This window comes from Bradyrhizobium sp. USDA 4472, from assembly GCF_054058595.1.
In genome coordinates, this window is record NZ_JBSSAM010000001.1 from 1,363,842 (window position 1) to 1,479,184 (window position 115,343).

General features: G+C 57.2%; 93 protein-coding genes and 8 pseudogenes (1 of these 101 only partly in view). 38 read left to right on the forward strand and 63 right to left on the reverse strand.

The window, feature by feature from the left end:
• Window positions 1–580: 580 nt before the first annotated feature.
• Both ACVWZ4_RS06075 and ACVWZ4_RS06080 read left to right on the forward strand, forming a co-directional pair.
• Window positions 581–952: an avidin/streptavidin family protein gene (locus ACVWZ4_RS06075; RefSeq protein WP_456790500.1), complete on the forward strand. Its 372-nt coding sequence runs from the start codon at window positions 581–583 to the stop codon at window positions 950–952.
• Window positions 953–1,747: 795 nt separating this feature from the next.
• Window positions 1,748–2,188, forward strand: a complete 441-nt coding sequence (locus tag ACVWZ4_RS06080; protein ID WP_456701502.1) for a hypothetical protein — start codon at window positions 1,748–1,750, stop codon at window positions 2,186–2,188.
• A 616-nt stretch (window positions 2,189–2,804) separates the two neighbouring features.
• Here ACVWZ4_RS06080 and ACVWZ4_RS06085 read toward each other — a convergent pair.
• Window positions 2,805–3,071, reverse strand: coding sequence for a DUF3551 domain-containing protein (locus tag ACVWZ4_RS06085; RefSeq protein ID WP_456701501.1), 267 nt, complete (start codon window positions 3,069–3,071; stop codon window positions 2,805–2,807).
• Window positions 3,072–3,392: 321 nt separating this feature from the next.
• Here ACVWZ4_RS06085 and ACVWZ4_RS06090 point away from each other — a divergent pair.
• Window positions 3,393–4,027 (forward strand): annotated as a pseudogene (locus ACVWZ4_RS06090) (helix-turn-helix domain-containing protein).
• Between the two features lie 778 nt (window positions 4,028–4,805).
• Here ACVWZ4_RS06090 and ACVWZ4_RS06095 read toward each other — a convergent pair.
• The 4 genes from ACVWZ4_RS06095 to ACVWZ4_RS06110 form a co-directional block, all read right to left on the reverse strand.
• Window positions 4,806–6,929 (reverse strand): prolyl oligopeptidase family serine peptidase, encoded by a 2,124-nt coding sequence (locus tag ACVWZ4_RS06095; RefSeq protein ID WP_456701500.1) that lies wholly within the window; start codon window positions 6,927–6,929, stop codon window positions 4,806–4,808.
• 729 nt (window positions 6,930–7,658) lie between these two features.
• On the reverse strand, window positions 7,659–8,216 hold the full coding sequence (locus tag ACVWZ4_RS06100; protein WP_456701499.1) for a hypothetical protein: 558 nt from the start codon (window positions 8,214–8,216) through the stop codon (window positions 7,659–7,661).
• 103 nt (window positions 8,217–8,319) lie between these two features.
• Entirely contained in the window at window positions 8,320–9,192 is an 873-nt protein-coding gene (locus tag ACVWZ4_RS06105) for an integrase catalytic domain-containing protein (protein ID WP_456701498.1), read from the reverse strand.
• Between the two features lie 140 nt (window positions 9,193–9,332).
• Window positions 9,333–9,632, reverse strand: coding sequence for a hypothetical protein (locus tag ACVWZ4_RS06110; RefSeq protein WP_456701497.1), 300 nt, complete (start codon window positions 9,630–9,632; stop codon window positions 9,333–9,335).
• Between the two features lie 1,229 nt (window positions 9,633–10,861).
• Here ACVWZ4_RS06110 and ACVWZ4_RS06115 point away from each other — a divergent pair.
• Entirely contained in the window at window positions 10,862–12,172 is a 1,311-nt protein-coding gene (locus ACVWZ4_RS06115; protein WP_456701496.1) for an MFS transporter, read from the forward strand.
• Window positions 12,173–13,024: 852 nt separating this feature from the next.
• On the opposite strand, the gene ACVWZ4_RS06120 is transcribed toward ACVWZ4_RS06115, so the two are convergent.
• From ACVWZ4_RS06120 to ACVWZ4_RS06155, 8 genes and pseudogenes are all read right to left on the reverse strand, one after another.
• A complete protein-coding gene (locus ACVWZ4_RS06120) occupies window positions 13,025–15,247 on the reverse strand; it encodes a hypothetical protein (RefSeq protein ID WP_456701495.1) in 2,223 nt (740 codons plus the stop codon).
• A gap of 572 nt (window positions 15,248–15,819) precedes the next feature.
• A complete protein-coding gene (locus ACVWZ4_RS06125) occupies window positions 15,820–16,164 on the reverse strand; it encodes a hypothetical protein (protein WP_456701494.1) in 345 nt (114 codons plus the stop codon).
• 290 nt (window positions 16,165–16,454) lie between these two features.
• Window positions 16,455–17,696: a cytochrome P450 gene (locus ACVWZ4_RS06130; RefSeq protein ID WP_456701493.1), complete on the reverse strand. Its 1,242-nt coding sequence runs from the start codon at window positions 17,694–17,696 to the stop codon at window positions 16,455–16,457.
• 363 nt (window positions 17,697–18,059) lie between these two features.
• Window positions 18,060–18,895: pseudogene (locus tag ACVWZ4_RS06135) on the reverse strand (pantoate--beta-alanine ligase).
• 158 nt (window positions 18,896–19,053) lie between these two features.
• The gene (locus ACVWZ4_RS06140) at window positions 19,054–19,422 is read right to left on the reverse strand and encodes a pentapeptide repeat-containing protein (RefSeq protein WP_456701492.1); all 369 of its coding nucleotides are present in this window, start codon (window positions 19,420–19,422) and stop codon (window positions 19,054–19,056) included.
• Window positions 19,419–20,222, reverse strand: coding sequence for an ABC transporter substrate-binding protein (locus ACVWZ4_RS06145; protein WP_456701491.1), 804 nt, complete (start codon window positions 20,220–20,222; stop codon window positions 19,419–19,421). The genes ACVWZ4_RS06140 and ACVWZ4_RS06145 overlap by 4 nt, the downstream gene beginning before the upstream one ends.
• A gap of 44 nt (window positions 20,223–20,266) precedes the next feature.
• Window positions 20,267–21,112: pseudogene (locus tag ACVWZ4_RS06150) on the reverse strand (LLM class flavin-dependent oxidoreductase); the annotation flags it as partial.
• A complete protein-coding gene (locus tag ACVWZ4_RS06155; RefSeq protein ID WP_456705160.1) occupies window positions 21,094–21,615 on the reverse strand; it encodes an LLM class flavin-dependent oxidoreductase in 522 nt (173 codons plus the stop codon). The pseudogene ACVWZ4_RS06150 and the gene ACVWZ4_RS06155, both read right to left, overlap by 19 nt.
• Before the next feature lie 1,735 nt (window positions 21,616–23,350).
• Between ACVWZ4_RS06155 and ACVWZ4_RS06160 the strand changes: the two genes are divergently transcribed.
• A complete protein-coding gene (locus ACVWZ4_RS06160) occupies window positions 23,351–24,253 on the forward strand; it encodes a hypothetical protein (RefSeq protein ID WP_456701490.1) in 903 nt (300 codons plus the stop codon).
• Window positions 24,254–24,562: 309 nt separating this feature from the next.
• Window positions 24,563–26,995 (forward strand): hypothetical protein, encoded by a 2,433-nt coding sequence (locus ACVWZ4_RS06165; protein ID WP_456701489.1) that lies wholly within the window; start codon window positions 24,563–24,565, stop codon window positions 26,993–26,995.
• Window positions 26,996–27,534: 539 nt separating this feature from the next.
• Here the strand turns inward: ACVWZ4_RS06165 and ACVWZ4_RS06170 are convergent.
• Window positions 27,535–27,975, reverse strand: coding sequence for a VirK family protein (locus ACVWZ4_RS06170; RefSeq protein WP_456701488.1), 441 nt, complete (start codon window positions 27,973–27,975; stop codon window positions 27,535–27,537).
• A gap of 587 nt (window positions 27,976–28,562) precedes the next feature.
• Here ACVWZ4_RS06170 and ACVWZ4_RS06175 point away from each other — a divergent pair.
• From ACVWZ4_RS06175 to ACVWZ4_RS06190, 4 genes are all read left to right on the forward strand, one after another.
• Entirely contained in the window at window positions 28,563–29,531 is a 969-nt protein-coding gene (locus ACVWZ4_RS06175; protein WP_456790064.1) for a hypothetical protein, read from the forward strand.
• A 1,580-nt stretch (window positions 29,532–31,111) separates the two neighbouring features.
• Window positions 31,112–31,801: a response regulator gene (locus ACVWZ4_RS06180; protein WP_092235790.1), complete on the forward strand. Its 690-nt coding sequence runs from the start codon at window positions 31,112–31,114 to the stop codon at window positions 31,799–31,801.
• A 42-nt stretch (window positions 31,802–31,843) separates the two neighbouring features.
• Entirely contained in the window at window positions 31,844–33,289 is a 1,446-nt protein-coding gene (locus ACVWZ4_RS06185; protein WP_456701486.1) for a type II and III secretion system protein family protein, read from the forward strand.
• 13 nt (window positions 33,290–33,302) lie between these two features.
• Entirely contained in the window at window positions 33,303–33,935 is a 633-nt protein-coding gene (locus ACVWZ4_RS06190; RefSeq protein ID WP_456701485.1) for a CpaD family pilus assembly lipoprotein, read from the forward strand.
• Between the two features lie 187 nt (window positions 33,936–34,122).
• On the opposite strand, the gene ACVWZ4_RS06195 is transcribed toward ACVWZ4_RS06190, so the two are convergent.
• The 11 genes from ACVWZ4_RS06195 to ACVWZ4_RS06245 form a co-directional block, all read right to left on the reverse strand.
• A complete protein-coding gene (locus ACVWZ4_RS06195; protein WP_456701484.1) occupies window positions 34,123–35,160 on the reverse strand; it encodes an EscU/YscU/HrcU family type III secretion system export apparatus switch protein in 1,038 nt (345 codons plus the stop codon).
• Complete coding sequence (gene sctT, locus ACVWZ4_RS06200) at window positions 35,157–35,972, reverse strand: type III secretion system export apparatus subunit SctT (protein ID WP_456701483.1); 816 nt, start codon at window positions 35,970–35,972, stop codon at window positions 35,157–35,159. Before sctT ends, ACVWZ4_RS06195 begins: the two co-directional genes overlap by 4 nt.
• Before the next feature lie 636 nt (window positions 35,973–36,608).
• The gene (locus tag ACVWZ4_RS06205; protein WP_456701482.1) at window positions 36,609–36,884 is read right to left on the reverse strand and encodes an EscS/YscS/HrcS family type III secretion system export apparatus protein; all 276 of its coding nucleotides are present in this window, start codon (window positions 36,882–36,884) and stop codon (window positions 36,609–36,611) included.
• Window position 36,885: 1 nt separating this feature from the next.
• Window positions 36,886–37,551, reverse strand: a complete 666-nt coding sequence (gene sctR / locus ACVWZ4_RS06210; RefSeq protein WP_456701481.1) for a type III secretion system export apparatus subunit SctR — start codon at window positions 37,549–37,551, stop codon at window positions 36,886–36,888.
• Window positions 37,544–38,599: a type III secretion system cytoplasmic ring protein SctQ gene (gene sctQ, locus ACVWZ4_RS06215; protein ID WP_456701480.1), complete on the reverse strand. Its 1,056-nt coding sequence runs from the start codon at window positions 38,597–38,599 to the stop codon at window positions 37,544–37,546. The genes sctR and sctQ overlap by 8 nt, the downstream gene beginning before the upstream one ends.
• A 57-nt stretch (window positions 38,600–38,656) precedes the next feature.
• Window positions 38,657–39,193: a hypothetical protein gene (locus ACVWZ4_RS06220; protein ID WP_456701479.1), complete on the reverse strand. Its 537-nt coding sequence runs from the start codon at window positions 39,191–39,193 to the stop codon at window positions 38,657–38,659.
• A complete protein-coding gene (gene sctN, locus ACVWZ4_RS06225) occupies window positions 39,169–40,521 on the reverse strand; it encodes a type III secretion system ATPase SctN (RefSeq protein WP_456701478.1) in 1,353 nt (450 codons plus the stop codon). Before sctN ends, ACVWZ4_RS06220 begins: the two co-directional genes overlap by 25 nt.
• Complete coding sequence (sctL, locus tag ACVWZ4_RS06230) at window positions 40,521–41,144, reverse strand: type III secretion system stator protein SctL (protein ID WP_456701477.1); 624 nt, start codon at window positions 41,142–41,144, stop codon at window positions 40,521–40,523. Before sctL ends, sctN begins: the two co-directional genes overlap by 1 nt.
• Window positions 41,141–41,761, reverse strand: a complete 621-nt coding sequence (locus tag ACVWZ4_RS06235) for a nodulation protein NolU (protein WP_456701476.1) — start codon at window positions 41,759–41,761, stop codon at window positions 41,141–41,143. The genes sctL and ACVWZ4_RS06235 overlap by 4 nt, the downstream gene beginning before the upstream one ends.
• A 19-nt stretch (window positions 41,762–41,780) precedes the next feature.
• On the reverse strand, window positions 41,781–42,587 hold the full coding sequence (sctJ, locus tag ACVWZ4_RS06240) for a type III secretion system inner membrane ring lipoprotein SctJ (protein ID WP_456705159.1): 807 nt from the start codon (window positions 42,585–42,587) through the stop codon (window positions 41,781–41,783).
• A gap of 62 nt (window positions 42,588–42,649) precedes the next feature.
• Complete coding sequence (locus ACVWZ4_RS06245; protein WP_456701475.1) at window positions 42,650–43,159, reverse strand: nodulation protein NolB; 510 nt, start codon at window positions 43,157–43,159, stop codon at window positions 42,650–42,652.
• A 187-nt stretch (window positions 43,160–43,346) separates the two neighbouring features.
• Between ACVWZ4_RS06245 and ACVWZ4_RS06250 the strand changes: the two genes are divergently transcribed.
• From ACVWZ4_RS06250 to ACVWZ4_RS06290, 9 genes are all read left to right on the forward strand, one after another.
• On the forward strand, window positions 43,347–44,048 hold the full coding sequence (locus ACVWZ4_RS06250; RefSeq protein WP_456701474.1) for a secretin N-terminal domain-containing protein: 702 nt from the start codon (window positions 43,347–43,349) through the stop codon (window positions 44,046–44,048).
• Window positions 44,049–45,218: 1,170 nt separating this feature from the next.
• Window positions 45,219–47,018, forward strand: a complete 1,800-nt coding sequence (locus ACVWZ4_RS06255) for an HrpF/NolX family T3SS translocon protein (RefSeq protein ID WP_456701473.1) — start codon at window positions 45,219–45,221, stop codon at window positions 47,016–47,018.
• An 864-nt stretch (window positions 47,019–47,882) separates the two neighbouring features.
• Window positions 47,883–48,179 (forward strand): hypothetical protein, encoded by a 297-nt coding sequence (locus tag ACVWZ4_RS06260; RefSeq protein ID WP_456701472.1) that lies wholly within the window; start codon window positions 47,883–47,885, stop codon window positions 48,177–48,179.
• 71 nt (window positions 48,180–48,250) lie between these two features.
• The gene (locus ACVWZ4_RS06265; protein WP_456701471.1) at window positions 48,251–48,484 is read left to right on the forward strand and encodes a nodulation protein NopA; all 234 of its coding nucleotides are present in this window, start codon (window positions 48,251–48,253) and stop codon (window positions 48,482–48,484) included.
• A gap of 115 nt (window positions 48,485–48,599) precedes the next feature.
• Entirely contained in the window at window positions 48,600–49,490 is an 891-nt protein-coding gene (locus ACVWZ4_RS06270; protein WP_456701470.1) for a SctD/MshK family protein, read from the forward strand.
• A gap of 221 nt (window positions 49,491–49,711) precedes the next feature.
• Complete coding sequence (locus ACVWZ4_RS06275; protein ID WP_456701469.1) at window positions 49,712–50,065, forward strand: hypothetical protein; 354 nt, start codon at window positions 49,712–49,714, stop codon at window positions 50,063–50,065.
• Window positions 50,066–50,085: 20 nt separating this feature from the next.
• The gene (gene sctY / locus ACVWZ4_RS06280) at window positions 50,086–50,496 is read left to right on the forward strand and encodes a type III secretion apparatus assembly chaperone SctY (RefSeq protein WP_456701468.1); all 411 of its coding nucleotides are present in this window, start codon (window positions 50,086–50,088) and stop codon (window positions 50,494–50,496) included.
• 8 nt (window positions 50,497–50,504) lie between these two features.
• Window positions 50,505–52,622, forward strand: a complete 2,118-nt coding sequence (sctV, locus tag ACVWZ4_RS06285) for a type III secretion system export apparatus subunit SctV (RefSeq protein WP_456701467.1) — start codon at window positions 50,505–50,507, stop codon at window positions 52,620–52,622.
• A 102-nt stretch (window positions 52,623–52,724) separates the two neighbouring features.
• Window positions 52,725–53,270 carry a tetratricopeptide repeat protein gene (locus ACVWZ4_RS06290; protein WP_456701466.1) on the forward strand — a complete coding sequence of 182 codons (546 nt, stop codon included), beginning with the start codon at window positions 52,725–52,727 and terminating at the stop codon, window positions 53,268–53,270.
• A 279-nt stretch (window positions 53,271–53,549) separates the two neighbouring features.
• Here the strand turns inward: ACVWZ4_RS06290 and ACVWZ4_RS06295 are convergent, their stop codons facing one another.
• Window positions 53,550–53,735 carry a hypothetical protein gene (locus tag ACVWZ4_RS06295; protein WP_456701465.1) on the reverse strand — a complete coding sequence of 62 codons (186 nt, stop codon included), beginning with the start codon at window positions 53,733–53,735 and terminating at the stop codon, window positions 53,550–53,552.
• Window positions 53,736–55,254: 1,519 nt separating this feature from the next.
• On the opposite strand from ACVWZ4_RS06295, the gene ACVWZ4_RS06300 reads away from it, so the two are divergent.
• The 3 genes from ACVWZ4_RS06300 (at window position 55,255) to ACVWZ4_RS06310 (ending at window position 60,170) form a co-directional block, all read left to right on the forward strand.
• Window positions 55,255–56,004, forward strand: coding sequence for a hypothetical protein (locus ACVWZ4_RS06300; RefSeq protein ID WP_456701464.1), 750 nt, complete (start codon window positions 55,255–55,257; stop codon window positions 56,002–56,004).
• Window positions 56,005–56,061: 57 nt separating this feature from the next.
• Complete coding sequence (locus tag ACVWZ4_RS06305) at window positions 56,062–56,781, forward strand: hypothetical protein (protein WP_456701463.1); 720 nt, start codon at window positions 56,062–56,064, stop codon at window positions 56,779–56,781.
• A 2,834-nt stretch (window positions 56,782–59,615) separates the two neighbouring features.
• On the forward strand, window positions 59,616–60,170 hold the full coding sequence (locus tag ACVWZ4_RS06310) for a peroxiredoxin (RefSeq protein ID WP_456705158.1): 555 nt from the start codon (window positions 59,616–59,618) through the stop codon (window positions 60,168–60,170).
• Window positions 60,171–60,183: 13 nt separating this feature from the next.
• On the opposite strand, the pseudogene ACVWZ4_RS06315 reads toward ACVWZ4_RS06310, so the two are convergent.
• The 3 genes and pseudogenes from ACVWZ4_RS06315 to tnpA form a co-directional block, all read right to left on the reverse strand.
• Window positions 60,184–60,783, reverse strand: a pseudogene (locus tag ACVWZ4_RS06315) (IS66 family transposase zinc-finger binding domain-containing protein); the annotation flags it as partial.
• 69 nt (window positions 60,784–60,852) lie between these two features.
• Window positions 60,853–61,206, reverse strand: a complete 354-nt coding sequence (gene tnpB / locus ACVWZ4_RS06320; RefSeq protein WP_456701461.1) for an IS66 family insertion sequence element accessory protein TnpB — start codon at window positions 61,204–61,206, stop codon at window positions 60,853–60,855.
• Complete coding sequence (tnpA, locus tag ACVWZ4_RS06325; RefSeq protein WP_456701460.1) at window positions 61,203–61,625, reverse strand: IS66-like element accessory protein TnpA; 423 nt, start codon at window positions 61,623–61,625, stop codon at window positions 61,203–61,205. The genes tnpB and tnpA overlap by 4 nt, the downstream gene beginning before the upstream one ends.
• Before the next feature lie 90 nt (window positions 61,626–61,715).
• Between tnpA and ACVWZ4_RS06330 the strand changes: the two are divergent.
• Window positions 61,716–62,022 (forward strand): annotated as a pseudogene (locus tag ACVWZ4_RS06330) (carboxymuconolactone decarboxylase family protein); the annotation flags it as partial.
• Window positions 62,023–62,234: 212 nt separating this feature from the next.
• On the opposite strand, the gene ACVWZ4_RS06335 reads toward ACVWZ4_RS06330, so the two are convergent.
• The 6 genes from ACVWZ4_RS06335 to nifH form a co-directional block, all read right to left on the reverse strand.
• Complete coding sequence (locus tag ACVWZ4_RS06335) at window positions 62,235–62,531, reverse strand: ferredoxin family protein (protein ID WP_456701459.1); 297 nt, start codon at window positions 62,529–62,531, stop codon at window positions 62,235–62,237.
• 36 nt (window positions 62,532–62,567) lie between these two features.
• Window positions 62,568–63,875, reverse strand: coding sequence for an FAD-dependent oxidoreductase (locus ACVWZ4_RS06340; protein WP_456701458.1), 1,308 nt, complete (start codon window positions 63,873–63,875; stop codon window positions 62,568–62,570).
• A gap of 11 nt (window positions 63,876–63,886) precedes the next feature.
• Window positions 63,887–64,996: an electron transfer flavoprotein subunit alpha/FixB family protein gene (locus ACVWZ4_RS06345; protein ID WP_456701457.1), complete on the reverse strand. Its 1,110-nt coding sequence runs from the start codon at window positions 64,994–64,996 to the stop codon at window positions 63,887–63,889.
• Between the two features lie 933 nt (window positions 64,997–65,929).
• On the reverse strand, window positions 65,930–66,271 hold the full coding sequence (gene nifW / locus ACVWZ4_RS06350; RefSeq protein WP_456701456.1) for a nitrogenase stabilizing/protective protein NifW: 342 nt from the start codon (window positions 66,269–66,271) through the stop codon (window positions 65,930–65,932).
• Between the two features lie 486 nt (window positions 66,272–66,757).
• On the reverse strand, window positions 66,758–67,489 hold the full coding sequence (locus ACVWZ4_RS06355) for a nitrogen fixation protein NifQ (RefSeq protein ID WP_456701455.1): 732 nt from the start codon (window positions 67,487–67,489) through the stop codon (window positions 66,758–66,760).
• Window positions 67,490–67,593: 104 nt separating this feature from the next.
• On the reverse strand, window positions 67,594–68,478 hold the full coding sequence (gene nifH, locus ACVWZ4_RS06360; RefSeq protein WP_092235830.1) for a nitrogenase iron protein: 885 nt from the start codon (window positions 68,476–68,478) through the stop codon (window positions 67,594–67,596).
• Window positions 68,479–69,976: 1,498 nt separating this feature from the next.
• On the opposite strand from nifH, the pseudogene ACVWZ4_RS06365 reads away from it, so the two are divergent.
• The 6 genes and pseudogenes from ACVWZ4_RS06365 to ACVWZ4_RS06390 form a co-directional block, all read left to right on the forward strand.
• Window positions 69,977–70,072, forward strand: a pseudogene (locus ACVWZ4_RS06365) (hypothetical protein); the annotation flags it as partial.
• Between the two features lie 16 nt (window positions 70,073–70,088).
• Complete coding sequence (locus ACVWZ4_RS06370; protein WP_456705362.1) at window positions 70,089–70,391, forward strand: hypothetical protein; 303 nt, start codon at window positions 70,089–70,091, stop codon at window positions 70,389–70,391.
• A gap of 119 nt (window positions 70,392–70,510) precedes the next feature.
• The gene (locus ACVWZ4_RS06375; RefSeq protein ID WP_456701454.1) at window positions 70,511–71,854 is read left to right on the forward strand and encodes a CaiB/BaiF CoA transferase family protein; all 1,344 of its coding nucleotides are present in this window, start codon (window positions 70,511–70,513) and stop codon (window positions 71,852–71,854) included.
• A 15-nt stretch (window positions 71,855–71,869) separates the two neighbouring features.
• Window positions 71,870–72,706, forward strand: coding sequence for a citryl-CoA lyase (locus tag ACVWZ4_RS06380; RefSeq protein WP_456701453.1), 837 nt, complete (start codon window positions 71,870–71,872; stop codon window positions 72,704–72,706).
• A 58-nt stretch (window positions 72,707–72,764) separates the two neighbouring features.
• Window positions 72,765–73,010, forward strand: coding sequence for an anion permease (locus tag ACVWZ4_RS06385; RefSeq protein ID WP_456701452.1), 246 nt, complete (start codon window positions 72,765–72,767; stop codon window positions 73,008–73,010).
• 1 nt (window position 73,011) lies between these two features.
• Window positions 73,012–74,436 (forward strand): SLC13 family permease, encoded by a 1,425-nt coding sequence (locus ACVWZ4_RS06390; RefSeq protein ID WP_456701451.1) that lies wholly within the window; start codon window positions 73,012–73,014, stop codon window positions 74,434–74,436.
• A 261-nt stretch (window positions 74,437–74,697) separates the two neighbouring features.
• Here ACVWZ4_RS06390 and ACVWZ4_RS06395 read toward each other — a convergent pair whose 3' ends face one another.
• The 9 genes from ACVWZ4_RS06395 to ACVWZ4_RS06435 all read right to left on the reverse strand — a co-directional run bounded on the left by ACVWZ4_RS06395 (window position 74,698) and on the right by ACVWZ4_RS06435 (window position 81,851).
• The gene (locus ACVWZ4_RS06395) at window positions 74,698–75,045 is read right to left on the reverse strand and encodes a (2Fe-2S) ferredoxin domain-containing protein (protein ID WP_456701450.1); all 348 of its coding nucleotides are present in this window, start codon (window positions 75,043–75,045) and stop codon (window positions 74,698–74,700) included.
• A gap of 1,111 nt (window positions 75,046–76,156) precedes the next feature.
• Window positions 76,157–76,426, reverse strand: coding sequence for a hypothetical protein (locus tag ACVWZ4_RS06400; protein WP_456701449.1), 270 nt, complete (start codon window positions 76,424–76,426; stop codon window positions 76,157–76,159).
• Window positions 76,427–76,459: 33 nt separating this feature from the next.
• The gene (locus tag ACVWZ4_RS06405; RefSeq protein WP_456701448.1) at window positions 76,460–76,819 is read right to left on the reverse strand and encodes a DUF3024 domain-containing protein; all 360 of its coding nucleotides are present in this window, start codon (window positions 76,817–76,819) and stop codon (window positions 76,460–76,462) included.
• A gap of 247 nt (window positions 76,820–77,066) precedes the next feature.
• Window positions 77,067–77,381 (reverse strand): nitrogen fixation protein NifZ, encoded by a 315-nt coding sequence (locus tag ACVWZ4_RS06410; RefSeq protein ID WP_456701447.1) that lies wholly within the window; start codon window positions 77,379–77,381, stop codon window positions 77,067–77,069.
• 48 nt (window positions 77,382–77,429) lie between these two features.
• On the reverse strand, window positions 77,430–77,654 hold the full coding sequence (locus ACVWZ4_RS06415) for a 4Fe-4S dicluster domain-containing protein (protein ID WP_456701446.1): 225 nt from the start codon (window positions 77,652–77,654) through the stop codon (window positions 77,430–77,432).
• 10 nt (window positions 77,655–77,664) lie between these two features.
• Window positions 77,665–79,182: a nitrogenase cofactor biosynthesis protein NifB gene (gene nifB / locus ACVWZ4_RS06420; protein WP_456705157.1), complete on the reverse strand. Its 1,518-nt coding sequence runs from the start codon at window positions 79,180–79,182 to the stop codon at window positions 77,665–77,667.
• Window positions 79,183–79,910: 728 nt separating this feature from the next.
• Window positions 79,911–80,135 carry a putative nitrogen fixation protein NifT gene (gene nifT, locus ACVWZ4_RS06425; RefSeq protein WP_456701445.1) on the reverse strand — a complete coding sequence of 75 codons (225 nt, stop codon included), beginning with the start codon at window positions 80,133–80,135 and terminating at the stop codon, window positions 79,911–79,913.
• Window positions 80,136–80,140: 5 nt separating this feature from the next.
• Complete coding sequence (nifS, locus tag ACVWZ4_RS06430) at window positions 80,141–81,313, reverse strand: cysteine desulfurase NifS (protein WP_456701444.1); 1,173 nt, start codon at window positions 81,311–81,313, stop codon at window positions 80,141–80,143.
• A gap of 217 nt (window positions 81,314–81,530) precedes the next feature.
• A complete protein-coding gene (locus ACVWZ4_RS06435; protein WP_456701443.1) occupies window positions 81,531–81,851 on the reverse strand; it encodes a HesB/IscA family protein in 321 nt (106 codons plus the stop codon).
• Between the two features lie 254 nt (window positions 81,852–82,105).
• On the opposite strand from ACVWZ4_RS06435, the gene ACVWZ4_RS06440 reads away from it, so the two are divergent.
• Window positions 82,106–82,696 (forward strand): hypothetical protein, encoded by a 591-nt coding sequence (locus ACVWZ4_RS06440; protein ID WP_456701442.1) that lies wholly within the window; start codon window positions 82,106–82,108, stop codon window positions 82,694–82,696.
• A gap of 9 nt (window positions 82,697–82,705) precedes the next feature.
• On the opposite strand, the gene ACVWZ4_RS06445 is transcribed toward ACVWZ4_RS06440, so the two are convergent.
• From ACVWZ4_RS06445 to ACVWZ4_RS06510, 14 genes and pseudogenes are all read right to left on the reverse strand, one after another.
• Window positions 82,706–83,104, reverse strand: a complete 399-nt coding sequence (locus tag ACVWZ4_RS06445) for a Rieske (2Fe-2S) protein (RefSeq protein ID WP_456701441.1) — start codon at window positions 83,102–83,104, stop codon at window positions 82,706–82,708.
• Between the two features lie 460 nt (window positions 83,105–83,564).
• Window positions 83,565–84,407, reverse strand: coding sequence for a host specificity protein (locus ACVWZ4_RS06450; protein ID WP_456701440.1), 843 nt, complete (start codon window positions 84,405–84,407; stop codon window positions 83,565–83,567).
• 847 nt (window positions 84,408–85,254) lie between these two features.
• Entirely contained in the window at window positions 85,255–85,551 is a 297-nt protein-coding gene (gene fdxB, locus ACVWZ4_RS06455; protein WP_456701439.1) for a ferredoxin III, nif-specific, read from the reverse strand.
• Window positions 85,552–85,562: 11 nt separating this feature from the next.
• Window positions 85,563–85,763: a CCE_0567 family metalloprotein gene (locus ACVWZ4_RS06460; RefSeq protein WP_456701438.1), complete on the reverse strand. Its 201-nt coding sequence runs from the start codon at window positions 85,761–85,763 to the stop codon at window positions 85,563–85,565.
• Between the two features lie 12 nt (window positions 85,764–85,775).
• Window positions 85,776–86,234 (reverse strand): NifX-associated nitrogen fixation protein, encoded by a 459-nt coding sequence (locus ACVWZ4_RS06465; RefSeq protein WP_456701437.1) that lies wholly within the window; start codon window positions 86,232–86,234, stop codon window positions 85,776–85,778.
• A gap of 6 nt (window positions 86,235–86,240) precedes the next feature.
• Window positions 86,241–86,636 carry a nitrogen fixation protein NifX gene (gene nifX, locus ACVWZ4_RS06470; protein ID WP_456701436.1) on the reverse strand — a complete coding sequence of 132 codons (396 nt, stop codon included), beginning with the start codon at window positions 86,634–86,636 and terminating at the stop codon, window positions 86,241–86,243.
• Window positions 86,633–88,042, reverse strand: a complete 1,410-nt coding sequence (gene nifN, locus ACVWZ4_RS06475) for a nitrogenase iron-molybdenum cofactor biosynthesis protein NifN (protein WP_456701435.1) — start codon at window positions 88,040–88,042, stop codon at window positions 86,633–86,635. The genes nifX and nifN overlap by 4 nt, the downstream gene beginning before the upstream one ends.
• Before the next feature lie 9 nt (window positions 88,043–88,051).
• On the reverse strand, window positions 88,052–89,698 hold the full coding sequence (nifE, locus tag ACVWZ4_RS06480) for a nitrogenase iron-molybdenum cofactor biosynthesis protein NifE (protein WP_456701434.1): 1,647 nt from the start codon (window positions 89,696–89,698) through the stop codon (window positions 88,052–88,054).
• 86 nt (window positions 89,699–89,784) lie between these two features.
• Window positions 89,785–91,341 (reverse strand): nitrogenase molybdenum-iron protein subunit beta, encoded by a 1,557-nt coding sequence (gene nifK, locus ACVWZ4_RS06485; protein ID WP_456701433.1) that lies wholly within the window; start codon window positions 91,339–91,341, stop codon window positions 89,785–89,787.
• A 66-nt stretch (window positions 91,342–91,407) separates the two neighbouring features.
• Window positions 91,408–92,910 (reverse strand): nitrogenase molybdenum-iron protein alpha chain, encoded by a 1,503-nt coding sequence (nifD, locus tag ACVWZ4_RS06490; protein WP_456701432.1) that lies wholly within the window; start codon window positions 92,908–92,910, stop codon window positions 91,408–91,410.
• A 423-nt stretch (window positions 92,911–93,333) separates the two neighbouring features.
• Window positions 93,334–93,574, reverse strand: a pseudogene (locus ACVWZ4_RS06495) (SufD family Fe-S cluster assembly protein); the annotation flags it as partial.
• Between the two features lie 443 nt (window positions 93,575–94,017).
• Window positions 94,018–94,221: a 4Fe-4S binding protein gene (locus tag ACVWZ4_RS06500; protein WP_456701431.1), complete on the reverse strand. Its 204-nt coding sequence runs from the start codon at window positions 94,219–94,221 to the stop codon at window positions 94,018–94,020.
• Between the two features lie 700 nt (window positions 94,222–94,921).
• The gene (gene ald, locus ACVWZ4_RS06505; protein WP_456701430.1) at window positions 94,922–96,034 is read right to left on the reverse strand and encodes an alanine dehydrogenase; all 1,113 of its coding nucleotides are present in this window, start codon (window positions 96,032–96,034) and stop codon (window positions 94,922–94,924) included.
• A gap of 582 nt (window positions 96,035–96,616) precedes the next feature.
• A pseudogene (locus tag ACVWZ4_RS06510) lies at window positions 96,617–97,296 on the reverse strand (molybdate ABC transporter permease subunit).
• 550 nt (window positions 97,297–97,846) lie between these two features.
• Between ACVWZ4_RS06510 and ACVWZ4_RS06515 the strand changes: the two are divergent.
• From ACVWZ4_RS06515 to ACVWZ4_RS06535, 5 genes are all read left to right on the forward strand, one after another.
• Window positions 97,847–98,041, forward strand: a complete 195-nt coding sequence (locus ACVWZ4_RS06515) for a hypothetical protein (RefSeq protein ID WP_456701429.1) — start codon at window positions 97,847–97,849, stop codon at window positions 98,039–98,041.
• Window positions 98,042–98,385: 344 nt separating this feature from the next.
• Entirely contained in the window at window positions 98,386–99,708 is a 1,323-nt protein-coding gene (gene dctA, locus ACVWZ4_RS06520) for a C4-dicarboxylate transporter DctA (RefSeq protein WP_456701428.1), read from the forward strand.
• Between the two features lie 832 nt (window positions 99,709–100,540).
• Window positions 100,541–103,216, forward strand: a complete 2,676-nt coding sequence (locus tag ACVWZ4_RS06525; RefSeq protein ID WP_456701427.1) for a PAS domain S-box protein — start codon at window positions 100,541–100,543, stop codon at window positions 103,214–103,216.
• Window positions 103,213–103,896, forward strand: coding sequence for a response regulator transcription factor (locus ACVWZ4_RS06530; protein ID WP_456701426.1), 684 nt, complete (start codon window positions 103,213–103,215; stop codon window positions 103,894–103,896). Before ACVWZ4_RS06525 ends, ACVWZ4_RS06530 begins: the two co-directional genes overlap by 4 nt.
• An 86-nt stretch (window positions 103,897–103,982) precedes the next feature.
• Entirely contained in the window at window positions 103,983–104,369 is a 387-nt protein-coding gene (locus ACVWZ4_RS06535) for a response regulator transcription factor (RefSeq protein WP_456701425.1), read from the forward strand.
• A 436-nt stretch (window positions 104,370–104,805) separates the two neighbouring features.
• Here the strand turns inward: ACVWZ4_RS06535 and glmS are convergent, their stop codons facing one another.
• The gene (gene glmS / locus ACVWZ4_RS06540; protein WP_456701424.1) at window positions 104,806–106,632 is read right to left on the reverse strand and encodes a glutamine--fructose-6-phosphate transaminase (isomerizing); all 1,827 of its coding nucleotides are present in this window, start codon (window positions 106,630–106,632) and stop codon (window positions 104,806–104,808) included.
• A 147-nt stretch (window positions 106,633–106,779) separates the two neighbouring features.
• A complete protein-coding gene (locus ACVWZ4_RS06545) occupies window positions 106,780–107,028 on the reverse strand; it encodes a hypothetical protein (RefSeq protein ID WP_456701423.1) in 249 nt (82 codons plus the stop codon).
• A gap of 466 nt (window positions 107,029–107,494) precedes the next feature.
• Here ACVWZ4_RS06545 and ACVWZ4_RS06550 point away from each other — a divergent pair, with 466 nt between their 5' ends.
• The 3 genes from ACVWZ4_RS06550 (at window position 107,495) to ACVWZ4_RS06560 (ending at window position 109,998) form a co-directional block, all read left to right on the forward strand.
• On the forward strand, window positions 107,495–107,803 hold the full coding sequence (locus ACVWZ4_RS06550; protein ID WP_456701422.1) for a hypothetical protein: 309 nt from the start codon (window positions 107,495–107,497) through the stop codon (window positions 107,801–107,803).
• A gap of 124 nt (window positions 107,804–107,927) precedes the next feature.
• Window positions 107,928–109,013: a GDP-mannose 4,6-dehydratase gene (gene gmd, locus ACVWZ4_RS06555; protein WP_456701421.1), complete on the forward strand. Its 1,086-nt coding sequence runs from the start codon at window positions 107,928–107,930 to the stop codon at window positions 109,011–109,013.
• Entirely contained in the window at window positions 108,994–109,998 is a 1,005-nt protein-coding gene (locus ACVWZ4_RS06560) for a GDP-L-fucose synthase family protein (RefSeq protein WP_456701420.1), read from the forward strand. The genes gmd and ACVWZ4_RS06560 overlap by 20 nt, the downstream gene beginning before the upstream one ends.
• A gap of 269 nt (window positions 109,999–110,267) precedes the next feature.
• Here the strand turns inward: ACVWZ4_RS06560 and ACVWZ4_RS06565 are convergent, their stop codons facing one another.
• The 3 genes from ACVWZ4_RS06565 to panB form a co-directional block, all read right to left on the reverse strand.
• Window positions 110,268–113,369, reverse strand: coding sequence for an efflux RND transporter permease subunit (locus tag ACVWZ4_RS06565; protein WP_456701419.1), 3,102 nt, complete (start codon window positions 113,367–113,369; stop codon window positions 110,268–110,270).
• Between the two features lie 676 nt (window positions 113,370–114,045).
• A complete protein-coding gene (gene panC, locus ACVWZ4_RS06570) occupies window positions 114,046–114,897 on the reverse strand; it encodes a pantoate--beta-alanine ligase (protein ID WP_456701418.1) in 852 nt (283 codons plus the stop codon).
• A 13-nt stretch (window positions 114,898–114,910) separates the two neighbouring features.
• Window positions 114,911–115,343, reverse strand: the final stretch of a protein-coding gene (gene panB, locus ACVWZ4_RS06575; protein WP_456701417.1) for a 3-methyl-2-oxobutanoate hydroxymethyltransferase. Its footprint extends 440 nt past the window's final position; only the last 433 of its 873 coding nucleotides appear in the window; the start codon falls outside the window, past its right edge — the gene reads right to left on this strand; its stop codon occupies window positions 114,911–114,913.

Genomic DNA, 115,343 nt, shown 5'->3' on the forward strand with positions numbered 1-115,343 from the left:
CGGGTTACGGATTTCGGATGCGGAGCCAACTTGCGGTCTCCTTCTGAGAGCGCCAGGAAGCGGGAAGTCCAGATCACAAGTCTCATCGGGCGGCGCGAAACGTGAGCAGGATGCGCTGCCGGCAGGTGCGAACGGCATATCGTCGCGCGTCATGGAAACACGGCCCTTAGCCTCACGACAATCGCGCTCTCCGCAAATAATTGAGGAGAGAGGGCGCCCGGAGCGGAAGGACCCATCATTTGACGGTCCAGATGTCCTCACCCGCATGCGTCGTGTCGTAGATGCTCATCTGAAGCATGTTTTGCGGATTAGAGTACGGAAAAAAGAAGGATCGGGACTTTGCCCCGGTGGACCACTGTAACGCCTCAGCTGGCCCGGAGCCACCGTGAGAAGCCCTGCGTGGTTGATGAATCCACCTAAGCCGAGATTCAGCGCAAAGTTGCTATATGAGCCGTATTCCACTGTCGAACCTCAGATAAAAGCAGTGAACGTGAACTCAACCTGCACCAAACTCCTGATCTAAGTTGCTGCTTTGATCGATTTCTAGTGGAGCTTCGATATGGCGAGATTTCTGGGATTCATGCTTTTCGCCCATTTGTTGTTTGTGTCCGCTCAGGCCACGGCGCAGGGACTTCCTGCGCCCTCGTATTGGAAGAATGAACGGGGGTCAGAACTGTTTGTTTGGTCGGTCAACAGCGGGGCAATACAAGCCACTTTTACGAACCGCGCCCAAGGATTTTCGTGTCAAGGGATTCCGTATCCGGCATCCGGAGCCGTCAATTCAACCGGGCTGTATTTTGTGGTTACCTTTGCCCAGTGCAATTCGTTTACCAGGTGGATTGGCGCGGTTAACGGGTCGACCATTCCTACGTCCTGGACGCTGTTCTACGTTGACAAATACGGCAAGCCGAGCAAGACGAAGGGGACTGATACATTCATACGCGTCTGGTAACTGTGCCGATCAATGGGCACCGACGGTTTCGCAGAAGGCTGCCGAGCAGCGTGCCTGGCAGCAGATACTCTACGATTTGTTTCTGGTTATCTGCAGACCTTGCAAAGCTGGCTAGTTGTCCTAGCGGAAAGGCAATGGTTCGCAAAGCCGCTCTGCACGCCGTTGAAGGTGCAAGAACTATCAAGAGAGAAGCAGTGGCCGCCCCGAGCCGGTCAACAGCTTGAGAGACGAACCTCCTCGTCGCTGCGAAACAGCGAGCACGACCGAAATCTAAGGACCGCAGCCTGAAATTTGCTCTGCCGCCCTGCAACAGCTCGGGCCGGAGCCTCTCGATGAAATCCGGTGCTGCGAACTCATCTTCTTCAGTGCGATCGGTGATAACCGAGAACTCTTCGGTATCTTGCCGGTGCTTTGCTTGGAGCGCGGTATCCTGCGCTGCGCCAGCGGGTCTTGGCAATCCTTGCCAGCTCGTCGCATCGTCGGTTGCGCGGTTCGGACGAAGCGCAAGAATGATTCACCGTCCAATCGAATTACGTCTGACCGAGATGCCTTGTGGGAGGCGGCACGTATTATGTGACTCAGCAGCAGTTCCAACGTCGATGCTTTGCAGCAGGAAAGCAGATTTCTAGGCAGCTGGCCCTCTGCGGACAATCTGGCATCGCAAGAGCCGTGGCATACGTTAACAAGCGCTCCGGATCGAGCCCATTCCGCATTCTTGCGCTTTCATAGTAATTTCACATGACCCCTATTAGAGCCATTAAAAGTTGGTACATGTCCCTAGACGGCGAACTTCAAATGGACATCGCGTATATGTTCGTTTCTCTGACGCTGGGGGACTGCCAGTTTTCGCCTGCTGCAGCCGTTCGGCGGCTGCTGCAATGGTTCGACCTGCGCAGCGCAGGCTCGGAACATGAGGACGCTTTAGCGGCGGTCGTGTTTCGCGCCTCGTTCGAATACCTGTTTTCCGACCGCTTCACGAGCGACAGCTGGACCTTTCCCGAACAGTTGTTCAAAGACTTGATCCGGCAGGCTTCTGAAGGAAAAGAGGCAAGCAAGATCGCACCGACAGCATTTCGACTGCTACGGAATATTCCGCACCGAAAACTTAAATGGAGAGAGGCTGGTGAGAGTTGGAACGCCTTGGTGGAGTCGGTACTCAACAACGATGCACTAAAGCGATGGACCCAAGAGCAATTCCTGGCGAGCAACTTCGGGCCGACGCAAGACCACAACTAACAGCAGCGCTAAGTTGAATGAGACCAATCGGTGCGACGATTGGAAGGGCTCCTTACGAGGAGAGTAGAAAGGCGGTTCGAGGGCGCCCAAAAGAAGCACCGTTAGAACCATCTAACCAAGAGCCGATCTCTACTACGAATATGGCGGTGCAACATCAACCCATCGGCAATTGCAAAAGCAAACATTCCACATTTCTGCGCATTCTGCTCCGTAGTCGCCACCCGGGGCGGCCGGGCGCATCCACACCCGGGCAGCACAGAAGTTGGGCCGCCTTGTTTCAACGCACAGAACGACCCGTTGCCAATCTGCTTACAACCGCCAGCCCAATCGACAGCCGCAGCCGGCTCCCTCATGCTATCGCCTGATGATTTTCTGCATTCTCGGATGGCCGTGTTGATGAATCTCAGCTCGGCCACTGCCTCACGAAAGATGGTATACTCTAAATTGCTTGTGCGGGAGAAACCCAGGGCTTTGATCATCCGCATTGCCTGGCCGGCATTTGAGAAAAAAGGCGATCCAGCGCAGAACAGGTCAGGCGGAGGAAGGGCAACAGGAGCCCGCACTAGCACACGTTAATTGCAGCCCGCCGCTTGGCGTACGGCAATTCTGCTTCAGATCAGCGCAATTGTCTTCCTTGTCGCTCGAAAGCATAGGTCGGATTGATGCCGCAATAGGCGTCCGTACCTGATGCAGTAGCCGTGCATTGGTCATAGGTCGAAAACTGGCAATTGCCCGGATATCCCCAATGGCGTCCCTGCAGGCAATAAACGTCCTGGCGTACCGGTAGCTTATTCGAATGAGCCCGCGAACCGGCGATCGAAGGCGATCCTGAGCCGACAAGGATAGGGAGTGCGAGCACTCCGATAACGAGAAGGTAGCGCATGAGACCTCTTGCCTCCGTTAACTTCACCAGAGAATAAACATGAATTGCACGCTTTGATATAAGTCAATGGCAGAGTGCCGGCTCGCGGGCCAACCCCGGAATGAGGCTTCTCGAACATCGAGCAAACCCGGGCGCAGTTTTCCTGCGAGCTTTTTGGCAAAACGACCTTTATGGGCACGTTTCCGCATGTTTTTGCGGGCCCGCGTAGCAGGACAATTGTACGACCGTTCATTCGCCTCCCCCTGTGATGAATACTGCGCCCGACAACAAGACGTTCTCGGGAGTGAAGAACATAGAGCATTAGCCGCATCTCTCACGAAGATCGAATATCTTTTTCGAGACGCTTCGAGGCTTTACGACGAGAGCACTCAATTCACGTACAAGAAGGGTAGGACGATCCACATCGAGAGCGAACCCGCCGAGTACGTCTATCCGGCTATAAAAGGAGCGGTACGGGCCTCCAAGCTGCTGGCGATGGGCGACGCCAGATTGGCGCGTTTCATTTAGCCGGTGAAATTTTTGGATTTCGAGAACAGTGGGCTACACCGATTTACGGCGGAAGCTGTTACACAGAGCACTCTCGGCTGATCAAGAGGCACACTCTTGATGCGATCGTCCAGACTGACGTTGTTGTCTGGCGCACATTACTCAGCGTGACCACCGCTAAATTGCAGCACGCGGAGAACCAAATGATGCTGCTTGGATCGTAAGACAGCTCTCGATCGCGTTGCGGCTTTTTTGCATGAGATGGATGCGCGGCTGATCGCTGCTGATGTAATATCACTGCCGATGTTCGACGAGACATCGCGGATTACCTTGGCTTAACCATCGAGAACGTCTCACGTGCAGTGTCGCAATTGCATAATGATGGCGATGTTGATTTCGTCGCCAATACTCAACGCGAGATCATGATTCTAGATCGGCACCGGCTAGCTAGCTTCTATCTGCAAAGTTGAGCGCCGGCCGAGTGCATACAAACCATAACTTGGGACAAGCATAAGGCGGCGCGACTCTCATGGGGTGTGTCGTGCCCAACGCTCTCTTATTGCGCTCGTCGCAGTATAAGGCGGTGTACTGACCTTTCGCTAGAGTATCTGCAAATTGTCGAGATAGCCGCGGCGATCGGCCGAGCGAGATGTAAAACAGTGCGGGCGCGGCTCGTGCTAATCCACCCGGGGGCTGATTCCAGGCCGATTAGTCCCTACCACATCCGCACTGCCGTTGAGATTAGCCGAAAGGTGACTCGGCGCTGATCGATCTGGAGCAATAGCGCTGTCCCTGCCACATCCCGTCAACCCCGAAGGCTCTGTATCTGTGTTAGCTTACCGCAAGCTGACTGGCCTGGGTGCAATTGGTCAATGTTACGTGTGGGCTATCAACCTCCGCTCGATCTGCCACGAAAGTCCCGCATCCCCTCAGACATGCTCTCACTGCCGTCATTCGTCACGACTGATGCGAAAACCCCCTCCCTATCCACTTCCGCACTACCAATGAACTCAGCCACGGGATCGAGAGGCTAACGCACCGGCTCTGGCCTAACGCTGTTCCGACGAAATACCTCGGAAATTGGCCTTGGACCCGGACTGACAGGCGAGACTGAGGGCAACGCTGATCTTTCGGATCCAATCGGGGAGATACCAACTCTGCCGGACTCAGCAAAAACTGAGCCTGCCCAGGCCGCTGCCGATAACGTCCGCCAAGCGTTACCATTGAATGTAACTTCGATACTCAACATCACTCATCGACGAGCCGCCGGCATGCGTAAGTATATTCTAAAGAGATCCGGCGTGCTTGTTCTATGAGGTTGGCGGCCGCGCTATGCCCCCCGTCGGTATTCTCATAGTAGAGATACGGTTGACCCAATGCAGCGAGCCTCGCCGCTGCTTTGCGGCCATGCGCTGGATGCACTCGGTCGTCCTTGGTGGAGGTGAGAATGAAGGGGGCCGGGTAGGTCTTGCCCGGCACCAAGCTCTGATAGGGCGAGTAGGCCTCGAGCGACTTGCGCTGTTCGGGGTTGGTGGGATCGCCATACTCGCCGACCCAAGAGGCTCCAGCGCCCAGCTTGGTGAACCGAAGCATATCGAACAGCGGAACCCGGACAATGGCCGCATTGAAGAGTTCGGGTCGTTGAGTGATTGCGGTTCCTACCAGCAGACCTCCTTGACTACCGCCGACTACGCCCAGCCGGCGGGGAGACGTGATCTTACGCCGGATCAAGTCCTCCGCGACGGCGATATAGTCATCCCATGTGCGCTGCTTCGTTGCTCCTTGGGCAGTCTGATGCCATTCTGGCCCGAACTCACCGCCGCCGCGCAGGTTCGCGACAACATACGCGTTGCCCTGCTCGAGCCAGAGTCGTCCCATGAGGCCCACGTAAGAGGGGGTGAGCGGTATCTGAAACCCCCCATAGCCATAGAGAAGTGTTGGAGTTGATCCGTCAAACCTCGCGCTCTTGGGTCGTACCAGAAAATATGGAATGCGTGTGCCGTCGGACGACGTTGCGTCGAACTGTTCGACGACAAGTCGCGAGGCATCGAACCTGGGAGGGGTCGTCTTCATTGTCTCAAGGCGTTCGGTTGCGGCGTCGAAGTACCACAGCGTCGTCGGGCTAAGAAAGCTTGAGACAGTGAACATCGCCTCCTCCGTATCATGCGATGCCGCAGCAAGACCGATACTCGCATTCTCGGGAAGCGGGATCGGCGCGGCACGCCAGGCGCCCTGATGATACTTGTAGACGAACGCCTTACTCTGAACATTGTCGAGAATCGTTAGGATCAACAAGCTTCTTGTGGCGGTGAACCTGCTGACCGCTTGTTTAGGCCCGGGCTTGAAGACAAGCGTGGGTGTGGCGCGCAGCGGATTCTTCTTCCATTCGGCCAGGTCATAAGAGATAATCGAGCCGGCTGAAAAGGGGTTTTGTCCGGACGGTGGCGACCAGTCTTCGTTCAGCGTCACCAGCAGGCGACCACTCGCGATACCGCCGATGGTCGCCTTCTTTGGCAGATTGAGTTTAATTGGCTCCGGGCCAAAGAGCACATACTCATGCTCGAACGAGCTGATGCCGCGATCTACGCCGGTCGCATGGATCCTCCCTTCACTGTCGCGCAGCACGAATGGAGTGACCCCGACATCCGTCTGCTCGCCACGGAACACCTCGTGCGCTTCGGCGAGCGACTGGGCGCGCTTGAGCTCCTTCACCACGAAAGGATAACCGGCTTGCGTCATGGTGCCTTCGCCCCAATCTCGTGCAATTTGGAGCGTGTCGCTATTTACCCAAGTGACTTCCTGTTTTCCCTCGGGAAGTTTGAAGCCGTTCGCGACGAAGGTTTTGGAGGCTACGTCGAACTCCCGGACGAACACAGCGTCTTTTCCGCCTTCTGAAAGGTGGAGCAAGCACAGGCGCTCTTCGGGCGGAAGGCAGCTCGCCCCTTTATAGATCCAGTTCTTCTTTTCCCTATGCGCCAGAGCATCCACGTCGAGAATGGTCTCCCATCGTGGGCTTTGCGTGCGATAGCTTTCAAGCGTGGTACGCCGCAGGACGCCGCGCACCTGGTTCTCGTCCTGCCAGAAATTTTCGAGACCAAGTCTTCCCAGCGAAACGTAGGGAATCCGGTCCTTAGCCTGGAGAACGTGGAGCGCTTCGCCGTAGAAACGCTGGTAACGGGGGTCGGATTGGAGAGCACTGAGTGTCTTATCGTTCTCGGTGCGAGCCCAAGCCAATGCGCGCGGCCCTTCGATCTCCTCGAGCCAAAGAAAAGGATCCTCAGGCACGCTCGCAGGGGTTAGCGTCTGGGACAGTCCAGCGGACATCAAACAACTCAGGGATAGCGATGCTGCCAGAAAAGGCGAATTTTTCATGGAAGTTGTCCTGACGTTAGCGAGCCGGACTTGGGCGTCTCGCTAGGTGGGCTGGAAGCATTCGGAAGATGCGTACTCGGGAATTAGGTCCGCTGGCTTTCGATGGTGCAAGGAGTGTGCCGCTTGATACTTGGAGGTTGTCCAGTCGTCCCCAGCCCCTGAAGTGTCAGCTTTTTGACGTCGGTCTCAAAACTGACAATCGGGTTCTTAGCAACGACGGCATGTTACGCAGCGATCACCTTGCTCCGTGTCGGTTACGCGAAACATCCTGAACGATCGCCTGCGCCTTCCGTTCGGCCGCTCACAACTCTGCTTTGGCAGCATCATCCATCGAAACAGTTCAAGTTGTGGCGTGAAGTGCGAGCACGGGTTCGAGCTTGACGGCAGGCTGCTCGCGTTGGAGGCACCATCAGTGCCCCGCGCCGGCCGCCGTTTTTGATGCGATTAGCGGCTGTGCTGGCTTGGAGAGACTTGAGGCGACTGGCGTTGGGCAACGCTTTTGTCCGCCAACCAGACGCGTAACCTGGGTAGGTTCGGTGCCGAGCCTGTCAAACGCCATCCGGAACTGCCCCCTCATATTGCCTCAGATGACAATGTTACCGAAGCGCACCCTGGTGTTTTTCTGGATCGGCTGCCGCGAGTCGGAGCAAGCTGCTCGCGAAGCGCGCCCTACAGAGCGCCGTAGCGAGCGAGCGGCTTGCGGTGCTTCGGCGAAAGAACCTGTCAGGATTAAATACGAAGATGCGAGGCTTGGACCGGTAGTGTGATCTCTGTGCTGCTGATGAGCTGTCGAGCGGCCTTTGATCGCCAATTCTTGACCAATCGCTGCACCGTGCGCCGCTGATGGCCGCTGAACCGACCGGGCGCATGCGCGTCCAGCCGGGAGAGAAGATCGACCGCGGACAAGTGCGGAGCCGCGGCGAGCCATTCCTCGATGATGGGAATGTAGGGGTCGAGCATCGATGGCCGACGTGGCACAGGCTTGCGCCGCACATAGCGACGACGATGAATGCCCCGCTGCTCACCCTGTTTCCAACCGTCGCCGAGCTCTCGGGCAAAGGCCGATAAGTCGCTATGCCCCTGCGCGACAGTCATCGCTGGCTTTCCAGCCCGTTGATCGACGCGCTTACCCAGCTCATTCTGAGCGTCCCGCATCTGTGTCAGCAATGCCACCGGATCAAGCGTCCGGTAAATCTCCCGCAGCCGACCTTTGAATGCCTCATTGAGCCTCGGGTGGACCAATGCTCTTTCGTACGGCGTAGCGGGAGGAAGATAGCGCTTGATCATCTTGGCACCTTCGCGGTGCTTCTCCTTCAGTTTAAACGAGGGCTGGAAGAAATTGATGTGCAGCCGTGCCGCCGCAAACAGGCGAGCTAATGAGCGAGCGGCATCATGCCTTCAAACCGCCCGTAGCCCACCAGGCGGCGAACGATAGCTCCGTTCTTTTGTTCAACGAATGCTCATCGTTCTTCTTGTAGGCCCTGGAACGAGTGACTTCGACATCGTGAGAACGGCGCCACGACACGACCGTGTCGTTCATGAAGGCGCTGTCGTTATCAAAATCGAGCCCCCGAATGGGCCAGGGAAATAGGTTCTGCGCCCGCTCGAGAGCTTCGATCACAAGAGCTGCTTCACGCACGACGAGCGGAAAGCATTCGGTCCACCCCGTTGCGATATCCACCATTGTTAGCGTCTGAATGAACGCGCCAGATACGGACATGCCGCCGTGCGCAACCAGATCCGCTTCGCAGTACCCCGGCGGAGGTGATCCCCAGTCATTGAATGTACGCACCGGGACTTGCCGCCGTACGGCACTAGAAAAGCCCGCCCGCCGTCGGCGCCCTCCGGCTGCTGCGATCTTTACGTCGCTCAGCAGGCGATCGATCGTCGCCGCGCTCACCTTCAAAACCTTCGACCTCTCATCGGCAGAAAGCTTCAATCTGCCGTGCCGTTCAAGTGCCGGAAGCAAAAACGGGATCATCGCGACGAGCCGCTTACTGCAGAGCCGGTCAGAGGCGTCCCAGAGCACAATCAGTGCAACGCGAATGGAAGCTCCGTAACTGCGGCCCCGTCGCCGCGGCACGGCCGATCCCGATGCCCCGTCCACCGACAGTGCTCGGATCGCGTGCTTACGATGCCATCCCGTAAGGGCACACAGCTCGTCCAGGATCCGTGCCTTCTCGAGCCGTCCGCTCGCCCGATAACGCTCCACCAGCGCTGATGTGATCTCGCGCTTTGCGCGCATGCTGATCTTCCCTGCCATACCCGCCACCGAACTGATTCGGCAGCTCCGCCCCAGACACGACAGGAAAGTTGTCCGGTAACATTTTTAGTGAGGCAATGCGGGGGGCAGTTTTCCATGACGCGCGACACCGAGCCGGAATGCGCTCGATGCCACGATTCCTAGATTCCGCAGCGGGATGTCTCCTGGGCAACAGTGACCGCAGCGAGCCCCAATATCACCTTGCCCGTGAATCCGAAATGAATGCGATAGAGCCACCAGATTGCGCAGCACCGGTCGAGATCTGAAATGGCAAGCGCGCGCCTTGCTGCTAAAACCATACGCGCCATCGGCTTCATGTCGCGTATCATCTGGACGCCTCGAAGTCTCGGGGCCTCCGCTCTCCATCTCATCTTTTGAGCGGAGCTGATTCGCTGTGCGTGCGCATCCGTAATTGAATGATAAAGCTTGATGTTGGCCATGCCCCTCGTCTCGCGTTTCGAAGCTGGCTGCACGGTGCATGCTATCTAACGTGATCCTATGGTGGAGGTGCTGCTTGAAAAACGCCCAGATCTGGTAGGGCCAACCAGTCCGATAAATGAGCTCACGCAGTCGCACTGCTAGCAAAGCGACCGCACCACTTGCGATGGTTGGTTGCGGCTAGCGGACTATGTAGGTTCACACCGGCAAAGACTACGCCCAGCCCGAGTATGCGCTCCACGGTCACCGGTTTGGCTTACCCATTTTGCGCGAACCGCGCCGACGCCCGCCGATTTGGCAGGCAAGCGCGGTCTGAGCGCGCTGGGACATCTCCGCCTCGCTGAACAATATCTCGACAGTTCGCCCGCCGCGGCACACCGTCGTGCAGCGCGCGTGGGATCGCTCAGAAGCAAAGCAGCCGAGACGATCATCCCGCGCTCGGCTCAGGTGCGGCGCTGAGCGCATGTACTCGGCATTCCGCGACGTCCTCCAGTCTCTGATCCTGGGTGCTGTGTGCAACTCGGACTGGCCGATAACCGGAGTTACATCGGTCAGGAGAAAGTAACATTCTCAGGTGAGGCAATACGGGGGTCAATTTTCCACGTGCCCGACAACGGGGGCAATATCGCAGCCCGGACAATAGGTCGGCACCACTCGGACGAGAGGGCCGGGATAACCGTTCATTTCGTGGGCTGCCAGCGGACGCGATGAAGCACACCCGCTGGTGGGGCGAGCAATCCACTTCTAAGCGGTGAATTGTCCATCCAGGTAAGAACAATCGGAGCGACCGCAGGGCTCCAGTCCCGCGCGATCACTTCACCGTCGGCTGCGTCTTATACCCGCCTAAGCTTAACGAACCCACCCTCGACTAATTCGGCTGCCTGACCGAGGCGGAATGACTCGAATCGTCGTCAGTCGTGTGTGACGTCCGTCAATTTTGTCCCACTCCCGCCAGAGCAGCTTCAAACGTCTGCAGCCATCCGCCGAACTCAGCAGGTTCTCAGAATCGTCTTGCCAGACAGGCCAGCGATCAGATCAAGGGCTATCGTGGCGCAGCGACAGGCATTTTTATTGCAGAGGTTGCGGTGAACTTCGTCGTGACACGCTTCAGCCTACATGTTGACTGGCGTAATGTGCCGTAAGGGACGAGTTCGGATAAGTGGAATGCAACGGTGCGTTCTACCTGGCGAAAATGTTTGGGTCTTGGGGTCGCGCGTCAGATAGGTCGAGGATGTCGAGGCAATTTGCTCGAGAGAGGCTGCAGCCTGTCCTCGATCCCGCAGACCAACGCCTGAGGAACCGCGCCGTGTTGGGCGCAACCATCGGCAATATTCTCGAATTCTACGACTTCGGGACCTACAGCTTTTTTGCGATACAGATCGGTCAGACGTTCTTCCCGGCAGACGACCCGTTCGCCAGCCTTATGCTGTCACTCGCAACCTTCGGCGCAGGTTTTGTGACCAGACCGATCGGGGCCATCGTACTGGGCTCGTATTCGGATCGGGCTGGCCGCCGGCCCGCGATGACCGCCAGCTTTACCATGATGAGTGCCGCAGCCTTATTGTTAGCTACTACGCCATCGTACGAGACAATAGGACTAGCCGCTCCGTCACTGGTCGTCTTCGCACGCTTGCTGCAAGGCTTTGCTCTCGGGGGTGAGGTGGGCCCGACGACAGCCTATTTGATGGAAGCGGCCCCCGAAGGAGGTCGCGGTCTTGCTGTCTCCTTTCAGCCCGCGAGCCAACAGCTAGCTGCGACCGCCGGAGCCTTGGTTGGAGAAATACTCTCGCTCAGCATGACAAGCGATGCGCTCAATGCGTACGGATGGCGGATCGCGCTTTTGTTGGGTGCGGTGACGTTGCCGCTCGGACTTTGGTTGCGAAGCGCACTACCCGAAACGCTGCACCTGCACCAAGTGCCCGTTCTGGTCGCCCGGCCTGGAGGTCAATCGTCTGACGACCGTCGCATCATGTGCTTGGGATTTGTTATCTTGGCCAGCTGCACGATCACCACTTACGTTACTGGGTATATGACCACCTACGCGATGAACACGCTGCATGTTTCAGCGCCTCTGGCCTTTGGTGCCACGCTCATCAGCAATGCGGTCGGAATTGCTGCCGCACTGCTGGGCGGTCTGCTCGCCGACCGCGCGGGCCGGCGGCGGGTCATGATATGGCCGCAGGTCATGGCATTGGTAATGATCTATCCGGTATTCTTATGGATCGTAGAGAGCCGCAGCACCTTCGCAATTCTAGGGGGTCTCGGCGCACTCACTCTGATCGGAATGATTCCGTATAGCGCCTTCTACGTGAGCATGGCCGAAGGTTTACCCAGGAACATTCGTGGTGGCGCCTTCGCGACGATCTACGCTTTTGCGATAGCGATTTTCGGAGGCACAGCCCAACCGATCGTCACTTGGCTGATCCACCTTACAGGGAGCGCACTCGTCCCTGCCTGGTACATGCTTTTAGCGAGCGCCGCCGGGCTCTTTGCCATGCTCATGATGCCGGAGACGGCACCGCTCGATTTGGCGCCCGACTGATAAACGATCGTTTGTAACGCCACGACCACTACCTAGGCATGGCGGTAAGAATGGACATTCATGACGTCCGAATGCAAATTATCGAATTGAAGGGCGTCGGAGGGCATGAAAAAGCAATATATCGGACCAGTTTTAGATCGAGCGGCGGCTCGCACTTGGAACAGTGCTGTGGTCCAAATCGACTTGCCCGTTTAATGAGCCGTCTCCGGCGCTACAGACGAGCGATTGGCGGCATCACCGACGAACTGAAAGCAATCAATTAGTCTGCCAGTATAAACCTACGGCTTGAGGAAACGGCCGCTCCCCAAGCAAGCGGCCGCACGAGGCTCTATCCTCATTCTCTGCTTGATTGGTTTTCCGCTATCAGCGTCGCACGCACGATGGATCGGTCAAGCAAAAAAACAGGTCGCAGATGCCATCCAACGGGTCATCGGCGCACTGCGGATATGATGTATCGGCTACCTGCAGCCGGGGGGTGACCGGTTGCGCGGTCACCGTCGCAGCAAAAGGCGGCACCGCCGCCGTTGCAAGCGCGAGGGCGCTGACTGTCACTAACACAGACTTTTTCATCCGAGAAATCGCTTCCCTTGGTTGGCCCCAACCTTCCTCGAGGTCTATATGACTACGGTGGGAGCGGTAAAATTGATTTTCTTGATTAGATCTATCTACGGGACGAATAAGCTCGGGTATCGTATGGCTCTGTCGGAGCTAATGATTGCAGGCGTTTTCCGGGCTCCATTCTTTTGTAAAATTAAGCCGAAGGAGCTCGGCGCTGCTAATGCAATGCGCCGAGCCGATCCGGAGGCATGCACGCCGCCAAGAATTGCTGACCGCAGCAAGACAACCAGCACACTAGATCCCTAGTTGAGCCATCTGCGATGAAACGAGCTCCGGATGGGGTTGCCACGGCTGGCCAGCGGCGTTGCTCAACAAGGACCTACAAAACCCAGGAGTGAGCTTGCCGCGGTGGATCACGACTTTGTCGTGGCCCTCGGCGGCTCGAGCGTTCTGCCAATGTCGATTGTATCCGCGCTGTTCGTCGGATTTCACGTGGCATGCGGCAAATTCGCGATCGCCAAGCGTTGCTAATTGCCAGGCATGAACTGGGCGCTCGGTATGGATGTGCACCCACATAGGCCTTGGCATCGCACCACTGCGCAGCGCCTTGGGCTGCAGCTTGATCTCGAATAGCTGACCTGGCTCGCCCTTCAGTGGGTGCGGGGGCCCCACTGACTCCAGCTCCCCCGCCGCGCGCAACTTTTCGAGATACTTTTGCGATGGAAAGGAGTAGGTCTTCATGCAATCGCTCGTGATTGCTACCTTCCGCGCCTTCAAGGAGTTTGCCTGTCCGTGCAGCTCGGACAGCATCCCGTTGAGCCGGACTAACTTATCGTGCACTTCGGGCACTTGCGAAGGCGTAAGCAGGCCACGTCGGCGAGGCTCGTGCAGCGCGGTTACACAGGCTTCACTTTCGTCAGCCTGGGTCTGCAACCGCGTAATTACGCGATCCAAGACGTATTCGGCGTCCTCGGGATTCATCTGGCGCGTTTGCGAGACGGTCCTTTGCTGAGCCGGCAGATCGAACTGCAGCAGCTTGTCCAGCCGCTCAAGTAATCCCGCCAGTGCTTCCTTGGACGGCGGTGCCTGCCACATTTGTAGGTGCTCGGTTGCAGCGGAAGAGGCGCGTGCTTCCTCCGCGGTGGCGAGCTTCTTCGTCCCGAGATCGGAGCGCACGATAACCTTGCGCGTAGGAGCTGGAGCGGTAGCGGGCCTTGCGAGTTGCGGCTCGGATAAGCTGATCGTTGAACTCCCCTCGCCTCCGGCCGCTGCGCGCCTCCCTTTGCCCTTTCTGCGGCCCGGATTGACTTCGCTCGCCCCAGCAATATTCTCTGGCAACGCAGCCGAACCCGCCCGTTCAAGCGTGACAGGCGTTGCTGGCTGTAATGCCAGCAGCCGCATGACCTCGTTCGCTGTCGCCCACGCACTCTCTACAATCTCGTCCAGCAGCTGCAGCGGAAGGTCAGCCCCCGTTCCGGTCCCCCTCACATTGGCAACGATGCCGCTCACCCCCGACGCAAATTCCGAAAGCCGCTCCATCACTCCTTCCAGCACGGCGCGATGCTCCGCGTCGAGCGCTGCTCCATTGCTCTTCAGAACGGCATCGGCCGTGGAAACAAACGCCGGAAAAATATCTCCGATAAAGCTCCCGAGCAGACGCACCCGCCCGCTCTCGTCCATGAGGGCCTCGCGCACGCCTGGATCGAACGTGCTCGCTCGCGAGTCAATCAAGAGCTCCGCGAGAGCGATCCTCTGTTGCAGGAACATGCACTTCATATTGAGAGCCTCGCCGGTGTGCAGCCTTAGTGCGGCCTCTTCGGCCTTGCGCATCTCGGGCGTGCTACTCGGCAAATTGGCAGTAGCCACACAGGCAGACTGAACCCGCTCCAGGCGCAACACCTTCTTTCCCCACCATTCCATGCAGGCTGCATAACGATTCGCCACACTTGCAAGCGCGCGGTCCACCTGGGCAGGCGTACCGGTGCTTCTGATCCTCACGAGCCAGCCTTTTGCTTCCTTTCTTTTGTCTTCCAGCTCGTAGATAATATGGGTGGCCACCTCGTTACACCGGTCGGCCGCGGCCAGCGTGTCATCGCGGAGCCTGCGAGCCTGGTCGTCGGGCATAATGCGACGCGCTAAATTGGCCGGCAGATCCGCGTAGTACTCCAGAACTGTTGAGCCTGCTTTGACGACTCGATCGATCAGCTCTTGTGCCTCTGGTAGGTTCGGGGGGTGCGTGGCCGCTCGACGGCTAGCATCAAGCTCGGCAAGCAGGCTGTCCATCTTTTGCCTTGCTGCCCTGATCTCGTTGCGCGTTGGCGCCGGGAGATTCGGCTTGCCAAGCACCGCGCTTCTGTCTTGAGGCCCAGAGCGCAGCCGCTCGATAACGGCATCGAAGGACTGTCTGCCTCCTCCGGGAAGCAGGCCAATCTCCGGCCTCGAACGGCTTATGTCCCCGCTGCTACCGACTCCTGTGGCCCCCACATCCGATGCGCCAGCTCGGCCAATGCCTGTCATACTTCGTCTCCGATAAAAGTTACGAATGTGCAGGCCGTCTGGGTAGACCGCCCGACTGACGACTACCTGACCAAAAACCGTTCTTGCGAACGCAAAAGAAAGTCGATGTCACCTGGAGTTTCATTTCCATGGGACCTCCAATGATTCTGAAGAGATCGATGTGGGTAATGCCTCGATTGCGGTTTGATCAGACACGTCACGGCCGCTGAGGCGCCTTGGCCGCGTCGCCATCCGGTACGAGTCTTGGTCGTTTGCCGGTGGCTCCGTCGATGTAAATGGGTAGTTGGGACAAACCTCGCCCTTAAACGGCGAATTATTGTCAAGGAGAAATGGCCAGCTCAAATCGACTGACAGAGCTAGCCTTGCGGCGGCATCCTACGAACTTTTAAGTAGAGTTTGACAGAAGCGCTCAATAGAGCTAGCCGAGAGCCAGCCGCCGTATACCGGTGAAGAGATGCTGAACCAGTATCGATATTTATCCTCGTCCGAACCGGCAGACTCGCCCCTCCGCAGCTCCTCAGACTGCATTTCGCAAAAGCCGCGGGGCCATTTTCGCCACCGTCAAATTACCTTCATAGAAATATGGCAGCGAGTGCGCCAAACGCACCCAGAAGCAGCCCAATTAGCGAACCGACGGTCGGTACATCTCTAAAGAGCAGAAGCGTGAGTATCGGCTCCAGCACCAGGATGGCGCCAACGGATATCGCGACAATGATCCAGATATTCTTCAGATGCATGTAGCCAAGTGCGTATCCGAATACGAGGAGGATGCCGGCGAAGGATGCCAGGAGAAACATCGGCCACAGCATCGCCATGTGGCCACCTGTTTTTCCGAATTGTCTTGAGGCAATCAACTCGGCCAGTATCGAAAGCGCTTCTCCAAGAAAGATCGCTGCCACAGCTACAATTTTCAACATCAAGGTGATCGGCCTTTACGGTTCCGACTATTAAGGCAGCCCAGACACCTGCATCGGAGTAGCCGTTGAGGTTCAATTATCCACCTGCCGAGCGCGTGCGAGGCGGACGTACGCCTCACCTATCGCTTCTTGCGGGTCTCGTTCCAAGCGTCTGCGGGCCCGCAATCAGCTCCCCGCATGCAACAACGTTTCGCGTCGATCACCCATCTGCGCTCCTTGCAGAAACGCAAGATGGTTTAGGACAAGCCCGCTCCGCCGCCTGCCGTCTGCGTGAGCAGCGCAATGTGGGCCTAGGCTGTAATCCGCACAGGGAGAGCCGAATAGCCGTGCACGAAGTTAGACGCAATCCGCTCGGGTTCGCCGACAACTTCGAACCACAATTCCGCGGACAAAATCTCCTCCCAGAGGACCCTCAGCTGCAGCTCCGCAAGATGTCTGCCAAGACACCGATGGATGCCGAATCCGAACGAGAGATGCTGCCGCACATTCTTGCGGTCGATCACGAAACTGTTGGCACTCTCAATGACCTCTTCGTCCCTGTTACCCGAGATGTACCACATGACGACCTTGTCGCCCTTCCTGATCTGCTTTCCGCCTACAATGCTGTCGATCACGGCAGTGCGGCGCATATGTGCAATTGGCGTCTGGTACCGAATTATCTCGGACACGGCGTTCGAGACCAGCTTGGGATTGTCAATGAGCTTTCGCCGTTCGGATGGGTACTGATTCATGAACAGGAGACCGCCAGTAATCGAGTTGCGCGTGGTGTCATTGCCCCCAACAATGAGTAAGATAAGATTTCCGAGGAACTCACTTGGCACCATGCGGCGCGTGGCCGCCGAATGCGTCATCAAGGAGATCAGGTCGAGGCGCGGCTCGGCTTTGATGCGCTCGTTCCAAAGTCGGGTGAAATAGGCTAGGCACTCGGACAAGATGGTGCTTCGCTTCTCCCAGCTGTCAATTGCATGGCCTGCTTTCGGAGCTGTAACAGCTACATCCGACCAATAGGTCAGCAGTCGCCGATCCTCAAATGGAAAGTCGAATAGCGTGGCGAGCATTTGCGTCGTCAACTCTATTGAGACCTTGTCCACCCAGTTGAAGACTTCATTGCGCGGCAGGCCCGCGAGGATCGCCCTGACACGGGACCGAATCAAACCTTCGAGCTTGTTCAAGCTTTCCGGTCCGACGATCGGGCTTACGGTATTGCGCTGCTCGGCGTGCTTGGGAGGCCCCATCTTGATGAAGCTTGGGGTCCAGTGCTCGCAAGGCACGTCGACAATAGTGACCCCTTGTTCTGACGAGAACGCCTGGTGGTTTGTGTCTACGGCGACGATATCCCGGTATTTCGTTATGGACCAATATGGACCATGAGCGCTGTCTTGACAGTGGTGAACGGGATCTTCCTTTCGCAGTCGCTCAAAGCAAACCCATATGCTGTCGTCTTGAAAGCGCTTGCCATCGCTTACATCCAACTTCCTCAGCGGGATAACATACGAATCGTCCGTCCGGTGATCTTCCGATAGCGTTGTCATGGTTATCTCTGCAGATGTTGCTCTCGAGAGTTTACCGTCTGGAGGCGCCATCGTTTCGAGCTGCCGCAGCGCTGGCTATGGTGGGCCGCTGGACCAGTATACCTCAAACGGCAACCAGCCTACCCTACCGTGTCGGGCAGGGAGGAACGCATTGACAACTCGATCTACTCAGTGGATCAGTGAGGGCTCTCAGCGCTGGTGAGAGAGATCGCTATGTTCTGGAGCGCAACACATCAAGCCGATTGCACCTACACAAGATAGCCGGTCTTCGGATACGGCGGATGCCTTGTGTTCAAGTCATGGATGAACAATCGGCTGGCTAGGGCTGATCCGGCAGGTCGATCCAGATGTTCGAAGGGCCTTTCAGGAGAGTATCCTGATCTGGAACGTAGATATTATCGAAGATCTTAAGACCATGAGCCGTTGCCGCTCCAAAAATGATGAAAGGGAGCTTGGCATGCTCCAGGTCTTCGAAGTTGTCAGCGTCGATAATTCGAACAAAGTCGAGGTTAAAGTGGCGGAACTTGATCTGAGACGTAGCGGATGCAACCAGATCTTGGCGCTAGATATCCCTCGGACGACCTCCTTCCTCGCATGGTTGAGTGCCGTGAAAAGGCACGACAGCTCATCAAGCTCAGAGCGGTTAAATCGCCTCAAACGCGACGAGATGGGCACTCCTTTCTTGTATGTCACCGTCGGCACAAACCTTATCTCGCAATCCAGAAGGAGGTCTGCGACGGCGCGCTTCACCATGATCGCCTGGCCGATATCTTTCAGGCCGAAGTAGCTGCGTGTTGGTCGCGCATAGCAGATGCAGCGGACTGCTCCAGTAACGGCTTCTTCCAAATAGGCATCACGCCCTCCTAACCGCAAATGACCCTCACCCTGCGACACAAAGGTTCGATAGCCGGGCGGGAACATCTCGGTGTCGTTGGACGAAATTACGGCAGTTGCGCCCGACCGTAACGCGACCCCAATATCCTCATCTAAATTGAAATCGTAACCCCCACCTGGCCTAAGCTGGATCTTGTTCGGGTACACCGTGGCAATCGGGACGTCATTTTCGACTGCCGCCTTCTGATCAGTTCTGCATGCCCTCGATGTAGGGCGCCGAGCGTATGTACCGTCCCGATTGTCTGCCCTGTTCTCGCCACCTCGCGGATGAACGCTTTACCTGCGGAAAGACCTGCCAGATGCATTTTCTTACTCCAGTGTTTTTTGAATGCCAAAAAGGCGATCTAGTCGGTCCGATCGCGCAGAAGTTCTGCCCTCGCGTCTCGTCCTGACCGCGAATCTCAAAGAGCTCCGCGCACAGCTCCGATGATCGCCCAAACCGTCCTTGTGCAGTCCAAACAGGTCAGGTGGATCCTTCTCGCCCCCGTCTGATCAACGATGACAATTCAGCGAAATAGCTTGATGGCTCACGCCGCTCCTGCCCCTTCAGAGCAGCCTGCAGGCCCGGACATCGGTCAGCAAAGAATGGCGGCTCGAATGTGGTTATCTTGGCGTCCGAAAAGTCGGCCTTCACGAAGCTGGCCTGGAACGGTGACATCCCACTCAGGTTCGCCCCGCGCAAGGATGATTGATTCATGCGAACGTATGCGGCACGCGTTGCCTCAAGGTTGCTCTTAGCCATTCCCGCGGCAAGATACGCCTGAACAAGATTGGATCCTTCAAGATTTGCGTGGTTCAACGCCATTGATTGCGGGGGATCACCGGTGATCATCGACCTGTAGAGATAGGCCTTAGAGAGGTCTGCGTGTTCAAGATCGCAGTCGCGCAGAAAGGCACAGCGGCCACAAAAACCCTGGCGGTCGCAGGCGCCGAGTTGTAGTCGGGATTGCGGCGGAAAGTGACCTCCCTTCCATGGCGCCATTTGTCCACAATGAATGGACCTGAGCCGACAGGACTCTCGCAATTTACCGTAAGTCCGCGTTTGAGCGCGGAGGGTGAGAGAATGCCTTGTGAGGATTGGGCTAACACGTTCAGCAAGGGTTGAAATGGCGCCTTCAAGGTGACCTGTAATCTCAGAGGAGCGATTGCACTTGCCGATTCGAAGCTATCACTGAGATAGGGAGCGGCAGTTGGATTACGGCGATCAGGGTCGTTGCTGAGCCACCCGTTGATATTGTCGGCGATGGCCTGAGCATCCAGAGACGTGCCATCCGTGAATTTCACATTCGGCTTTATTTCAAATGTGTATACCCTTTTGTCATCGGAAATTGTCCATGACTCGGCCAGCCAGGGCACAATCTGGCCATCTTCACTGCGGGCGACCAGATTGTCACTGTACTGGCGTTGCAAATACCATTGCTGCACCCACCCTCCGAAGAGGCACGGTGGCTCTTGAAAATGCCCATAACGAACAACCCCTCCTCGTTTGACCGCTGGCGACTCTTGAGCATGGCCGCTCGGCGCGAACTGTGACAGGCTTTGCAGCACCAATAGACTCGCGGCTACTTTTCTTGCGAGACAGTTTGGCCGGCAAGTGAAGCGCATCGATGAACGCGTATTGGATACAGACATGTCCGAGCTCCAGGACAATGAATACGGAAAGGCCGAATGCAGCGTCACACCACTGAGGAACGCGACGTACTCGCCGGTTCGATGGGGAGGGGAATTCCCAAATGCTCGCGCAATGTCTCCCCCTGATATTCTGTGCGAAATAGACCGCGCTTCTGAAGGAGAGGCACGACATGGTCGACAAAGGACGCAGTCCCGTCAGCCAGCACGTCCGGAATGATATTGAAGCCATCCACCGCGCCGGCGCGGAACCAAGCCTCGATCGCATCTGCGATCTGTTCGGGTGCGCCCACCAGCAAGCGGTGGCCAAACGCCTGAACGCTGGTGATGATCTCGCGAACTGTAAGGCCTCGACGCGCCAGAGTTTCGACCGTGCGATGGTGCCCAACAGAAAACGGAACGCTGTCTGCATCGGGCAAAATCTCCTCCGGAATGGGCCTTTCGAGGTTAAGCTTCTCGACCGCCAAGCCCATGCTTCGTGCAAGAGCGGCGACAGCGCGATTCAGGTCTTGCAACTCGTCAAGTTGCGCTTTGCGGCGAGCCGCCTCTTCTTCAGTCCCGCCGATACAGATGACAAGACCTGGAAGGATCAGCGGAGCCGTAGGGCGGCTGAATTGACGAGACAGAGTACGCAGGCGCTCGGCCTCTTGCAGCGCAGTTCTCAAGTCGCCGGCTGCCGCGAACACGACATCTGCGCTGCGGGCGCCGAGCCGCAACCCAGGATCCGAACCGCCCGCCTGAACGATGACTGGATGACCTTGATGCGAAGCGGGATGTGTGAGTGGGCCACGGATGCCAAAACTGTTCTTTTCAGGGTCGAGCAGCCGAAACAGACGCTGATCTGCATAAACTCCCGCTGCTTGGTCCGCGATGATCATCTCGCCACTCCAGCTGAGCCAGAGCGCCCGAACAGTTTCAACAAAGTCCTCAGCGCACCGGTAGCGATCCGCTCGTGCGAGCTCTGGTCCGCCAAATTAGCTACCGTCGCGGGGCTCGAGGTCGTGACTGCGTTCCACGCCACACGGCCACCGCTGATGACATCGAGCGATTGGAAACGCCGGGCGAGATTGTAGGGATCATTGTAGGTGGTCGATGCGGTGGCGATTAGCCCAATCCGCTTCGTTTCACGTGCGATCGCAGCCAGGACCAGCGTTGGTTCAAGCCCATTAAGCGGCGGCTGGTGGGTGATGTCGAAGCTTATCGCGGGGTATCGGCCAGGAATACGGCGTCTAAGCGACCGCGCTCCGCAAGCTTCGCAGCGCGGACGTAGCGGTGTCGAAAAAGAGCGCTTGGATTTGTGCCTGGCCAGCGCCACGCGGCAGAATGACCACCGGCACCATGAAGATTCAAGCCGAGATGAAGCATGGAGTTGCGGGAAGACATCACAGCCCCTCATGCGGTGGCCGCTGGGCCACTCAGCGGCCTTGTGCACAAGTTGATCTCGGCAGCGTTTCGTGCATGCTCACCCTGAACGTGCTTCGGGCAGCCAATTTGAGGGATAGACAACAAACAGTCGGCTGATGTGAGTTGAACGACACCAAAGACGCTTTTGCTAGGCCTTGGGATGAGACGCGCTCCGAGCACGTCGGTTGCCGATTGACGCCGAGGTGATAGCTTGCCTCCAGCGGCTGGTTGCTTCCACACGCGTACACTCACATCGGCTCTCCAGATTTCATCAAAAAGCTGTCCCTTTTCACGAAGATGTTTTGGATTGCATTCGCTATCGAAACCTTTGGACTTCCGACCGAGCTAGCAATCATCAGCTAGGGACCTCTAGAGGTCCAAACCATGCAAACGCAGTAGTTGAGTATTTCAATCTACTATCGTCCCTTGGCATCCTCTTCTATTGCGCTGTTTAACTTTCAGCCGCTTATTCCAACGTGTTCTCTGATCGGGTTCGTCGGACACGCTACCTAATTGCATCGAGTGCAGTTGGCGGCACCGGCGAAGCGAACCAGATGACTGGATGCATTCGAGAACACGGAGCAGATTTGGCGACATGATTAGGCAACGGCTTGCTGCCGCGCTGCAAAGTGACATCCAATCAATAAGGCGTTCCCAAGCCCACCATATAATATTGCGATGAAACATTTTAGATTATGGATGCCTCGCAACGGCAACAATTCGAGGCTGCACTTCGTTCTGCACCACGCCCGCGGTCTTGCGGATACGAGGATGCTGCGATCTCCTTAATTCTCGCGCGCGGCGCATGTCCTCGCGTACGGGTATGATGGCGGACCCCAATTTGCCGAGCGCCCGTCTTCGCGGCCCCGGAGCGCGCCGATATGTGCGCGGACTCAGCTATCTTGGACACAGCCGCCCTTGAGCATCAAAAATGGCGGCGCATCAACGTCGACGAAATCACGTCACTTACATACATGAGAGTGGGGCGTCTCTTGAGATGGATCGTTCGTGGTCTTGCCAGGTCTGGCTGGCAACTCAACGTCTCATGTCGGATGCTGGATTGAAATTGCGTCGACCGGGTCGTGTTCTGCGACCAGCTTCCGGGTCGTCCGCGCGACTCCTCACCCCCAATCCGTCCCAACAAAGCACAATGAGCTTCGTCCCACGGCGGCGAAATCACGAGCCAGGTGGCTGCGGCACCGGCCACTCGGATCGGAGCTGGCATCTCGACGCACCGTTCAACGAGATCCACTCGCGCAAAATGCAAACCTGGCCCAGATAGGCTTATCCACGCAGCGCACGATCAGCGATTGCATCGCTTTCGCGACCTGCTTCGCCCGGCCCCATCGCTCGGGCCTGCCGTGGGGCTGGACAGGGGCGAAGGGACCATCTCGCCCAAACTCAACTCTACAGTGACCAACCGGCACGCCAGCACAGCCGCAAGGGCCGAAGTTTGTTTCAACCAATGGGCCTGGTCAGCTGTTCGACAGCTAAGCCCTCTAGCATAAGCAAACGTCTCTATCCGGACTAGCAGGCCCGCTTGATCGTTCAAGACCTGGAAAGGAAGGACCTGGATCCTGGGTCAGCCCGATCCGTACGCGCTCAACATACCCACCCGTTCGAGAATCATATCCGCTGGAAATTTTATCAACTGCCGCTCGGCTTCTGAATCTCTCGGACCAACTTTGCTCGAACGACCTTGACGAGGCAACCAATGGGAGAAAGCAATGGGCCCATTTGACAACTTGAATCCGTCCGCGGCTCGCATGAGCCACGTCGATCCGCAACAGGAAGAGACCGAAGCAGACTTTGAGCTGCGGCTTAGGGAGCAGCCGCCAATCCTGTCCGCACCAGCCTCAGCCGGGGCTGAATCGAGCCGAACTGCAACGGACGGCAATAGGAGAGCGCACCTTATCCCAAAGGACGAACGGTGCACAGCCGCATCCTTTGTAAAAGCGCGCGCTCAACTCGCCGCAACGCTGACCTGCGCGAACATTGCGGAACTCAGAAGAGAAATCGAACTCGCTGCGCAAACATCAGCACAATGGGCAAGCGAGACTGGGCCGTTGGCCGGCGGCGTGGATCGTAGCCGCGTTTACGACGACCTGGTGGCATCGTCCTACGCGGAGCTGCAGCGCTTTCAAAACCACGCCAGCCATTGCAAGCCCCACGTGTTGGACGGTCAAAGCGCGATGGCCCATTTGCGTTCCATGGCGGCTTTGCGTTACGACGTCGCGCCCTGGAATATCTGGGGAGGCCAACAACTTGATCTCGGCCGCGCAGCCGCAGAGCACATGAGGGGCGATACCCATTCTTCGCCTTTTGTATCACTGTCCGAAGAGGCCTCTCAACTGCTCCTTTCGCCGGACGACGATAACGAGCATGGCGCCAAGGCAATCGCGGAAAACGCAAGCGAGCTGCACACCTACACGGTGCCAAGGGTCACCACATGGACGGCCGAAGAGATCGTCAGTATTCTTGAGGACGGGACTGAGAATGATGAACCCAATCTGGCCTGGGTGAGCGATACCCCAACTGAGGAGCGCGAGGTACTGTTTCTGGGCGGGGATCTGGATAACTATCGGACCGCTAGCGCATCGAATCCATACAGAAAGTCGGGGAAAAGCTGAGAGTAGGAGCTCCTGAACCTGAAAGGCCGATTCGCCTTTTTCCGACACTCCAAAAAATCGAAAGCGGCGTTCGCGCCATCTACAACACTCCGTCCGCCTGGCCAGCGGGGAAGGAGCCGGCGCGTAGCGCACTGGACGGGGTTTTCAGCTGAAACCTGCATCTCTTTAAATTCGCCGCACTTGTCGTGGGTTAGAAAATGCACTTACCGACCATTATTCATTCAGCTTTCCGCCCGGCCAGGCGGTCAGGTTTTGGAAAGCTGACGTGAGTAGCGAAAGAACACGAGGGCGACGCTAGCGAACGAGACCATGGACCAATTCAACAATATCCACCCCGCCGATAAGGAACCGGCCGCGTTCGATGCCACCGTAGAGCAACCCGAACGGCAGCAAGCCGATTTTGAGCAGCACGTCGGAGATGCGCGTTCGGCTGGCCCAATATATCCGCACAGGGAGCTTTATGATGTCTCTGAGGAAGATGATCGCTTGATCCAGGCAGCGTCCACCGCTGCGCTCGAGCGAGGCCCACCGCCAGGTCCAACCACTGTCAGCATTTATGATCGTCGACTTCGTAAACTAGCCGAGTTGCTGCTGAAGGAGTCAGGCAATTCAATGGCTGGGCTCGATGACGATGCGTTACTCGGTTACGCCAAGAAACTGCTGCCAAATGACAAGGTGATCGCTTCAGCATTGTTGATGGTCAGCCGCTACCGCGAGCCTGACGCCATCGCTTGGTCCACTGAACATTACCGTCCTTGCAAGGAAGATGCACGCCTCATCAAGGTGGCCGCTGAGGCAGGCTTCGGTCGAGCAATCGACCCCAGAACGGCTTTAAACTATGCTAGCTGTCTACGGAAGCTAGCGGCAGCACTGCGACCCTCGTCAATTACTGAGCTCAGCGACGACGCGCTGCGCGGTCATGCCGCCACTTTGTTTCGGAATGACAAGAACCTTATCTACGCCTTGAACAGGCTTCGCGAGTATCGGGAGATCACCGGTCAGGACAATTTGGGAGGACAAGGAGTCAGCTCGAGTGTGGCAACAGATCCGGCCGCCCGCTCTTCCATGCAGGTTCTCGTTGATCATCATTTGGGGAATGCTGCGGATCAGGGTTCACCGCCGGCTGGCAATTCCAATCCTCTGCCGGTTCGACACGAAATAGGTTTAGCCGCTCATTCTGCCATACAGAGTGCCGCCCAGGACGTGCTTTTCGACGCGGAACGGAGCGACGAGCTTCCAGCCTTCGGCGTCAATGCCCCCTTGCTTTGGCAGGGAATGCGTGGCCCAGCTTGCTCGCCCGTGCAAAGTTTCGCTCAGGAGGCGCTTTTCGATGCCGCCGATCGCGAAGGCTTACTGCCAGCGATATCCTTCGATGCACGGGAGCTTTGGCCAACGACGAGTTCGGCCCCCCACTCGCCCGGGCAAAGTGTCGCCCAGGAAGCGCTTTTCGATGCCGTGGATCGCGAGGGCCTGTTGGCAGGCGCACCCTTCAATGCTCCGGTGCCTTGGCCAACAATGAGTTCGGTTGTCCACTCGCCTGTACAAAGTGTCGCCCAGGAACAGCTTTTCGATGCCGCGGATCGCGAGGGCCTGCTGCCAGGCGCGCCCCTCAATCCTCCGGTGTTTTGGCCGAGAATGAGTTCCGTCGCCCATTCGCCCGCGCAAAGTGTCGCTCAGGAAGAGCTTTTCGATGCCGCAGATCGCCAGGACCTGCAGACAGCCGCCGCTTTCGATGCTCTGGTGGTTTGGCCAACAATGAGTGCCGTCGCCCCCTTGCTCGTGCAAAATGTCGCCCAGGAAGCGCTTTTCGATGCGGCGATCCGGCAGCCCAGCGCTCAGTCGCCGAGTCCTGCCCCTGAAGAAGACTTTGGACGAATGATGAATCGAGATGCTGCGGCCCCGCCTACACTTGATTCGACATTCTCCGCTGCCGGCGAGAGCTTTGACGCCTCCTTCGCCGTTCCCGAGAATTTCTTCCATGGCACCCAGCCGGCACCGGACATGCTGCGCTCTGAGCTCAGACGCTGGGGTCTGTTGCCGGATGCAGCACAGCGGGTAAAGACCTACGACATTCACGGTGAACGCTATACGGCCGTGTTAGGACCGCGTGGGCGTGATGATGTTCAGCTCATCCATCTGCAGTCTCCTCCTGTCGGCGATACATTTGATGTTTCGTTCGCCGTACGAAAGGACTTTTCCCATTGCACGCAACTGGCCCCCGACGTGATGCTTTCCACGTTGGGCAAGTGGGACTTCTTGCCTAACGCAGAATATCCACTCATGAACTATGAGATTGACGGCGAACGCTATACGGCCGTGCTGGGGCCAAGAGGATCCAATGACGTTCAACTGATTCATCACCCAAGGTTCGTTTCGAGGAGAGAAGCTGCGCCTGCGACGCCGGCGGCTCCCCCCGATACTTACGACGGCCGCGCATCTGGGTTTGATCGACCCTCCTGGTTCGAATCGCCCGCGCCGCACCTCCAACTGCCGACCGCAGTGCCGCTCTCCGGCCACCCCCTGGTTCCGCAATTGCGTGAACTCGGAGAGTTGTTCGGGCACGACTGGAGGCACGGTCCGCGAGAAGCTTCGCCTCTCGTGATTGACATGCTCCAAAACCTGGGCCTTCTGCCGAGCCAAGGCGTCCCGATGACCGGCTTTTTGATCCACGGCCAGCCCTACACGGCTGAAAGCCTACCCGGAGGGCGCGTTATTCTCTTCCATCGGCCGCAATTTGGCTGACTGCTCGGCGGCACCGCGGGCAACCGCTAAAGGTCCCGCATCCAGGTCGGATCATGTTATTTTCAGAAATCAGAGTCGCGTCCGAACGACAATTGAAACGGTGAGCAAGCCCCGTAGCGGCCATTCATAAAATGATCTTTAGCCGGTGCTCCAACCCTACGACTGCATTCGGCAGCGCGGACCTTTCAATTGAAAGACAAAGCCGCGCATGAAAGATACGAGCGCATCCTGGGGTGGCCGCGGGTCAAGCGAAATCATCCCCGAGCCCGCGGCTTGATCGGCTTATGAATACACGACCCAACAGGCCGGAGGGAGTGCGGACGTTTCTTACCCGGCTCATCTGAAGTGTTCTGCTGAGAAGCCTTGGCACCAACCATCTGGTGACAGGGCGAACCGCCGATCCTCCAATCGCTGAGATGGACTGGAGATCGACGGCCCTCATGACTTACCTTGGTCGAACCGTAGTAAGTTGGCGCACCTCGAACTTTCCCAGAGCGGAAAGACAGCCAGAAAACCCCTGAGCGCCCCTGTGCTCTTCCTTACCAGATGAACCTTGCGCCATCCGGCAGTTCGCAGATGAATTCGCCCTGGTTCACAAGCTCCGTGGTTCCGACAACAAGCTTCGAGGCTCGCACCGTCAGCTTGCCTTCGCGGCTAAGGCTATGGCGGATGTACTCGGTCACGGCATGTCCAGAGCTGTCGACTGTTTGGTGAGCATTGGCGAAACTGATTCCGTTCTGGACCGTCACCCTGAATGCATTGATGACCAGACCGGCCTGCGTCGCCGATGCAGGCTTGCCGCCCTCAGCGGAGTTACAGCGGCTCATATCCAGTACGAGCTTCACATTCTTCCCCGCCTGCAGGGCATTGAGAACCTCGGTGTATTTCGGCGAGGGCTCATCGGCTCGCGCGACCGCGCTAACGCTCGCGACCGAAAGCAAGGACAACAGGATAGTCAGTCCTTTGCCGGTGATCTTCATATTCTCTTCTCCCTCGATAAGTACCACAGCTTACGTTCTTCAAGATGTTCGTGCTGGCAAGCTGTTTGGCTTTCATTCAGCAAGCGCGCTCACGCCTGTACAAAAGCAGCGTCCCGCAATCAGGCGCAAGTCGTTGTAACGGCTATTCAGACATCACAAGATCGTAGGTCAGGATTTTGAGGGGCTCCACCTCGTGGGCGTCGACTAGAAGGATTTGCTCGATGGCCGCTTGGAACCCACAAAAAAAAGACGAGCGGTCGCGCTAGTCCGCTGCAGGCCTAACGAGCCAGGAGATGAAGCCGTCACATCTGTGGAATCAGATGATGCACGAAAGAATCACTCGATCATCCGCATGCGATTGCTTGTACATCTTCGTCAAGGACTGTCTGCGATAGGCGACGCATCCGCAACAAGGTGGCGGAGCGAACCCGACGCCGCGATCCCGATCTAAGCCTAGTCGAATCGGAAGTGGCAGAAACAGAAGGCAGCGGTTAAGCTCAATGGCCTCTTTCCGACCGTCAGCTTCTCGAAAGCTGCACCTGCAACAGTCAACGCTGACAGGCGGCACTTGGAAGGGAGAAAGAGAGATGAACGTCGATCCGAGGAATGCCGCCGACAATTCCTTTGAGATTCAGCAGCCGCGCTACATCGGTGGACAGCATGACCAGCTTAGCGTGCAGACGAGCGCACCGGCAAGTTCAGAAGCTCAAGCGAGCTTTGAGCAGCAGCTAAATGACTTGGCTCTAGCCGACTCGGACTCGTCCGCCCCAACCTTGGAGTCAGTCTCCTTAGCGTCAAATTCCGCGATGGCAGCGCCGTGGTCTGCGCCAAGCGAGGCGGCCCCTGAACTCAGTCGCTATCCAGCCTCATCATTCGTCAGTGCGCGCGCTCAGCTTGCCGCAACGTTGACAGGTGCCACTCTCGAAGCACTTCAGAAGGAAATCGAACTCGCCCGACAGCAAGCAGCACGTTGGTCATCGGAGACCGAAGTTGCCAATGATCGAGACCGCGTATTCGACGACGTTGCGGGATCGTCATATGTCATACTTCGTCGTTTTCAGAATCGGGACACTGATTGCAAGCCCCATACCGAAGAAAACACAAGCGCAATATCTCATGTTCGAAGCACGGCTCGGGATCATGCTTCCGTTGGAGATCCTCTGGAACGGTATCCCATGGATCGGGCACGCCAGGCTGGATGGCATATGCGCGGCAAGACGACAACTTCTCCATTCGTGTCTTTGGTCGAAGAGCCCGCCAAACTGAGCGTTTCGCGTGACCACTGGGCGAGAGCGATAGCCAACAATGCCAAAACGCTGCACACTTATGTGGTACCGAAATCTGCGGTCTGGACACCTGACGACGTGCTGAGCAGTATCGCTATCGGAATGAATGCGGGAGACCAGGACAACGTCGATGCGGATGTGGAACTGATGTGCTCGCTGGGCAGAACGCCGACCCAAGAGACCGAACGCTTGTTCCTGGGCGGCAATTTGGACAGCTACCGAACCGCCAGCCAAGAAAACCCCTACCAGCGGAAAACGGGCGAGAAGTGATTTGACAGGCGGCAAACGAGCAGTTCTCGGGCATTCCACCCTTTCGCCATAACGCCCACGCTAACGACTCCTTGCCCCAGCAGTGCCGTTTCACGACCCGGGTAACACTTAGCGACTACATCACCCCATACCCTGAGCAAGGGATGAAGCGCGCCGACATCCAAAGAGGTCGCTGCTGCTTCCTGGAGGAAACGCGCGCACCGCTTTTCGTCGCACACATCCCCTATTCGCTACCTGGATGTGTTCCATCAAAACAATCGATTTTGCCGATCTTACCCAAACGTCTCATAATCGATCGCGACCTATGGAGGCAGCATTCAAGAATGTCGCGTGGCAATCGATTCTCTTACAGCTCTCTGCCGCTTAACTCGGCTCGCGCGCTCGCGCGTCCACGATGCCAAGACTCGCTTCCTCATAGGGGCGTCAGTCCGCTCGTCAGCGTCTGCTCACCAAAAATGAGACGCACGGGCTTGACCTAACACCGAGACGTCACGTCCCTAGCGCCAGCAAAGACGACTAGCGCCAAATGCTGTAATCGGCTGTCATCAAGCGACGCCTTGATCGGGTCGACGAGCTTCTCATGACATGGCGAGAGACGCGAGTGTTACCTGGCGGTCGATAGTCTGGCTTCGGACCGTGTCGCCCTCGCTTAAATAACCGTCGCGGTTTCGACAATGCTGGACCAGCGCCCAAATCCACTTGAATCTCACCTAGCGTCAGATTGTAGCATTTCCGACAGACCGCGACACACCCCCCGCACGCGTGAACCGTTCCTGACAGGTAGCGAAATTGCGAACGTCTGAAAATCACAAAGTCCACCCGACATCGCTTATGTGGGAGCAGAAGACCTCACGCTGCTACTCTGGCAAAAAGAGGAGTCGTCACGTGAGCAATTCGCTTGAGATCTCTATCTCGCGTCTGCCGTGCACCAAGCTATGTCAAATTAGACCGCCGTATCTTTTTAGCGCCGTCCAGATCTACCGCGAGCGCCCTCTTCAAGCCGAATACTGCATTGGTCTCTCGTATCGTGCATCTCGGTCCGAGTCATCGCCAGATCCGTGTCGCAAGCCCGGTGCTGTTGTATTGGCGTGATCTCCACGGCACGACGGCTCAACAACCCAGCAACATCGCCATGGACCCAACGAAATAGGAAAGTTTCTAACATGTCGGTTTCATTCTTTCGTTCGGCCACAAATGCAATCGTCTTTCGCGCTTTGGCTTCGATCGCGCCACTTGGCGCTATTCGCCCTGCGGGCGCCCCGCCAGCGGATGGAAGAGGGGCTGTGATCGGTCTACAAACCAGTCGGCAGGCCGCTGCGGCCTTGATGTCCTCAAAAAAGAGCAGGTCTGTCGCTGACACCGCAGGCATGCCGAGCAGCGCCGACGGTGTAAAAAGGCCGCGCTCAGCAGTCGAGTCGAAGACGACAGATCGGCAAGCTTTGATGGCCCTTGGGTCTGTTCCGTCCTCTCGCTTCGAACTCTTCGTATTCACATCAGTGCAACCGCCTCTCAGGCTCATCGAATCCCAGAGGTAGATGTGACTTGCTCAGGTCGTGGTGTGGTGGACGAAAGGCGATGCAATGCGAATTCTTCTGGTTGACAATCACGCGGACTTCGTTCGTGACGTGAAGGACGAACTGTTAAATTGCGGCTTCGCCGTTGACGTGACACGAACGCTGGATGAGGCCGCGGCAGCGCTCGATTGCGCGAATTACCATATGGTCCTGCTCGAATTGGCTCTGCCGGATGGAGACGGATTGGACTGGCTGAAGCAGTTACGGCGCGACGGGCGGTCTATGCCGACCATGATGATGAGTAATTTCAATGATCTCAGTCAGCGGATTGCTATCTTCAATGCCGGCGCGGATGATTTTCTGCCCAAGCCTGTTTCTATCGACGAACTCATTGCTCGCATGCGGGCTATTCTGCGACGGTCAACGCAGATGACGGCGCCGGTGGTGACATTCGGTAATTTGCATTTTGATCCCATCGCGAGACAAGTCTCGGTCGGTGGCCGAGTGCTGAGAATTGCGCGCCGCGAAGTGTGCATTCTTGAACATCTGCTCAGCCGCGCGGGCCGTACCGTGCCGCGCACATCTCTCGAAGATAGCTTGTATGCATTTGACGACGAGGTCTCGACCAATGCGCTGGAGGTCGGGATCTATCGCTTACGCACGCATTTAAGCCAGGCGGGAGCAACGCTCAGGATCAAGACCGCGCGCGGTGTCGGCTACACCCTTGAACTCATTAGCGCAGCATCGGCCGCCTAGCCGATCTAACTTGAAAGCAACACTCCCTTGAAGCTCCTTAAAATGGACCACGGCTCTGATGCGCCGTCGATGGTCGCCAGCGGCTCCCATCATGTCCCGCTTCTCCGCCTCGCACGCGCTCTATGCGCGCTTGCTCTGTTATTTCCAATTGCTGTCACAGCTCAAACAAAAAGCAGTGGGGAACCGCAACGTGCTGCGCCTGACGGCAACACCGGCACGCTCAATCTTACCTCCTCACAGGGTAAGACGGTTCGTCTGAACGGACCGGCAGCGAGCATCTTTGTTGCCGACCCCGCAATTGCTGATTATCAGGCGCCGTCGAACACGACGATTTTCGTGTTCGGCAAGAAGTCCGGGCGGACGAGCCTGTTCGCTCTGAACGACAAGGGAGAGGCTCTGGCCGAGCTGCGCGTTGTCGTTACCCAACCGATTGAAGATCTGCGAGCCGCACTAAAGGCTGAGGTCGGCGACTATCCAATCCAGGTCAGCTATACCCCGCGTGGCGCAATGCTTAGCGGCACGGCACCCAGTGCCGATGTCGTCGAGCTAGCCAGGAAAGTTACTGAGCAGTTTCTTGGGGCGGGCTCGCTGGTTGTCAATAAGATCCAGGTCGCCGGCTCGTTGCAGGTCAATCTCAGCGTAAGGGTGGCAGAAGTCTCCCGGAGCGCGGTAAAGGATCTCAATATCAACTTCTCCGCTTCCGGTCCAAACGGCGCTTTCCTGGTTACCGGCAAACCGGGCGGCTCCAGCGCGGCAGCTGGCGCGGCGGCCGGCGGCGGCACTATCGGGATCGGGTTTAGCGCTGGAAAAACGAATTTAAGCGCTGTTCTGGACGCGCTCGCGAGCGAGCACCTCGCTTCAATCCTGGCTGAGCCGAATCTGACAGCGATGTCCGGCGAAGCCGCAAGCTTCCTTGCCGGAGGCGAATTCCCCATTCCGGTGATGCAGGATAACCGGCAGGTTTCGGTCCAATTTCGCCAGTTCGGCGTGAGCCTCGAGTTCGTTCCGACGGTTCTCAACAATAATCAGATCAATGTCCGTGTGAAGCCCGAAGTCAGCGAACTGTCGAGCGAAGGCGAAGTCAAAATCAACGGCATGGCGGTCCCTGCCCTCTCGACTCGGCGGGCGAGCACCGTGGTCGAGCTCGCCAGCGGTCAGAGCTTTGCAATCGGCGGCCTCATCCGGCGGAACTTCAACACTGATGTCGACGAGTTTCCCTGGCTCGGCGATGTGCCGATCCTGGGCGCGCTGTTTCGCTCCTCATCGTTTCAAAAACGTGAAACCGAGCTGGTCATTATTGTCACCCCCTACATCGTGCGGCCCGGACCGAATCCGAACCGGATGAGTACTCCGAGCGAGCGCATCTCACCGCCTTCAGACGCGGGGCGGATTTTGACGAACACGGTGGCCAGACCGCCGCGAGACCGCGATGCGCCTCGCGCCAGCGCACCAGGATTGACCGGCAGCGCCGGTTTTATTATCGAATGAGGATCACTAAACAATGAGTTTGCGATATCTGTGCTACCCCATCGTTATCGGAGCAACATTGGGGGGCTGCGCCAATACTGCTTCGATCCGTCCCGCGCCCGCCGGCCAAGAGATCGAGGTCGAGCAGAAGAGTAGCGTATTGTTCCTGCAGAGCCTTCGTGGCCCCGAACGGCATCGGTTGCGAAGCTTTATTGCAATGACTAGTCGCGGCCGGCCGGATGCGCTCCATGTGGGTATCATCGGCGCACCAAGACTCATTGCACAGGTCGCCCACGAGGTTCGCGCCATGGGCGTTGCCAACTACAACATCCGCCTGTTCGCCTCTCGTATGGATTTGCCGGCTCGTTCCGGGGTGAGGATCGAAGCCATTACCTTCGAAGCCCATCCTCCGGTCTGCCCGTCGCTCTCCATCGTCGGTCCTACAGTGAACGACAATTCGTTCAGTCCAACCCTTGGCTGCTCAGTCCGAAATAACCTTGCCGTCATGATCAATGAACCTGGCGACTTGTTAGGCAATAGCGCTGTCATGCCGACCAGTGGTGATCGTGCAGTACTTCCCATTACCCAACGTGGGGCCACGTCGTCGGGCAACAGGAGCAATTCGGACGATGAAAGCCATAACAGGGTTGCGCAAGAGAACCAATAAGCGGCTCGTGAGACCCAAGCAGCATGGCCGTTGGTTGGCGTTCTTGTCCATATCAGTCTTGGAATCCGCCGACGAGCGATCTGGACTCCAATTCCCCGGGTTCTTTTCTTGGGATCTTGCAGATCAGGTTCTCGGACAGTGGGGTCGTTGACAAGAGAGTTTAGCCATAGCTGGTTTGGTACGGACGCTAAACTAGGCCGGCGGCAAAGACCGCCTTTGCAACCCTCTCGAAACACTCCATCGGAACGGCCTTCCCCATGACACCTTTTCGGATCAGCTGACGCGCCAGCACATCATCCTTGACAATGCTCAGACGTCTCGCGCGCGCCTCCGCCAGTAGCTGTGAGGCCGTTTCGCCCTCACCGCGGCACACCAGCACCGGGACGCCGGTCTCGCCTCGAACGTAGCGCAGCCCAATCAATGTCGCGCGCCCCCTCAGTATCACTGTCGCCCGTTGAATTCCGAGCGGAGACTCGTTCGACGACTCCCGGCGGAGCCTGCGGTGTTCACCCTTGATCTGCGGATTACCATCCTGTTCCTTGGATTCGCGCTTGGCTTCGCTCTGCGTCATGCGCATGTCGCGCAAGAACAACCAACGCTGAATGAGCAGATCGGCCAAGCCGCCAATCAGAAGAGCGCCGGCAGCAATGGCGATCAGAACTTTGAGCTCCTCAAAGACGAAACCGAAGCAGCTCAAGTCGCAAACCGGCAAGTATACCAGTGCCCTCCAACTTGCGAGCACGGTGAACACGAACGCACCGCCGAGAACCAACACCTTAACGATAGACTTTCCAAGCTCGACAACCGACCGCTGGGAGACAATCCGCTTCAGCCCTTTGACGGGGTTCAACTTCTCAAAGCTGGGTTTAAGCGGCTCAACCGAAATCGTCAGCCCGCCTCCGGCCAAGGCACCAGCCAGCATCGCCGCAACGACCGCGGCACCTAGGATGGGAGCCGCGGCACTTATAGAAAGGTCCAACAATCCGAGCAACGCCTGCCGGACCGCACTGTTGAAGGGTTGTTCCTGCAGCTTGTCGATCAGCCGCACGGCTTCGCGCCATCCGTCTTCGATCGGGCCGGCCCTGAAGCACAGGCAGCCGAAACCAGCGCAAAGGCTTGCCGCAGTCACAAAGTCGGCGCTGCGCGGGCTCTGCCCTTTCTTGCGCGCGTCCCTCAGCTTCTTGTGGCTTGGTGGAAGGCTTTTCTCTTCGCTCGTGTCGTTCATTTCAAGAGCTTCTCGAGCCACTCCAGCACGCCGTTGAACTGACTGATCTCTGCTTCCATATAGTCGATCAGGAAGACGGCGTAGCTGACCATAATGATGCCAAAGGCAGCATTTTTGATGGTCGGAGAGAGATCGTTCAGCTTGATTTGCGGCGCAAAGCGCCCGAGCAGCATGAGAGATACGTCGATCAGAAGCAGCAGAGCCAGCACGGGCCCGGCGACCACGAGCGTCGTATGCATGATATGGTCGAGAAGCCCGATAAACTCCATCGCTCCTTGGTGGGTCAGGGGCGGCAGCAGCCGATACACGGGCCAGATCAGGTAACTTCCATAGAGGGATCTGACCATGGTCTGCAGACCTCCTGATACAACGAAGATAGTGATCGCGGCAGTCCCGAGAAAGAGCCCCATCGGGGCGGTTTGACTGCGTGTACCAGGATCGTCCACCTGACTGGAGATGCCGCGCTGGGTGTCAATGATGTCACCAACGGCCTGGATGCTCCAAAGCGGTATACTAACGAGAAAGCCGAACAGCAGGCCAATAAACATCTCCTTCAATCCCAGGAGTGAGACCGCAATCATACGAGTGCCCGGATCTAGTGTCTGCAAGCCGTTCCTGATCTGCATCAAGCAAGGCAATCCAATCACAATCGCCGCACTTGCGCGGATAACCCCGCTAATGTGCGGTCGCGTGAATACCGGAAGAACCAGCATAATGCCGAGCGGCCGGGCCGCGCCAAGTCCGGCCGCAACGACGAACTCGACAGCAGTCTGAATCAGACCTTGCGTATCGGTGGGTGACAACGCATCCATCTGAGCTCAGCTTGTGGTTAAATCAGCCAATGCAATGTCGCACCTGCGTCGCCACATGTGAGATGTCAAGAACTCTGCAGATCTCGCTTCCCAGAGGCTGGAGAGCGACATGCCACCCCACAACGCAGGTGACTTCGAATTCAACTGTCCACATGACTATAGCCATTCGAAGCCGAGGTATGACCATCCGATGAAAGGACCGGCGGACTCACCAGGCTTCTTCCACACTCACCGCTCGAAGCGCTGTTTGGAGGTCTGAGAGCCTCGAATCTTTCATCAATCTCGCCATTCTATGGGGTCGGTTTCGAGCGGCCTCTTCATTCGCAGGCTCATTCCCAAGAACGCCAGAATCATTGAGCCGCTTGCAATCAAAGCGGTTCGCCCGTTCACTGCGCGACAACTCGCCAGGCAAAGAGTCTCAGCAGGTAATTCGTCTCAATCGGATTGATAAAAATTCCAAATGGGATCATTCTTCCTCCGAATACGGCCGGCCCAGGGAGCCGAACACGACAGTTCGGATATCTATCCGTCTCATGCTAGTGAGGCGAGCTTTCAATAAGCTGACGAACTCGTCCTCTTGCGGTTCATCATAAAGGCCGACAAACACGACATATGCGAAGTCTTGCGTTCCGCGCACTAATACCTCGCTGTGAGAGCGGGAAACTCAGTGAAGATATGCTGGGCTTGCTCGATCAGCGGCGCGCTCAGCACCGGAGCAAACAGAACGAGCACGGCGACGACCACGAGGAGCTTCACAGTAAGCGGCAAGGTTTGATCCTGGAGCTGAGTTGCTGCCTGCACGATGCCGACACCCAATCCAGCCACGAGGGCTGCCAGGAGCGGCGGTAGAACCCAGATCATGAACAGGACCAGTGATCGGCTCAAGTGGGTGAGGATGCTGGCCTCGTCCATCTCAACTCCCCGGAGATGCGTAGCTTAAGACCAGCCCGTGCATGAGCCGCGACCAGCCGTCGATTGTGACGAACAGAAAGAGCTTGAAAGGAACGGATATCATTGTTGGTGACACCATTGACATGCCCATGGCCATCAGAATTGTCGTCACAATTAGGTCAATTGTGATGAAGGGAAGATAGAGAAGGAAACCGATTTCAAACCCACGCTTGAGCTCCGAGATCAAAAAAGACGGCACGAGGATCGCAAAATCATCGGCTGTTGCGTTGGCGCGCATCTCCTCCGACCAGATATGTTCCGTCGATGACAGGAGGAACGTGCGCTGCTCCTCAGTCGTGAACTTTTTCAGATGGGCGCGCAGCGGCTCGCTGCCCTCCTTTGCGGCGGTCAACCAGTCATCGGCGGTTTGGTAGCGAAGTTGCATATCGGTGATGCGGTTGTAGGTTTGCTCGAATACTGGGGCGCCTATGAACACGGTAAGGATCAAGGCAGCGCCATACAGAACGATGTTTGGTGGTATGGACTGAGTGCCGAGCGCGTTACGGATCAGGAAGAGAACGACAGAAACCTTGATGAACGCCGTTGTTGTGACGACTGCGAACGCCAGCAGGCCAAGGCCAGCGGTCGCCGCAACAAGCGCAAGGATGCTCGGTTGAATGTCAACCATTGACCGCCAACTTGCTACGTAACCGGATACCCAACGCTTCACCGACACGTACGATGTCGCCGCGGCCGATCAATTGACCATTCGCAACAATATCGACCGGAGCGTCCACCGGCCGCACAAGCTCGAACACGTGCCCCTCGTTGATGCTTCTCAACGTACCCAGCGGGATGGGCCAGCGGCCGCATTCGAACACAAGCGTGATCTCAACACTGTCGAGGTCGGCTTCCGAGGGTGGGATTGCTTGCTCAGCTTGGGGGCGTATGGTCATATTTGCATACCTTAGAGGATTGGACTGCAGGCGGAATGGCCCCCGAAGGATAAGTCTGTCGCCCGCGGCTTGCGCGGGCGCCCACAACTTGTCGGCAGCGAGGATGAGCTGGCCATGGGCAAATGGAATGACGTCGGGCAGCAGCGCGTCCCCGCGCTGCGCTTGGCGAAGAAGCTTGATGGGCGCGCGCAGCGAGCCAATCTCTCTCGCAATTACGACCGGCAATTCCGAAGAAATATTGCATAAGTCTCGCGGTAATTGGCCGATCAACTCGCCCAAGGCACGAAACGCAGGCGGAACCAGACCGTCAAGAGGCGCGAACAAGAACAGGCGGGCCTTGGCCCTCAGCGGCCCGAAAGTAACATCGAGCTCCAAATAGGGGTCTTTGGCCGTTGCGTCTTCGACCCGGATTAGCTGCAAATTTCGCGCGAGCACGATCTCTGATTGAGCGATCCAAGGCTCCAGTGCAAGTTCGAGAAGAAGCGAGCGGGTTGGATCGGAAGGTAAAGTAAGGCCATCCTGGACCGTTGAAATGAGTGCCTCGACGAGAAGTCGGGGCAGGGACAACACAGCGGTCTCGCCTCCGACGCAAAATACGCAGTCGAGCATCGACATGGCATATGGCTCGGCCCGCCAAACGAGTCGACTCATACGGATCGATAGCGGCCTATCGCCGGTGCGGCCCTGAAAAACCGTGCGCGGTGCGGCGATCTCGTTGAGCAACGAGATCACTTCATGCGACAGCTTTGCCGCTGGCTGAAATGGTGCGAGTTCACCCATAGCATTTACCGACAGTTTCCGCGGGCGCAGCTCGCGACGCATTAAGATAACTAGCCATCAGTTCGAGCTACCGACCGCCTGGCAGCGCGAACCACCCTTGTATCGGAGCAAGACCTCGTCGTCGGCCTCGATTTCGGCTGCAAACTCCGAACAGAGAGCGGTAGTGCGCTGGACATCGCCCTCGATCTCCTGCCATTTCTGGCTCGCAGTCGAACGCTTGGCCCATATGTTCCGCGCCTCGTTCACTGCCTGCTGGGCCTGCTCGTGCGCGATGTGCGCCTGCTCGCGCTCCTGGCGTGTCGATTCGATCTCTGCTGCCAGCCGCCCAAGGACTAGTTGACAGCGACGGTCGAGCTCGGTCACGGACATCGTCTCGAGCGACGCCAACTCCTGATAAAGTTCAGCTTCGACCTTGGCGCGACGATTCTCCGCGGCTTTAAGACTCTCACACGCTCGCTGCAGCGCATTGATCGCAGTTTGGAGTCTGGCTTCCATGTTCGACAATTCACGAAGCGCGCTTCGCTCTCTGATGTCTTTCACCTGTCGCAATTTCGACGCTTGCACGAGATTCAGGCCGCCAGACGCGACATCCATGAAATGGTCTCCTCAAAGCTAGACGGCTGGTCCTGTCCCTGGCGCAAGAATGCGCGCAGTTCCTCAATTGAATCGATTGCCCGATCAGTCAGTGGATCGCTGCCCGGCTTGTATTCACCGACCTTAATCAGGAACTCAGCCTCATTGTAGCGCGAGAGCAAATCGCGGAAGACGGATGCCGCCTTGCGATGTGGACCAGAGGCGACCGCATCCATGACACGACTTCGGCTCGACAGCACGTCGATGGCGGGAAAATGCTCTCGCGAGGCCAGCGCGCGCGAAAGAATGATATGACCATCGAGAATGCCGCGCGACTCTTCGGCGATCGGATCGCCCGTGCCGTCACCTTCGACAAGCACAGTATAGAATGCCGTGATCGAGCCCCGCTCGCCCATACCGGCTCGCTCCAACAGACCAGGAAGCAGAGCAAAGACGGAAGGAGGAAAACCGCGCCGGGTGGGAGGCTCTCCGGCGGCAAGGCCGATTTCGCGCATCGCACGGCTAAATCGCGTCAGCGAATCCATCATCAGAACGACCTGCAAGCCTTGATCACGAAAATACTCAGCGAGTGCGGTCGCCATATGAGCGCATTGCGCCCGCTCCATTGCCGATCGATCGGATGTCTCAACGACAACGATGGTGCGAGCGAGGGCATCGCCGATATGACGTTCGATGAATTCACGCACCTCGCGTCCACGCTCTCCTATGAGCGCAACCACGGTGACATCGGCAGCCGCGCCTTTCACAATTTGCGACATCAGCGTCGACTTACCGCAACCGGCATCTCCATAGATTCCGATTCGCTGACCTTCGCCACACGTCAGAAGTCCATCCAGCACGCGAACGCCGAGCGGAAACGGCTGCTCGATGCCACGCCGCCTCATCGGGTTCGGCGCCTTGCCGCGGAGCGGATAGGTCTGGACCGTCTTTATCGGCCCCTTGCCATCGAGTGGACGGCCGAAGCTATCGATCACGCGGCCTAGCAAGTCAGGCCCAACTGACACTTCCTGCATGCGTCCGGTCGGGAGCACTTCCGCGCGATGGGACAAGCCTACCATATCGCCGATGGGCGTCAGCAACACCCCGTCCGGCAGCAAACCGATGACTTCGGCCTCAAGTGACCATCCGGAAGCGTGGTCCTGCAACAGGCAAAGTTCTCCAACACGAGCCCCTGGCAACACGGCATGAAGCAAGGTGCCAATCGCGCGCGTAATCCGTCCCCGCACGGCACGCGTATCGACATCCTTTGCTGCGACTCGTAGAGATGTTATCGCCGCATGCACATCTCCTTCTCCGGCCGCTTGATCATGGCCTGATCGTTGGGTCATCACGGATAGAGTTCCTGAGAGGATGGATTAAGGCCGAGACGCAATGTGCGGAGCTGGGCGGCGAGTCCTAAATCGACACTGCCGAACTCACTCCACAGAACGCACTGGTCCGACGCTACGGCCGGGTCCGGATTAATTCTGACTTTCGGCCGACCATCCGTTCCATCGAACGCCAGAAATTCATGCCTTAGTGCATCAGCGTTCACAGGAGACACGTGAAGGCATAGTTCCGCGCTGCCATATCTTTGCTCGACCGCGTGACGAACGGTCCTTACCAACATTTCACCCGGATCAAAGGAGCCCAATAAATCGGTCAATATCTCAATGACGAGCTGCGGCAACTCTCGCTGCAGAACGGCTTTTCGCCGGGCCACATCGGAAGCAACTTGGGCGATCAGCTGCGCCATTTCCTCCGAGCCTGACCCAAGACCCTCGCAGTGGCCGCGCTCCCGCTCCTGCTGATAGGCTTTCCTTGCCCAACTGCGAGCCTGCCGCAGGTATCGCTCGGCTAGCGCGCGCGTCTGCACCGCATCGGACCAGATACCAAGTTCCGCGGCTGGTATGAGGGGACCAAGCGGCCGTATCCGCGGGCTATCTGGCAAGGCTGTTTCATTGTCAGTCATGCCGCAGGCTCCTCCGTGGCCAAGTGGGCCACCACCAAAGCCAGTAACTGACCCGCTGAGTTGTGGTGTTCCGCTGCGGGGGATTCGGCGGTGGTCCCCACGGGTAAGCGGAAAAGAACGCGCACACGGTCAAGCTCTGACGCGTCCTTGAGCCAAGCGCCAAGGCAGGCACATCCGTCATGTTCAATCTGGCTCGCAAGCTTCTGCGGATCGTCAATCGATGTGGTTGCAACGGCGCTCGATAAGTGTCGGATTGCGAAAGCATGTGCTTCCGCACCAATATTTTCGATCAGAATCGCGACATCATGCCTTGACACAAGCTTCCGCACCGAACGGGCATGCCAGATACTGCCAGCGAGCAGCGCCGCCGTACGCGGATCATGCCCGAGCAGAACGTCCCTACCCCAATCGATTCCGTTCGAGGCCAGCTCATTGCCTAGCAGCAATTCTACTAGTCTTTGCTGCAGTCTCCGAGTCTTCTGTAACCGCAGCACTGTGTCGGCCGACAGCGGCCCATCAAGATGGCGGGCAAACCGGCTGGGATGGATCAAAGCGGCAAGCCCGCGCAGGCGATCGGAATGCGGGTTGAATGAATAATTTGGGTCAGTGGATGCCATCGATACGGACCTGCTGCCACTATTTCGGGTCGGAGGAGAGCTTTTTGCCGGCGGACCGGACCGTCGGCTTGCCGGCATCTCTGCCGAGACTTGTCACTTTGCGCCAGGATTGACGAAGCTGTTGCCCACGTGTGCTCAGCAGCAAAGATAGCATGGCCAACGCGGCGAGCGCACCTCCTGCACCGACCGCGATGTGGGTTGCGATCAACTTGCTTGGACCAGCGGAAGCTGTTGCTGGCACGACGGAGACCTCATGCTGAGCCCGCTCAACCGGCACGAACACGACCGCCACCTTGTCGTATGATAGACCTTCGATGCTGTTGGCGACGAGCATCTTGATCTGCGGTAGCAACGCTGAGAGCTTGGCGTTCGAGGCGTGTCGAATGAACACCGACGCCGAGGACGGAGTTGCATCCTGTCGCAAAAGATCATTCTTCGGCAGAACGACATGAACACGCGCGGAGAGAACCCCATCGATATCATTGATCGTGCGCGACAATTCTTCGCTGAGAGCATAGACGTAGCGAGCTCGCTCCTCAACCGGAGAGGCAACAAGGCCCGCCCCCTTGAACACCTCACCAAGGCTCTTGAACGGTTGGCGCGGCAGGCCCTGGTCATTCAGCAGCTCGATTGAGTAGGCGAGCTGCTTTTCCTCCACCTGAATTGTGCTGGTCCCATCCTTACCCACGACACGAATGGCATCGACACCCTTGCTCAGGAGCAGCCCAAGCATCTCGTTAGCTTCGCGCTCCTGAACTTTGGTATACAGGTCAGCTTTGCAGCCGGCCAGGCTCAGCAAGAGCGGCAACAGAACGAGAGCATAAATCCGCTTTCCTGCGGGACAGCCGCTCCTGAGCTTATCTTTCGTCAAGACAGCCAAAGGGTCGCTCAGCCCGCCGATAGAAGCTTATTCAGAGATGAACTAACAGCACCTGTCCCCTTCGAGAGGAGCGAAACCTGGATGACGCCGTTGTAAACACCCCGCAGATTCACCAGCGCCGATTCGAAATGATCCACACCTTCCGGTTTGCCCGCTGGACGTACCTCGATTTGCTGTACACGCAAGACTGGTTGCGCCGCCGGGCCAAGCTGCAGACTCTTGGTAGGATTAGGCTCGTCGACGATCGTCGGCGAAACTGCACTCGACGGAAATGGTGTAACCTGGTGCATAGCAGAAATGCTCTGAAGGATGCGATCGCCGAACGGGCTCGCCGGCGTGACAGCGCGCTGGACTTCCGGCAGCGATGGAGCCGGCGTGCGCTCGGCCACAGAAGAGCCAGCACCTTGGCTCGAGGCGGCCTGCGCAAGACTCTCGTCGAACTGGGCATGTGCCGGCGAGCATCCGCCGGCGGCACACTCGACCGAATTGGAAGAGACCGACTTGATGTCGAACAACATGGAGGAAATCATTGCTATCCCGTAGTGAGATGAGCCATCTGTTCACACGAATGGGGCGGGACCTTAGAAAAGCAAGCTGACCGAAAACTGACGAGCAGCTGCCATTTAATGATCACGGTCAGCTTCCAATTTGGGGGGAAGCATCGGCTTTCATCCGGTGCTCGTTTTCATGTGTAAAAGAGCAGAAATGCTCATCTCCTCCACAGGACAGCACAACTTGAAGAAAGTTCTCTATGCCGGTGTTTTCATTTCCTTGGGCGTCGTTGAGGCGCTCGGCGCGCCCCTGGCGCTGCCGTCGACGCCTTATAGTTACACAGTTCTGGATCAGGACCTCGCGGCCGCGCTGCAGGAATTCGGCAACAACCTAAATATCAGAGTCAATGTCAGCACCGGGGTGAAGGGGCGGATTCGCGGGCGAATGCCCGATCTCCCACCGCGAGACTTCCTCGAACGGTTGATCAATTTGTACAATCTCCAATGGTACTACGATGGGCTGGTGCTCTACGTATCCGACGCGCATGAGGCGCAGAGCCGCCTTTTGGTCTCGAGCCCAATCAACTTTGATGCGTTCAAGGCGGCACTCGATGCACTCAACATCTCAGACGAGCGTTACATTGTCAGAGCAGTACCGGGGGATGGCCTCGTCTTCGCCTCTGGTCCACCCCGCTTTGTCGCGCTCGTGGAGCAAACACTGAAAGGACTTGTGGCCGAGGCACAGGCACGACGAAACCCGAGCGGTAGCGGAAAGCCACCGAACGACTCTGTTTTGATGCTATTTCGGGGATCTTCCAGCGTGGTCGTTCGCGAAGGACGACCGAATGACAATCCTTCGCCGGAGGTATCACATCAAGAGGGCGTGGTCCACACACCCGATTCAACTAATAAATGACTTATGCTTATGACCTGTGTCGGCTTTACGAAAGCTACTGCTGCCAATGTCAGAGCTCGGGTGTGTAGATGGCCGTTGCCGCAGCACGGCGCAATAAAAGTCCAGACCGCAGCCGGATGCGACCCAGACTTTTGGCCAGCAGCATTGGCGGTCGCGCTTTGCACTTTAGCGCCTCACGCGAGCTTTTGAACAACTCTACGAAATCCGTCATGCAAATGAGCTTCGTCGCACAAGAATGAAAGCCAGCCGGTTTTTCAAAGGGACGAACAGGATGGACTTTGCCGTGCTAAGCCCGGTGGACAACAGCCCAGCGTCCCACTGGTCCTCGGAGGCAGATCATCGCGTCTCGAGCCATCAGCGAGCGGCCCACATCCCAACAGCCGATCGCTCAATACCGCGGACGCCTCCGATTTCGGCAACGACCCTGTTTGGCAATTATAGATCCTGGGCTAACGCGGGCATAGCCCACGTTGCGCGCACCGGTTGCTCCGCTGGAGATTGGAGATTTCGCCTTGACGAAATGTCGTCGCGCCAGACCAAGTGGTTCTTCACTGGCCAAACTGCGAGGTATGCTCTGATCGAAATGCTAGGGAACCGCGATCTTGTACCGACGGCGCCTGGGACGTTGAACTATATACCGAATGATAATCGAGATAGTCCGACGGTATTCTTCCGGATCGACGCGCCAGGCATTCTTCATGTCATCATGCTTAGCCGCTTGGCGAGTGTTCGCTCGAAGCGCCAGTCAAAGAGTATGGTCCAGCGAGGGTCTGAGATGAATAAAACCCTCTCTCGCATTCGGTCATGTGAGGCACAGCCAGGACGGGTAGTTGGCCCGGAGAGGCGAGTGATCGGGCACAGCAAGCAGGCCGATTCCGATATCGAGGCCCCATCGCCGTCTTTCACAAACTGTCATTTTGCGTCTCGTCGTGAAACCTCTGCGCGCCGTCAGCTTTTGGAAAGCTAATCAAACCTATCATACGGCGTGAATGTCTAGGGGCGATGTGCCTATAGATTGTAGGGAAACTGAGTGCTGGAGGCGCACGGAGCAATCGGAAGCAAGCGGTAGGAGCCAGACGCCTATCGACATTTCTTGCTCGCGGTTCGTCGCCATTCTCGGGCTGCGCCACATGACCGGTTGTGGTGCGATCTCAAATCAGAGGACGTATAATGTCAGTCAACAACGTATCGCTAACCGCCAGCACGACTTTATCCGCACTGGCCCCGGGGCCATCATCGGCGCGGGATCTTTCAAATTTCGAGGCGATGCTGGCTAGTTTCTCGTTGAAAGACAAAACCGAGGCCCATTCCGCACCGCAGGATCCGGCGGCTACGGACCCAGCCAAGCAGCTGACCGAGGAACTTACGCAGGAGGTGCGGAACATCCTCCCGCCGGAGATCAAGGCCGCACTGGACGGATGTCAAGAGACCCCAGAGTCTTCCTCGCCCGATTCCTCCACCACTGTGAGCGTCCCGAAGATTGCAGAGGCACCCGTACAAAGCTCCAGGATTACGTGGAACAGCGGTACGCTGACCGATTCCGAGCTGCAGATTGTGTCAGTGCTGAACCGACACAAAGACAAATGTCCGCTGGATTGGAAATCTCTTGGAGATCTGGCCAACGATCCGTCCACACCGCCCGATCTAAAGGCGGCGATTGAGGCTCTGCAACAGGACCCAGAGCTCTTCTATGCGATAGGTTCGCAAGGTGACGGCCGCTGCGGCGGGAAGATCAAAGCAGATGATCTCTCCGGCTTCTCCGACCACCATCCGCAGGTTGCTGCCTTCCAGGAGCAGCGGGCAAAGAGCTATACGCAAAACTACATCCCTTCCGATGGCACCCGGAATGGCGAGCCATCCGTTATGACCCAGACCGATGCATTGCGCGAGCTCTATCGGTATTCCGACAACCTCCCTAGGACCCTGAGCCTTGCGGATTTCAAGCGGATCGTCGACGGCGAAGCTAAAACTGGCAAATGCCCGCCGCAGGTCCTGGCGGCCGCTCAATATTTCCTCGACCACCCGGATGAATGGAAGCAGTTGTACGGTGGCTCGATAGACAAGGTTCACAAGGAGGACTTCCTGCAGGTTGCTTCATCATCGATGAATCTCACGCAGTCCGAGCTCGATACTCTCAATACCATCAGCACGAACCAAAACGCTTTCTTCGGGAAGGGCGACCTGACCTTGGAAAATCTGGCGAGCATGGTCGATGATAAGAGCCTCGCGCCCGAGGTGCGAAAGGCGGCCTCCCAGCTGCTCTCGGATCCTGTGTTGTTCGGGCTGATGAACAACGCTATTACGGGCTACAAAACCCACCACAAGTTCTTCGACTTCGGCGGCGGGCATACGGTCGATTCCGGCAACATCAGCAACAGCGACTTCAAGCAGTTCTTCAACAACATGTCGGGCGCGAACCGCACCGTCCATCAGGTGAAGACGCATGCCGCCCGAACGCCTGCCGAGCAAGACGCGGTCGCGGACATGACGATGGGCGTGACAGACCAGCCCGATGTCAAAACCCCCAAAAAGAACGGTGGCGCCTTCATGCACGCACTTAATGACGTGCTCAAAGTTGGCTCTAAGGTACTCGACTGGGCCGCGACTGCAGTCGGTGTACTTGGCTTCATTCCAGGGTTGGGTGAATTGACCGATCTGGCGTCAATGGTGCTCGAGGCCGAGGCGCAAGCTGCAAATCTTCTTCACACTGCGATCAGTGGCGGCAACATAAAGCAAGCGCTGGAAGAAGCCGGGCTGAGCCTTGCGGCACAGGCGGTGGGCTGCATCGCGGGACCTGAGGTCAAATTAGCAATGCGAGAAGGCCTGGTGAAGCAGGCAATTCAAGAAGCCGCGACCGCCGGCATCAACCTGCCGGTTTCGGTGGCCCAGTCCTACGCGGAGGATTATCTGAATAGCCTGAAGGCCCGCATCGAGTCCGATCGCTTGCAAGCTGCAGGCGCTTACGCTTAGGCCAAGAGCTATCCTCTCATCACGCTGGAAACTGAGCTTGCGCGGCCTCCGCGCGGTTGGGCCTCTCTGCCGAGCAGTAGGTGGCGCAAGCTCTACCAGATACTTGAGACCGCCCCGGAATCCGGGGAACTGATTTCGGTACTTCAATGCGCATGTATGTTGGCCGCACTCGATCGCCCAAGTCCGACCTCAAACCCAGTCTGCCGCTGACGCCGCCTCTCAACACACGATGCAATAACATTGCGCCACAGACTGGCCGCAGCGCCAAGCCTGTCGATTGCACAAGGATCGAGAGCACCTTGGTCGCGAGCGGTAGGAACCGATGGGCTTTTAGTCGAGCGGCGGGCTCCTAATCGCTCTCCGTGAAAGGTCGCGATCGACGGATCTGCCATAAGGCTGCCTCGGGATCGATGGATCGTTCCGGTGCTAAATCAGCCGTCACTCTGACTGTCCGCCTCGCTCCCGACCGGGTCAGGCTCCGCGCCGCTTCGCCTGACCGCAAGCAAATCGCTGAAAAGAGCTCGGAGGCATCGCAACGAACGTGAGCCCGAGCTTGCAGCACGTCGGCCCCAAAACGCTCTTATTAGTAGTGCCTTTGATATTCCGCCTTTGAACGCTTTCGAAGCGATGAGCAACGTGTTCACCCGATCAAGCTTCACAGACCATCGCTTGTCTCTATCCATCTGATCTCCAGCTTTCGCCGGCGACCTATCAAATACGGCGTGCTGGTGAAGACGTTTAATGAGGATCGACGATCGGCTCATTGCACTTCTACGGCTCGTCAGCTTGTCGAAAGCTAAGACTTGCATACTGAAGGGTGGAAATTGCCTCCATTGGCACATCGAACTGACATAGGAGAACCCGATGCGCGTTACGAGCTCTAACGTCGCTGGGCACGCTGATGCTGACCTCCACGCCGCCGGCGGCAAAAGTGGCGGCAAAACAGGATCTCACAAGCCGGGCGAGCGCGAGAATCATGGCCGATCGCCTGATGCAAACATTCCCGTAAACAGCGGCGCCTCCACTCCAGGCGGCAACTCGCATGAAGCCGCCATGCAGCAAGCGTTCAACGTCGCTCTGGGAGCCGTTGCTCTCCAATTTGCGAATAGTGCAATGAGCCATTTCGACGATGTCATGGCCGAGACAGACGAGGATTCCTGACGCCGCATATTGCGACGCTAGGAAATAGTCGCCGCATGTAGCGGCGAAATTCGAGCACACAGGAGAATAGTATGACTAAAAATGTTGGTGCGTCTCATACCTCAGCCGCAGGTGGGGCAGCCGGCACCGCAACTGCTGCAGCCACTTCCACCGCCGCTGAAGTTGCTGGAGAGGCGGCATTCCAACGGCAAATTGCAGCTCTGACTGCGACCAGCACAAAGGCTGCTGAGAGGGACGTGGAACTTCGCGTCGTCTCGACCGAGCTCTCGACTGTCAAGAAAGCGGCCGACGAACGGGTGCAGTAAGGGACGAAACGGGGCGGCGTCGCCGCCCCACCTTCCCCGGCTGCTTAGTCTGTGAAGTCGCAACGGGCCGTACGGTTTTGCCGTACGGTCCCGTTCGCTGTTCAGGAAACCAACCGTGAATGAACCAAATTGCCCGCACTTCGAAGTGCTGTCGGGGTGTTATTCCGGGCTGACAGGTAAAGTAGGGACCGGATCGTGCCTGATTGGCAGCAGCCTCGATGCAGACTTAATCTTCGTCGAACAAGGCCTCGAACCGCGCCATCTTCGTGTCACCCCGCATTCCAATGCAATCGAGATCGAGGCCCTTGCGGGGGACGTCAGGATCGAGGGGCACGAGACAATTTTACCAAATGAGCCAATTGTTGTCGCTCTTCCTGTCACTTTGCATGCCGGCGCGATGTCAATTCGCTGGACAATCGAGGACTACAAACAAGCTGGCTCCATCCACCGCCGGCGTATATTGCTCGCAGTGCTCGCCCTGGCCCTGATCAGCTCTGCCGCCGTTGCCGCAGTCGCATCCAGTTTTGTCCAGACCGACAGCAGCATGGCATCAAGTGCGTCGTCCCCAGCTAGCGACATTGCACCAAAACTGGCGCTCAGCGCTCCTGATGCTCTCGCCACCGATGCAGCTGCCGGGCGGCTGCAAGAGGAGGTTGATAGAGCAGGCCTTGTCGGGATCAAGATCGGCTCTGGGGCGGGCGTTGTCACTGCCGACGGCACCGTTACACCCGCCTCGCTCCCCACATGGCGAGACGTCCAGCAGCGGTTTGATCACAATAGCCATGGGGCTTATACGCTCGTCAATGCGGTCGCCATCAAGGATGAGAAGACGCCCCCCACAATCGGGGTCGAGGCTGTTTGGCGCGGGAGCGATCCCTATATTGTCATTGCTGGTCAAAAGTATTTCGTCGGCGCGCTCCTGACCAATGGATGGACCGTCTACGGGATTGAGAAAGGGCGTGTTCTGCTGAGCCGGGATGGCCGGCTTGCCACTCTACCCTATTAGTTTTTAGGCCGCAGGTAAGGAACGAAAGTGCCATGACTAGGCTTCCCCCCAATGCCCTCGAGCCTGGCACCTCTTTTCAGGAGCCAAACGTTGACCATCATGCATCTGACAACACTCCGGTTAATTCTCGAGCCAAGTCCATCTGGATTGATCGGACACGGGGGAATGATAACAAGAGCCACACCTCAATTTCTCATCATAGCCACGTGCTGGATCGGTTGGTGGACTCCACGATCGAGAGCGCGCTCGAGCTCAGTTCGATCGATGCAGTTTCGCGCATCAATCTCGACGAGGCGCGCGCCTCGCCAGGTCAAGTGGAACCGGGCTCGACACTCGCTTGGCTTAATGAGCCCACTCTGGCGCAAAGTCTCCTCTCATTCGTGACACCGCGCTTACGTCATTCGCATGTTCTGCGTCCAGAGCAACACGGCCTTCTTCTGGAGCGTTTGGCTGATACGCTATCAGCCGCGCCCCCCGAAGATTTGGGTTCACGTGAAGGCGCCGCGCTTCTGCAACTGGAGCTGAAGCGATTAATCCTGCTCCGACAGAGCCACAACGGCTTGATCAAAGGCTAGTAAAGGCCGGGTCAGACAAAGTGCAACACTCCACATCTACACAGCCGGCAATCGTTGCCGAAGCCGGCGCTGTCGAGCTGATCTCCGGGCCTGAGCGAGATTTGCTCTGCGTGCTTTCTTATGCCCACCTTGCGTGTGGACAAAGCGCCAAGAGCCTGACTCTGTTACGGCTGATCGCCCACGAACAGTCTCAAGACATCGGCCTGCTCCGCATCCTAGCCTACGCTCTCATCTCGGAGCGTCGCGGTGACGAAGCACTGTCGGTATTGGACAAGCTTGACAGACTGGATGATGAGCCGTCTTCGTGTCTGCCCTTGATGCTGATGCGCAGCCACGCCCTGCGTCACGCTGGCCGCATGACCGAAGCGCGAGCCGTCTTCAAACGCTATGTTTTGTTGCGTGGCAGCACAGCTGCAATCGAACAACAATAAGGCTTCCCATGGCCAACCTTCTAAGAAAACTCATCACGCGCGCGCCGGCTCACCCCGATTTGATGGTCGCGTTGATGCTTCTTCTGGCAATCGGAATGATGATCATGCCGATCCCGATCGTGGTGATCGATATGCTGATCGGCTTCAATCTGGGGTTTGCCATATTGCTGTTGATGGTAGCCCTGTATCTCAACACGCCACTCGACTTTTCGTCCCTGCCGGGGGTCATACTGATCTCCACCGTGTTTCGTCTCGCTCTTACAGTTGCAACGACGCGACTGATCCTGGCCGAGGGCGATGCCGGCAGCATCATTCATACCTTCGGCGATTTTGTCATATCCGGCAACATCGCCGTCGGCATTGTCATATTCCTGATCGTGACCATGGTGCAGTTCATGGTTCTCGCCAAGGGCGCCGAACGGGTGGCGGAGGTATCGGCGCGCTTCACCCTCGATGCGTTGCCGGGCAAGCAGATGGCGATCGACGCGGAGCTACGCAACGGCCATATCGATCAGCACGAAGCCCGCAGCCGGCGCGGCGCGCTGGAGCGAGAAAGTCAACTGCACGGCGCAATGGACGGCGCTATGAAATTCGTAAAGGGCGATGCCATAGCCGGACTCATAGTCATCTGTATCAACATGCTGGGTGGCATCACGATCGGATCGCTGTCCAGGGGCATGTCCCTCGAGGAGGCGATGCATCAATACACGATCCTGACGATCGGTGATGCCCTCATTTCGCAGATTCCTGCCCTGCTGCTGTCAATTACCGCCGCAACCATTGTCACTCGTGTCAACGGTCCTTCCAAACTCAATCTCGGCGCCGATATCGTCAACCAACTTACGGCCAGCACACAAGCGCTACGCTTGGCGTCCTGTGTCTTGCTTGTGATGGGGTTCGTTCCTGGCTTCCCTTTGCTCCCCTTTATCATACTGGCCGCCCTCTTCTCCGCCGCCAGCTTTCTCAAGGTTGGCGTGCAAGAGGGCAAGACCGCTCCCAAGGCTGGCGCTGGTCCCACGGGTTCGGCTCCCGCTTCCGCACAGGGTCAGAAGCAAGCCGTGCCGGCGGAAGCACTTCCGATTACGCTGTTGCTAGCGCCGAGCCTGATGCAGGCGATCGACGTAGGGGAACTGGAGCAGTGCGTCGCTCGGGTTTCGGCGCGGGTTTCAGCTGATCTGGGCATCACTATTCCACGCATTCCCGCCCAAAGCGCAACGCACCTGGCCCAGTCGCAATTCCGGGTGGATGTCGAAGGAGTGCCCGTGGAAGAGGGCGGCATTAAACCTACACAACTCTTACTTAACGACGACGTGGCGAACATTGATTTGAGCGGGATCCCCTTTTGGCACGAGCAAGACACGAATCGGATCTGGATCGAACAACGCCATGCGCCTGCTCTCAAAGCTGCCGGAATAGGGCATCACCGTCCGAGCGAAATCATCGCCTTGCGGATCCAGTCCACGTTGACACGCTATGCACAGCGCCTGGTGGGCATTCAGGAGACACGTCAGTTGCTTGGCCGGATGGAACTGGAATATGCCGATCTGGTGAAAGAGGTGCTGCGAACGACACCGATCCCTCGCATCGCGGATGTCCTACGTCGCTTGCTGGACGAGGGCATTCCGATCCGGAACACCCGTCTGGTTTTGGAGGCGCTAGCAGAATGGAGCGAACGCGAGCAAAACGCCGTACTGCTCACCGAATATGTGCGCTCCGCGCTGAAGCGACAGATCTGTCACCGCTACGCCAACGTCCATCGTGTTGTGGCGGCCTTTATCGTCGAGCGTGAGACCGAGGATATCGTGCGCAGTGCGGTGCGCGAGACCGCTGTCGGTCCCTACCTCGTTTTGGAGGATCGGCAAAGCGAGATGTTGCTTGCGCAATTTCGTCAGATCCATTCGAGCATCGCACGCAGTCAGAACCAGCCGGTGATCCTGGGCTCGATGGATATCCGGCGCTTCATCCGCGGCTTTCTCACCCGCAATGGAATAGACCTACCCGTTCTCTCGTATCAGGATCTCGCCCCGGATTTCACCGTCCAGCCGATTGGCTCCGTAAAACTTGCGCCTGGCAAGGACAAGGCTCCTACAGGCGGCCATCGTGACCTCCTCCCTGCGGCTGGCTGACGAGCGTAGTTGTGGGTGAGATCGCTTATGAATTCACATAAGGCTGACATTCTGCGCCGCTGGCGTCACTTTCCTCGCCATTCGTGCTTGGCCGTTCTCCCCATGATTGCCATCGTGCTGCTCGCAGGTTGCGCTGGCTCACACAAGTCTGGTCTTTCACATCAGCCGGCGTCCACGGCAGAGCTGCTCGGGGCCAAGGAGCTCGATCCTGCTATGCGCGAGCGCATCGCTCACGCCCTCGGTCGCGATGCTGACGAGAAAGCCTTACGCGATGCGCTGAAGCAACAACCTGACAATGTGGATGCGGCCATTCCTCTTGCGCGGGCCTTGATGGCTCGCAAATGCCCGAACGATGCGCTTGAGGTCCTCGACGGCATCTTATCGGCAGCCCCTGGCGACCTGCGCGCATTGAATGCCAAAGCAGTTGTTCTCGATCACGAAGGCCAGCATCGAGAGGCGCAAGAACTGTACCGCCAAGCTCTCGCTGCGGAACCCGCAAACCTGATGCTGCGCAATAATTTAAACCTGTCCCTGGCCCTTGAAGGTAAGACGGAGACCAGCGGCGCCAACCCAGCACCGCAGGAGGACGGCCGGCACTTCGCGGCGCTATCTCGAACGGGCCAATGCGGGAGCGGCTCGGAATGGTAGCGTCTTGAGGCTTTGCTGTTAGCTTGCCGAAAGCTAGGCTTACCATCCGCGCGGAATATTCAATCGGTGCCAGCCCCGCGACCTCGTCGTAGCGGCGACTTTGGCACAGCGTCTGCGAGGCGAAAGCGTTCGCAGAGCTGAGGTGTAGATCGTTCTATTCGAAGCTCTCACGTGAATTTCCAGCGCGCCCGCTTGCCGACTGGATCGTTTAGCTAGCATTGCCTTTCATGATCCGGCCTATTGACCAGATCGCGACGCTTTTTTGATCGTCGAGCGCAATCAAGCAGGACGTGCAGCAGAACAACTAAAGTATGTCTCGATCTCCGCGATCGCGCGTTCCTCCCACTCTGTAGCTTGCGCTAGCAATGAGGCTCGTTGGGTTGGCCGGAATGCCGCGGACTGACGGCACAACGAAGCTATCGCGCGATAACGGCGCACATCTTCCATAACGGCCGGTCCTGTCATGTGTGGATCTCCTCCCCTGCAATCTCGGGCAAGAACTTGCTCGAAAACCATTTTCGATCTGTTAGCGCTCGGAGTGGAGGCTGTGAATGGTTGGCAGAACGTTGCCGACATGGCGGTGGCCGATAGCCACAAGGAGCACATCGACATGAAATCCCGGCTCGGCAGCGCTCCGTTCGGGCGCTTCTGCAGCCCGTTGGCTCAGTTTATTGGCCGGATAGCGGAGTGTAGCAACAGCTAGGCCGAACTAAGCACGTTTCGATTTGCAATCTCAATCAGGATGGCTGTGAACTGCCCTGTCTTGGAATCCTCACTAACCAATTTGAGCAATTCGTTTAGTGATGATTCGAAGGCGGACAGCGGTCCTTTGTGTCCGCATCCCTTGCCTCCAGAAACAGCATCGCGCACACAACTATGACTTTTTCCGTCTCATCGACGCTAGCGGAGATTGACCAATTGTTTACCTCGGCCATTCGCAACCGAAATGCTGCATGGCCGTGGCCTGACAAGATTATCCATTGACGATATTCGGGGCTGGCCAGACCGCATCCACGCCGTCGGTGTACAGCAGTTGCACGAGGCCATGTGGAAATGGCTCGACAAGAAACGGTCGGTGGCCCGCTATCTTATCAAAGAGTCCACCTTCACACGGGGAGACGCTCATGATCCATCCTTGCACAGGACGTGAGATCCTCCTCCGGGAGCCGCGCTCCCAATCGCGATGCTCGGCTCGGCAAATTCGCTCGCCGCCGCGAGGACGCTTGCCCGGACCAGGATTAGCGAAGAGCTTCGTCTTGCGGTATTGAAGCCCGGATCGTGCAGGATTCCACTGCCCCGTTGATAGCGATGGAATCTGCCCTCACAGGCGGCGCGACTCAGGAGCGCATTCAAATACCTCCCGCAAGCCACATGGTTGCTGGCCTGCTCAGGGAAGGTTCTGCCGGACATGTCTTCAAGACCCTTCCTGAGCGGCCCGGCCTCGCGCGATTGATCTGCATTTTCACTCGACCCATGATCACCTCCGCGGTTCTTTGCGCACGCCGCGTATCACAATACTGTTCAGCAGAGTGAGAGATCGGTTGTTGAGCCTCATCTCTCGGCGCTTGTCTGCCGAACAGAAAACGGTCTGATCCATCACACCTGTGTTGATTTCCGAGCTATCACGGGGACAGCGCCGCCCGACTCGATTGCGCTTCCCCGCGCTCGTAATCCGACCCTACGTAGGATTCGGTCGCTTCATGCCAATCTAGATGGCGGGGCAGAGATATGGCGGCGGCGCGCATTACAGCCGCTTACAAACCTCACGTAGACCACCAGTACGAGTGATTTACGCCCCATCTCGGCCTCCATAGTCGTTGCAATCCAAGGACGTCAATCGGTTGATGTTGAAAACGTCCATCAGTCGCAGATCAATTGCGCATGCGGTTCATCGCCCCTTCTTTCTGCCACGTTCGCACCCAAAGCAGAGCCGCGTCGGTTGCGCATCTGCGCACGGCATAAGCGAGTGTCTCAGGAGATTCCTATGGTGAAGCCAGTTGTAATTGTGGTAGGTGCGGATAAGGGTGGAGTGGGTAAAACGACCGTATCACGAACGCTACTGGACTACTTCAGCGTCAACAAAGTTCAAACTCGCGCCTTTGACACGGAGTCTCCACGGGGAACGCTGAAGCGCTTTTATCCCGGGATCACCGAGATCGTCGACATGACGACGACGGCGGACCAGATGAAGATATTCGACACGCTAAACGCAGGTCTGTCCGTTACTGTCATTGATGCTCGCGCAGGATTACTATCGTCTGCGCTGGCTTCTTTACGCGACATCGGATTTCTGGACTCGGCGCGGTCTGGCCAGATTACGTTTGCTGTGTTCCATATTCTTGGATCATCTATCGCTTCACTGGACGAGATCGCGGAAACCGCGACCTTCATGAGCGGCGCAAAGTACTATCTAGTCAAGAACTTCATCAACGACACTCAATTCTTCCAGTGGGATCAAGCGACGTATAATTCGTATTTTCACCGCATCAAACATGCGACAGAGCTGGTAATACCAAAACTTAACGAGATGGCATACGAGCAGGTGGAAGTAGCATCCGTGCCTTTTATAGACTTCGTCGCAAACAAGGGGCGTAACGATGAACCTGCGAACAACTCCTTCGTGCTTCGAGGCTATGTCCGCCACTGGCTGGCAAACGTCTGGAGCGAATTTGACCGGATTAACTTGACGGAATTGGCCGGGGCAAAGTCCGGCACCCGGGCCGGCGACGATTAGGCGCATATTCGGTAAGCTTCGGCTGCCCGCGTACGAACTAAAACTGACTTGCTGGCTATGTTAGCGACGCCCATCTACATCATATGCTCTCCTAGCCCGCAGGTCGGTAAAACTCTCATCGCCCGGATTATGAGCGAGTTCTTGTTGCTCAAACACGGCACAGCGCTGTCGATCGACGTCAACTTGAACGAGCCATCGCTGCTCGACTACCTGCCAAACATCACTGAAACCGCAGATCTGATCGACACTTACAGCAAGATGCAGCTGATGGACCCTCTTGTCATCCACGATCGGGTGCCGAAGGTGATTGATCTCGGCTTTCACGCCTTCGATGAGTTCTTCAAGATGTGCGAGGAGATTGGCTTCATGAAGGAGACGGAGCGCCGTTATGTCGCTCCCATGATACTCTTCGTTTCAGGCGCTGAACGCATTTCTCTTCGCGGTTACGAAATGCTGCGGCGGCGAATTCCGGCCAATTCGCTGGTCACCATTCACAATGAATTCGTGCTACGTGGCGGATTATCTGAAGCGATTGACGGCGAACGCATTCTTCGGATCGCCGCGCTTCCGCCGTTCCTCAACAGATATATAGATCGGCTTGGCTTTTCCTTTACTGGGTATCTGCGCCACGAGAAGGACTGGTCAACCGAGCTACATCAGTGGATCCGTCAGAATTACAGCATGTTTCGCGACCTAGATGCGAGCGTGATGCTGCGAACGACCTTTCGATCCCGGGGGACAGATATCGACAGTCTACGTTACACAAGGGCTACTTGAGATTCCGATCTGCTCGGCGTTCAGTCGTTCTGCCGAGCTCTCTGCGTTGTCGGAGCTCGATCACCGGTTCTCCGGCTCTTGGTTATTTGTTCGCACACCAATCAATGATTTGCCGCGCAGGAATTATGCAAATCACCCAACCGGAGCGCCGTAAAACGCTATGGTCTGCGGAGACTCCTCGCCACGGTCGTGGCGTGATGGTGATATTGAACCTGGCACAAACGTGTGCCGCGCGATAAAGCTTGCTTGACGCTCCAGGACCACCACATCCGTGATGACTTCAATTGACGATACACTAAGTGAGATCAGATGGTTGCGGAACGAAATCTGGCGCTGCCGTCGATTACTTAAAAGTGGCTCGCCTGTTGCTGAGCGTATCGCCGTTGAGAAGCGTCTGGTTGAACATCTTTTTGCCTTTGAACGGCTCTTGTCGACGGCATTCCCTTTGACCTTGAGTTCTAAAGTACAGTCGCCCAAGAGCACTGCCATCGAGGGAGCCGATTGCCGCCGAGCCTGCGATCAAGAGCGCGCAATGCCAGGCACAAGGCAGTCCGTGACGTCTGGCAGAGAATGACGGTAAGCCTGGGCGCAAGGACATGGGTGCATTCCGGAGGTCGATGGCGAATACGTCGCCCGCATGGAGGGCGCGCTCGATCTCCACGTCGAATAATTCGGACCAGCAGCGAGCCAGTCAGGTTTGCATCAGCCGTGCTACAAAACCCCGGCAAGATAGCCAGTTCCAGTCCGGCTGGAGATAGACGTATGACACCTTGGTCACATAGACATGAGACCAAATGTCCCATATTCGTCGTCTGAGGATCTCCGTGCAGGAGACGATCGTCATGGCACCTTGTTCCCCACTGCCGTGATCGAGACCAATTTGATGCACGGAGCTCAGTCCTCCGGTTGAGGATTCGAAGCTGGACAGGACGCCGACTCGAGACAGATCAGCTTAATTACCAAGCTGGCCAAACTCCGGCGCTCGTCGTCTGAATGCCTCAGTGACGCTCGATTTTTGCAACTGCCGCCCGGACCGATCGCTCCCTCGGTGGAGGACGAGCGGAAGCTTGTTGATACGCGGTACCGGTCCATCACCTTTCGCTGCCGCCGTCGGCACCATGCGGCGGCATTTATCTCGCAAGTTCTCGAAATTGTCTCTAAGGCATAAAATGGCCACGTCCTCATCGCCACGCTGTGTAAATTGGCCACAGAAGCGAGTCACTTCTGATCTGCACGACGTCAAGACCTGCACAGCCCGACCGTCTCGCGCATGTGCGCATCCTATCCACCATGGTGCCGCAATCACTATCACAGCAACGGCGACCACACGCGGATGTGCATAGCGGACGCAGCTCATTCGTAGCTCTTGATCCACGCATCCTGTTCTAGGCCGCATGTCCTTCACTGTACCTATTTCTCCCCCGCATGTTCAGTTCACCGGATTTGGCCGCCTCGGCTGCGGCCGTCTCGCTGTGCGGCAACTCCTGAATAAGGCATCCGAAATCATCATCGACAAGCGCAACACGGTCGTTGGCAAGACTGACACAACCTGGTCAGCACGCTTGTGTGGCAATGCTCGCCTCGATACATCGCGCTCTCCTACGGAAGGAGTACAACCTGACGCTACGATCGATTCAAGCCTTTTTTAGCTTTCGGCAATTGTAAATATATTCTTAGACGTGGCCCCACTTGGGGTGCGGTACAATGAATTCCAACGCCTCCAGGCTTGACGGCCTGCTCTCGTTTCCAAAAGTCTCAAATTTCCCGGATGACGCTTCGCCGATTGCGGGGTCAAGGTGCATAGGGCATCCATCGACCCGATCGATGACAAGCTGCGTCTACACGGCACACGGGCAGCACTACCCGCGGAAGCTCCATCTCCAATACAACGGCGGTAGATCAACCTCACTTTCATCGCGTAGTCTTACACGTGCGGTTGGCGACGCGAGCGTCTAAAGCCCTACAGCGAGTTGCGGCGGGTGAACGCTGCAGGCGAGAGCGTTAAGGCGTCGTTCGAGTGAGGGGCGCCGATACTCCAACAAACGGCACGCGAATTGCTCGCGTAAACGTCGAGTAGATTCGCGGGGTCCAAATGAGACTTATCCGATTCATCCTGCTGGACTTAGCTTTGACCCTGCTCGCATCCGAGAATGCGCAGGGCATGACTATCGCTCCCAACCCAAGTGTCAAATCAGCTACTGAAGCCCAGGGATCCTTGATTAACCCACGATGTCGCACCGTCTTAGGCTGGCGCTATCGAACGCAACTAAGTGGCGCCAATAATATCCCAATTGGGATAGACAATTATCTATGCGGCAATCCACTGGGAACCCTGAAGCCGGCGACATTGCATGTCGTCGAATTCCTAGCAGCCTTTTTTGGACTCAGCGCATTTGCGCTCTGTTATTTAGTGAAGCTCCACGACAAATACAAAGGTGGAGGATCTAGCTAACCTGTTTCAGCGGAACTGACGCCGCTCAGCCTGCTGAAGACGGAAAATCTGCTGTTGAACAATGTCAGCGAGCGTCTGCGGGGCGCTAGATCTGGCGGTTTTGACGCAAGCCTTATAACGGCAGATCAACGCTTGTACGCGAACATCTCAGGCGCTCGCCGCGAAGCTAGAGTTTCTCACCGGTCAGCGCGCTGTCCGCAACCAACGACTTGTTGGGTTTAGCAAAGAAAGCGATTGGCTACGTCGTAAGAGCGCTGATTGACGCGCCCAGCGCGAGCATGCCGGTCTAAACCCGATTGATTCCTTTCGCGAGAACGGATGGCATATGGATTGCTTCAACGGTGAACTCACGATCTACAGAACGCAAGTTTATGAGGACAGCATGCTCGGAATTGGAAGTCAGTTGCCGTCATTCGACATCACGGGCGTCAAGCCAGGTTTTCAAGCGCAGGAAGAAGAAGGGCGGAGTGCATTCGAGACCCTGACTGAAATGAGCTTTCCGGGAAAATGGAAAATCATCTTCTTCTATCCCAAGGACTTTACCTTCGTCTGTCCGACGGAGATTGCTGAGTTTGCCCGGCTTGCTAAGGAATTTGCTGACCGCGATGCGGTCGTACTGGGTGGTTCGACTGATAACGAGTTCTGCAAGCTTGCTTGGCGGCGCTCACATGTCGACTTGCACAAACTACCAATCTGGCAGTTTGCCGACACAAGGGGAACGCTCGTGGACGGCCTTGGCGTGCGATCACCCGAAGGGGTTGCTTACCGTTACACCTTTATTGTGGACCCCCAGAACACGATTCAGCACGTCTATGCGAACAATCTTCGTGTCGGGCGGAGTCCCAAGGACACGCTCCGCGTTCTCGACGCGCTGCAAACGGACGAGCTTTGCGCCTGCAACCGCGAAATTGGCGGCGAAATCTTAAAAGTTGCTTGACGCTGCATGTCGTCGCTACCTTGGAGACGATCACATGAGCGATAGCCGCTTCGGTCGGCAGCCCGCCGGGCACGACGTGTTCCGGTGCGTGCGCCTGCGCGACAGGGCCCGAGCAGCGGCTACAGATGTATTTCGGGCGGCGCGTGACCAGCACGCGCCATTGCGCCGGGATCACATCGAGGCGCTTGCTGACGTCCTCGCCGATCTTCGTCATGGCGCCGCAACCGCACGGGCAGTGCGTGCTTGCAGGCTCGATGATCCGTTCCACGCGCGGCAAATGGGCAGGCAAGCAGCCGCGATTGCGATGAGAACCTTGATCCGGCACGCGCCGCGATCGGCCCTTGATCACAGCCTCGGCTCTCTCCTGCGCCGCGTCCAGGATGCCTTGCGCGATCTCCACGTCTTCCAACGGTAAGTGATACTGATCTGGCCGCAGCTTCTCGGATTTCGCGCCGAACCTGTCGCGCCGCAATTCGCCGAGAATGACCTCTAGCCGACGCCGCGCTTCCTCCGACGCCGCCAGCGCCCCCTGATGCTCGCTCAAGGCCGCCTGCGTTTGCGCCAGAAGCGCCTTCAGGCGTTCGTTTTCGTCGCGCAGCGCCGCGATGCTCATGCGCTATTTCGAGCACATCGCCGCCGCGCGTGCCACGATCAAAATAGCTGCCGAGTCATTCTGCCGCAGTTATCCCGCGACCTGCGGGCGCCGTGCTTCTTCCGGGCGGACCAATCTCCAATCCAGCCCTTCGAACAAGGCCGCAAACATCGCCGGCGACATTCGCATCACGCCGTCCGCGATCGTTGGCCAAACGAACTTGCAACCTTCGAGGCGTTTGTGCACCAACACCAGGCCCGTTCGATCCCAGACCAAAATCTTGATCCGGTCCGCTCGTTTCGATCGGAATACCAAGGCTGCGCCGCTGAACGGATCGAGACGAAGCATCTCCTGCACCTTCGCCGCAAGCCCGTCGTGGCCACAGCGGAAGTCGATCGGCCGCGTGGCAACGTAAATCTTCAGATCAGTACCGGCCGCGATCATCGTGACGCTCGCACCGCACGGATCACCCGGCATAGCTGGTCAGCATCTATGGCTGTGTCCGTCCGCAGCACGACATCGCCGATCGCGATCTCAAGCTTGACCGCCGGAGGCTGACGCTGCTCCAACGCATCTTCCAAAACCAGAGGCGCAAACGTTGGTGGAGACGCCTCGCACAGCGGCAACATACCTCGTTGTCGAAGCCGCCGTCGCCAATCGTAGACCTGCCAGCGCGTCGCTCCGTGCTTGCGCGCCACCTCGGATACCTGGGCGCCCGGCAACAGACTCTCGGCGGCGATCCGAGCTCTCTCAGCTTCCGACCGCACACGACGTCCTGACGGCCCTTCCAGAACCTCCAGCCGGCTCACCGACCCCGCCGATGAGCCGTCCAAATGGACGTCCTTTTTGCTGTCCAATCCCATCCCAAGCCTCCGTCCCAGCCGGAGGCTTCTTCGCACAGCTATCCCAGTCCCGAAGCAAGGGTTCCCACTTAGCGCTTACCCACAGTCCCAGTGGAGGGGATGAACAACGTCCACTACCGCTTCGCTCACCTCGTTTCCGCGTCCGGAATACAAGACGATGCCGTTACGGATACATATGGATGTGACCGGCAATCCCGGCGTGACCAAGCCGATTTCGAGCTATCGTCGCTTGCCGTCTCCGTCATAAACGGTTGCGGTGCCTGCATTGATGCCCATGAGGAAGACATTGAGAGCCGCGAGTGCCGAATCCGAAGCGATACACACGGGCGTGCGCTTTGCTGCGATCACCCAAATAGTGGCAATCGCAATCGAAACTCCTGAGCCTGTGCGCCCTTAGGCGAGGGGCTGATCTTTACGCCACATTCCGATCAACGGAGCTTGGGTGCCGCTGAGTGGCACCACATCGAGCCCTTTGCGGCCACTTCGGCAGCCTAGCCGTCTAGGGAATAACGTCGTCGTCGAATTCCGGCCGGCCTGCGAGCGACGAATGCGGCTCGGAAAGGACGAGTTCCTGTCGCCTAGCCCCAGTCGCTCGGCCATCGTCTACCATCACCCAAACTTGAACAACACGCCATATCCCCCGCGCGGATGGCTCCATTGGATGTCGCCGGTCGGCTCGGCGATCACACGACAGGTACCGCACTCGATGCAGCCGTCAACAGCTATCTCGACCTGTCCGTTGTCGTTGAGCTCGTAACATCTCGCGGGGCAGACTTTCAGAAGTGCAAGTAACTGCGGGGACGGCGTCGTGTGCGGACGGACCTTGACGTGGGGGTGTCCGACGTCGACGAGATAACGATTGTAATACAGCTTGTCTTCGACACGCACTGGGGTATCGCAATTCATGTTTGGTCTTCCATTGTTGAACTTCTCCAGTTGCGGTTAGCGCCAGGCGCGGGCAAAGCGCCAAGCATCGCCGACCAGACCCGACCACGACCGCGCCTTGACAAAGGATTTTAGGCTTGCCCTCTCCTTCTCCATCTTTGGCGTACCATCGACGCGCAGAAAGTTCTGCATTGCCTTCGAGATGAGCTGCGGATAGGTAAGAAAGAAATTTTGGGAGTGGGTGTGCATTAGGGGCGGCATATCCTTGTACTTCTTCAAATCCTTGATGACGAAGGATTCATCTAGCATCTTCTTATAGATTGACAGATTTGTTGCGCTCATCGATGCGCCGCGCGATTTTACTAGACCTATCGCTTCGGCAGCGATACGACCGGAGGTCAACGCGAGATTGGAGCCCTCTCGGTGAATGGCATTGTTGAGTTGGGCTGCATCGCCCACCACGACCCAGCCTTCTCCATAGAGCTGTGGAATTGACTTGTAACCGCCTTCGGGAATGAGATGAGCGGCATATTCCTTCACTTCGGACCCTGCTATCAAAGGCGCCACCGACGGATGCCTCTTGAATTGTTCGAGTAGACCGTACGGCGTTTGGCCCGTGCGCTGGAAGTCGGCGACGAGACAACCGATGCCGAGCGAAATGCACTCCTTGTTGGTGTAGATGAATCCCATTCCGGTCATGCCGCGGGAAATAGTACCAGCCGCCTCGATCACGACGCCTTCATCGCCCTTGAGATTAAAGCGTGCCTCGATGGTCTCGCGAGGTAAAAAGTGCATTTCCTTCACCGCAAGCGCCACGTTATCGGGGGTCGGGCGCGCACGCAGACCTGCACGCGTGCCGAGCAGGCCATTGACCCCTTCCGCCAGGACGACGACGTCGGCATGTATTTCGCCGTCTCGGCGGTCTGTACGGACACCGATGATCCTTTTACGGTCGTCTTGCGCGAGCTCTGTGACGGTGGTTTCGCACAGCACGATCGCGCCAGCCTCCCGAACTTTGGAAGACAACCATTTGTCGAACTGGGCGCGTATAATCGTGTAGCGGTTCGGCCGCTCCTCGTTGAAGTCTTCCGAACGGTAGTGCATGCCGACATGGGAGCGATCGTCCATCATCCAGAACCGCTGTTCAATCAGGTGACGTTCGAGCGGCGCCTCCTCGCGAAACTCTGGGACTAGCTCTTCCATCATATCGGCATACAGTATTGCGCCCTGCACATTCTTCGAGCCAGGATATTCTCCCCGCTCGAGCTGCAGCACCTTCATGCCCCGTTTGGCCATCGTCAATGCCGCTGCGTTGCCGGCCATACCGGCTCCGACCACGATTGCATCGAATCTCTCTTCAATCATCATTATCTCCTCTAAACCGCGATCCGGGCGTGCGACTCCGGCAAAAGCCGCGCGCGGAACGCGGCAGTCAGCGCGGGCAGCAATTGTATTGCATCACTGACGATCGCGAGATGAGCAAAGTCGAAGATCGGAGCGTTCCTGTCAGTGTTGACAGCAACGATCAGATCCGCGCCCTCGACGCCAACCCGGTGCTGGATCGCTCCCGAGATGCCCGCGGCAATATAGAGCTTCGGGCGGATGGTTTTGCCTGTCTGGCCAATTTGCCGGTCAGACGTAAGCCAGCCCTTTTGCACAAGAGGACGCGAGCAGCCATATTCAGCGCCAAGAAGAGCTGCGAGTTCGCGAACGAAACGAAAGTTCTCGGGCGATCCAAGTCCTAAGCCACCCGCAACCACTACATCGGCATAGGCCAGATTGGACGATTCCGCATCGCGGTCGGTTAGGAACGACAGTACTTTTGTGACAATATCTTCTTCCATAAGGCCGAGCGGATGAACGATGATATGAGCGGCATCGCGTGAAACGCGCTCAGGCATCGGCATGACTCGCGGCCGGACGGTGGCCATCTGCGGACGATAATTCAAGGTATAGATTGTGCAGAGCAGCGAGCCGCCGAAGGTCGGACGCGTCGCCGCAAGCGAACCATCTGCATCGACGTCCAGCGCGGTGCAGTCGGCAGTCAGCCCCGTAGACAGGGTCGTCGCAACGGAACCTGCGAGATCGCGACCAAGCGTCGTCGCACCCAAGAGCAGGATCTCAGGCTTGTAGGTGTTGACGAGTTCGGCTACTGCCTTTGTATAGGATTCGTTACGATAGTCCGACAAAACATTGTCGCTTACGAGATAGGCCAGATCGGCGCCATAACAGAACGCTTCAAGCGCGGCATTACGTGTGTGCTGCCCCTCCGGACCGAGTACGACGGCGGCAAGATTCACCTTTAACCTGTCAGCAAGGGTGCGCCCCGCACCCATGAGCTCCCAGGAAACTGGATGCACCTGGCCACGCTCCAGCTCGACGAAAACCCAGACGTGTTTGTACGACTTGAAGTGCTCCGGCAGTTCCTTTTTTGCTGCTGCGCGGCCGGCCCCCGCTGGCATGCCCGTTTTGCTGACGTTGCTCATATCGAAATTCCTTTCAACAATAGGCGCCCCCGCGCCACGGTTGCTTTCTCGCTTTCGTAAACTGAAGAGCATTTTCCCTGCGTACTCGGACCGGGTCACACAACAACATGTCGTCGCGACAGACGCGCCCGTTCAGGCGGATTGGAGGGTTATTGCAAACCGAGCCATTGCACGCCGGTTTGACGAGCACGACCGCGGCTGGCTAGGGCGGCACAATGATCTTGACCGATCGCTTTCGGATCCGAACCCGCGACACCGTTTGCTGCGGAGTAATTGCAACGGCTCCACACTGGCGACCGCAACGAGGGCGATCCTGGCAACGCGTCTGCCACGCAAGCCATGCTGGGCCTTTAGCAGCAATCCGCACGGGTCGGTGCTCCCGCTCTTAGTGGCGTGGTTTCTTTCCGCCATGAGATGGAGACAACTCTGATCGGAATCGAAGGCTGATTTGATGCAAATGCCACTGTCATACCCGTTGCAGGAGTAGCGCGAAGGGGACACTTGTTCATTGACCACCGTCTCACCGCCGCTGCGAGACTGCGGCCGCGCCTAAGTCTACTGCGAACGTACCTGACGGAATCATAAGCCTCGACGTGATGGCGCGGGGCGGCACGGCAGGCACTAAAAGCAGCATCATAGGTCCTCCGTCGAACTCATCAAGGACGCTACCGTCGGTCGCATCGATGATCCGATCGGCACAACAAAAGCAAGTGTCGTACCAGTCGCAAAGACGATAGAACGTCAGCAGAGACGTAATCGCTTGCGCGGCACTTCATACAGCCCCTGATATCGTTGGCACGACAATCCAGACAAGGTCAGGAATACAACAAACACCGCTCGGGCCGCAGAGACTTGCGCCGATGAAGAGAACGCCCACGCGAACGAAGTGCCTCGGCGTCCGTGGGGCGCAGTTGGCTTACAGTGGAGTGCTCATTACTTCAACTCGCTCAAAGGAACAAAGGCCCCAATCTTCTTAGGATCTGCGACAGCATCCTTTAACACTTTGAATACCCGCTGCTCGATCGGCGAAGAAGCTACGAAATCGGCATAGGCTTGCTCCAGCATCGCCTTGCACCGCGCTCTTATTTCCGCCTCTGATGCATCAGCGAATTGCTCTTGGGCGAAGTATTGTCCCATTCGCCTTAGTATATGAAGGCGCGCGACATTGACGATCTTAGGATCGTATTCGACGCCAAGTAGCGAAAAAAACTCCTCTGCCGCACAAGCCTTGCCGAGCCGATCCAGGATACCGGCTGCCGGGGACGAGTTGATCATCAAGCAATCTCCTTCCGATTACCTCTGGGTCGCGCTCAAGCAAACAATGATCAAGCGAGATAGGTGTGCTGGACTTTGGAATGGAATGACCGCCGGATCCCTGCGCAAATACGCACTCGCCGACTCCGCAGTGCTCATGACCGTCGCACATGCGGTGTGGCTGGCTAGCGCTTGGGCGCGCTCCTGAACTTCGGGAGCATGACGCGGGCCTCCGGTAACTCTGGTCGAATGTCACCGCGAGTTCATTAAGCCCTGTGTTCCCGGCCGCCTCGCCGATGCGCGGTTCGCGCCAGGCTTCACGGCGCGTATCGTGTTCCGATCGCCAGTCCTCACGCTGCCGCCTTGGACGCATGGCCATGCGCCTGCAGCCAAACGTCATAACTAGGCTCCTCCCCGCGCTGCCTACAGATCCGGCGTGGCCTTCTCGGATGACGATGCAACTTCCGACCGTTTCGACTGTTCAGATGAGGGGTCGCCGACCACAACCTACCGAGCAGGCTCTTGCAAATCGCGCCGCCGCTCGGCCATCCGGCTCTCGCCGCTTTCTTCACCGAAGCAGACGTTGAATTCGTTGCATTGGTCGCACACGGGTGTCGTACACATCACAACGCCATCGTTCTCGCAAAGCATGCGGTAGAAAAAACGCTTCCACCGCATATTATTGACGTTGCGCGCGGCGAGCGGCCCGAAATGACGGCTCAGCACGAGAACGAGTTCGCCACGATTGCGCAAGCCGAGAGCTTCCCACAAATGGTCCGACTCCATGGCGCGACGTGCGATCATTGCAGCCAGCCATCGTCCGATGTCCCCTTGCGTCGAGCGCTCCTTGAGTAAAAGATCGCGAAGCATTGCGATCTCCTCGTGATCCGCGCCCTCGGAGGGCGAGGCCTGCTGCGCAGCATTGATCGTGGTTGAGGGGAAGTACTTCTCCAGCAGGGCCGCCAGTTCAACGCCGGAGAGGCCAACCTTCTCAAGAAGGGAGCCACCGTCCATAGCGGCAGCCGCCAGGATGGACGCCAGGACATGGCGATCGAGGTTAGCGTCTGTAGCGATATTAGCATCCGCAGGAGCCTCACCGGTGAGCAAACGGTAGGCGGCAACTCCCACGTGCAGCTGGCTGATGCAAGCAGCAGGGCCTACAGCCATGAACGAAGCGACGTGCGGGTCGGACATAATCTTGTGAGTTTTCACAATCGCGAGGTCTGCATGGGCGCGCATTGAGTTTGGCGACGGTCGATCGTCAGTATGCCGGTCTCCCGGGAGGGGACGGTGAGGAGACCGGCATCTGTCGCGCGCCCTTACAAGGCCGCGACTCGCGACCTTTACGAGGCTGCGAGCTCGGCGGCGGTCTTCCCGATGATCGATTCATCCACCGGCTTCATAATGCCGTGCTCCATCAGCATGTCCTCCAGCTCATCCATGGAGATCGGGGTCGGGATGATACCTTTACCGCCATTGTTATGAACCTTATGAGCGAGCTTCCGGTAGTGATCGGCCTGCTTGGAATCGGGTGCATATTCAAGAACCGTCATACGGCGTAGCTCTGCATGCTGCACCACGTTGTCACGCGGCACGAAGTAGATCAACTGAGTGCCCAGCTTTTTGGCCAGCGCTTCTGCCAATTCCAGTTCCTTGTCGGTCTGCCGCTCGTTACAGATCAGTCCCCCCAGCCGCACCCCTCCAGAGTTGGCGTACTTTAGGATGCCCTTCGAGATATTGTTTGCGGCATACATCGCCATCATTTCACCGGACATCACAATGTAAATTTCCTGCGCCTTATTCTCGCGGATCGGCATGGCAAAGCCGCCGCATACGACGTCGCCAAGCACGTCGTATGAGACATAGTCAATGTTCTCGTAGGCGCCGTTCTCTTCCAGAAAATTGATCGAGGTGATGACGCCGCGACCCGCACAGCCGACACCTGGCTCAGGACCGCCGGACTCCACGCAACGAATGTCCCGGTAGCCGACCTTCATTACGTCTTCGAGTTCTAGATCCTCCACGCTGCCGGCGCTGGCCGCAAGGCTCAAAATCGTATCTTGCGCCTTGGCGTGCAGAATCAGCCGGGTCGAGTCCGCCTTCGGATCGCAGCCCACAATCAGAATTTTCTGCCCCATCTCGGCCAACGCCGCCAGCGTGTTCTGCGAAGTGGTGGACTTCCCGATGCCACCTTTCCCGTAGAACGCGATTTGTCTTAGTGAAGACATGTTGTTCTCCATTAACCGATTTGCCAAAAGTTGCGCGTTTCTTGTGCGAGCTTGTTTCTCTCACAAAAGCGCGGGCACACGGGATCAAGGGAAGGAGCGCATCGCTCGCTTTGCGCGTCGGCGTGCACTCAGCCCTCACTCAGTGTTGCTGCCCCTTGGTAGCAATGGCTGTGCCAACACTCGACTACGTACCTTAAGTTTATGATTGCACTGCAAAATGCAGCCAGCAGTTTGCGTGTTCGTTGAGCGTTTTGGATCTGACAGAGTATCTGCGTCGCTGTCAGACAACGAACAAAAAACTGCAAGCATCAACGCGCAAGAAATGGTGGGGGTCGGACCATTTCGACGTCTGCAGTTATGGAACGGAACTTGCTGATCCTCTCGCAACGCCAGCAATTCGAGAAGAGTGAATATGCCGGAGGCGCTCCAATCATCCCAACCAGCAGGGATTCTCGCAAATGCATTGTGACACTCGGCACGCCGATATCGGAGCTGGCCGGCAGACAGTTCGAAGCGGCTCGCGGATGCAGGAGCGCCGCGCAATGGTCATTCGAGACGTCTTGAAGAAGCCATGGCAAGCGGACGAATTGCGAAGTTTTTTTCACAATATCAACTCTTCAGTCTTCCGTATGCGCAACAGCGACCTTGCGCGGTTTCTCGCGCGACTCTTGGAATTGAGAATTCGATGAGAGCAAGAACAGTTCTGGCCACGGCATCGACCCTCGCGCTAGCGACCTCGTTGGCCAGCAACTCGGTCCGCGGTGCGGATTTGGGGTCGAATCCGGTCTACTATAAAGCGCCTCCAATCGAACCCTCCAACCCGTGGATGATCCGCCTGCGCGCGCTCGGCGTTTTGCCGGATACCGGAGGAAGTTCGGTTAATGTTCCTGTGGCGCCAACGTGAAAAAGCTGTGGCTGCGGCCGGAGTACTCCGCAACTGTGAACAATGCGGTTGCCGTTAGCGGACGCGCCAATATCGATCCATGGCTCGTCAGCGGCGGCGTCGCTTACAAGTTCTGACGCCAGAATGGGCCAGAAAGAGGACTTCGTTTGATCAACTCGGAACGCAGCAAGCTCGTCGAGCGCGTCTCCTCCTCGTTACCGCAGCGTGGTTGGAGACCGGCTGACGCGTCAACGCCTCAGCTCGCTCGCGAACGGGAGAGAGAGAGAGAGAGAGAGAGAGAACGGTTCGTAGCATCGTTCGCGCTTCCCATTAAGGGATCGCGCCGCGCGTAGGTAACCGACAACAGATAGATCGATACCGCATATGAGATGTTTGCCTTGTCGCACGCTGCAAGGGCGCAATTTCCTTGTTATCCAAATAGACATTCGGTACGCGACACGGAAGTTTCGGCGTACTAGGATGTGGTCTGTCAGGAGGTTGTTCATCTGGTCTCAACCAAGAAAGCTGAGGTTGCGAAGCTTCAGTGTTCCAAGAAGAGACCAGATGAACGTCCATAAGAATGCGCCTTTGACGCCCAAAGGTCGAGAGGCGATGATGCGAAGCGTAGTCTGGAATGGGTTGAGCCAGGCCGGCGCGGCTGACCTTTTCAACAGGATGCCGAAGACCGTCGCCAAATGGACCAAGCGCTTCCGCGCAGAAGGTGTGGATGGCTTGCTCGATCGCACGTCGCGACTTCATTCATCGCCAGCCAACCCCCGCAGCCACGTGCACCGCCATCGAGGCCTTGCGCCGGCAGCGCCAAACGGGCAAGCAGATTGCAGCCGGGGTCGAGATCTCGCCGGCTACCGTCAGCCGCGTCCTACGCCGCCTGGGGTTGAACCGGATACGCATTTGGAGGTCGCTCGAGCCGGAGCGCCGCTATGAGCGCGAGAACCCCAGCGGGATCATTCACATCGACATCAAAAAAGCTCGGGCGTTTCCGGCGGGTCGGCCACCGGATCACCGGTGATCCGAGTGATCCGAAGAAGAGCCGCGGCGCTGGCTTGGATTTCGTGCACGTCTGCATTGACGACCACTCCCGCCTCGCGTTCTCCGAGATCAAGCCGGACAAGCCGACCGACAGTGCCGTTGGCTTCTCAAAGCAGCCGTGGCTGCCTACCACAAAAGCCTCGGCGTCACCGCCACCCGCGTCATGACCGACAATGGCAGTTGCTACCGGTCGTTCACGTTCCGCGTAGGGTAGATTGCCTTAGGGAGATCGCCATGAGTTTGCCGCTTCACGGCGTACGCGTCCTCGATCTGTCCAACGTGCTCGCCGGACCCTTCTGTGGCTACAACTTGGCCCGGATCGGCGCCGAAGTGATCAAGATCGAAAATCCGAAGGGCGGCGATCTGGCTCGTCGTCTCGGGGCAGATCCGGCGATGGCACAGCGCCTGTTCGGCCTGTCCTTTGTTGCGGTGAATGCCTGTAAACAATCGATCGCGATCGACTTGAAATCGCCGGAGGGTCGGGATGCATTCCTTCGACTTGTCGACCAGGCCGACGTGCTGCTCGAGAACTTCCGACCCAAAGTCTTGGAGCGGCTCGGCCTAGGCTATGCGGTCCTCGCGAAGCGCAACCCCGGGCTGATCTACTGCGCCATATCCGGCTTCGGTCAGGAAGGCCCTTGGGCAAACCGGCCCGCCTACGACCAGATCGTGCAAGGTCTCTCGGGCGCGATGAGCGTAACCGGCGATCACCGATCGGCGCCGTTGCGCACCGGCTTTCCGATCTCCGACACCATGGCCGGTATCACGGCAGCCTTCGCAATCTCGGCGGCGCTGGTCGCTCAGCGTTTGACCGGCCGCGGCCGGTTCATCGATGTGTCACTCTTGGAATCGACTCTGGCGGCAATGGGCTGGGTGGTCTCTAACCACCTCAACGCCGGCATGCTCCCCGAGCCAATGGGAAACGAGAATTTCACGGCGGCCCCATCCGGCACGTTCAAGACGAAGACCGGTCCGCTCAACATTTCTGCCAACGAACAGAAGCAATTCGAGAAGCTGTGCGAACTGATCGGAAGACCCAATCTGCTGAGTGAGGAACGGTTCGGTGAACGCCACACGCGCAAGCTGCATCGCGCAGCCCTGAGGGACGAGATCAACAAGGCGCTCAAGTCGAAATCCGCCGAGGAATGGGAGGAGGTTTTCAACGCCGCCGGCGTTCCGGCCGGGTGCGTGCTCTCGGTCCAGGACGCACTGCAGCAGCCGCAGCTGGTCGAACGCCGGTTCGTCGAGCGGCTGCCTCTCGAACCGACCGAAGGGCGACAGCTACAGGTGACGCGCCCAGGCTTCCTTCTGGACGAAGGCTTTCCCGAACCGTCCGTTCCCCCGTTACTTGGCGCCGACACGGCGATATGGCTCGGACGGCTCGGCTACACGCGCGCGCAGATCGATCAAATGGCCGAACGGGGCGTGGTGCGCGTCGCATGAAAAGGAATCCTGGCCATGTCCGAATCCACTCCCGCGGATCTCCTGACCGCGGCAACCAAATGGTGGTCGACCGACATTATCGACATGAAGCCGGGCGTCATCCGCTTTCGTGGCTTTCCGATCGAGCAGATGATTGGCTCGATCAGCTTTCCACAGATGATATGGCTTCTGTTGCGCGGCGACCTCCCGTCGCCCGATCATGCCGCTCTGCTTGAAGCAGCCCTTGTGGCTGCGGTCGATCACGGACCGCAGGCGCCTTCGATCGCGGTCGGCCGGATGTCCATCACCTGCGGCTTGCCGCTCAACGGAGCAATGGCGTCGGCCATCAATTTGCTCGACGACGTTCATGGAGGCGCCGGTCAACAATGCATGGAGCTGTACGCCGACATCGCGCGACGGATGAGTGAAGGTACGCCGCTTGTAGCGGCGACGCAGGCCGGCATGGCAGCCTCCGTCGGAACACACGGGAAAGTCTTGCCCGGTTTTGGCCATCGCTTTCACCCGATCGACCCTCGCTCACCGAAGCTGCTGTCTCTGGTCGATGCCGCTCATGAGCGCGGCGTGATTTCCGGCAAGTTTGCCGACATCGGCCGTGCGGTAGAAGCCCATCTCGAAAAGGGAAAGGGCCGCAAGGTCCCGATGAACATCGACGGGTCCACCGCCGTCATCTACTCCGAACTCGGTTTCGCGCCGGCACTCGGGCGAGGACTTTTCATCTTGTCGCGCTCGGTGGGCATTCTCGCGCATGCCTGGGAACAGAAGCAGCAGGGCGGTCGTATCAAGGGGCCGATGCCTCCAGGCGTCCCCTATTCTTACACAGGGAAGCCACCACGCGACTTCAGCCCGGCCTAACGATCATGAACGAGGCTCCAAAAGAAGCGCAGTCGCCAAATACGCTAGGGATCATTAAATGTCGTCCATTGATATCGCGCTACAGGCCGTTCTAAAGTTAAATTTGCTCAAGAAAGCGCTCGGCCAATGGCGGCTCCTGGCCTGCATTCTCGCGCCGGGCATCGTGTTGCTCTCCGCGATGCCTGCCGGGTTGACGTTAGAACGGTGGCGTCTGTTCGCGGTCTACGTTGTAGCTTTCGTGGGTTCTATTCTGCGGCCATACAATGAGACGGTTGTCATCTGCGACGCGCAAAGAGCGCTTTGATTTGACGGATCATGCCTCGTTCGACGCGATACGGCGCGGGGTGGGTATTCCGCTCGCGGTGGGCATAGGCCTTGCCGTCTGGACGGCTGGCGCGCCCGAGGGGCTCTCGCCGTTGGGTCATCGCGCGCTCGTTCTGTTCTCGGCGGTGTTCATTCTCTATCTCACGGAAGCCATCCCGCTCGCGATCACCAGCCTGGTCATCGCGCCAGCGGCCGTTCTTCTGGGCATTGCGACGCCGGCGAGTTCCTTGAGTGGATTCTCCTCGTCATCCGTCTATCTCATCCTCGGCGCATTCATTCTCGCCGCAGCGATGGTCAAGACGCGGCTCGCCGAGCGGATTACATACGGAATTCTCAAGGTCGCCGGCGGGACAACGACCCGTACTACTCTCGGAGTAACGATCGCCAATATCGTGCTTGCCTTCCTGATCCCGTCCTCAACCGCACGAACTGCCGTGCTGCTCCCGGTGTGTCTTGGCATCGCCTCTGTGATCGAAGGCGAAGGCCGCATCCGATTCGTCGTGAGTCTCCTCCTGACGCTTGCCTACACGAATGCGACGATCAGCGCCGGAATCCTGACCGCGACGCTACCAAATCCGGTGACCGCCGATTTTCTTGCCGAGGCGGAACGGCCAGTGACCTACGTCGACTGGCTGATCTACGGCTTTCCGCCGGCGCTGATCATGACCTTCCTGACGTTGTTCGTCGTTCAAGTGGTCGTCGGGACCGAAGAACGACATGACGCGCCTCTGGCCGGCGATGCTATCGCAAAGCGGCTTTCCGAGATGGGCCGCACCACCCCCGCGGAATGGCGAACCCTTGTGATCTTCGTTCTAGTCGTAGTCGGGTGGGTGACCCAGGGATGGTCGAAACTCGACACGACCGTCATCTGCCTGACCGGTGCCGGTTTGCTGTTCCTGCCGAAACTCGGCGTGATCGACTGGGCCGATGCCAACCGACAGATATCTTGGCAAGTCATCCTCGTATCCGGAGGCGGCATCACGCTCGGCGATCTGCTGATCAAGACCGGGGCTGCGGACTGGCTTGCAGTGGAGATTTTTCATGGACTCGGTCTGGGCGGGGCAGGCCGGGTCACTATGCTGCTTATTGTCATGATCGTCCTGCAGCTGCTCCATGTGCTCTTCGTCGGGACAACTGCGATGGCGACAGGCATCATTCCGATCGTGTTGGCTCTCGCGGAGACCGCTCAGGTGGATCCTCGTGTGCTCGTCCTGCCGGCCGGCATGATCATTGGCGGTTACCCGGTACTGATGTTCTACAACACGCTGCCGAATATCATGGTCTACGGCACGGGCCGCTTGACGGTCCTCGACTTCCCAAAGGTAGGTGTCCCGGTCAGCCTACTCGCCTGCATCGTCTATGCGATTTGCGCATCGACGTACTGGCGGTGGCTCGGCATGATCTGAGCGACCTCGATACGAACGCGCTATCAGAACGTCGGCTGTGGGCCATCGCGACATATCACGCCGCCGCTCGCTCTCGCTCGCAATTGGAGCGAAGCGGACGTAGTCAGCAGTCATATGACGCCGCCAAGCTTATAGGTAAACGGCATAGTAAGCGCGAAGTGCCAGGCTAGCTCAGACCAGCGGCTCCCAACGGCAGGCTCATGGTCGAGCAAGCCGTCCATGCTTGCCGAGACCGGCAAGCGACGCCGCCAAGCCACGCCCTTAGCTTCGCTTGAGCACCATGACAAGTCGATCGACACGTTTGCCCTGCTTGAGGTGCGAGATGACGATCTCGTCGACGTCCTCAGGCGTGCTCGCGCGATACCAGACTCCGTCAGGATAGACAACCAGCAAGGGACCAGAGTTACAAAAGCCGAGGCACCCCGCCGTCGCGAAACCGATATCGTTTAATCGTTGCGCTTCGATCGCTTTGCTCATTCGATCCCACAACGCTTGCGCCCCCGAGGCACCACAACTGCCGTGGGAATGGCTTGGCGGACGTTGCGTGTTGCACGCAAAGACATGATGCCTGTAGATCTGGGGAGGAGCAATTTCAGTTTCTGAGCTCACGCGACTATCCTCTGCTACTCAACTTCAGCTGAAGCGATGGCGGCCCACAATGCCTAATGATTGAACGACCGTTGGCCGGTATATGTTACTGGTTCTCGCTCTCGCTTGCGAAAGCCGCTGAGAGCCATCAGGCGCTATAGTCATTCTCTTCGCGCATGATGAGCGAGCGATACATTCCCGTTCGAAGTCCTGATTGCGACCAACCTGTTCGTCCATCATTGCAATCACCCGCATCACCCACTAATGGTCGATCTGCTCCAAGGGAAGCCTAACACCAGAGGCGTCCCGCACATTCTTCACAATTTAGCGCTGCCATTGCCGGCGCTCATCGCTCCTATGAGCGATCCGAGACGTGCTAAAAGCCCTTCCTCTCACCTAGACTGGTGGCATCGGTCCGACAGATCGGCTCATCAAGTCGCCGGGCCTCGGTTTTCTCATCCAAGCCCCTCGGTTTGCTGCTTGAAATCATCGACGGCAGTCCGGCTCAACCGAAACACCCCGCGGCCACGAGACAGCGGCCGATAAGCCGAGGCGTCACGGGTGTTTAGGACATCAAACCATTGGTTAGGACTGAGCTTTGCTGGACGCTCGTTGATCTGTATCACCCTCCCGTTCGGGGCGAAGCGGAGGTGGATTATGATTTCTTGTGAGTCCATATCGGTCCCTGCTTTTGGTCACTTACGATCACGATCCGGACACCGACAATCTCCCTTTTAATGTGTTTGATTGCGGAGGTGTTGGCGCGTACTTCAAGGTTGGCGACGCTGGTACACATTACTCATGAGCTTGCCACCTCCCCCTGATAAACCCTACAATGATCACAATGAACTCCCCGTGCTTCCGTATCTTAGGGACGAGACTCTTGCTCGATCGCGAGGTCTGTCGATGCATCCCGCTCTAAACGATGAACTCGAGCCACTTGTTCATGGGACCGGTACGAAATGGGCGTGCCATGACGCGATCGCACATCTGATCCAATCCAGGAATTGGCCGCGTGACGGCCGGAGTTGAAGGTGATTTCGGGCACCGGAAGCTGCAGATGCGCTCGGAATGCTGCTCGGCCATTCGACGCCACTCTAGGACTTCATCGAAAAGCTTGCGGGCCCGGTACTCACCTCGTATCTTTCCTTTTGGCCAATACGATCCCACTCGCTCGCGTTGGTTCGCCCGTTATCTGCGCGCAGTGATTCGATCCATCGAGCAGATGAAGATCGAAGCGAGGAGCCTGCCGAAACGGCACATCTGACAAGTCCGACGCATCACACCGCACAAAAGCAAGCTGCGGAAAGCGGCGGCGCAGCTCAGACAATTTCCCGACCTCGGCTCCATCGGCAGAAAGCAGTCGCTCCATTTCGATCAGTTCCTCCGTGGTGAGTGCCATCGTCGCTCTCTATGCCTCGAGGACGGTTGTCCCTCACTGCCAGAACAGGCGCTCTGGATCCGCGCTCAATTCCTCGATAGCAGGAGTCAAGCGATCGTAAAGGCTGTAAATCTCCCAGATTCCGACCGCGTGATTCTTGCGAAACAGCTTCCAGATGCCGCTCACGGCATCATAAAGAATGAGAGCTACATCGACGAGAGCGCCATCCTTGTCGATGTTGCGCGAGCAACAAGGGCTCTCGATGAGATAGCCACCCCTCACCAGCCTCACGCTTGGTGAGACATAGAGATAACGCTTGCGCTCGCACAAGCCGCGTTCGATGCGCTTGCGATCAAGCTCGTTGGGGTGAGACACCGGCCCCGCCTTCACTTTCCTCATCAGCTCGCCATTCATCGCGAAGGCCTCCTTTCAAAGCACCGTGTTTTCCTCTTCAAGACACCCAATGAGACGCCTGAACAGAATCGAACAACATAGATTGGCTCGTGAGCTTCGTTATTGAGAACGGCGATGATGGTCTTGCGCGTTGCTCCGACGGGGAGCGAAACTCCAGTGTTCCGTTTTGCCAATGAGCAGTCTTGGACAAGGTCGACTGCGGCTTGGGTCCGCGCGCCTCGCCGATCTTTCGGAAGTTTCTGCTGAGTCATGACTCCTCCGGTAATGGCAAATCATCGACCTCCTCGTAGGCATCCATTGTCTCTAGTTCGTTGCGTTTCATGCCAACGCGGTGGCCACTCTCCAAGAACTCCACGCCGTAGATATAGAATTGCTGCAAGAATGTTCCGATCGAGACGACGTAACCGATCTCCCCCCTTTTTACTAAGACCTCGCCGACCTCCCTCCCGCGATAGGTGCCATCATTTCGGATGACGCGATTGGCTCGAAGCTTTTGGCCAAAGCTGAAGACTGGCGGGCCGCTTAGCTCGACGATGTCGCTGTCCCGAGGAATTCTGCTCATCTGCCACTCCTCATGCCAACGCTTTGGGGCACCGCTCAGCTTCACGCTTTAAACTGGCGGTTGGTAGCGAGGCAAGGATCTGTCAACCACGCAGGTATTGTCGACCGGGCAGGCAGCGACACATTGCGGCTCATCAAAATGGCCAACGCACTCGGTGCATCTGGCCCCTTCAATAGCAAAGCTCCCGCCCTTCTCAGAGATAGCAATGTTCGGGCATAGAGGTTCGCAAGCTGAGCAGCCCGTGCACTGCGAGGCTACGATTTTGAATGGCACATATTCCTCCTTAGGCCGTAGAGATGCTATCTACCAAACGATACGCGTGCTCTCCGCGGTGCATGTGGTGGATCTCACCGCGCTTTACCTTGCCTAGATAGGCTCTGAACCACGCGATCATCGATTTCTCAATGAACTCATGGGCGAATTGATCCACCGGCTCAATGCCCGCCTCTATCAGATTGTTTTTCGGACAGCCGCCAATCTTAGCCACGAAGACAGCATGGCAGTCCCTAATGTCGCGCATGATGGAGGATAGCCTATCTTCCTCACCATACCCGCCCTGACAGTACCCCTGCACACGACGCGGACCGATGAACTTGGCGCCGGATGTGGAAAGCTCGTACACCAGGAATTCCTTGGCATGTCCAAAGTGCTCGTTGATCAACCCAGAGCCTTTGGTTGCGACAGCCACTAGAACGGTTATGGCGCTCATGTTTCCATAGGTTTCGATCAGCTCCTGTTGGCCGACCGCGAATTTGGCAACTCGCTCATCCTCTATTCTCTTTTGATACGCCTCGCGCTTCTCCAAGTCATAACGGACGTCCATTTTCATCACCTGATCCGTACTGAACTCTGCGCTGCGATCCTCGCCGAGTAGACCGACCGCATCGGCGCGGCACTGACGGCAATGCCGCATCATGCTTATCTGCCCTTCGCAAGCATCTTGCAGTGCCTTCAGTTCTTGTGCCGTCGGCCCGCGCTGACCTTTGAGGCCAAACGCGGTGCCGTGCTCGGGCGCGGAGATCAGCGGCATGATATTGTGGAGGAAGGCACCGCGTGAGGTGACCGCCTTGTTGACCTCGACTAGGTGGTCATCGTTGATGTTGGGGATCATCACTGAGTTGATCTTGCACAAGATGCCCCGATCGGTAAGCATCTCGAGGCCTTTCAGCTGACGATGAGTGAGTATCCTTGCCGCCTCGACGCCGGTATATCGCTTGTGGTTGAAGAAGATCCAAGGATAAATCTTGGCTCCGATTTCCGGATCGATCATGTTGATGGTGATGGTGACGTGGTCGATTTTGGCCTTCGCGATGGTGTCAACATAGTCTGCCAGCGCGAGTCCGTTGGTTGACAGACACAGCTTTATGTCGGGAGCAGCCTTGGTGACCAGCTCGAACGTTTTGAACGTCTTTGCGGGATTGGCCAGGGCGTCGCCGGGACCAGCAATGCCAAGCACTGTCATCTGCGGAATTGCCGTCGCGACTGCGATCACTTTTTTTGCCGCCTGCTCAGGGGTGAGTTTCTCGCTCACCACGCCCGGGCGCGATTCATTGGCGCAGTCGTATTTTCGGTTGCAGTAATTGCACTGGATGTTGCAGGCAGGCGCAACCGCGACATGCATGCGAGCGAAGTAATGGTGCGCATCCTCGCTATAGCAGGGATGGTTTTTGACCTTTTCCCAAATTTTGGTCGGGAGCCCGCCTTGGCCGGTTGCGGAGCCGCAGCTCGCCTGTCCAGTCTTAGCAGAAGCGCTGCAGCCCCCGTGCTCGGTGGCGGATCGCGTCCTCTCGCTGCTGTTCATTGCAGCTCCGACATATTTTCCGCGTCCGTCGACCGCGATCATTTTATTTTCCCCACCATCATCGCCCTCCCAAGATCATCCTCGAGCGAGCCTCAGGAACCCAGGTAGCAACTTGCATGCCATAGCAAGAATTAAGTAATTAAGGTCGCGGTCTATCGAGTTAGCGTAGCTCGCACTCGCGCTTGCAGGAACAGCAATGATGAGCTTGTTATCAAAGCGACAGATGGGTCGCAGTCTCACCCAGAGCTCCATGCTTGTGCTTTCATTCTCGCGCTGCGATCGCCCGACCTGACTCCAGCTAAATGGGGTTCACGCGTTGCCGCTCTCACAACAAGCGGATCCGAACCGGCCGCCTCGGACTTGTAAGGCCAATACCGCTACGACGCGCCCTACGCTGACAGGCAGAAATGAGGGCCAAAGATGATAGTGCGATCCCTTCTGCCCGATGGCCAAGCAAACCTTGTATCATCAACGCCGTCGTGGAGTAGTTCTGCTGATCTCAATATGCTACGACGAGAGCCATTCGTTCCCCAGAGACGGCGGGATCTCGCCAACTTGCCAGCGCAAAGGCAGGCTGACGCGCCTGGCCGGCCTTCAGTCCATCGCGTCTGCATAATTCCCTGATGCCCGAACGACATAGGTGCAATGCTCGCAGTCCGAAGGCCCAGCGCCGGGCCCACGACAGTGACCTCTGCATCCGCATCAGCAAAGTGATTTGCGTGAGTCCTTCACGGATCGCCGCCGTTTTCGTCCCGCTTCTTCGCGTCGATTGTAATCGGTAATCGCGTGTCGCTCGCCATCTCGGGCAGATCGAGCACCCAGCCGTTAGCTACCTTGATCCAGCCGCCCCAAAGGGTTTCGTACTCTGAGGCTATGATTGGCTCCTCGAGGTCTTTTTTTGGTACGTAGATCGACAGACCCGTATCCGGAGAACGGCGGATCATGATTTTCATAGAGTCTACTCTCCGACTGTAAGGCGGGAGTTGGCGCGCATGCGAGCCACGATATCTGACACTGCGCAAACGACTTCATCGACTTGAGCGAACGAGGTTTCACGCGAAAGCGAGAAGCGCACGGCGCCGTGCATCCGCCAGGTAGGCACCTGCATAGCGCGCAGGACGTGCGATGGCTGCATTGAGCCGGAGCTGCAGGCTGATCCGAGCGACACGGCGATGCCCGCCTGATTGAGATGGTGCGCGATGGCTTCGCCTTCAAGATGGTCGAAGGCGATATTGGTCGTGTTAGCGAGCCGATTGGTGACGTCGCCGAGCACAACGCACCCGCCATTGTGTAAAATCCCCTGTTCAAGGCGGTCGCGCAAAGCGCCGATGCGAATGCGCTCAGGTTCAAGCCGTTCCGCCGCAAGCTCGGCAGCTTTTCCCAGGCCGATAATTCCGGGAACATTCTCGGTCCCCCCGCGACGCCCTCTTTCCTGTGATCCGCCGCGGATCAGCGGCCGGAATTTCGTCCCTTTGCGCAGATATAACGCGCCGACGCCCTTGGGACCGTGCAGCTTGTGCGCGGATAGCGACAGCATGTCGATCGCGCTGTCCTTTAGGTTCAAACCCACCTTGCCAATGGCTTGGACCGCATCCGTGTGAAACAGCGCGCCTGCCTCTCGGGTCAACCCGGCCAAAAACTCCACAGGAAAGATCGTTCCGGTCTCGTTATTGGCCAGCATAACAGAGGCAATCGCTGTCCGTGGTCCAAGAGCACAGCGAAACGCCTCGATGTCTAGCCGGCCGCAGGCATCTACGGATACAATGTGCGTCTTGACTCCCCTTGTCTTCAATTGCTCCGTCAGCGCAAGTACAGCCGAGTGCTCAACCGAAGTGGTGACCACTTCGTCTCTACCTTCCTGCGTCGCAAGCGCAGAAAGAATTGCCGCATTATTGGCTTCGGTCCCTCCCGAGGTAAAGACGATTTCGTGATCGTATGCACTACCTACCAGGCGCCTCAAGCCTCTCCGGGCCTGCCTCAGAGCGATTGCGACCTCGTTGCCGAAGGCGTGCGTGGACGACGCATTGCCGAATTGCTCCGTAAAGAACGGCAACATGGCCTGCACGACGGATGGATCAGTCCGCGTTGTTGCATTGTTATCGAGGTAAATCGGTGCTTGATTTTTGCTCAATCCAGCACCTCGTCTGCAGCAGCAACGAGGACCAGGCGATCCAATCCTCCGATCTCACGCCCCAATTGCGCCTGAATACCTGCAAACCGTACACTCGAAATCTTTGACGACGTACAAGCACTGGCCGGCCTCGCCACAGCGACAACTTCTTCAGTTGCTCTGGCTCCGTCAACATGGTTCAATGTTTTCATCCTCATCGGCCGATCAGGTCCGTCCATCATCTGAACGATTTTCCGCAGGAGCAATTCGCTGTCGCGTTCGGGTTGTGAAAGGTGAATCCAGGGCTCTCCGTTGCCAGCACGAAATCAATGGTCGTACCGACCAGATACTCTCGACTGTTGTTATCGACGAACACCTTCAGACCAGCGTACTCGATCACGGTCTCGTCAGGCTTTGGCTCTTCCGCCAGACCCATTTTGTATTTGAATCCATTGCAGCCGCCCGCTTCAATCGCGACGCGCAGACCGCCAGGCGAGTGCGTCGATGATGACATCGCGCCCTTGATCGCATTCACCGCACTGTCGGTCAGGTTGATCATGTCTTTGCCTCATCAATAGTGGACCTCGCAAAGAGCAAGTCACGTGCCACCGCGCAGCTTCTTATTGATACTTGGTTCGGTGCCGTAAGGTTTGGAACAACAGTCAGATTCCTGACAAGTAGTTGCGGCGCCCGAAGTCACCAACCCGCTTTCTTTCAAGCTCGGCCGCTCCACATCCGGCGGCAGGCAAATTGCATCGCATTTGGCTTCCTGGCCCGTGGGCCGGTGAAGACCTTAGATCGAGGACCAAATTGATGACTTCAATCGAAAATACCGCACTCGGCAGACTTGAGAGAGAGGGCCGCCTGCTCAACGCCGTACTCAAAGGCGCGACTACCAAGCCGGGTCGATTCGGTTTTCGCGGTGACATCGCGCTGAAGTTCCAAACTCAGCTCGCGGATGAGAAACGACCGCCGGACTACTCGATCGAGCAAGTTCTAACCATCGCGCAGGACGGAGAACACACCATTCCGGTGCTGGCCGGCTACCTACACTCCTTTGCCTATCTCGGAGACGTTTCGACCGTTCTTAACGGCGCCTTAAGCCCCACAGGCAGCTATTTTATGTTCTGCAACAACGTCGATCTGCTGGCGAAGTACCGAGTCAAGTTTGGCGATATAAACTTCCACGTCTTACCGTGCGACGAGTCCACAGTTTGGAAGGAGATGATGGACCTGACTGGGCTGAACAGGGACGACATCAAGAGGCTGGACCCGGGCGGCAAGCTAGATATCCTCCTCGATGCTGCAAACAAAATCGATCTGTCTTATGATGACATCTCGTATGAGGATGGACTAAAGAGGATGGACGCTGTGAAAAACCGCAATGAGAACCGACCGGTCTGAGAGGGCTTTTCAGTCGATGGTCGATGCATCGTCTTCGACAAGATGAACACCCACGACGCAGATATCGCCCTCCAGAACGGCCAACGCGATCGGCGTGAGCGCTCTACCGTGACATGGACCTTCGACACACCGGCCGCTGCCGAGTTCGAAGGTCGAACCGTGCTTGCCGCACATCAACCGGATACCGTATGGATCGAGGAATTGGTTCTGCTCCCAATCCAATCGGACGCTGTTGTGCGGGCATTCATTGACATAGCCAAGCACGTTTTTGCCCCACCGAACTACGACAACGGGCCACGGCCGTTGCTTGCCGTCATGTTCGACGACCATAAGATGGAATCCTATGGCCTGGCGGCTCGGAATGTCCTTAAAGCCGCAAATGGCGTAGATTGGTATGGTCTGCTTCATCGCACGTTTGTTGGAAGACGCTGTTCATGTCGGCGTGCAATCGACTTGCAAGAACCGTACAAGTCCTGGAGCGTTTCGTGTCCGTGGTGACCCAACCCGACTAGTCTGGTCGCTCATCCAACTATCCGGCGCAAACTCCGAACTTGTTCGGCGATTGGATGCCCTTTCCATGATGGCTGCGCAACTGCGGCTTTGAGCTCTATGCATTCTACTCCGTTGGCCGGGTAGCTGACGCCGTGGCTAGTCGTTGCTTCCCATTAATGCCACCAAGCTCCGTTATGACCGCGGACCGTGCATCTCGCGGCAGCGCCATAGCTGCCTTCTGAGAAGGATTGAACAGTCATTTCAGCCAACGAGGGAGGACGCCGCGAGCGTGCGTCCCCCCTGTGAAGCAAGACCACCGAGCCCGGTTAGAACGGTGAAATCCGTCACTCCTAAACCGTTGCTGTATGCAGCCAATTCAATCCATGCGCATCCCACTAAGAGCCCGCTCCAAGTAGAATGCAGGATCATCGTCCGACGAATCCGTTTCGTAGCTTCTTTGCGGACCGACGTCATCGCCCCCAGCCTTCGAAAGATACTGCGTAGGCTTGCCTACCCGCTGCCACTGGTCATTTTCGTTCTTCGTCCAGGCATCCGGGTTCTGGTGAGGATCAAGCACCCAGTGGTCTCGACCTACGGGAACAAACCCCATTTCGGCAAGACGCGGTTCCATGCCTGCTAAGGCCGGCCGCGACATGATGAGCGGATGTTCGCCGTCTTCTCGCAGTTGATGTTCTAGCAGGATGTCGCCAGCGTTCTCGACAAGTGGATGAGTCAGCCTAAGATCTACGACGGATGTGATATCGTTGCGCCCAAACTGTTGTTTAAAATGATCTCCTTTAATCCGCGCCGGACCTCCGGCTCTTAGAACTCCGACAATTTCGTCGCCCAAATGGTAGCCGAAAAATCGTGCTGGCTTATCTGGATCGTCATAGGTGTTAGCGTAGCTTCCAGCAACCATTGCTGCACGCGCAGCCTTGTTAGCCACGAATGGCGAGTACTCTTCTGGGTTCTCGGCGATGTGCCTGATATCACTGCCCAAGTATCTGCGAACTTCATCGTTGAACGTTTTGCGGTCGATCTTTCGAATGGGCGGTTCGGGGACGAGAGAGTATGACGGCGCTGGTTCGGATGAAGAGCCCGCCAGCCCCATCCGCGCAACTGTATCCGCAAAGCGAGGACTATCTCCCGCCTCTGACGAATCGTCAGCTTGGTTACCGCTTGTGAACTGGCTGGATGAGCCAACGATTCTGCCATACATCAGACCGCTCTCCTATCGGCAAAATTGCACGCAATCGAGCTCGTGCCGTGCAAGCTCTGCCGACAAGGATAATAATCCTAGCTGACCACAGTCTGACCAGAGCTTCCTGAGCGCCTGGTCGCGACTACGGATGCAATCTGCGCGTGAATTGTAGGGGCTCCCTAAACCGGGTCCTTCCAAGAAGCTAACGCTTAATGGCGATGACCCGCCCTCTCCTGATAGCCCATGGTACTCGGCCAAGTAGGCACATTGGCCCAAGAATGCGCGCAACGGAGATTTGGAAACAAGCGTGCGAACCGTGTCGAGATTTTGCAATGTGCTCTCGATGCCCGCTGTTTGTTGCAAGGACCGCTGTCCAGCGAAATGTCGTGCCGCCCAGACGCGCCCATAGACCAACTGAGGCGTTTCTGGCTCACGTTATCAAGGAATCAACCAACCATCTAGGCGGACATATCGGCAGCTGCGGCCAACTAGCCTTCTCCCGATCCGCAAGCGGACGTGCATAGCATCGGCTTCGATCAGACCGCCTGATGTGTGGCTAACTACTTTTGAACTCTGCTCATCCTGACAGCACTTTGATCGACTTATAGTTGCGCGAGGCGCAGTTCGCTTTCCACGAATACGTGGGACTATCAGAGACCGAGTGTTTCTGGGCAACGGTTATGGTATCGGCATGCGTGGCTCGCGCCCAACCATTGCCGGTCCTTGCGAGCGCGTTAGCTCGCTCGATCCTGATGTTCGATGTCTGACCGACACCTTCCTGGCGCGCCGCCTCGCCATGAGTTCACCTGATCGCAATAGAGCTTTCGCACACTTATATCTCGCCGGCTGCGACTCGAGTGTTCGCTCAAGCCGCTTCAGATTCGGCCGAACTGTGAGTCTGGCAATTGGCCGGGCAAACCCTGGCGCATGCACCGCATCCGACACAGGCGCCCTGATCTTTCAGAACCATAATCTTCTTTTCGATCTCATCGTCTTCGTCGTCGGCGTTGACAAGTTCGCCGTCCTCACCGATTCCTTTCAAATTCATGACATCTCGGCCGCACACCTTGAAACAGCGGCCACATCCGATGCACTTCTTGGGATCGATCGAGATCAGGTATTGTGGTATCCAGTCGCGCCCGTCTCGTGTTTGAAACGACATGCGTTGCCCCTTCAGGTATTTTCTAGCGCCTTCAAGTCGCAAGCCTTGCGCTCAAGTTCGGCATACGCATCGTACGCCTTCTGCGCCACTGCCATGATGGAGATCCAGTTGGTAGGTAATTCTTCCGAAAGGTCGTGCAGATCCATCTTGGCTTGTATCGCCTTGACGGACAATTTTCTTAGCTCGGCCTTAAGTGTTTCACGATCGCCCATCAGCGAGTATCCTCAATAGTTCGCCACGTCTGGAAATTTCCTGATCAGGCCGATTCCCTCGCTGACATATTTGTCGCCCCCCTGAGCCAGCTTGGCGCAATTATCGAATCCGAAGCGATGCACATCGCGAAGCTGCTTGTTTACGGCCACCAACCGCCCTGCGATGAGCACTACGCGGCCAAACCCTTCAGGATGCAGCTTCAGTATCGGCTGGATCATAATGCCGGTTTCCCTTTCTATTGACAGCGCGACCGCATTGAAGAACAGCTCAATTCGCCACAGTGTATTGGGATCTGGATCACCAATAATCGGCAATGCGCGCCGTTTCTCCTTGTTCAAGATATAGGGTTCAAGCAGATCAAGATCGCTCTTCCCGCCCCAAGCTCCGTTAGTGTCCTGAGCACGCCAAATCTTGGCCAGTTCGATGAGGAACGCTGCCTCGTTGCTCTCATGCTCACTTTTTGTGGTCATATCACCTCATTCGTCGAACTCGAACGTTCGCGGTTGGTCCTTTGCCAGGACCTTGCGCAGCCAAGGAGGTGGCGTACCCTTCAGCACCCCGTTGAGCTTTTCTAGCAACACCAGAATGCTTTCCGGTTTGCCCACTTTGATAGGATGGATTTTGTTAGCCACCACTCGCGCGGCCGCGGCACCACCAATGGCAGCGACATAGAGGATTGCGCAATCCTTGATTGCCTCGATCTTCGGCGTCAACTTATCATCGCTGCCGTCTTCCTTAAGATCACCCTCAAACTCTATCGCATTTAGGAACACATGGGCGTCGGGCGAGACATCGTAGATTGCGATATTCTTCGCCCAACCAAAATGAGCGTCGACGCGTCTCAGGTCCTGAGTGGCAAAAGCGACCTTCATGCAAATGACCTTTCAGTCGCCTCGGCGGAGCGGTGATGCGGCGAACGTTGCGGTAGTCCGGGGGGCGTCCGCCAGCTATGTGGCGTAGGCCTTTCGTTCTCCTCGCGATGCGCGATCACGAGATTGGCAATTTCGAAGATCAGATTCCGGGTACCACGATAGCCCACCGATACCTGATGCCCAGCGCCAACTCGATCGAACATCGGAAAGCCGGCACGGTGGAAGGGCACTTTCAGCCGGGCCGCCGCTTGCCTTCCATGCGAATGCGTGATCAGCAGGTCGCAATGCCTCTTTTTGGCAAGCCCTTCCAGATCTTCGAGGTCGCCAATGAGAACTTCCTTGGTCTTAATCCGCTCGATCACCTCCGACTGAGTGGTTGTCACGGCGACGGTCACCTGCGCGCCCATATCGTGCAGCATGCCGGACAAATCAAATAGAAGGTCTGGCTCAGCACCGATCGCGACTTTCCGACCACCAATGTGGAAGTGAGCGTCAAGCATAGCATCCGCGAGCTGACCGCGTTGACGTCGATACTTTTGGGGTATGGGGCGACCGCTAATCTCGCTCAAAAACGTCATGAATTCGTCGTTCGGACCGAGACCACACAGCCGCTCGAACACACGAAAAGGCACACCGGTCTTGGCCTGCATGACCTCAGCTGGCCGCAGCATCTGCGCGCCGACTGCAATCGTCCAGCCCGCGCGCCCCATGCTCGCGATTTCGTCGATGTCAATGCCGCCCAGGGTCGTTGACGTAAACTCATCGGGGATATGCCCGTCGAGCGATCCCGCAATGTTAGGGAGGAAGGAGGGGCACAATCCGAAATCCTCCATGATGACACGGAGTTCATCAAGGTCGCCGGGGGTCAGGTGACACCCCGGTAGAACATTGACCTTTGATGGATCCCGCAGGCCATGGGCGCTGGCCCCGGCCACCAGCATCTCCACCATGCGTGCGACCGCCTTCTCCCAGCCATCCTGGAACGCACCCTTGAAATCAGGCGTTGATACATATACGAGCCGCAACTTTGCAAGCTGCGGATACTTGCTCCGGATTAGTTTTAGGTAAGCATCTACATCGTCGCCGTTGGTCTCGGTGACACCGGTCGAACAGATTCCGATGACCTTCGGCTTGGTGCGGTTAGAGATATTCAGTATCGCCTGCTCGAGATTCTCGTAGCCGCCGAGGACGGTCGCCACCTCACTCATCGCGGTGGTCTGCAGGGGTATTGCTTCTTTGAAATGCCGAACAAACAACGTCAATCCAAAGGATGTGCACCCTTGGGAGCCGTGCAGAAGCGGCATCGCCCCGCGCAGCCCCATGAAGGCGTATGCGCCGCCGATCGGCTGGCTCATTTTGAGCGGGTTGACAGTGCAGGCTTTTGATGGCGGCAGGAGCAGGGCCATGACGATTCCCTACTCCGCAGCTTGTCGCATATCAGATGGCTCACACACCGACATGCCTTCGATGCGCCTCTGGCAGCAGCCACCGACCGCATTGGTATGCTCTCGGACCGCCGCGACGCTCCTCAAGCCGTGCGGGTAAATTGCATCCTCAATCGTAGCCAGACCAACGTTGTTACACTCACAGATCTTTCGCGTGCGGCGCGCCGCTTCGGCGTGCGCCGGATCGGGGGTGACCGCGACCATGCGAGATTGCATCTGCTCCCTCGCCTTGGCCAAAGCCTCCCATGGCGCTGGTCTGCGTACCTCCTCCCACATCGGACTGGAGAGCGACTTATCTATCTCCTGCACCAGCTTGACCATTCCGACGTAGCCCATATAGGCGTGGCAACGCTCCTGGTTGATATCAAGCCATGGCACCGCCGCCTTCAGCGCAACAAACTGCGATTTGCCACCCGATAGCATGATATCCGCTTTTGCGTCCTTCAACATCTTGTACATTTCGCGGGCGGTCATGTCTTCGATCATGTGGGCGTCCTGCCCCATCAGCTCCTTGATGCGCGCCTTGTCTTCTCGGGTCGATTTCTTGGTACTGGTTCCGACTAACTCCAGCCCGGATTCCTGGAGTGCGGCAACGACTGACCATGATTTGACACCGCCCGTGATCAGCAACGCCTTTTTGCCTTCGAACCGCCGCTTGTACGGCTCGATGGCAGCCCAGGCCCGCGCTTCCTCGCGCGCAATCACCGCTTCGGTGCGCCCGACCAGATCTGTCGGGGCGCCGCGTTCCACCAGCAAGCGGGCTAGCTGCCGTAACGCTTCACTTGAATCTTGAATACCGTAGAACGACCCCTCGAAGAATGGGATCGCGTATCGTTGCTCCATCTTGCGTGCCACGTTGATCATGGACTTTGAGCACACCAACATCGCTGCCCGCGCGCGATGAGATGAAGCGACTTCGTGATATTTGCCATCGCCAGAGATGCAGGAGAGGATCCGCACTCCAAGCTCGTCCAGCAACGGCTTCACTTGCCAGAGCTCTCCCGAAAGGTTGTATTCTCCGATCAGATTGATGTCATACGGTGTCACGTGGTCAGGCTCACGCGTTCCGATCACATAATCGAGTAAAGCCTCGCCCGCGAGCTTGTTACCGAGGTTCTTCGAGCCGACGAATCCAGGGGAATTGATTGGGATGACGGGCTTGGCAAATCTTTCAGATGCTGCCTTGCAAACTGCGTTGATGTCGTCGCCGATCATCGCGGGGATGCAGGTTTGATAGACAAAGATGGCGGGCGGATCCCACTTGTCGATGATCTCCTTGATCGCTTTGCAGAGCCGCTTCTCGCCGCCGAATACAATATCGGTTTCGGTCAAATCAGTTGTGAATGAGGTGCGCCATAGGTTCGAACCCGATGACGCCGCACCGCGATTATCCCAGGAATTACCTTCGCAGGCGATGGGACCATGCACCAAGTGAGCGACATCGGTGAACGGCTGTAGCGCAACCTTGGCGCCATCGAAGGCACAGCCGCCGGCAGCACTACCCGGGTGCAGCTGTTTGGTACAGCCGTTCCTGCGCTCAGCCTCCGACTTACTGCCATTCTTGGCGCAGCCCGGCTCATCGAACACATTCTGGACCGTGGCCGCTAGTGCAGTCATCCGGTATCCTCTCAGGGCAAACAATGAAAGCCGTCGCGTAGCATCGAACGTGCCATTGCGTTGGGCGATGGCACGCCCAACGCGCCTCAGCGAATGATGTCGAAACTGTAGTCCGTCTTGCCAAGAACGTTAGTGTTCTTGTCGATCTCGTCGAAGATCTTGTCCAGGATCTTCACCAGCACATTCAGGCCGCCTTGGTAGCCCCATACTGGGGAGCGGTGATGGTGATGCCGATCAAAAATCGGAAAGCCGATCCGAATCAGCGGTGTTCCGGTATCACGTTCCAGGTACTTCCCGTAGGTGTTGCCGATCAGAAAATCGACCGGCTCAGTGAACAAGAGTGAGCGCATATGCCAGAGATCTCGGCCCGGATAAGCTTGACAGCCCTGCCCAAATGGCGAGCTTCCAAACAGCGCTTGCATTTTCTCCTGCCACGCTTTGTTGCCGTTGGTGCACAGCACATGCCTCGGCTCGGCGCCGAGTTCGAGCAGAAACGCTGCCAGTCCATAGCAAAGATCCGGGTCGCCATAGATAGCGAACTTCTTGCCATGTACATGAGCGCTCGAGTCGGCAATGGCATCCACCAGGCGACCACGTTCTCGCTCGAGCTGCTCGGGAATTTCTCTGCCGCTGATGCGTGACAGCGCGACGATGAAGTCATCCGTTGCGGATAAGCCGACCGGGTAATTAAAGGATAGGACGTCCTGTCCATGCTCCGCCACGAAGGTTAGCGTTTTTTCCGTGCACCATTGCTGCATGGAGATCGTCGCCTTGGCGTGAATCGCGCTCGCGGCGTCCTCCAGAGTCGTGCCACCGTCATACATCCGGAATTCGCCATCTGTAGGAGTATCAAACACGTCGGAATTGTCGGCGAGAACCGTGTGCTGGATGCCCAGCAATTCTAAGATGCGCTTGATCTCGCGAAGGTTCCCGACGGTATAGCCATCGAACCCACCAATGATGTTGATCGCTCCATTAGGTTTGCGCTCCAGCTTCGGCGCTGTTCCCGCCTTACCATCCCAAAAATGTTCCAGAATGCCCTTGAGCGCGTTGTCATAGCCCGTGACGTGGCTGCCGACGAACGCCGGCGTGTGGGCGAACGGCACGTCGAAGTCCGCCGGAACCGAGCCTTTTTCTTTCGACGTCTTGATGAAGGCGTTAAGGTCATCGCCGATCACCTCGGCCATGCAGGTTGTGGAGACCGCAATCATCTTGGGCTTGTACATGTTGTAGCTGTTCGCGAGCCCATCGGTCATATTGTTCAGACCGCCGAATACGGCGGCGTCTTCCGTCATTGATGAAGAGACACAGGAGCTCGGCTCCTTGAAGTGCCGCGACAAATGACTGCGGTAATAGGCCACACAGCCTTGCGAGCCGTGGACGAAGGGCAACGTGCGCTCAAAGCCAACAGAAGCGAATACTGCGCCAAGGGGCTGGCACGCCTTGGCCGGATTGACAGTTAGCGCCTCCCGCGCGAAGTTCTTCTCGCGGTATTCGGCCGTTTTCGTCCATTCCTTTATACGTTCGACCTCGGCGGGATCGCGAGGATTCTCAAATATTTTCTTCTTCTCCAGCATTTGCTGGTATTCTGGACCGCGAAACAGTTCGACATGATCGAGCACGTGTTCGGCACTCTGCGCCATTGGTGAAATCCTTCACTATCGAGATTGGCATCGCCCGGGCTTTCCCACGGAGCGAAATGAATGGCTTTATTCTGCAGCCTGGAGCTCGGCGATCGGCGCTTTCTTCCAGGGAGCCTTCGTTTTTTTCCAAACCGGCGAGTTGATGGCCATGTCCATGTCGCGCGCAAAGATCGCAAACCCATCGTACCCGTGATATGGCCCCGAATAGTCCCACGAATGCATCTGCCGGAACGGCACACCCATCTTTTGGAAAACGTACTTTTCCTTGATGCCCGAGCCGACAAGATCGGGTTGGAGTTTTTCGACGAAGCGCTCGAACTCGTAGCCATTGACGTCGTCGTAAATGAGCGTGCTGTCCTTCACGTAATGCTGAGCTGTGCGCTGATAGTCGTCGTTGTGACCGAACTCGTATCCGGTGCCAATGACATTCATGCCGAGATCCTCGTATGCGCCAATCACGTGACGTGGACGGAGGCCACCGACGTACAGCATCACCGACTTGCCCTCCAGGCGCGGGCGAAATTTTGCGATCACCGCGTCCACTAGCGGCTGGTACTTCTCGATCACTCTCTCGGCACCCTCCTTGACCTTGTCGTCGAAATATCCGGCGATCCTGCGCAACGACTCCGCTATTTTTGAGGGTCCAAAGAAGTTGTACTCGCACCAAGGGATACCGAACTTTTCTTCCATGTGACGCGAGATGTAGTTCATGGAACGATAGCAATGCAGAATGTTGAGTTTTGCCTTAGGGGTTGCTTCGAGCTCTGCAAGTGAACCATCTCCGGACCACTGAGCAATTACCCGCAGGCCCATTTCCTCCAGCATAATTCGCGACGACCAGGCGTCACCACCGATGTTGTAGTCGCCAATGATCGCAACATCGTACGGCGTCGGCTCGAACTTCGGTTTTCCGTCGGACTCGATATGATCAAAAATCCAGTCGCGCACCGCATCGTTTGCAATGTGATGGCCTAATGATTGCGACACGCCCCGGAAACCCTCACAACGGACGGGAACGATGGTCTTGCCTCCATATTCCTTGGATTTCGCTCTTGAGACGGCCTCGATATCGTCACCGATCAGGCCGATCGGGCATTCCGATTGGATCGTTATGCCGTTGTTGAGGGGAAAGAGCTCCTGGATCTCATCAAGGACTTTGACAAGCTTTTTGTCGCCGCCGAATACAATATCTTTTTCCTGGAAGTCGGAGGTGAACTGCAAAGTCACGAAGCTATCGATGCCCGTCGTCCCAACGTAATAGTTGCGCCGGGACCCCCACGAATACTGGCCGCAGCCTACCGGGCCATGACTGATATGGACCATGTCCTTGATGGGTCCCCAGACCACCCCCTTTGAGCCTGCATAAGCGCATCCCCTAATCGTCATCACGCCAGGTATGGATTTAATGTTAGACTTCACGCCGCAATCGGCCTTGCCGGCCTGGTGAACGTTGAGGTGCTTGGCACGCCGTTTCGCGGTTTTTTCCGGATAGACCTTCAGCACCTCCTCGATCAGCTCCTTGTTGCGAGCCCTGATTTCTGCGGTGCTCCGGGTCGTGGCCAGACTCATCTGATGTCCTTCAAAGGTTAGCTGTTGCGAGGGAGGCTTCTTGATCCAAGACTTTTGCAACCAGCATGCCAGCGAGCCGCGAGCACCAAAAAGTCAAATAATCAAAATTGCTTAGTGCGCTTAGTCCCGTAACCGAGGTGTTGTTGCAAATCCGACATCACGCTTTGTCAGAGAACTCTCGCTTTGCCTTGTTCGAAATGGAAGAAGGCGCGTCGTGGGTCACTCTTCTTCGCGCTTGCCCGCGGCAGCAGCCTCATGCGACGAAAGGGGGAACTTGCCTGCAATGCGCGCTTACCAACCGAGGCTTGCCAAGCGTCTATCTCAGGTGCTGCGCACGCGACCTCATAGGTCCGATCACAGTGCAAGATGCGTAGGGCCACCAATCACGTGAGCAGTTTCCGCGTTGATAAGTGCACGCACGCTGATCATCAGGGAATCGCAGACCGTGAAGTTATCGCACGCCGACCGCCTTGCGGTGCGCGGTGACGAGGTCACGACAGGTGTTCAGCGACTTGCCGGCGGCGATGACCTTGGAGATGATGTGGCTCGACGTGATCTTGCCGAGATGGATCGTTTTGGTGCCCGAGTCGACCTGCTGGAAGCCGTTCGAGATCGCGATGGAGTAGAGCTCACCGCGGGAGTTATCGCCGCGCAGGATGCACGTAGATGAACGAGCCGTAGGACAACACCGCCGAGTTCAGCGTCGCGTAGAAATTATCTGAGGGCGGAACCGCCGAGCCGAGATATTTCTGCACCGGTTCGGATCGCCTCCGAGATCGGCATGAAAGGCACGCCGGCCTTCTTCAGCTCAACGGCCTATTCCGCTAGCCCCTCGGGGGCCTTGTCGGACTCGATCAGGGCCGCAAACCCATAACGATACCTATCGACGTCGATGCGCTTGACGCGCTCGACCATCGCTCGGTCAGCTACCATTGCCCGCTCCACTCGCGCAACGGCAGCTCCCCGCCAGCGAGGATTGCGAGAGCGGCTCCCGCAAGTCACTTCGAATATGGGGCTAGTGAGTGGAAAAGCAGGAGACCGATCGGAAAGCCGGCGTTTTGTCGAAAGCGCCTTCATCATGTGTCGTGCAGGAGATCCGCCCATCGGCTAGCCCACCTGTGCTGGCACGCAGGTATCTGGCACGGGGCAAACGACGGCGCATTGGGGCGCGTCAAAATGTCCCTCACACTGGGTACACTGGGACGGATTGATCACATATATGTCGTTCTTCAAGCTGATCGCAGCATTTGGACACTCGAACTCACACGCACCGCAGACGGTGCACTGGGATGCAATTATCTTGTAGGCCATCACTGCGGTTCCATAAGCAAAGGTGCGGGACAGTTTCTCGCTATCAAGTCTTGTGCCAGGCAGTTTACGCTTGAATCGTCCGAAGTCTTTTCGTTGCCGCAAGTCGCCGCGTGGACACGTGTCGCAAATCCTACAACGAAACACGACAGCTTGATCTTGATGCTGGGGTTTGCACATGATCGATGTCACGGCACCGCGGTCACGTGAACCATGCTAGCCTCACGGATACGATCTGAGACTGTTCCAAGGGGACCGTATCGCGACTACAATCGACGCATCAAGCCACATCAAAAAGTGGTCCGGGGAGGATCAGGTCTGCCCCGAGCGCATCGCGTCGGCTCCAGTCACCAGGACAGCTGCGACTTAGGCGACAGCATCACGCTGGTCATCGCAGGTCGGGACCGCGTCTCCAAAGCCCCTTCAGAATGGCCGCAGCGATTGCCTCAAGTAGAGTCGCGCCGGTCCTGGGCATCCCCTGGACCTAGGGATGCATTCTCAGTTGTCTGCAGGGGTCAGAACATTTGTCTTCATCTTGGTGGCAGGTGAGGCGAGCGCTAGTCTGGTGATCCTCTGCTTCGCTCCGCACTTCAAATATGCGGAGGTCATCGGATTGATGTAGCCGATTGATGCAGCCAAAAAAAAAGCCACCCCGAAAGGTGGCCTTAAGTCAGGGAGGAAACGCCCATGAGGGCCTCTGGGATCAGGCAGCAGCCTGTTCGATCGGTGAGAAGGGCAGCCCGAGACTCTCGGCCACCGCTTTGTAAGTTAGCCGGCCCCGATGGACGTTGAGGCCTGTGCGCAGATGTGGGTTCTCGAGTACGGCGGAAAACCCCTTGTTGGCCAGAGCCAAACCAAACGGCAGAGTCGCGTTATTCAGTGCCTGGCTCGACGTAAGCGGCACCGCTCCGGGCATATTGGCTACACAATAATGAATAACGCCATCTACTTCGTAAGTTGGTTCAGCGTGAGTGGTCGGGTGCGATGTCTCAAAGCAGCCGCCCTGATCGATAGCGACGTCCACGAGCACCGCCCTCTTGCGCATTGAGCGCAGCATGCTCCGGCTGACCAGCTTCGGCGCGCTCGCACCTGGAACGAGCACCGCACCAATCACCACATCCGCCGCAAATACCTCTTCCTCTATGGACTCGATGGTCGAAAACCTGGTGCGAACGCGCCCTTCGAATAGCTCGTCCAGCTCGCGTAGCCGGATTATCGACCGATCGATGATGGTGACTTCTGCGCCCAGGCCGACCGCCATGCGTGCCGCGTGAGTGCCAACCACGCCACCCCCGATCACTACGATTCGGGCAGGCTGAACACCGGGCACCCCACCGATCAGCAGCCCTCGTCCGCCTGTACTGCGTTTCAGTGCGCTACCCGCTGCTTCGATCGCAAGCCTACCCGCGACCTCGCTCATCGGCGCCAGCAGTGGAAGACCGCCATGCGCATCAGTTACGGTCTCATACGCGATCGCGGTGCATCCAGATTCCAAGAGGCCCCTAGCTTGATCAGGGTCGGGAGCCAGATGCAGATAAGTGAACAGAATGTGATCCTCACGAAGCTGAGCCCACTCCGACGGCTGAGGCTCCTTGACCTTTACGATCATCTCGCTCGATGCGAATACCTCAGCTGCCGAGGTCAGAACCGTCGCGCCAGCCTTGCGATAATCGTCATCGGTTGCACCAATGCCAACACCGGCATTGGTCTCGATCGCCACATGGTGGCCCGCTGCCACATACTCGCGGGCAGCTCCAGGGGTAAGACCCACGCGATATTCGTGCGTCTTGATTTCCTTCGGGACTCCGACCTTCATTTGAACACTCCCAGCCTGATGCGCCCTTCTTATCGGAAGTGCGCAGCGATATCGCGACGCACCCGGCCAAAATGACGCAGGAATTAAGCGATATTTGACACCCTTCGCAGGATTTCAAACCCGCGTGTGCCGAGCGGATCGTGCGACATATTGGCCGACCGTCAAAACTGCGCGATAGGGATACATCGGTGCGAATTTGCGGTCTCCGCTCCCAGAAGACCAACAACCAACTCCAGTCTTGACGAAGTTCCGCATCCACGGTCCCGTTGCCGCATCGAGTTGCCAGCACGCTTTATAGTGAATCAGCTTGCCGCCTCTGGCAATTGCGATCACCGCACCCGGCACGCGTTTGCTCGCGATCTCGCTAGCGCAGAACTCGTCTAGTTTGCCAAGGCGCTGCTGAGAAACGCCAACCTCATCGGCCGTCGCTCGGGCAGAGGCGCGGAGTGCATTGATTTGAGATCGATTCCAGCAGCGGCTGCGGCTACAACTAGCTTGTTCATTGCAAGCTCACAAGGATCGATGGGCCGGTTTGCAAGACCGCTGCTTGCTCAGATACGTCGGGCGGCAGATCTAAGACGATTAGGTAATCCTGCCGGCACTATGTCTGTTGAGCAGCGCCAAAGTGAAGATTATGGCCAAAGCGAACATCATCATACCACCCACAAGCACGCTTGCTTCGCGCCAGCGCGCCGCCTGGACGTAGTCTACGACGTAAGCCGACAGCACTTTGGTGCGCCCAGGAATATTGCCCCGATCATCATCACCACGCCAAATGTGCCGATCGTATGAGAAAAGCCAATTAGGGCGGCTTTGACAAACTCCAGTCGCGCCAGCGGCGCGCTCACGGCGCCGAAGGCATGCAACGGCGAAACGCGCCGGTTCGTTTCCAACGGGCAATCGTCCATCGCAACAAAGGCGTTGCGGATCGGCTGCACGACCAGCGGCAGCGCCGACAGGACCGATCCGACCACGATTCCTGCGAAAGTAAAGGAGAGCGTGCGCTCGCCTCAGAAAAAGGCGATAACGCCAGCCGGTCCGTGGGGGCCAAGCAAAACCACTACGCAAAAGCCGAGAGCCGTGGGCGGTAGCACTAGCGGTAAGACGATAACCGCGGCCACCGCCTCACTTGCGAGAGTCTTCGAACGCGCCAACCACCAAGCGAGGGGCACTCCAACCATGAGAAGGATCACGGTCGTTACGCTGGCGAGCTCGATCGTGAGCACAACAGATTGCGAAATCTTTGCCCAAACGACATCCACGTGCGTCAGCTCACAGGTGGGCGCAGGTCACCGTATCGAGACATCGATCGCTTGTACGCCGGTCTCACCTGGTGATGTGGCGCGAATCGCGATTTGCTCGCGCCGCAGGTCGTCGCCGCGGCCAAATTCACGCGCGCCTCGTCTAGGAGAAAGACCAACATCGCGAGCTTCATCGACAACCCCGGTGGCGGGTCCGCCTCGATTCATCTGACAGGTCGTTTCTCACTGTCATCAGCAATTCTTGTGCCGCTTACGAACCTTGAGGTCTCTATCCTCAAATGTGAGAGAAAGTCGGGTTCGTGCCAATGCCGCTTTGGAGCGGACCTAACGACGCTCTGTCAGGGTTCCGGCATCCTTTGTTCCTGAGCAGACAGCGACAGCCGCACAACGAAGCATCGGAATTTTTCTCCCGAAAAGATGTTACTAAGAATGGTAGACGGTTCGCGCCGCGCAGGAAGCCTGTGTATGGCGGCAACACAAAGGGTGCAGCTAAGAAACGCCGTAGGCTGCTTCTGCGACTTGGCAAAAGGGTGCGACGGCCCGCCAGTGAATGCCGCTTCTGACCGACTTGGCTGATGCGGATCGTCAGCGCAGCCTTGGCGCCCTCCTTGCAAGAACGAGCTTAGCCGCTAGCCACAACGCAGCTCATGCCAAGAATTTTTCGCGCAAGATAGTGCTTAAACCGGGCTTCCATACAGCAAATACAGAAATCCAAATTATCAATTTTACCGATGCTACGTATTGATGCATCGATCTCAGCACTCCGCACCTACGGCCGGGAAGTTACGCCGCTTGAGCCCGCTATGCTCCATTTTTGTGCTCGACCTTGGGAACGAGGTCATACCAGTGAGCCGGTGCCGCTGACGAAAGAAGAGTTGTCGGCCGCTAGTTGATCGGCCCAGTTCGGACATCTGGTGCAGATCTTGCTTACGGAAAATGGATAACGCAACTAAACGCCTGCCTTTAGATGGTCGCACCGGCTCCCGGAACTGCCTTCAATCGGACACGGCTAAAATGATGAGTCTCGTATGACGCTGTCGCCTCGCAGCGACTCGGCGTCTCAACGAGTATTTTCGGGAAGGAAGCGTCATGACTACCATGGCAGCTGCATCGCCTCTACGCGCGTCGCAAGTTTGGTATAAGATACTCTACGTGCAAGTGCTAATCGCAATCTTGATTGGCGCGGTGCTCGGCTGCCTCTTGCCGTCTGTCGCCACCAACGATTGGGTTAAGGCGCTCGGTGACGGGTTCATCAAGCTCATCAAGATGGTGATCGCGCCGATTATATTCTGCACCGTCGCATCTGGCATTGCCCATATTCAGGATGCAAAGAAAGTCGGGTCCGTCGGCGTCAAGGCGCTGTTCTATTTCGAGATTGTTTCCAGCTTTGCCTTACTGTTGGGCCTCGTTATGGGCAATCTGGTACGAATTGGCCATGGCCTTGCGGTCAAGCCAGATGCTGCGGCGGTCGCCAATTACGTCAAGCAGGCGGAAGCCTCGAAGAGCGTCGACTTTATTCTCAACATCATTCCCGATAGCGTGGTCGGCGCCTTCGCTCGCGGCGATGTTCTGCAAGTTCTCCTTTTCGCGATCCTTTTCGGATTCTCGCTGATGGCGCTGGGAAAGCGGGGAGAGCGTCTGCGCGGCATGATTGACGACGTCGCGCACGCGGCGTTCGGGGTGATCGCTATCATAATGAAAGCGGCTCCGATCGGTGCCTTCGGCGCCATGGCTTTCACAGTCGGTAAGTTCGGGCCCGGAGCACTCGGCAATCTCATCGGTCTGATCGCGCTATTCTACGTGACGGCCGCGCTATTCGTGTTGGTAGTGCTTGGTCTAATCGCCCGCCTCGTTGGCTTTTCGATATTCAAGTTCCTTGTCTATATCAAGGACGAGATTCTAATCGTGCTCGGCACTTCGTCCTCCGAAAGCGCGCTGCCGCAATTGATGGAGAAGCTCGAGCGGCTAGGCTGCTCTAAGCCGGTGGTCGGGCTGGTGGTGCCAACTGGCTACTCCTTCAACCTCGACGGCACCAATATCTATATGACACTTGCAACATTGTTCATTGCGCAGGCACTCGGCGTCGATCTCACGTTTGGCCAGCAGCTCACGATTTTGCTCGTAGCAATGCTAACGTCGAAGGGAGCCAGCGGCGTCACCGGCGCAGGGTTCATCACGCTCGCTGCGACATTGTCGGTGGTAAACCCAGCTCTGGTGCCCGGCATGGCGATCGTGTTTTCGATCGACAAGTTCATGAGCGAGGTGCGCGCCCTTACCAACATCATCGGCAATGGCATCGCGTGCGTGTTCGTATCCTGGTGGGAAGGCGAGCTCGATCACGCAACGCTGCAGTCTCGGCTCAACCAGCCTAACGTTTCCACCACTAGCGACTCGACAAGCACAACGAGGTAGGTTCCGGAACTTATCCGCCGCCCGTCCGACACGAACTTTATCCCGTGCGCTTCTGGCGTAGGGCCCTCGGTCAGCACCGCTGCCAGGCAGCTTATCCTAGAGGCAGGCGAGCAAAGAAGTAGAGGCTCCTTTCGCGGCTTCTCTTTCGCGGTCAGGGGCTACCGGCGGTGCAATGCTTGGGGAGCGTTTGGCGAACCAGATCAAGAGTGATTTCCGCATGCCGAACTGGGAATTTCTCCGCCGACGAATACTCTTAATAAGCGGCATTTCCTCATGCGCGCTGCCTCATTCAAGCCATGGCGGTGATCAGCTTGGATTAGATGGCACTCGACGGAGCAGTCGCGGGTCATATAAGGCTGCGCTGGCTTCGGCGTCGGCGCTCAATTCCAGCGACACCGGTTGGAGACGAGTCTTTTGCGACTACTCGTGATGGCCTGATCCGATAGGTAGCACTCACGTAACGCCGGCGTCTGTTTCGGCGCCTGAACTTGCAGTTCTTCGTAGAAGCGGCCTTGCCGGCGAGGTGAGTGGTTCGGCAGTACGCAGCGGGTGTAGAGGGTGCATCGGCCAAACGAGCGAGCGAGTGCGCCGAATGGCTACCGGAGGCGGCGCAAAGCAGACGTTTAAGCTTCGCCTGCAGCCCCGTCAGTGACACCCATCGGAAAGTTTAGGACAATTATACGTATGTTTATAATGCGTTTTTTCCCGGCGCGTGCTGAGTTCGGTCGGAGGTGACCAATCTCGCACACGCTAAACCCAAGCGTTGAAGATTGCCCCATTTTTGCCGAAAATGCTATAGCTCTCGCCGGAGAACAGGCCGGACGGTCTCAAAATGTTTGTCCAGATCAGCAGTCGTAAACGTTCAGCCCCGCAGTTCACCTTCGGCGGCATGACGCTCGCCGCCGTTACATTGATATGCGTATACCTTCAGGCGCATTTTGCCGCGGCGGCGTTCGCCTATATGTTAGTAGTATTGCTATTTTCGTTAATGGGCATCTTCATCGCGTCGTCCGCGCTTTGCGTCGCAGCGATCGCTGTTCTCGCGTACTACTTTGCGCCGCCGGCGTTCAGTCTGCGATTCGATGACCCCCACGATCTTCCAGTCGTCGTTGCATTTTTTATTGTCTCCGTTGCGGGAACGTACCTGATGGGCAAGCTCCGCCAGGAACGAGAGACTGCGCGTGGGGCCGCAGCCCAACTTCAGCGGAGTGCGGCGGATTTGGAGGATCGCGAAAAACTCTGGCGCGCGATCTTCGAGCACAACCCGGCCATGTACGTCATGGTCGATGAAGCCGGTACTATCCTCAACGTCAATACGCTCGGCGCGACACAACTCGGCTATACTCGTGCCGAACTGATCGGCCGATGTGTGCTGGACGTATTTCTCGAGGAGGATCGCGCGTTCGCTCGCGAATGCGTTCGCAGCTGCCTTGAGAATGTCGGACAAACGCGCACGTGGGATGCCCAGAAAGTCAGGAAGGACCGCTCGGTCTTGTGGGTACGTGAAAACGCCAAAGCCATGCTCTGGGCGGATCAGCGGCCCATTGTGCTTATCGCCTGCGAAGATATCACGGAGCGAAGGCGGACCGAACTTGCGCTACAGCGGAGCGAAGCACATTTGGCCCAGGCGCAGGAGTTGAGTCACACAGGTAGCTTCAGCTGGAACACAACTACGGGTGAGGCTTTCTGGTCAAAGGAAACATTTCGGATTTTCCAATTGGATCCTGAGACCGTGCAACCCGAGCCGCACCTCGTCGTTGAGCGCACTCATCCAGATGATAGGGCTTCGGTTAGAGAAATTATCGATCGCGCGATGCGAGACCAGAGCGATTTCGAGCACGAATACCGGCTTCTGCTACCGGACGGCTCGATTAAGCACATTCACGCGCAGGCACGTGCCACGCGAACCGCTTCTGGCGAGATTGAGTTTGTTGGCGCAGCCACCGACGTTACGGCAGCGAGGACAGCCGAACAGCAGTTGCGCCGCAGCGAGGCGTATCTGGCAGAGGCCCAGCATCTCACTCACACAGGAAGTTGGGCCTGGGATGTCCACGGTCTAGATTTCGTGTATCGCTCCGCCGAGGTCGATCGTCTGTTTGCCTTTAGCCCACAAGAGCCGGTATCGATCGAGACCATTCGATCACGCATCCATCCGGACGACCTGCCGCGGCTACAGGAGGTGCAGCGCCAAGCGATTGAACTTAAGGAGCGGCGGTTCGAATATGATTTCCGTATCCTTGTACCAGATGGCGGGATAAGACGCATACACTCCGTTGCGCACGTGGTGGTCGGCAGTGATGGTATGGTCCGCGAGTTGATCGGAACGCATATGGATGTGACCGAGCAACACGCAGCTAAGGAACGCCTGGAAAACACACTTGCCGCGTTGCGCGAAAGCGAACAGCGCTTTCGCGACTACGCCGAAACAGCTTCCGACTGGCTCTGGGAGACCGGGCCGGATCACCAGGTCACTCACGTGTCTGAGCACACCAGCGCTGCGGGAATTTTGGCCACAGGATTGACGGGCCTCTTTCGCTGGGACATCGCGTGCGACCTCGAAGAGGAACCCGAGAAGTGGCGGCAGCATCGGGCGACGTTGCAGGCGCACCAGCCATTTAGGGACCTCGTTTATCGTACGCAGAATCGGTTTGGATCTCCAATATATGTCCGCACGAGTGGCAAGCCGTTTTTCGATGGAAATGGTACTTTCCTTGGCTACCGTGGCGTGAGCACTGACATTACCGCTACCATTCGCGCCGATCAAGCCGAACAAGAACTACGGAAAGCGCAAGCGGAGCTTGCACATGTGACGCGAGTAACAGCGTTAGGAGAACTGACAACCTCGATCGCCCACGAAATAAACCAGCCTCTCGCCGCTATTATCAACAACTCCGAGGCGTGCCTCGGCTGGATGGGTCGCGAGGCTCCTGATCTTGCCGCCGCGCGTTCCTCCGTGGAATGGATCATCGAAGACGCAATTCGGGCAAGCGAGGTGATCCGTCGCGTTCGCGCGCTCGCGAAGAAAGGCGAAATTGAGATGGTGCCGCTCGATATTAATGAGGTAGTTAAGGACGTCATTGCGCTGGTAACACGAGAGCTGGTGAGCCACCGGGTGAGGTTGCGAACCGAGTTGACGGCCGCGTTGCCTATGATCCTCGGTGATCGAATTCAGCTACAACAGGTGATCATTAACCTGGTGATGAACGGAATCGAGGCGATGGACGCAGTTACAGACCGGCCGCGCGAACTTCTGATTCATTCATCCAAGGACGATCTGGGACACGTGCAGCTCGCTGTGGCCGATTGCGGCGTCGGCATAGCCGAGAAGGACGCGGACCACGTCCTGGATCCCTTCTTCACTACCAAGTCGACCGGCCTTGGAATGGGCCTTTCGATCTGCCGTTCGATCGTGGAAGCTCATGGAGGACGGCTGTCAATGGTCCCCAAAAATGGACCGGGCGCGACCTTCCAGTTCACCCTGCCGCTGCATAAGGAGGCCGTGTTGTGACAGAACGATTTGATTCGCCAGGTGAAGGCAGCAATGCCGAGGCCTCGACGAAGGCGATCGTCTTTGTCGTTGAGGATGACATCTCCGTGCGCCGTTCGCTTACGAACCTTTTTAAACAGGTGGGGTTGGAGGTCATCGCGTTCGGATCGGCCCGGGAGATGCTGCAGACCCAAATTCCGGACGTCACCAGCTGTCTAGTTCTTGATGTTCGACTGCCAGGCCTGAGCGGCCTTGACTACCAGACCGAGCTGGCCAGGTTGAACATACACATCCCGATCATTTTCATTACCGGCCATGGCGACATTCCCATGACTGTCAGGGCCATGAAGGGAGGTGCCGTCGATTTTCTCAGCAAGCCATTCCGCGATCAGGAGCTGCTTGATGCCGTCGTTGCGGCGACTGAACGCGATCGCAAGAGACGGGAAGCTCAGCGAGCCGTCGCGAACCTGCAGTCGCTATTTGAGACCCTAAGCCCCCGAGAGCAGGCAGTGATGAGACTTGTCGCAGGCGGCCTGATGAACAAACAGATAGCCGCCGAACTCGGGCTCGCGGAGATTACCGTCAAAATCTATCGCGGACACGTCATGAAAAAAATGCGTGCCCGCTCGCTGGCCGACTTGATCAGGATGAGCGAGACGCTGGGAATTAGTTCCAATCGTCCTGAACAAACCCAAGTATGATTTTACAAGTCTATCACTTAAGCCCACTTTTCGCCGAAAGTGGCTAGCGCTTCGATAGCCGCTGTACTGCGTTGGGAGGGCTCATCTTGTCCACGCCTTTGATTTCTGTCGTCGACGACGACGCCTCGGTCCGTGCGGCGACAGAAAACCTTTTGAAATCGCGTGGCTACGACGTGCAAATATTTTCGTCCGCCGAGGCACTCCTGCTGTCGCCGCAGTTGGCCGAGACATCCTGTGTCATTACCGATGTGCAGATGTCAGCGATGAGCGGGCTGGATCTTTTGGCAGAGGTGCGGACGCGTGGTTACGACGCACCGTTCATCTTCATTACAGCTTTCCCCGACGAGCGCGTGCGCGCCTCGGCTATGGACGCGGGAGCGATGGGATTTCTCGCCAAACCGCTTGGCGGAAAAGAGCTACTCAAGTGTCTGGACAACGCGCTGAAGGCATATGGCGATCGAGGCGGCATCTGATTCCACCCCCAGGCTTGAGTTCATGTCTGATCCAAAACACATCGGAACGAAGATCCCCACTACCGAGCATCGTTTCGCACGGAACTGCAACTCGCTCTGAATACTTCCAGTTAGCAGCGATTTGGCCACGCGCAGTCCCCTTCAGGTCCGCGCTCGCGTTGACGCGCAGCAGTTCCCGCCAGTGAGCAACAGCCACTCATGTCCGCCGACGGATGTAGCGACCTAATTTGAAATGAGGCTATCAGCACAAAGCGAGCCGGCCGAGCGTTTAGATATCAGACCAATCGGGCTGACAGCCGCATTGGTTGATGTGGCCAGCTACGAGCAATTTCCCGGATTAGAAACTAGTTGAATTCTATCACCCAACCGAGGTAACGAAACGCAAGCCCGAGCGGGTCGACCGAGACTTCTAGGCCTGGACAAAAACATTTCAGCCTCATTCCACAGTGACCGATTTCGCGAGATTTCGCGGCTGATCCACGTCCGCGCCCATTGCGACAGCGGTATGGTAAGCTAAGAGCTGGACCGGAATAGCATAGACCATCGGCGTAAAGCTTGCGGCCATTGTCGGCAGCACGATGGTGCCGAGTGTATCCACCGTCGCTTCCGAAGCCCCCTTCGCATCGGTGATCAGGACTATCTTGCCGCCCCGAGCGGCCACTTCTTGCATGTTCGAGACGGTTTTGTCGAAGACGCGGTCGTAAGGCGCGATCACGACTACCGGAATAGCCTCATCGATCAGCGCGATTGGCCCGTGCTTGAGTTCCCCGGCGGCGTAGCCTTGCGAGGGAATATAGGAAATTTCCTTTAGCTTAAGCGCGCCCTCAAACGCCAGAGGCGCCGATGCGCCACGACCGAGATAGATTGCGGCCCTCGCGCCGGCCATATAACGCGCGAGCTTTTCAATCTGAGGCTCGGCCAACAGGGCCGCAGCAATCAAACGCGGCACTTCAACGAGCTCTCGCACGAGGTTCGCTTCATCGATCCTTGACAGCTTGCCTCGCTCTCTACCTGCTGTGACAGCAAGCACCGCCAATACCATCAGCTGGCAAATGAATGCCTTGGTGGACGCGACGCCGATTTCCGGTCCAGCCAGCGTCGGGAGAACGGATTCGCTCTCGCGTGCGATTGTCGATGTCGCAACATTAACTACAGATATCGTGTGTAAGCCCTGGTCCTTGGCGTATCGCAACGCAGCTAGCGTGTCGGCGGTCTCACCCGACTGCGAGATGACAATCGCGAGATCGCCAGGACGCAAAGGCGCTTCCCGGTACCGGAACTCAGAGGCTACATCGATCTCGACAGATAGACGCGCCAGCCGCTCAAACCAATATTTGGCGATGTGGCCAGCGTAACTTGCCGTGCCGCACGCAACAATTGAGATACGCTGAATGGAATTGAAGTCGAACGGCAATGTCAGCGGAATGGCGACGCGCTTGGCTGCGCTATCCAGATAATGGCTCAAAGTCTTGCCGGCTACTGCCGGCTGCTCGTGAATTTCCTTAGCCATGAAGTGGCGATAATTCGCCCTATCCGCAAGGAGAGACGATACAACGGACTTTGAGGTTTCCCGCTGGACGACAGAGCCGTGTGCGCCATAGATCACGCAAGTCGTGCGCGTAAGCACGGCACAGTCACCGTCTTCAAGATAGGTAATCGTCTCGGTCAAAGGCGCGAGCGCGATCGCGTCGGATCCTAGATACACTTCACCGCTGCCATGTCCGATCGCAAGGGGCGAGCCTTTGCACGCACCGATCAAAAGATCGTCGTGACCGTTGAAGAGGAATGCTAAGGCGAAGGCACCGCGCAGCCGCGGCAGCGACGCCTGTACCGCATCCTGAGGCGAGTAGCCATTCTTGAGATACGACTCGACCAAATGCGGCACCACCTCGGTGTCCGTCTCTGATTTGAAGTCAGCTCCATTCCGCTCTAACTCGGCTCGGAGCTCGCGGAAATTCTCAATGATCCCGTTATGAACGACTGCTACACTTTCCGTCGCATGCGGATGAGCGTTGCTCTCCGTCGGCTTTCCATGAGTCGCCCAGCGGGTGTGGCCGATGCCGCTTTGACCCGCCGGAGTGCTATGGCGCAGCTGCTCCTCAAGGTTTCTCAGCTTGCCTTCAGCGCGGCGGCGCTCGACACGCAGACTTTCGAGAGTCGCGACACCCGCTGAGTCGTAGCCACGATATTCCAATCGCTTGAGCGCCGCGACCAACTTCCCAACGACCGGACCGCGGCCCAAAATACCAATAATTCCACACATATCAATCCATGCAGCCCAACTTCAACGAGTCCGGCGTTCGCGCTATGGCAGCCCCGTGGCACAATTCGCTTGCCAGAAGGCGACGGGTTTCAAGTTCGGGATGTTCGGCGGCCGCTTCGTTGGCCTGATTTAACTCTGTCTCACCAATCATCGTTCATCCAAATTCATTCCACCTTTTAGCTCGCGATCGAGCAGAAACTGCAACGGTGCCGCCCACAGCGTGACCTCCTCGACGAGAGGCAAACGTTTTGGTGGGCCTGCATAGGGACATGCAGCTCCGCGCAAACAGACTCGCTCGGTAGCACCGATGGCTGTCGTCGTTTCAAGCCGCAGTGAAGATGTCGACCAAATAGTCTGGCTCCATAATCGAGGATATTCGAACAGATCGCCCTTCACGATTAGTCATCTCGCCACCCCCGCTTTAAGTTTCCAAAACGAACGCAGCAATACTGGCCCTACCGAACGACGCTGGTGCGGCAGCGACTGAGTCGGTGCGTCTTACGGATAGACTCTTAGAGGAGGCTCGTTTCGTCTCGGCTTCTCTCTTTCAGATATAAAACGAAAGTTGGCCAAGTCCTCCACATGGTCTGGCGGTGATACAGCTGCGCAGCGGTGTTCGAGCTTCAATTGTCCAGTCTTCCTGGAAAGGCTGCTCCGGCGCGCGTTTAAGAGACTTGTCATGCTTGGACTGAGACAACTTGCGTTCGGTCAAGTTAGAGGATCGGGGCCCAAGCTCCATTGTACGAACGTAAACTTTAGATATCGAAAGGTTCCGCGGTCTATACCAACGTTTGTCAGCCCTTATCTCACTGTTTTCCGCCGGCCGTCCATTGCCTGCCGCAATTTGCCTAGGACGTGCGATTTGTCGACCGTCAAGACTGCTCTTCTATTCAAAGCCTGCACCCTCGCTCTTCCGCGTCATCATGAGACTGCCAGAATGCATACAGACGCAAGAGGAGAAAGCAGCAGACAGTTGGCACTCTCATTGGAAATATCGGCAGGCGGCAAGCGCGCCTGGTGGACGTACGGCGATTACAATTTTCTTTCGCCTGCTCAGGATCATGGCCGTTGCGACGTGGCTGGCGTTCATTTTTTAGATCAATGTGTTGGCATCAATCGCTCCACCTCTAAATCAATGTATATGGTGTGTATTCCTTCGTGGCGTGTATGACTTGAGGCTAACGAAGGCCTCCTTTATTTGAGCTTGGAGCGCACGTGCGCGTCTAGATTCTTCCGGAAGCGGCTTCGCGATTGTTTTTCAGAGCAGGACTTTTCCGGTGCAATTAAGGGAGACCATGGCAGCTCACAATTCAAACCGGCGCATTGCGCTGATCACCGGCGTCACCGGGCAGGATGGCGCATATCTCGCTCGGCATTTGCTCGGTCTCGGCTACACCGTGCATGGGGTCAAGCGCCGGTCGTCCTCCTTCAACACCGCGCGCGTCGATCATCTCTACAAGGACCCTCATGCCGGCGATGTGCGGTTCCTGATGCACTATGGGGACATGACGGATTCGTCCAACCTGATCCGCCTAGTGCAGCAGATTCGGCCGACCGAGATCTACAACCTTGCCGCTCAGAGCCACGTTCAGGTCAGTTTTGAGAGCCCGGAATACACGGCCAATGCCGACGCCGTGGGTGTTTTGCGGCTGTTGGAAGCCATCCGCATCCTCGGCATTGAGAAGGAAACGCGCTTCTACCAAGCCTCGACTTCGGAGCTTTACGGCCTCGTGCAAGAGGTGCCACAGAAGGAAAACACGCCATTCTATCCGCGCTCGCCATATGGCGTCGCCAAGCTCTATGGCTATTGGATCACGGTAAACTACCGTGAGGCCTATGGTTTGTTCGCGAGCAACGGCATCCTGTTCAACCACGAGAGCCCTATTCGAGGCGAGACGTTCGTGACACGCAAAATCACGCGCGGTGTCGCCCGCATCGAGGTCGGCCTCGAGAACAAGCTCTATCTCGGAAATCTCGATGCTAAGCGCGACTGGGGTCATGCCCGCGACTATGTTGAGGGCATGCATAGGATCCTGCAGGCCGACGAACCCGATGACTTCGTGCTCGCGACCGGCCAGACGCAGTCGGTCCGAGAGTTCGTCGAGCTGGCGTTTGCTGAGGTCGATCGCTGCATCGAATGGCGCGGCAAGGGCGTCGAGGAGATCGGAGTCGACAAGGCAACAGACAAGACCCTGGTGCAGGTCGATCCGACCTATTTCCGTCCGACCGAAGTGGATCTCCTGATCGGCGACCCCAGCAAGGCGCGCGCGAAACTCGGCTGGGCAGCGAAGACGCCGTTCTCGCAATTGGTGAAGGAAATGGTCGCCAGCGATCTCATACAAGCCAGAAAGGACGCAGCAAATGGCGGGTGCGGCGTTTGAGCTCAAAGGCAAGACGGTGTTCGTGGCAGGCCACCGCGGCATGGTCGGCGGGGCGCTAATGCGCCGGCTGGCGCACGAGCAGGTCGATTTCTTAACGCCGTCACGCAGCCAGCTCGATCTGCGCGATCAATCCGCAGTGAATGCCTGGTTCGCCGCGAAGCGGCCGCAGGTCGTCTTCCTGGCGGCCGCCAAGGTCGGCGGAATCGTCGCCAATAATACCCTGCGCGCCGACTTCCTCGTCGACAATCTGGCAATAGCAAGCAACGTGATCCAGGCGGCTTATGCCAACAAATGCGAGAAGCTGATGTTCTTCGGCTCCTCGTGCATCTATCCTCGCTTGGCACCGCAGCCGCTGCGAGAGAACTCGCTGTTGACTGGGCCGTTGGAGCCGACCAACGAACCCTATGCCATCGCCAAGATCGCTGGCATCAAGATGGCCGAGGCCTATCGCATCCAGTATGGCGCCGATTTCATCAGCGTGATGCCAACCAATCTCTACGGCCCCGGAGATAATTATCACCCTGAATACAGTCACGTTTTTGCCGGTCTGATCCGTCGGTTCCACGAGGCGAAAATATCGGGCGCCAGCAACGTCGTGGTGTGGGGTACCGGCGCGCCGCGCCGCGAATTTCTTTACGTCGACGATCTCGCCGACGCCTGCATCCATTTGATGAAGACCTATTCCTCCCCAGAACCGGTCAATATAGGCACCGGCGAGGACATCAGCATTGCCGAGTTGGCACTCATGGTTGCCGCCGCCGTCGGCTTTCGCGGTGAGATCAGCTTCGACACTTCGCGCCCCGACGGAGCGCCGCGGAAGCTGCTTGACGTCGGTCGGCTGTCGGCGCTCGGCTGGCGTGCCACCACCTCGCTCAATAACGGCATTCAGCTGGCATATCGGGCTTTTCGCGCTGAGAGCGATCGACGGTGTCAGAGTGATCTTCTTGATCTCGGTAAAGCAGTCTGCGTCCCTAATAAATCATAACAAGCAATGAGCCGGCAGAGCGTTCCGCGGATGGCTAGTCCACCTTTTCAAGAAGAGAGTACTGATTCTTTTTGGCTCCGAAGTATCCAGCTTACGCGTTCGCTGGCCGTAAACATCCGGCCCAGCTTCAACTTAGCAGGCGGCAGCGGATCATCAACGTGCTGCGCCGAGCAAATGAGACATCCAACTTTGCACCATAGGGCGTGAATTCTCGACGCGCATGGAACGAGAAGTGATCCGAGTGCGGAGCACACCTGATGGTTTGGCGGTCATTGCTTGGCCATCTCGGCATCAGGAGCGTTGGTGAAGTGAAGCTCGGCAAGGTTCGCGCGGTCGCGGCTCGCAGGGCCACGATGGTTGGATGCGATCGTGACGTAGAGCGCTGGGAGCACGAATAGCGTGATCAGCGTGCCAACAGACATGCCGGCGGCGAGGACGAGCCCGATCGAGAAGCGGCTCGCCGCGCCAGCTCCCGTTGCAGTCAACAAGGGTATAAAGCCCGCCACCATTGCCGCCGTGGTCATCAAGATTGGGCGCAATCGGACGCGCGCGGCCATCTCGATGGCCGAGCGACGGTCGAGTCTCTCCCTGAGCTGAAGCTCATTGGCGAACTCAACCATTAGGATGCCGTGCTTAGAAATTAACCCGACAAGTGTCAACAGTCCAACCTGCGTGTAGATGTTCATGGTTGCCCAGCCAAAGAATAGCGGAAGCAAGGCACCGACCATTGCCATCGGCACGCTGATCATAATGACGAGCGGATCCCGCAGACTTTCGAACTGGGCTGAAAGCACCAAGAATATGATGATCAGTGCAAACGCAAATGTAATCGCGAGTTGGTTGCCCTCCTGCACATACTGGCGAGCATCGGCCAGGAAGTCGTGACTGAAGCCCGAGGGCAGTTTCTTCGCCTCGGCTTCTAGGAAATCCAAAGCCTGCTCCATCGTGACTCCGGGCATTGGCACGGCCTGAAAGGTCGCGCAATTTAGTTGGTTATAGTGGGTGAGCGCGTTCGGATCGATCGCAGTCTCGATGGAGACTATAGTAGACAGCGGAAGCATCGATCCGGTCGCGGTCTTTACATAATAACTGCCTATTGCTTGCGGCGCCAAGCGTTCCTCTCGTGGCACCTGCGGGATCACCTGGTAAGAGCGGCCCTGCAAATTGAAGCGGTTGACGTAGTTTCCCCCAAGTAAGGTAGCGAGCGCGTTACCGATAGTCTGCATGGTAATCCCAAGCTCGTTAGCCTTGGAACGATCAACCTTGATTCGTACCACCGGTTGGTTGAACTCGAGATCCGAGTCGCTCACCACAAACAGACCGCTCTTCTGCGCGGCATCCTTTAGCTTCGACATCTCCTCGTAGATAGATTGAAAGCCAAGCGTCGAATTGAGGACCATCTGCACTGGTAAGCCATCCGTACCGCCTGGAAGGGGAGGCAAGCTAAAGGCAAACGCGTTAATGCCTTCAATCTTCGATAGTTCCGTCTGGACAAGCGACTTTAATGCAGTCGATGATCGCGTGCGCTCGCCCCACGGTTTGAGCAACATACCCGCCATGCCGCTCTGCTTTCCGCTAGCGCCATTAAGCACGAAGCTCACGTCAGTCTCTGGAAACTTCTTGAACATGTTTCCAAGCTTGGTACCGTAATAGTCGAGGTAGTCGATATTGGCGTATTTCGGTGCTTTCATGAGCACGAATACGATACCTTGATCCTCCTCCGGCGCAAGTTCCTTGGAAATATTCATATAGAGAAAGGCAACAAGGCCCAGCATGGTCAGCGCGAACAGACCGGCAACTGGGCGATAGTCAAGCGAGCGGTCGAGCTTGCGGCCGTACCATAGCGTTATGGCGCCGAAGCCGCGGTTCGCAACCCGCGCAAATCGCCCCCCGTCGGCGCGCCTCAGAAATAGCGAGCACATCATGGGCGACAGCGTCAAAGCGATCACCCCCGACACAATCACCGCTCCTGCTAGCGTAAACGCGAATTCGCGGAATAAGGCGCCAGTGAGGCCGCCGAGAAATCCGATTGGGGCATATACCGCGGCCAAGGTAATCGTCATAGAGATAACGGGACCGACGATCTCGCGCGCGCCGCTTGTCGCCGCCCGTAGGGGCGTCTCACCTTCTTCTAAATGGCGATGAATGTTCTCCACCACCACGATCGCGTCGTCGACAACGAGACCGATCGCGAGAACCATCGCAAGCAGAGTCAGCAGATTAAACGAAAACCCCAGCACCAGCATCATGCCGCAGACGCCAATCAGCGACAACGGAATAGTGACCACAGGAATGATGACCGACCGCAGCGAGGCCAGGAACAGAACGATCACAACTACCACGACGGCGGCTGCCTCAGCGAGCGTCTTCTCCACTTCGTCGATAGACGATTGAATAAATGTGGTGGAGTCGTAGGCCACTTTCATCCTCATGGATGGCGGCAGGTTACGCTCAATTTCCGGAAACAACGCGCGTACGCCTTGCACTATCTTTAGCGGATTGCCCTGTGGACTTGCCTGCACGCCTATAAAAACCGCATGCTCACCGTTCATCGTGACGCTAGTGTCTGTCGCCTGGGCGGCAAGCTCGACTGATGCAATGTCCTCAATGCGCACAAGTCCGCCGTCATTGGCTTTGACGATCATCCGCTTAAAATCGTAGACACTTCGAAGATCAGTATTGGCCGTAACATCAGAGATAGTGAAATAGCCTTTGATCTGGCCGGCCGCAGCCTGGAAGTTGTTAGCGGCAATTGCAGCTGAAACTTCAGCCGGCGACACGTCGTGCCCGGCCATTTTCGTAGGATCGAGCCAAAGTCGCATCGCAAAACTCTGGCCGCCCAGCATCTCTGCTGTTGCGACACCGTCGACCGTTGAAATAACGGGTTGTACTACGCGCGAGAGGTAGTCGGAGATCGCACTGGCCGGAAGTTCCTCGCTTGAGAAGGCGACAAACATCACAGGAGTGGCTTGGCCAGTTGACTTTGTGACAACCGGATCGTCTGATTCCTTAGGAATTAGGTATTTGACTGAGTTAACCTTGGAGAGCACCTCCGTGAGCGCTTCGTTCGGATCAAAATTAAGCTTGACGTGCACTTGGATCGTCGAACTGCCAAGCACAGACGAGGAAGTGATGTAGTCAACGCCCTCTGCGGAGGCGACTGCTTGCTCGAGGGGCGTGGTGATGAACCCCTGTATCATTTCGGCGGAGGCACCAGGGTAGGAGGTGGTAATAGCAACGACCGTGCTCGATAGCTTGGGATATTGCCGGATCGGCAGTAGGGTAGCGGCACGCAGGCCGGTCAGCAAGATCAAGAGGCTGACGACGATAGACAGTACCGGACGCTTGATGAAAAGCTCGGTAAATGCCATGTCGACTTATCCTTCAAGAGTGGGCTGCAAATTCGCCGGCAACTTACACCAGGGCGATAATTATCAAGACGGCGACTGTACCAAAGACGCTAATACGAGCGACGAGCTATTGGCTGCTCCAAGTCGCCCACACGTCCGCGAGCGCAGACGCCCTATTCTCCGCTTCCAATCTCTTCGTGGCTCTTTGAATGCTGTTCCGCCGATCTCGCGGCTTATCGCGATCTCAATAACGGCACCTTCTATGAGACCAAAAAGGCGGTTGACCCAGATGTTCGGCTCAACACCTGATCGGAACGCGCCGACTCCTTTGCAAGGCATCAGTTCAGACTTCGCACGGCCCCTTAGATCGGACGATCCAGGTTCAACATTGAAATTACAAACGATCTGACTGGTGCTCAACTCTACAAAGGTAAGTAGGTGATATAGCGTCGGCTGTGAAGCACTATACGAAGGTTTGCCGAAGGGCCCGCTGATCACCTGCACGACTTGCGGGTTTGCCAGCGACACGAAGTTCACGGCTGATATAAAACGTGCGCATGCGCTATCGCTTCGCCAACTCGCCGAACAAGGTCGCGTGGGAGCTTGCTCTCTGCTGCCGCCACAATGCGGTGTCGGAACAAAGCCTTGAGTGCTTCTTCAGCTTAATATGCTGCAAGCGGCATAGCTACGCATTGCGCTACAGGGTTGGCAAAGTCAATATGACGTTATCGATCAGCCGCGTTGAGCCAACGTAAGCGGCCGCACAAAGCGCCGCGGGGCGCCGCAGTGGACTGTCGGCGGTTTTGAGCGTGTCACCGTCGACAAGTTCAAGATACTGTAGTCTGTCGACAGCCTTTAAATGCCTCTTCGCGACTGCAATCAGCTTTTCAACTTCGCGCTCTCCCGAGCGAAATTCATCGAGCGCTGCTGACAGTCCGCGACTGATCGCAAGGGCCTGCTGACGCTCTGCTTCGCTGAGATAGCGGTTGCGACTGCTCATTGCGAGGCCATCATGCTCGCGAACGGTTGGTACGGTGACAATCTCGATCGGGAGATTGAGATCAACTACCATGCGACGCACGACGGCGCATTGCTGAAAATCCTTCTGCCCAAAAAACGCGACATCGGGCTGCACCATGTTGAACAACTTGCATACGACAGTCGCGACGCCACGAAAATGTCCAGGCCTGAAGGCTCCGCACAGTGGCTTCGCGAGATCGCCCGGTTCAACGAAGGTTTCGAAATAGCTCGGATAAACTTCATGCGCACCGGGCGCGAAGAGGATCGTGACACCCCGACCGCGGCACAGTTCTTCATCACGCAAGAAGTCGCGTGGATAGCTGCTGAGATCTTCATTTGGTCCGAACTGAGTCGGGTTGACGAAGATGCTTACGACGGTCACATCGCATTTCGCCTGGCTCGCCGCGATTAGCGCCAGGTGACCATCGTGCAAATAGCCCATTGTCGGCACGAAACCGACCCGTTGGTCGGCACTGCGGCATTTTTCAAGGGTATGGCGAAGTTCAGCGACGGTGGTGATTGTTTGCATTTCGTACTCTACATTAAATTGAATTAGACGGCACCCAGTTGGCAATAGCCTCGCCGATCCCTTCCGGAAGTCGATAGGACTCTTGCGCTCCGGGGAATGCACCACAGCGGACATCCGCGGCCCAGCGAGAAAGCGCATCTTGCAACTGCTGAAAGCCTTCCGCATAGGCGCGGACGAATTTGGGCCGATGACCTTCAGTCAGACCGAGCACGTCGTGAAACACGAGGACCTGCCCCGAACAGTACGGGCCAGCACCGATTCCGATCGTTGGTATTGTCAAGGAATCGGTCGCTCGAGCGGCGAGCTCGGCCGGAATGCCCTCCAGTACCAAAGCGAAACAGCCGGCCTCCTGCAGATGATGAGCATCATCGAGAAGACGCAGCGCTTCGTCCGCTTTTCGGCCCTGCACTTTGAAGCCACCCATGACATTGACGCTCTGGGGCATA

Coding starts and splice junctions, on each gene's coding strand:
- ACVWZ4_RS06075 (WP_456790500.1), top strand. CDS start 581: ATGCTTTTCGCCCATTTGTTGTTTGTGTCCGCTCAGGCCACGGCGCAG.
- ACVWZ4_RS06080 (WP_456701502.1), top strand. CDS start 1,748: ATGGACATCGCGTATATGTTCGTTTCTCTGACGCTGGGGGACTGCCAG.
- ACVWZ4_RS06085 (WP_456701501.1), bottom strand. CDS start 3,071: ATGCGCTACCTTCTCGTTATCGGAGTGCTCGCACTCCCTATCCTTGTC.
- ACVWZ4_RS06095 (WP_456701500.1), bottom strand. CDS start 6,929: ATGAAAAATTCGCCTTTTCTGGCAGCATCGCTATCCCTGAGTTGTTTG.
- ACVWZ4_RS06100 (WP_456701499.1), bottom strand. CDS start 8,216: ATGATCAAGCGCTATCTTCCTCCCGCTACGCCGTACGAAAGAGCATTG.
- ACVWZ4_RS06105 (WP_456701498.1), bottom strand. CDS start 9,192: ATGGCAGGGAAGATCAGCATGCGCGCAAAGCGCGAGATCACATCAGCG.
- ACVWZ4_RS06110 (WP_456701497.1), bottom strand. CDS start 9,632: ATGGCCAACATCAAGCTTTATCATTCAATTACGGATGCGCACGCACAG.
- ACVWZ4_RS06115 (WP_456701496.1), top strand. CDS start 10,862: ATGTCGAGGCAATTTGCTCGAGAGAGGCTGCAGCCTGTCCTCGATCCC.
- ACVWZ4_RS06120 (WP_456701495.1), bottom strand. CDS start 15,247: ATGACAGGCATTGGCCGAGCTGGCGCATCGGATGTGGGGGCCACAGGA.
- ACVWZ4_RS06125 (WP_456701494.1), bottom strand. CDS start 16,164: ATGTTGAAAATTGTAGCTGTGGCAGCGATCTTTCTTGGAGAAGCGCTT.
- ACVWZ4_RS06130 (WP_456701493.1), bottom strand. CDS start 17,696: ATGACAACGCTATCGGAAGATCACCGGACGGACGATTCGTATGTTATC.
- ACVWZ4_RS06140 (WP_456701492.1), bottom strand. CDS start 19,422: ATGATCACCGGTGATCCCCCGCAATCAATGGCGTTGAACCACGCAAAT.
- ACVWZ4_RS06145 (WP_456701491.1), bottom strand. CDS start 20,222: ATGTCTGTATCCAATACGCGTTCATCGATGCGCTTCACTTGCCGGCCA.
- ACVWZ4_RS06155 (WP_456705160.1), bottom strand. CDS start 21,615: ATGAGGGGCTGTGATGTCTTCCCGCAACTCCATGCTTCATCTCGGCTT.
- ACVWZ4_RS06160 (WP_456701490.1), top strand. CDS start 23,351: ATGGGCCCATTTGACAACTTGAATCCGTCCGCGGCTCGCATGAGCCAC.
- ACVWZ4_RS06165 (WP_456701489.1), top strand. CDS start 24,563: ATGGACCAATTCAACAATATCCACCCCGCCGATAAGGAACCGGCCGCG.
- ACVWZ4_RS06170 (WP_456701488.1), bottom strand. CDS start 27,975: ATGAAGATCACCGGCAAAGGACTGACTATCCTGTTGTCCTTGCTTTCG.
- ACVWZ4_RS06175 (WP_456790064.1), top strand. CDS start 28,563: ATGAACGTCGATCCGAGGAATGCCGCCGACAATTCCTTTGAGATTCAG.
- ACVWZ4_RS06180 (WP_092235790.1), top strand. CDS start 31,112: ATGCGAATTCTTCTGGTTGACAATCACGCGGACTTCGTTCGTGACGTG.
- ACVWZ4_RS06185 (WP_456701486.1), top strand. CDS start 31,844: ATGGACCACGGCTCTGATGCGCCGTCGATGGTCGCCAGCGGCTCCCAT.
- ACVWZ4_RS06190 (WP_456701485.1), top strand. CDS start 33,303: ATGAGTTTGCGATATCTGTGCTACCCCATCGTTATCGGAGCAACATTG.
- ACVWZ4_RS06195 (WP_456701484.1), bottom strand. CDS start 35,160: ATGAACGACACGAGCGAAGAGAAAAGCCTTCCACCAAGCCACAAGAAG.
- sctT (WP_456701483.1), bottom strand. CDS start 35,972: ATGGATGCGTTGTCACCCACCGATACGCAAGGTCTGATTCAGACTGCT.
- ACVWZ4_RS06205 (WP_456701482.1), bottom strand. CDS start 36,884: ATGGACGAGGCCAGCATCCTCACCCACTTGAGCCGATCACTGGTCCTG.
- sctR (WP_456701481.1), bottom strand. CDS start 37,551: ATGGTTGACATTCAACCGAGCATCCTTGCGCTTGTTGCGGCGACCGCT.
- sctQ (WP_456701480.1), bottom strand. CDS start 38,599: ATGGGTGAACTCGCACCATTTCAGCCAGCGGCAAAGCTGTCGCATGAA.
- ACVWZ4_RS06220 (WP_456701479.1), bottom strand. CDS start 39,193: ATGGATGTCGCGTCTGGCGGCCTGAATCTCGTGCAAGCGTCGAAATTG.
- sctN (WP_456701478.1), bottom strand. CDS start 40,521: ATGACCCAACGATCAGGCCATGATCAAGCGGCCGGAGAAGGAGATGTG.
- sctL (WP_456701477.1), bottom strand. CDS start 41,144: ATGACTGACAATGAAACAGCCTTGCCAGATAGCCCGCGGATACGGCCG.
- ACVWZ4_RS06235 (WP_456701476.1), bottom strand. CDS start 41,761: ATGGCATCCACTGACCCAAATTATTCATTCAACCCGCATTCCGATCGC.
- ACVWZ4_RS06245 (WP_456701475.1), bottom strand. CDS start 43,159: ATGTTGTTCGACATCAAGTCGGTCTCTTCCAATTCGGTCGAGTGTGCC.
- ACVWZ4_RS06250 (WP_456701474.1), top strand. CDS start 43,347: ATGCTCATCTCCTCCACAGGACAGCACAACTTGAAGAAAGTTCTCTAT.
- ACVWZ4_RS06255 (WP_456701473.1), top strand. CDS start 45,219: ATGTCAGTCAACAACGTATCGCTAACCGCCAGCACGACTTTATCCGCA.
- ACVWZ4_RS06260 (WP_456701472.1), top strand. CDS start 47,883: ATGCGCGTTACGAGCTCTAACGTCGCTGGGCACGCTGATGCTGACCTC.
- ACVWZ4_RS06265 (WP_456701471.1), top strand. CDS start 48,251: ATGACTAAAAATGTTGGTGCGTCTCATACCTCAGCCGCAGGTGGGGCA.
- sctV (WP_456701467.1), top strand. CDS start 50,505: ATGGCCAACCTTCTAAGAAAACTCATCACGCGCGCGCCGGCTCACCCC.
- ACVWZ4_RS06290 (WP_456701466.1), top strand. CDS start 52,725: ATGATTGCCATCGTGCTGCTCGCAGGTTGCGCTGGCTCACACAAGTCT.
- ACVWZ4_RS06295 (WP_456701465.1), bottom strand. CDS start 53,735: ATGACAGGACCGGCCGTTATGGAAGATGTGCGCCGTTATCGCGCGATA.
- ACVWZ4_RS06300 (WP_456701464.1), top strand. CDS start 55,255: ATGGTGAAGCCAGTTGTAATTGTGGTAGGTGCGGATAAGGGTGGAGTG.
- ACVWZ4_RS06305 (WP_456701463.1), top strand. CDS start 56,062: ATGTTAGCGACGCCCATCTACATCATATGCTCTCCTAGCCCGCAGGTC.
- ACVWZ4_RS06310 (WP_456705158.1), top strand. CDS start 59,616: ATGCTCGGAATTGGAAGTCAGTTGCCGTCATTCGACATCACGGGCGTC.
- tnpB (WP_456701461.1), bottom strand. CDS start 61,206: ATGATCGCGGCCGGTACTGATCTGAAGATTTACGTTGCCACGCGGCCG.
- tnpA (WP_456701460.1), bottom strand. CDS start 61,625: ATGGGATTGGACAGCAAAAAGGACGTCCATTTGGACGGCTCATCGGCG.
- ACVWZ4_RS06335 (WP_456701459.1), bottom strand. CDS start 62,531: ATGAATTGCGATACCCCAGTGCGTGTCGAAGACAAGCTGTATTACAAT.
- ACVWZ4_RS06340 (WP_456701458.1), bottom strand. CDS start 63,875: ATGATTGAAGAGAGATTCGATGCAATCGTGGTCGGAGCCGGTATGGCC.
- ACVWZ4_RS06345 (WP_456701457.1), bottom strand. CDS start 64,996: ATGAGCAACGTCAGCAAAACGGGCATGCCAGCGGGGGCCGGCCGCGCA.
- nifW (WP_456701456.1), bottom strand. CDS start 66,271: ATGATCAACTCGTCCCCGGCAGCCGGTATCCTGGATCGGCTCGGCAAG.
- ACVWZ4_RS06355 (WP_456701455.1), bottom strand. CDS start 67,489: ATGCGCGCCCATGCAGACCTCGCGATTGTGAAAACTCACAAGATTATG.
- nifH (WP_092235830.1), bottom strand. CDS start 68,478: ATGTCTTCACTAAGACAAATCGCGTTCTACGGGAAAGGTGGCATCGGG.
- ACVWZ4_RS06370 (WP_456705362.1), top strand. CDS start 70,089: ATGGCTTGCTCGATCGCACGTCGCGACTTCATTCATCGCCAGCCAACC.
- ACVWZ4_RS06380 (WP_456701453.1), top strand. CDS start 71,870: ATGTCCGAATCCACTCCCGCGGATCTCCTGACCGCGGCAACCAAATGG.
- ACVWZ4_RS06385 (WP_456701452.1), top strand. CDS start 72,765: ATGTCGTCCATTGATATCGCGCTACAGGCCGTTCTAAAGTTAAATTTG.
- ACVWZ4_RS06400 (WP_456701449.1), bottom strand. CDS start 76,426: ATGGCACTCACCACGGAGGAACTGATCGAAATGGAGCGACTGCTTTCT.
- ACVWZ4_RS06405 (WP_456701448.1), bottom strand. CDS start 76,819: ATGAATGGCGAGCTGATGAGGAAAGTGAAGGCGGGGCCGGTGTCTCAC.
- ACVWZ4_RS06410 (WP_456701447.1), bottom strand. CDS start 77,381: ATGAGCAGAATTCCTCGGGACAGCGACATCGTCGAGCTAAGCGGCCCG.
- nifB (WP_456705157.1), bottom strand. CDS start 79,182: ATGAACAGCAGCGAGAGGACGCGATCCGCCACCGAGCACGGGGGCTGC.
- nifT (WP_456701445.1), bottom strand. CDS start 80,135: ATGAAAATCATGATCCGCCGTTCTCCGGATACGGGTCTGTCGATCTAC.
- ACVWZ4_RS06435 (WP_456701443.1), bottom strand. CDS start 81,851: ATGATCAACCTGACCGACAGTGCGGTGAATGCGATCAAGGGCGCGATG.
- ACVWZ4_RS06440 (WP_456701442.1), top strand. CDS start 82,106: ATGACTTCAATCGAAAATACCGCACTCGGCAGACTTGAGAGAGAGGGC.
- ACVWZ4_RS06445 (WP_456701441.1), bottom strand. CDS start 83,104: ATGAAGCAGACCATACCAATCTACGCCATTTGCGGCTTTAAGGACATT.
- ACVWZ4_RS06450 (WP_456701440.1), bottom strand. CDS start 84,407: ATGTATGGCAGAATCGTTGGCTCATCCAGCCAGTTCACAAGCGGTAAC.
- fdxB (WP_456701439.1), bottom strand. CDS start 85,551: ATGTCGTTTCAAACACGAGACGGGCGCGACTGGATACCACAATACCTG.
- ACVWZ4_RS06460 (WP_456701438.1), bottom strand. CDS start 85,763: ATGGGCGATCGTGAAACACTTAAGGCCGAGCTAAGAAAATTGTCCGTC.
- ACVWZ4_RS06465 (WP_456701437.1), bottom strand. CDS start 86,234: ATGACCACAAAAAGTGAGCATGAGAGCAACGAGGCAGCGTTCCTCATC.
- nifX (WP_456701436.1), bottom strand. CDS start 86,636: ATGAAGGTCGCTTTTGCCACTCAGGACCTGAGACGCGTCGACGCTCAT.
- nifN (WP_456701435.1), bottom strand. CDS start 88,042: ATGGCCCTGCTCCTGCCGCCATCAAAAGCCTGCACTGTCAACCCGCTC.
- nifE (WP_456701434.1), bottom strand. CDS start 89,698: ATGACTGCACTAGCGGCCACGGTCCAGAATGTGTTCGATGAGCCGGGC.
- nifK (WP_456701433.1), bottom strand. CDS start 91,341: ATGGCGCAGAGTGCCGAACACGTGCTCGATCATGTCGAACTGTTTCGC.
- nifD (WP_456701432.1), bottom strand. CDS start 92,910: ATGAGTCTGGCCACGACCCGGAGCACCGCAGAAATCAGGGCTCGCAAC.
- ACVWZ4_RS06500 (WP_456701431.1), bottom strand. CDS start 94,221: ATGGCCTACAAGATAATTGCATCCCAGTGCACCGTCTGCGGTGCGTGT.
- ald (WP_456701430.1), bottom strand. CDS start 96,034: ATGAAGGTCGGAGTCCCGAAGGAAATCAAGACGCACGAATATCGCGTG.
- ACVWZ4_RS06515 (WP_456701429.1), top strand. CDS start 97,847: ATGCCGCTTCTGACCGACTTGGCTGATGCGGATCGTCAGCGCAGCCTT.
- dctA (WP_456701428.1), top strand. CDS start 98,386: ATGACTACCATGGCAGCTGCATCGCCTCTACGCGCGTCGCAAGTTTGG.
- ACVWZ4_RS06525 (WP_456701427.1), top strand. CDS start 100,541: ATGTTTGTCCAGATCAGCAGTCGTAAACGTTCAGCCCCGCAGTTCACC.
- glmS (WP_456701424.1), bottom strand. CDS start 106,632: ATGTGTGGAATTATTGGTATTTTGGGCCGCGGTCCGGTCGTTGGGAAG.
- gmd (WP_456701421.1), top strand. CDS start 107,928: ATGGCAGCTCACAATTCAAACCGGCGCATTGCGCTGATCACCGGCGTC.
- ACVWZ4_RS06560 (WP_456701420.1), top strand. CDS start 108,994: ATGGCGGGTGCGGCGTTTGAGCTCAAAGGCAAGACGGTGTTCGTGGCA.
- ACVWZ4_RS06565 (WP_456701419.1), bottom strand. CDS start 113,369: ATGGCATTTACCGAGCTTTTCATCAAGCGTCCGGTACTGTCTATCGTC.
- panC (WP_456701418.1), bottom strand. CDS start 114,897: ATGCAAACAATCACCACCGTCGCTGAACTTCGCCATACCCTTGAAAAA.